Source organism: Nocardioides soli (assembly GCF_014191495.1).
Taxonomy (GTDB): domain Bacteria; phylum Actinomycetota; class Actinomycetes; order Propionibacteriales; family Nocardioidaceae; genus Nocardioides; species Nocardioides soli.
Genome location: NZ_JACHWR010000004.1, coordinates 1 through 113,889, shown reverse-complemented (window position 1 = coordinate 113,889; position 113,889 = coordinate 1). Strand labels below are relative to the sequence as shown.

Genomic DNA, 113,889 nt, shown 5'->3' with positions numbered 1-113,889 from the left:
CTCGTTGGCGAACTGCGCCGCGAGGGTCTTGTTGGGCTGCATCACGAGCATCGGGCGCTGCAGCTGCTCGGCCACCCACGCCACGGTCGCGGTCTTGCCGGTGCCGGTGGCACCGAGCAGCACGACGTCCTCGACCCCGCCCCGGATGCGCTTGCTGATCTCGGCGATCGCGGCCGGCTGGTCGCCGGAGGGCTGGTAGTCGGAGACGACCTTGAACGGCGCCACCCGGCGCTCGAGGTCGGTCACTGGTCGCATGCCGTCGAGCCTAGACCGGCCCACCGACATCGCCCGACGGCCGATCCCGGCGGCTCGACGAGGGTCGATAGATTTGACCCGTGACCGACGACCGCCTGCCGCTGGATCGACTGCTGCGGCTGCTCCGCCGGACCCTCCTGACCATCGTCGGGGCACAGCTCGCGCTCGCCCTCGGGATGACGCTGGTCGACTCCTACCGGCGCCGCGGCAAGCGGCCCAAGCCGTTCCCGGTCACCCCGCCGCGCGACGTGGCCGTGGGCGACGGGGCGCTCACGCCGTACACCTTCGGCCAGGACCTGTACGACGCGATGATCGACGCGATCGAGAGGGCCGAGCGGCAGATCCTCTTCGAGACCTACATCTGGAAGGGCGACGAGATCGGCGAGCGGTTCAAGGCCGCGCTCGCCGCCGCGGCCGACCGCGGCGTCGAGGTCTACTGCATCTACGACGGCTTCGCGAACCTCGTCGTCTCCCCCCGGTTCAAGCGCTTCCCGCCGACCATGAAGGTGTTGCGCTACCCGATCTACCCGGCCGGCTGGAAGTTCTACGACCTCGCCCGCTACGGCCGCGACCACCGCAAGATCCTCGTGGTCGACGACGCGGTCGGCTTCGTCGGCGGCTACAACATCGGCACGGCGTACGCCACCGAGTGGCGCGACACCCACGTGCAGATCACCGGGCCGGGCGTGTGGGACCTCAAGCGCGCGTTCGCCGACTTCTGGAACCTCAACCGCCGACGCCGGATCGGTACGTCGGAGCGGCCGCTGCTGCTGGAGACCGCCTCGACCTGGGAGCCGCGGATCCGCTTCCACCGCAACGTGCCGCGACTGTGGATGTTCCCGATCCGGTCGATGTACATCGAGGCGATCAACCGCGCCTCCACCCGGGTCTGGATGACCCAGGCCTACTTCTGCCCCGACCAGGACTTCGTCGACGCGATCAAGGACGCGGCCCGGCGCGGCGTCGACGTCCGACTGCTGGTGCCGCTGAAGTCCAACCACATCGTGGCGGACTGGATCTCGCGCGGGTACTTCTCCCAGCTGCTCGACGCCGGGGTGCGGATCTTCCGGTTCAAGGACGCGATGGTGCACGCGAAGACCGCCACCATCGACGGCACCTGGTCGACCGTCGGCACCGCGAACGTCGACCGGCTCAGCCTCCAGGGCAACTACGAGATCAACATCGAGGTCATCGACCCCGCCTTCGCGGCCGAGATGGAGCGGATCTACGCCGCCGACGAGTCCAACTGCCTCGAGCTCACCCGCAGCGAGTGGGAGGCGCGCGACCTGCACCGCAAGTTCACCGAGACGATCCTCGCACCGCTGCGGCCGCTGCTGTAGCGCCCACGGTGGTCGAGGTGGTCACCGGCCGGGGGTTTCGAGGCCTCGGGCCTGGCGGCCCTCACACCTCAACCACCGGATGCCCTCGCTTCCACCGGGCAGCCGGAAGCCGCACGACACGCCGGTCCGGTACGGCGTGTCGCGCGGGTTTCGGCTGCCAGCAGCCGAAACCCGCGACGCCCAACCACGGTGGCGCTCAGCGGCGGGTGACCCGGGCGGGCAGGTGCGTGCGCGGCTCCATCCGCGGGCCGCGGCGCGGACGCCGTCCGGCGGCCAGGCCGAGCAGCACCGGCACCCGGCCGCGATGCGGGCGCCACGGTTCGAGGAACTCCGCGAGCTCTGCGTCGTCGAAGGCGCGGCCGGCGACCGCCCAGCCGACGTCCTTGGCCACGTGGTAGTCGCCGAAGGACACCGCGTCGGGGTCGCCGTGGGCGCGCTGGCGCACCTCGGCGGCGGTCCAGACGCCGACGCCGGGCAGCGTGGTGAGTCGGCGCTCGACCTCCTCGCCCGGCAGCCCGACGGTGCGCTCGAGCGCGTCGGCGACCCGGGCGGCGGAGACCAGTGCCCGCGAGCGGGCGGGGTCGACGTGCATCCGCAGCCACTCCCACGACGGCACCTGCCGGATCGTCGCCGCCGCGGGCTGCACCCACAGCCGGCGGTCGGCGCTCGGGCCCGGCGCACGCTCGCCGTACCGGTGCACGAGCCTCCGGAAGCCCGCGAACGCCTCCTGCCCGGTGACCCGCTGCTCGATGATCGCCGGGGTCAGCGCCTCCATGACCAGGCCGGTGCGACCGATCCGCCAGGCGGCGTAGCGGCGCCAGCCCTCGGCGACCAAGGGATGGCGCGGCTCGAACCCCGAGACGTCGTCGTCGGCCCCGAGCAGCGCCGGCAGCGAGGCCAGCGCCCAGTCGGCGCCCGGTCCCCAGGCCTCGGCGCGCACGACGCCCGCGGCCGAACGCGGCTCGACCATCAGGGTGGCCGGCCCCTCCGGCGTACGGATGCCGCGCCAGTGGCGCTCCCCCTCGATGCGGTACGTCGGGTCGCCGCCGCCCCGTTTGTGGACGGCGAGCACCGACGCGACCGGGCACGGCCAGTCGGGTCGCCATTCCCGCACCCGTCCGTCCACGCCGGTGAGGATAGCCCGGCACCCCGACACTGGAACACGTTCTATTCTCGTCCCATGTCGCTGCTGATCGAGGACCGCAACCGGGTCCGCACGCTCACCCTCGACCGCCCCGACGCGCTCAACGCCTTCAACGAGGCGCTGTACGACGCGACGACCGACGCGCTGCGCGCCGCGGCCGACGATCCGGGCGTCGCGGTGGTGCTGTTGACCGGCAACGGCCGGGCGTTCAGCGCCGGCACCGATCTGCTCGAGATGCACGCGCGGGCGACCGATCCCGGGTTCGTGCCGGGCCGGCACGGGTTCGTCGGGCTGCTCGACGCGCTCGTCGACCTCCCCAAGCCGTTGGTGTGCGCCGTCAACGGCGTCGGGCTGGGCATCGGCGCGACCGTCCTCGGCTTCGCCGACCTCGCGTTCATGTCGACGACCGCCCGGCTGAAGTGTCCGTTCACCAGCCTGGGCGTCGCGCCCGAGGCGGCCTCGTCGTACCTGCTCCCCCGGCTGGTCGGGCGCCAGGACGCCGCGTGGGCGCTGCTCTCGGCGGAGTGGATCACCGCCGCGGAGGCGCTCGAGATGGGGCTGGTCTGGCGGGTCTGCGAGCCCGACGACCTGCTGCCGGAGGCGCGCCGACACGCCGAGGTGCTGGCCGCCCGCCCGATCTCGTCGCTGGTCGCGGTGAAGCGGACCATGACCGAGCCGCTGCGCGCGGGCATCGACGCCGCGCGGCAGCGCGAGAACGCGGCGTTCGCCGAGCTGATGGGCGGCCCGGCCAACCTCGAGGCGCTCACCGCGTTCGCCGAGGGCCGCGAGCCGGACTTCACGAGCCTGCCGCCGGGGTGGTGAGCCCGGCTCACCCGTCCTCGGTCACGACCGCGCACGCGTCGGGGTCGTGGCTGGTCCGGCCGTCGACGAGGGCGGCCTTGGCGAGCAGCCGGCGGAGTACGTCGCGCTCCCCCGGCTCGAGCCCACCGAGCACCTCCTCCTCCGCCGCAGCCACCCGGCCGCACGTGCGCGCGACCAGCCGACGGCCGCGCGCGGTGGCGACCACCTGCCGCTGTCGACGGTCGGCGGGGTTCTGCCGGCGCTCGACGAGGCCGGCCTCCACCAGGCCGTCGATCAGGTAGGTCATCACGGTGCGGTCGATGCCGAGATGGGTGGCGAGGGCGAGCTGGCTGGGCTGCTCGCCGCGGATCACCTCGCAGAGGGTCTGATAGCCCCGCGGGCCGTGGGGCACGTCCTCGAGCAGGGGGCCGATCCGCTCGCGGTAGCTGCGCAGCAGCGAGCCGAGGGCCCAGCCGAGGTCCTCGGCGGGTTCGGTCCCGCGATGGGAGTCGTGCGGCTCGGTCACGGGAACATCGTACCCGCTACTGTTGTTCAGCAGATCGTCTGTGGCACATACGATCTGTCGCGACAACGGTAGAGGGAGAACTCGGGATGACGAACGAGGTCGCCATCGAGCTGACCCTCGGCGAGCTCTCGCTCGACGAGCTGACCGCCCTGACCCGGCATGCCGAGGCCACGGACCTCGATCTGGTGGTGCTCACCGGAGAGGACGCCTTGCTCGACCCGTGGACCACCGCCGTCTGGCTCGCCGGGCGCACCGAGCGGATCCGGATCGCGACCGGCCGGCCCGGCTCCCCACTGCCCGCGGTCGCGGCGAAGGCGCTCGCCAGCGCCGAGGCGCTCAGCGGCGGCCGGGTGCTGGTGGCCGATCCCGCATTCGTGCGCCTGCCGGCCCGCTCGACCGACGACGTCGACGGCCACGCGCCCGCGGTCCACGCCGCCCGGCGCGAGCGCCGCCTGGCGCACCGCCGCCCGGGCATCGCGTACGACGACCTGCCCGCCTCGCTCGCGGCGACCGCGGTCGAGCCGGGCGACCCGGCGTACCGCGGCGCGAGCTCGACGTACCTGCGCGGCGGCTCCCCCGGCCTCGTGCTCCGGCCGCGCTCGGCGACGGAGGTCGCGCACGCCGTGGCGTTCGCGCGCGGCCATCGCGACCTGCCGCTCGGCGTGCGCAGCGGCGGCCACGGCGTGAGCGGTCGGTCGACCAACGACGGCGGGCTGGTCGTCGACGTCGGCGCGCTCGACGAGGTCGAGGTGATCGACGAGGAGCACCACCTGGTGCGGATCGGGCCCGGCGCCCGCTGGAAGGACGTCGCGGCGGTCCTGGACGGCCACGGCTGGGCGATCGGCTCGGGCGACTACGGCGGTGTCGGGGTCGGCGGGCTCGCGACGGCCGGCGGGATCGGCTTCCTCTCCCGCAAGCACGGCCTGACCATCGACCAGCTGCGCGCGGTGGAGCTGGTGCTGGCCGACGGCAGCCGGGTCCGCGCGTCGCGGGAGGAGCGTCCGGACCTCTTCTGGGCGGTCCGCGGCGCCGGGGCGAACCTCGGCATCGTCACCGCGTTCGAGTTCGAGGCGAGCGAGGTCGACCTGGTCGGCTGGGCCCAGCTGGTCGTGGTCGTGTCCGACCTCGCGGACGGTCTCCGTCGCTTCGGCGAGGTGGCCAGCGGTGCGCCCCGGGACACCACCGTCTTCCTGGTCACCGGCCGCCCGCAGCGCGACCAGGCCGTGCTCCAGCTCTACGGCATGGTCGAGTCGGCGGACCCCGAGGTCGTGATCGAGCGGCTCACGCCGTTCGCGGAGATCGGCGCGCTCGCCCGGCAACAGGTGGTGCTGGCCCGCTACGCCGACGTGATGGCGATCGCCGCCGACGTCGGGCCCGAGGGCCACCGGGGGTACGGCGAGCCGGTTACCCGGTCGGCGTACGCACCCCGCCTGACGCCGGAGCTCGCCGCCGACACGGCCGCGCTGCTGGACACCGGGCTCGTCCACTTCTTCCAGCTGCGCACGATGGGCGGCGCGATCGCCGACGTACCCGCCGATGCCACCGCGTTCGCCCACCGCACGCCGGACTTCCAGGTCACCGCGATGGGCGCCGACCGGACCGGGCTGGACGCGGCCTGGGACGCGCTCGCGCCGCACTTCGACGGCCTCTACCTGAGCTTCGAGACCGACCCTCGGCCGGAGCGGCTGCACGACGCCTTCCCGCCGCCGACCCTCGCGCGACTGCGCGAGATCAAGCGGCGCTACGACCCGGAGAACCTCTTCCGGGACAACTTCAACATCGACCCTCAGGAGGGACCCCATGACTGACTACGGACACGACCTGCTGTTCGGCACCTTCGTGACGCCGTCGGCCCAGGGCGCCGGCCACGTGCTCGACCTGGCCGTGGCGGCCGACCGGGCCGGGCTCGACCTGGTGACCTTCCAGGACCACCCCTACCAGTCGGCCTTCCTCGACACCTGGACCCTGCTGGCGTACGCCGCGGCGCGCACCGAGCGCATTCACCTGGCCGGCAACGTGCTCAACCTCCCGCTCCGCCCACCGGCGCTGCTCGCGCGGGCGGCCGCGTCGCTCGACGTGCTCAGCGGCGGCCGGCTCGAGCTCGGCCTGGGTTCCGGCGCCTTCTGGGACGGCATCGAAGCGATGGGCGGCCGCCGGCTCACCCCCGCCGAGGGCGTGCGGGCGCTGCGTGAGGGCATCGGGGTGATCCGCGAGGTCTGGGACACCGACACCAAGGGCGGCGTGCACCACCGCGGCGAGTTCTACACCGTCGACGGCGCGAAGCGCGGACCACGGCCGGCGCACGAGATCGGCATCTGGGTCGGCGCCTACAAGCCGAAGATGCTCGAGCTCACCGGCGCCGTCGCCGACGGCTGGCTGCCGAGCATGAGCTACCTCCCCGACGGCGCCGACTCCCTACCGGGGCTCAACGCCCGCATCGACGACGCCGCGGTCGCAGCCGGCCGCGCACCCCGCGACGTACGCCGGCTGCTGAACTTCATGGACGCCGGCCCGGCGTCGTCCGCGGACTGGGCGGAGCAGCTCGCCGACCTCGCGCTCACCCACGGCATCAGCGGCTTCATCGTCGGCGGCGACGACCTCGCGACCACCGAGCGGCTGGCCGCCGAGGTGGCGCCGGCGGTGCGGGAGATCGTGTCGAAGGAGCGGTAGGGCCACCGGCCCGCCGTACCGTGTCGATCACGTGAGCACGCGCAGCGCGAGCTGCGTCGTCGCGGGCACGCCGAGGTATCCGATCACGCGCGAGACCCGGCCGGGGTCGAGCGGGAGCAGACCGGGGGTGCCCGCGGTCTCGGGGGTGAGGCCGAGATCGACGTCGGTGCGGCCGGTCATCATCGCGAGGTTGAACTCGAACCGTTCCCGCGCCTGCCGAGGGGCGAGACGCTTCAGCAGCGCCGAGCCGATGCGACGCCGGCCCGTCTCCTCGCAGTAGGAGTCGATCGTGGCCACCAGGTTGGCGCCGTCGCAGTGGTCGATGTCGGCCCACACCGCCCGCATCGAGCCCATCTGGGACAGCAGGATCGGTGCGGTCTTCTCGCCGATCCCCGGCACGCCCGGCAGGTTGTCGCTGGCGTCGCCGCGGAGCGCGGCGTACTCGAGGTAGTGCTCCGCCGCGACGCCGTAGAGGGTTCGCAGCCGGGCCGGGTTCAGCAGCGGCGACCCGGAGATGCCGCCGTTGATCAGGCGCAGTACCTGGGTGCGCTCGCTGATGTGGGCGAAGGCGTCGCGGTCGGAGGTGACGATGACGCAGCGCCAGCCCTCCCGCTCGGCCCACGCCGCGGCCGACGCGCTGACGTCGTCCGCCTCCAGCCCCGGTGGCTGCACGGCGCGCAGGCCGAGGGCGTCGAGCAGGGATTGCGCGCGTCCGAGCTGGTCGACGAGCTCGGGGTCCTTCTCGGCGCGACCCGCCTTGTACGCCGGGTAGGCGGCCGCGCGGACCGAGGACTCCCGGTCGTCGAGCCCGAAGAGCACGGCATCCGGCGCGAACTGGTCGATCGCCTCGAGGATCTGACGCACCATGCCGTGCAGGGCCCACGCCGGGCGGTCGCCGAGATCCCGCAGCCCGGACTCCGCGCGGGCGTGGTGGTTGCGATGGAGCAGCGACGGGGCGTCCACGGCGAGCAGCAGACGGGGCTCGAGGGTCACAGCAGGCCGATCCCGCGGGCATGCTCGCGCACGGCACCGCTGTCGGCGGCCAGCACGAACGGCACGTCGGCGTCCCACCCGTCGGTGACCTGCTCGACCCGGCCGTCGCCGGGATCGAGCCGCACCTCGCGGATGTAGACCGCGAGCACCCGGCCCGGGTGGGCGCGCACGATGTCGGCGTACACCTGCGGGTCCCGCTCGCCGGAGTCGCCGATCAGCACGAACCGCAGCTGCGGGTGCAGCCGCAGCACCTCCTCGATCCGCTCGTGCTTGCGGGCCCGGCCCTGGTGGCTCCCGATCAGGTCGCGCAGCAGCACCGGCCCGAGCGGGAAGTCGCGGTGCCGGAGGAAGCCGACCAGGAACTCGTGCAGATTCCACGGACTCGACGAGACGTAGAAGACCGGGTTGCCCTGGCCGTCCTCGGTGGCCGCGAGGTCCTGGTAGAGCTCGGCGGCACCCGGGAACGGCGTCCGGGTGAGCGCCGAGCCGGTGAAGGTCTGGCGCAGCATCAGGCCCACCCGCTGCACGCCGGTCTCGAGGATCGTGTCGTCGACGTCGCTGACGACGCCGAAGCGGGCGTCCGGGCCGGGCACCCGGACCCGCACCGGCACCCGGTGCTCGGTCAGGCCGCGGTAGTCGCCCGCGAGCTCGATCGTGCCGTCGTGCCAGGGGCTGTCCAGCCGGCTCGGCCGCAGCTCGACGCGGAAGTAGCCCTCGTGGTCGGTGGCGACCTCGGCGGTGGCGTCGCCCACCGTGACCCGCAGCGGTACGCCGGGCAGCTCGTCGGTCACGAACTGGCCCAGGCTCCGGCGCAGCGCCGCCCCCAGGCCCTCGCCCGCCATCGCCGGTGTGGGCGGCGGGTTGTCGAGCACCCGGCCGCGGACCACGACCCCCTCCGGCCCGCCGTGGCCGAGGTAGGCGTCGATCCGGAAGCTCTCCGGGGTCCGCCCCGCCTTGCGGCGCAGCCGCACCGCGTCCCACCGGCGCTCGGCCTCGACCAGCAGCCACTGCTTGCGACCCACGGGCCCCACCCTAGGAGTCGACGGCCCAGCGCTGTCGGCGCCGTCGGCTTCAATGGACGCATGCTGCTCGCCGACGTCGTCGCCACCTCCGCGGCCGTCGCCGCGACCCGGTCGCGCAAGGCCAAGGTCGCCGCGATCGCGGAGCTGCTCGCGCGCGCCGCGGCCGAGTCGCAGGGGTCGCTCGAGACGGTGACGGCGTACGTCGGCGGGGCGCTGCGCCAGCGGCGCACCGGCCTGGGCTGGCGCGGCCTCTCCGCGCTGCCCGACCCGGCCTCGGCGGCCACGCTGACGGTGGCCGACGTGCACGCGGCGTTCGACGAGATCGCGGCGCTGGCGGGCGCGGGGTCCCAGGCCGCCCGGTCGGCCGCGGTGACCCGGCTGTTCGGGCGCGCGACCGAGGCGGAGCAGGCCTGGCTGCGCGGCGTCGTCACCGGCGAGGTGCGGCAGGGGGCGCTCGACTCGCTGGTGCAGGAGGGCCTGGCGGCCGCTGCCGGCGTACCCCTCGCCACGGTGCGCCGGGCCGCCATGCTCGGCGGCTCGACCGTGGCCGTCGCACGGGCCGCGTTCGCGGGCCCCGACGCCCTGGCGGCCGTCGGGCTGGAGGTCGGTCGCCCGGTGCTGCCGATGCTCGCCTCGTCGGCGCCCTCGGTGGCCGAGGCCCTGGTCAAGGCAGGCGCGGGCGACCCGGTGGCGGTGGACGTGAAGCTCGACGGCATCCGGATCCAGGTGCACCGGCACGGCGACGACGTCGTGGTCGCGACCCGCTCGCTCGACGACATCACCGCCCGGCTGCCCGAGGTGGTCGCGGTCGCCCGCTCACTGCCGGCCACGACGTTCGTGCTCGACGGCGAGGCGCTCGCGCTCGACGACACCGGCCGACCTCGGCCGTTCCAGGAGACCGCGTCGCGCACCGCGATGGCCGACGGGGTCGTCGTCACGCCGTACTTCTTCGACGTGCTGCACCTCGACGGCCAGGACCTCCTCGACTCCCCCGCCACCGAGCGCGCGGCCGCCCTGGAGCGGCTGGTGCCGCAGGCGCACCGGGTGCCGCGGCTGGTGACCGCCTCCCCCGACGAGGCGGAGGCCTTCCTCGGCGACACCATCGGCTCCGGCCACGAGGGCGTCGTCGTGAAGTCGCTGTCAGCGCCGTACGACGCCGGCCGGCGCGGCGCCGCGTGGGTCAAGGTCAAGCCCGTGCACACCCTCGACCTCGTCGTGCTCGCGGTCGAGTGGGGCTCGGGCCGCCGCCGGGGCTGGCTCTCCAACATCCACCTCGGCGCCCGCGACCCGGCCACCGGCGAGCTGGTGATGCTCGGCAAGACGTTGGAGAGAACGAATATACCAACAGGATGGGTGCCGGTCGGGAAGACCTTCAAGGGAATGACTGACGACATGCTGGCGTGGCAGACCAAGACGTTCCTCGAGCTTGAGACGCATCGCGAGGGGCACGTCGTCTATGTCCGGCCACAGCAGGTCGTTGAGATCGCGTTCGACGGCGTGCAGAGTTCGACTCGGTACTCCGGAGGGGCGGCCCTTCGGTTCGCGCGCGTTGTCCGGTATCGCGATGACAAGCGCCCCGAGGATGCCGACACGATTGAGACGGTTCGAACGTTCTTGCCGCGGCCGGAACAGTAGTCTGCGACTCGTACCACCTGCGAGTGACGGTTGACCGCCCGTGGCGCTCTCGCGCTGGAAGGATGAGTTCGTGAGCGCGGAATGGGCCAACGTGATTGTCAGCGGGATCGCGTTGTGCGCCGCCATCGCGGCCGGCGTTGCTGCTGTCTCGAGTCTGCATGTCGAACAGCGACGCGACGCGTTGTACGACGAGGATCGGCGGGCACAGCAGGCAGCACTCATCGCAGCCTGGGTGCGAGATCAAAGTACCGGAACCTGGGAGGCAGTCGCCCGCAACGGGAGCTCGGTGCCGGTCTACGACGTCACGGTCTTCTACAGGTCCGAGGGATCGCCGGAGATGCACCAGACGATGAGTCTGCCAATCCTGCCGCCCGGCGACACCCCGTTGCCTTATCCGGACGGTTGGAACTGGACCACCGGCAACGACGTCGCACACATGATCGATGACGTGCGGCTCGCAGTGTCATTCAGGGACGCACAGAGCCTCTACTGGCTCCGGGACGAGTCTGGCATCTTGAGCTTTCATCCAGATTTCAGGAAGAGCCAACTCCATCGGCTCAGGCTCGAAGCTTGGATGCGGCGACCGAAGCGGAGACGCATCTTCCGGACACCTCCAAGCCTCTCCGACCTCAATTAGGCCCGCGTTCAACGCCCTGTCACAGCGACTTGGAAACCGTGGCAGAACCTCGTCTGCTAAGACCCCCCGGTAGGGGTGCCGGTTAGCTCGCGGGTCATAGCCCACCCCTGCTCCTCCTGCGTGCGCCTGGATGTGGCGTGGCGCCGGCGCGGGCCGACTGGTCCAGCCCTCCAAGTTTCACGGCTTGACAGATGCATATGCATTACCTACCTTCCTTTCATCAAGTGCATATGCACCTACAATTGGAGGACGCAACCGATGGACACCCTGACGCCCCGTGAGAAGTCGTTTCAGTGGGCAGCGGAGCGCCGTGCCAGCCGAGGTCTGCCGCCAATGCTGACCGACGCCGAATACGCGGAGATCCGGCGCCAGAGATACGCGACGGGGCCGGAGGCTGAGGCTGATGCCAGGCTTGTGGCAGAGCGGATCGGAGTTCACTGGACCGAGGTGCAGGTTATGAAGTGACCGCGCCCCGACCTTGAGAGGCAAGGAGTATCGGAGATGAGCCACCCACGGAAAGGGCCGAGCGGCAGTCAGGGGGGGCGCGGAGTTGGAGTGACCACCAATCGGGTGATCCGGGTCTCCGATGAGCTCTGGGAGGCTGCTAAGAGGAAGGCTGCCGAGAACGGAGAGAAAATCTCCGATGTCGTGCGTCGAGCACTCAGAGAGTACGCCGGACTAGCTGACGCCCCACCGTTCAACCCTCGCAAGTCGCCGGATGGAAAAGTGGAGTAATGATGACCGTTGAAGGAATCCTCGCCAACCTGCCCGCCGCTAGAGCCAACCGAGTCCGGCGACCCGTCGACCCAGACACTGCGGCCATCGTCGCGAAGTTGTTCGAGGTCGACCGGCGTGAGTCCGATGACTGACTCACCGACCGAGCGGGAGAGGTTGCTGGCGAAGCTTCCTGCGGAGCAGCGTCGGTTTGTGCTGGAGCAAGACGCACTCGCCCCTCCCCAGACCGACGAGCAGATCCGGGGGCACCGCATGGCGATCCTCGCGTCCCGACGCGACCGGATGGAGCGATCAAGACTTGCGCAGAGTGGCCTCATTGCCGAGCCTGACGCCCCACCCGACCAGCCCGACCAGTAGGAGCAGGTTGCCTGCCCAGGCTGCCGCTGCACCCATCGCCGCGATAACCGCGTTCCCGGTTTCCTCGGTGTCGACGTCGCCGAGAGCGGAACTGGCAACTTCGGTGCCCGGCCATGCGAGGAAGGCGATAGCGCCTCCGATGATTGCCAAGCCGATCCCCCCAAGGATCAAGTTCTTGATAAGACCCTGAGCGCTATCGCGCACGTAGTTAACTGCCATGCCGGCGTTCCTACTGGACTCCCCCGCCGAATGTCCCAGAAACGACGAAAGAGCCCCGCCTAGCGCGATTGCTAGGCGGGGCTTCGTCTTGCTGTCAGCGCGCGCGGTTGGCGCGGCTCCGAGCCTGTCGGCAACGATCAGAACAGGTCACGCGGTTGTTCTCCATGATGGAGACCTCGTCCATCGGCTGCTCGCACCAGACACAGAGGCCGTCGAACAGGAGCATGTCTTCGTCGGGACTGGTCGTCTGACCCCACATCAGCGGAGCCCCCGTGCATAGTCGTGCTCCCGCCAATCCTCCCGGACAGGCTCCCAGTCTCCTGGGTTCATCGCTAGAAGTTGGGTCTCTCGGGCGAATTCGCGTTCGACTCCCCGCACCAGCTCGGTGAGGTCTGCGACGTTAAGTGCAAGTTCATCCTTGGCGCGCGCATCAGCTTCGTGCTCGACAGCAGAAGATACAACTTCGCCGCGAATGATGAGCTGGATACCTCCGCGCCGGGACTCGATGTCACCGGTTTCTCTCCTTGCCGGAGGAAAGTTAGCACGACCTTCCGCGGCGGCAATCCGACTCATTACCTGCCCGTCAGCGACCTCCAATCGATGACCCTCGGTCGAGAGCAGTTCAACGCACTCGACTCGCCCAAGGTCAGGAATAACCGCCCCAACGAGACGTGCGGTCACATCCGACGCGGTGTTTCGGATGCTCCCTGGATCGGGATGGCGGAGAGTGTCTAGCAGGATGCTCGCTTCGATCGTCACCGTACGCTTGCCGTCATCGTCAACGGTCTCAGAAGTGAGGAGCTCATCGGGTAGCACGGTCATGAGTGATGAACGCAGGAGGCCACTTCTCAAGTCACCGTAGACCTGACCGTTGACAACATCTGCTGCTGCGATGTCCTCCGCAATCGCGTGCCCCAGTCGCTTGGAGTGGGCGTCAAGAACGACGTCGTAATAGGGCAAGTCTGGATGAGCTGTCACCTCCAGACGGGCGCTGTCACTGTTGCCACCCACACTCCTGCGCTCATCTACGCACGTCACGCTAAGCCCGAGCTCCTCTGCTGCTTGCTCGATCATGCGCTTGCTCGCAAGGCCAACGTGGATCTTCGAGAAGTAGTATGTGACATTGACTTCGCCATATTCCACACCCTCCGGACTCAACTCCGGCAGTTTTGTCTGAGTGACCACCGCGACAGGAAGGTCGGCCTCTCGGGGCTTCGTCGGAATTGTGGCGAAGGTTGAAAGAACTGGGACCCCTGGCATCGCTCGACCAATGACGCGAGCAGCGACCTCCGCCAGATTGGTCCGCAATCCGCGTCGCTTGCGCTCCGCAGTCTTGAATCTGCCAAGGGCTCCCCTGGCCCGCTCCTTCGCGCGAAGTTCTGATGCCTGCGCCCTGGCGTAGTCGTCGGCGGTGTAAGTGTCAAGCATCGCCGCCCAGTAGCCCCGGATGGTCGGCGCCAGAAGCCGGGTCTCGTCATACTCCCGAATCACGCTCGGAAGAATGCCCGCCGCGGTGGCGTAGTCCTGCTGGTCCTGCTCGATCTTGGGCCGCTGAGCTTCCTCGGCTTCGCGGATGATCGTCTCAAAGCGCTTGTTGCTCACGTGGTTGTTGCCTCCTGGCATATCTGATGTGAGTTGAGTTGCGAGTTGGCCGCTTACCAGCGACGACGAGCACGGGCCGCGCGAGCCTCTGCAAGCGGGTCCCACGTCGGCTGGCGCATGCCCCCGCCTTCGAGCGGCGGATCGTCCTCATACGCGTCCTCGTCGCTCTGCGGAGCGAACTTGGCGAGCACGGCGGCGTGGGCATCCAGTTCCTCGCGGGTATCGCCCTTGAGTGCGTCGGCCAGCTCGTCTGGGAGCTTGTGCTTGAGTGCGACGTTCTCGATCAGTAGTGCGTGGGTGTCGTAGTCGTCGGTCATTAGTTGCGCCAGTCCCGCACAAACGCTCCGCAGGATGTGCATCCCGTCGAACAGGACGGGGGCAAGATCCTGTAGATCTCGATCATCTTCCCGTAGACTACTTCGTCTTCCACGTCGACATCGCCCTCGTTATTCACAAGAGCTTCGATCTCTCGGATTCGGTAGGCTTCGATGAGTTTCTCCGCGAAGCCCTCAAACTGTCGTTTGATCGAGGCAGCGTTCCGCTCCATCCGATGGAACGCCCGATGGATCTCGTCAGGGCTGACTTCTGACTTTTTGCTTGTCGTATTCAAGGGTTACGGACTCCTATTAATTGGTGTGTTGTTGAGACGCCAGACCGGCCCCGTGTACGCCGCTGTGAGCGCACAGGAGACCGGTCTGGCGGGTGTTGCTCTATTCAATTGTGTTCGTGCCTGAGATCGCCGCTCACCAACCTCCTTGCGCCCGTCCGAGTGCGTCCCAGAGGTCCTCTTCGGAGGACAGGGACTTGCCGGGGGCGGCGTTGTAGATGAGCGTCTGCGAAGACGAGCGGGCGGCTGTCGCAGACTTCGGAGTGTTCGCCTTCTTCGGCTTCTTGGGCTTCTTCGGCTTGCCCTTGCCCCCGCCGCCACTGCCGGAGCCAGAGGTCGGCGGGGCGGGTACCGGGACGCCCGCTGCCTTCGCCAGCTCCTCGAATGCAGCCTGGAGATTGCGGAGTTCGGCCATGGCCGCTTCCGCATTCCTGGCCGCGCTCGCGGCGATTGCGCCAAGCAGGGCGTTGGTCGCGTCCTCGATCGGCTTCTTCATCGCGATGAGCTCGTTGTACAGCCGGTCCACCTCAGCGGAGGCCGCTGCGAGTTCGTCGACGAAGACGTAGTTTCCGACCGCCTCGCCCGTGTCGAGCGAGAGACCCTCGACCTGACCCCAGAGCGCGTTCAGCTCGTCAACGCCGAGCTGGCCCTCCTTGAGGATCGATCGGATCCAGTAGAGGGCGTCAGGGCCCGCCTGAGCGATCTGGTCGAGCACGGTCTCGTTGAGTCCCATGCCGATGAGCTGCTCGATGCCGGCGTTGTACTCGGTGAGCTGCTCGATGTTGCGATTGAGGAACCGTCGCATCGAGTTGAACGACGAGCCGGCGTTGAGGATGGACGCCGTGCTCTGGTACGCATCGGCCAGGCCCCGCTTGTAGGACTTGACCTCCTCGCGGAGCGCCTCAAGGTTGCTGACCGCATCGTTGAGCTGATCGTTGACCCGCTCGTACGCTCCGAGCGCCTCCTCGAGCGCGGCTGCCTGGGCCTGCCACGCGATCGACTGCTTGCGCTGAGCCGCCAGCGCCTTGTTCGCAGCCTTGACCTGCTCCTTGGCGCCGTTGACGATCTCCTGCTGCTTGGCAGCGTGTGCCCGTGCAGTTGCGAGCTGAGCCCTCGCGGCCCTCAGTTGCTTCTCGGCCTGCTTGCGAGCCTCCGCGTTGGCAGCCTTGTCGACGTTCTTCTGGCGCGACTTGACCAGAGCCTCAGCAGCCTTGACCTTGTTGCTGAACTGGTCGAGCTTCTGGCGCTCCTTGTCTCGCTTCCTGCGGGCCTTGTCGCGCTTCGCCTCAGCCTTACCGATCGTCTTGTCGATCTGCTCGTAGACGTTGGCGATGCCGGCGTCGAGACCCTTGAGCCAGTACGCGGTGATCTCCGGAATCGTCCGGCGCATGCTGGCGGCGAAGTCGAGCCACATCGACGTGGTCTTCGCGAACATGTCCGCGACGTCAGCCATCGTGGCCTTCGGCTCGGCGGCCCCGAGGAGCATCCGGTCCTTGCGACCACCCGTGACGATCGTGCGCTGGTTGACGGTGACCGTCTTGTCTCGGAGGCCGTCGAGCTTCGCTCGGATTGCAGCGATCTTCGCGGAGGCCAGATCGTTGATGTCGACCGTGGCCTTGACGTGCACGGCCGCGTACTCAGTGAGTCGCTGGCGCACGTCCTTGATCGGCTTGGTGGCCTTGTCGTCGATCTTGACCTTGGAGGTCGCGGTGATCTTGTCGAGATCCTTGACGCGGTTCGTGGTGTCCTTGACGCGGTTCTCGGCGGGTGCCGTGTCGACGGAGACCTCAGGGTTCGCCCTGGTCCTGTCGACGACGTTGAGCTGCTCGAGGAGCCGCTTCACCCGCTTGAACGAGACCTCGGAGCCGGTCTCCTCAATGATCGTGCGAACCTGCTTGGGCAGCAGGTCGTACTTCCTCGCGAGGCGGGCCATCTTCGCCGCGGTGGCCGGGATGCCCCGCTCCTCGAAGCGGGTGATGACCGCCTTCGGGATTCCGTCGCCCTTGAACAGCTTGGCGTAGTTGACCACCGCAGTGGCACGCTCACGCATCGCCTTGGTGTCCTCGCGCAGCTTTCCGGTCTGCGCTTCCAGAGAGTCCGCTGCTGCGTCGTACTGCTTCTGGAGGTCGAGCCACTGCTGGTACTGCTTGCCCTGCGCGGCCGACATCGATCCGTTGGAGTCGGCAAGGATCTGAGCGGCCATCTGGCCGTAGCCTTCGGCCTCTGCACGAGTCGTCGCGATGACGGCCCCCAGCTCGGCCTGTGCCTTCTTCTGGCCGACTACGGCATCCACGACGGTACGTGCGGCTACGCCGTACTCCTGAGCGACCTTGAGCGCCCCGGACTGCTCCAAGTTGTCGTAGATCCGAGCGCGAGTCGACTCGGTGGTAGCGCCCGTGAGCTGGTTGAGCGTGTCGACGTAGCGCGATGCCGAGTTGGCCGCGTCGTCCATCGCCTTCGACGAGTCGTTGGTGTGGCTCATCAGGCCGACCAGAGCGCCACCGGCAGCACCGATGGCCGTTCCCCAGACCGGACCGAACGCGGAACCGATCACGGCGCCGGTTGCGGTGCTGGAGAGCACGCCGAGCGCCTGGTTGGCGCCGTCGCTATCGGTCTGGATGCCGCCGAGCGCCAGGCTGGCACCGAGGAGTGCCGTACGTCCCTTCGTCATCCGACCCGCGACGTTCTCAGCCGCAGCAGCGGTGCGGACGAAGGCGCCCTCTGCGCGACCCGCGGCAATGCCGGCGTCGAGAATGCTGGTCGCGAAGGAAGCGACCTTGGCTCGGGCAGCAACCCCGAGCCACATGGCCCCACCGACGAGCAGACCCATCGACGCCAGGTGCCCCATGGCGCCAGTGATCGGCGCCGGGAGTTCCTGGAGCAGATCGACGAAGGCGTTGATCGGGCGGATAACCGTAGCGACCTCGCCGGCCAGAGAGCCGGTAGCGGTCGCGAGATCGTCGACCAACGGCGACGCCAGTTCGACAGCGTTGACCAGCAGATCGCCCAGAGCATCTACCAGCGGACCGAGGTCATCGGAGAGCTGCTCGACCGCAGGGGCAGCCGTATCGAGCGCCGGAGCGAGTCCGCGCGACACATTCACAGTCACGTCGCCGATTACGTCGATGATCCCGGCCAGGGCATCCGATACGCCGTCGAGGGACGGGGTGAGGTTGTCAACAGCCGTGTCGAGCTTGTCGAAGGCTCCCTCGAGCGAATTCTGGAGGGCAGGACGGTCGAGAGCGTCGAAGATGCCGCCGAGCGCCTTGCCGGCCGTCTGACCAGCCTGCGGGAGCGTCGTCTGGAGCAGATCCGCGATCCGGAGCACCAGACTGCGGAACTTGGGTCCAGCCTCGTCGGTCAGGCCGTCCATGGCCAGGTGTGCGGCCTCGAAGACGCCCGTGAGGTTCTGTTGGAACTCCCTGCCGTTGACCGTGCGAGAGACATCCTCCAGCACGCCCGCCAGGGCACCCAGAGAGCCACCTCCGGCTGCCTCAGCGGCCTTAGCGAGCCCGTAGAGCGTGCTGCTCGCGTAGCGGATCGACGTGCCGAGATCTTGCAGCGCGTCGATGCCGGTATCCACGTACTCCTGGAGTCCAGCGCGACCCTTGCGGCCCAGCCAGTCATCGAACTGCTCGTTAAGGTCACCCCACCACTCAGCGAGCCGCGGCAGATTGCCAGCACCCACCGAGCCGAGCTTTTCGAGGATGCCGGCGTAGGCGTCGGTGCGGGTGCTCGCAATGTCGATGGACTCGTTGAGATCGTCGAACATCGTGCGCAGCTCGCCACCAAACCGGTCCTGGGTTGAACCGGCGAGGTCAGCGAAGAAGCCGCCAAGCGAATCAGACGTGCGCTCGAGGTTGCTCTCAAGCTCCGGCAGTAGCTCATCGGTGAGCTCTCGGATCGGCTCCTTGGCTCGGGACCAGAACCTCTCGGACATGGAGTCCTGGAGGTCTCCCAGCCTCTCTCGAACCTCGGGGAGCTGTTCGTTGAAGTCCTTGAGCACCGCGAACGTCGCACCAGCACCGATCGCGAGCCCGCCGAAGATGCCCGGAAGCGCCAGGGCAGCTCCCGCGGTCGACGCCAGTGAACTGGAGAAGGCCAGGACGTTGCTGGTACCCCCAGCGAGAGCCGCACCAAGGTTTGAGACCGCGAGTGTGGCCCCTGCGATCTTGGGGACCGACCTGTCGAGCTCGCCGGCCCACTGGGCAAAGTCGTCACCCATGTCATGGAGCGCTCGGGCGCCCGAAAGTGCGGCCAAAGAGGACCCGACCTTCGCGGCGGCGGCCTTATCGAGGTCGGCAGCGATCGATACCTTGCGACGACGGGTCAGAGCAGCGAGCTCAGCCTGTACCGCCTTCTTACCGGCTTGACCGAGGCCTACGCCGATCTCAATCTCACCAGCACGACGCTGCGCCTTGTCGACGGCATCGTGCGTGTCATGGATCAGCTTCTCGATGTTGACCTCGAAGTCGACCCGTACGTCTTGGAGCACCTTCTCGATCGCGGTGAGCTCACGCTTCGCCTCGCCTCGGAAGCCGTCCGTGCTGGGACGGACCTTGACGGCGACTTCGCCGATGATCGTTGCGTTGGACATTCGTCACCCCCTTCCTGGGGCATGAAGAAGCCCCCGCGGGCTTGCACCGGCAGGGGCTTGGGAGATAGGTGCCTAGAGGGCGCGAGTTATTCGGCACACTCCGCGGCCATGCTTCGTCGCATGTAGTCGAGCATCGGTTCATCCCCGATGGACACAAGCGGCAGCATCTTCGGTGTGAGGCCAAACAGGTGTAGACCGAGCATCAGCCCGACCTCGGTCGGAAGCACGCCCGCCTCCATCCACGCCGGCATGGCCTCAGGCAGCCAGACGCCGTACTTGCCATACAGGTGGTCGATGTCCTCTGGCGCGAACTCGCGATAGTCAGTGCCGACCATGCCCACCACCCTCGGTCGTGTCTGACAGCAGGCCGCAGGACCGCACCTTGCCATCTGCGATTGCGCCAGCGCGAGGAGCGACGAGGACTCCACACCGGCAGCGACATGCGACCTGCTCATCACGAGATCCCGGGTAGCCGAGGACTGGCTTGAGCCAGCCGATCTCTGACGTACTACGGATCTCAGCAAGACGGACCGGGGTGCGATCCGGATTCTCACCGGCAGGTAGGTGGTGAAGTCCCCTGCCAGCGTGCGGAGAACTCGATCTGGTCTGAGAATAGTTTGAAATAGAGATACTCCTAGTTATTCATTGATTGGGGCATGCAAGCGTTTGGGCCCTTAAGGGCCACAAGTCTGGTTCACCGAAGGTCAACTGAATACCTTGCCGTTGCGTGCGGCACTAGAAGGGTGGCTGCCCTGGCGATTGAAGCACCAAGCCGTCGTTTCCACGATCCACAGCCCGTATCACACTGAACTGCGCAAGACTTCGAGGCTTTGCGCTCCACCACTCTCGTATCTGGTAGTGCGTTGACCTACGGTCCTCGAGTCGTGGCGCGGACCGGCCCTCCTGGACAACATCAATCCACCCGCACGCCTCCGCGATAGCGAGATACTTGCGAACAGTGTCCTGCTTGAGGTTCAACTCGGCAGCCATCGTCCTTGTGCCGGCGATGATTCTTCTGCCGTGGTAGCCGTACATGTCTACGACCCGGAGGATGAACTGGTGAGCTGCCTCGACTGTGCGCGCCTGAACGCGCTTCCCTGTGGACTCTCTACTACTGTTTACATATGACCCGCACTTTTCGGGGTCATTCAGGCCGAGAGAGTGCATCCGTCGAATCCACTCGTCACAGCGGTCTCGCTGTAGGCGATCAAGGAGCTCTCGACCCCGCGCTTCGGTACTACTGCTTACATATGACCCGCACTTTTCGTCGAGGCTCACACCCGACCGGGCCGTCGAGATAGGTAGCCATCGATATCAGCCTGCCTGTAGTAGATCCCGCGGCCGAACTTGAACGACGTCAAGGGCTCCCGTCCAGAGCAGCGCCAGTTGGACAAGGTTGTGATGTGAACCCCGAGCGCCTCGCTCGTAGCGCGACGAGAGCGGTACGTGTGTCCGCCCAGATCGAATGAGTCCAAAGCTCACCGACCTCCTTTCAAGATGATGTGTGTTAATCGCCATTCGACGTAGAGAGAAGGAGCCCCACGCGCCAGCTCGAGTCAAACTGGAGATCTCGGGGCCAGGAGGCGTTGAGCGCGTGGGGCTACCAGAGAGACGGCCCGTTCCTCTACATCTAACAAGACGGGCGCCCGGCCGACTTTCACAAGTACCTTTGTGACACTTTCTTTAGGCCACTTGGGAAAGCTCGACGGCCCCCGGAGCCGAGCGATCGCCGAGCGCCTCCATCACTTTCGACATGCCGGCCTTGATCCGTACAGAGACGGCCTGCTGTGTCACGCCCTGATTACGAGCGATGTCTAGCTGGCTCCATCCCAGGCCGCAATGGAGGAGCAAAGCACCGTGCTGCTTGGGGGTGAGCTTGACCTTCGCCCACGCCACTTTCACATCGGCCATCCATGCCGCGAGGACATCCACCCGTATGCGCCAGTCGTAGCCAGCACCCCAGACGACTGGGAGCCACCCCGCAATGGTTCCCTCGGCGCCAACCAAGACTTCGCCGTCACAGCGCTCGTCGGCTTGCGACTTGGCCTCTCGAAACGCCCTGAGCTCGTCGGACCAGGCGTCCATCGACTCACGCCGGTCACGCTGGCCTGCTTCGACTCGAGCGAGGTCAGCGAGATCTTGGACCAGTCGATAGTGGAGCATCCCTAGGTTGTCCGGCACACACTCCGGCAGGTTGGTCTCCATGTCGCAGAGGCGCAGTCGGGCGATTTGCCTGAGATCGTCCTCGTCCAGTGCGTACTGCCGAGCGACCTTCGCCGCAGCCCGCTCGATCACGTCCTCAACGCCGGGGCAGTCCAACAGGGACCAATCATGGGTGGTCTGACTCAAAGGGGCTCCCTTCTGCATAGGTGATGCAGGAGAAGGGAGCCAGCGCTCACGCCTGTCCTGCCGGAAAGGTCGCGCCCTGCGCTCTGATGGTCTCGGTCTGATCGAGATCCCAAGCTCGACCACGATTGACGGGAAACGGCCCCGAGCCTACCGGGGCCGCTTCCGCGCCTGGACGAAACCCTAGGCGATCCCTGCACCGAGATCAGATCATCAAGCCTCCGACATCGATGTAGCTACCAACTTCGCGGGTGAGCAACTCAGTCAGCAGGTCGTCAGGCTCCAGCGAGATCCGGCTCTCAGCAGACCCACGTCCGAAGTCGAGCACCCAGCGGCCGGCTCGAGTTAGGAGCCGCACGCGCTCGTTACTGTCTGCGTCCGCCCAGACCTCAGCAACCGTTCGACCAGAGTCCTCGATTTTGGTCGTGCGTCGCGCCGGCATCTGCTCCGCTTTGCCAAGTGCTCGCTTCGCTTCTCGCAGGGCTGTGAGCGCTTCTTCTTCGTCTGTTTCCGTGGCTGCGGCAGCGAACCGCCGCTGAGCCTCCTGGAGGCGGACTTGAGCGGCGCTCACAGCCTCTAGCCTTGCGGCGTCCTCGTCAACAACGGCAGCGAGCATGGCACGACGGTCGCCAAACAGCCCCAGGAACTTGCTCTCGACGTACTCGTCCGCGCGGTGGCAGATGATCGAAGGGGCGTTCTCGCCCGGAGCGTGCTTGGCCTTCCGGCAGACATAGGTGTCGTGAGTCCGCCCTGTCGTCTTGTTCTTCGACTTTGAGACGTTCTTGTAGAGGCGACCGCCACAGACCTTGCATGAGAGCGCGGCCCCGATGCCGTCCGTGCGGCTCCACTTCTTGTCTGGCTCGCCGAGGAAGTCCCGCAAGGCGCGCCACTCAGACATGCTCAAGAGAGCCGCGTTCGGATCGATGCGGGGGATGCCGTCGACAGTGACGACACCTTCGCCGTCAGGGGTCATGCCCGCCAGCCTCGGGTTGTGAAGCAGTTTGTGAAAGCCGGTCTTGCTCATGCCGATGCTCTGGCGGACGGCGTTCTGTGACTCGCCGTCCATCACTCGACCAATGGCCTCACGAAGCCGGGGAGCGGCGTCTGGATCGAGAACGATCACAAGTCCTCGCCCGTCAGGGTTGCCGACAGACTTGAATCCGAAGGGTGCCTTGCCGACCGCGTGGCGACCCTGCGTCTTGAAGGACTCCAACGAGTCTCGCCGTCGCTCGGCGATGATGCCGGCCTCAAGCTCCGCGATAGCGGCGATGATCGTCAGGATGAACCTGCCCATCGGACCCTCCGTGTCGATCTTGTCGTCAACGAAGTGAACCGTCGCGCCAGCGGCCTCAATCTGCTTGACGATATTCAGCAGGTCGAGCACGTTGCGCGCAGCGCGGTCGATCTTGGTGACGACGACTCGATCTCCCGACCCGAGATCGGCCATCAGCCGAGCACCATCGGGACGCCCAGCGAAGGGCACCTTGCTGCCTGAGACGCTCTCATCGGCGTACCACTCGATAGCGTCGACCTCACGGCCCGCGACAACCTCGGCAGCACTGATCCGCTCTGTCTGCTTGGCGATCGATCCTGACTTCGCTGTATCCAGCGAGATGCGTCGATACGCTCGCGTCACACCCATGCTTGGCACCTTACTGAATCACGTTCGCTGTAAGACGTTCAAGGGGATGACCGACGAGATGCTCGCCTGGCAGACCGAGCGGTTCACTGAGCTCGCCCTGTCACCGACGACCGTGCACGACCACTACGTCGTCGAGATCCGCCCCGAACAGGTGGTCGAGATCGCCTTCGACGGCGTACAGCGATCGACGCGCTACCCCGGCGGCGTGGCGCTGCGGTTCGCGCGGGTCGTGCGGTACCGCGACGACAAGCCGGTCGACGAGGCGGACACGATCGAGACTGTCCGGAACTACCTGGGCTGAGGCCCACGCGCGGCGGGTCAGTGCTCCAGCGGTCCCAGCGTGCGCAGGTAGAGCCACCAGGACGCGGCGACCGCGGCGACCGTGAGCAGTGCGCTCAGCAGGAGGGTCTGCTCCCAGGCGAGCGTCAGCAGCACCACGGCCCACAGCAGCACGATCGGCAGCACCAGGAGCATCGGCAGCAGGTAGCCCCACAGGCGCGAGCCCTCCCCTGGCTGCCAAGCGGCACGCGACTGGATCATGCCGACCAGTATGACCCGTCGCCCGCGGTACGGCCGGGCAGCACCGGGCTCCACGGCTCGTACGATGACGCCATGGCGACAGCTCCCGAGACCGACGGGCGGCGGACGGCGGCCGCGGCTCGGCGCCGGGCGCGTGAGCAGGAGATCATCGCCGCGACCCGCGGGCTCTTCGACCAGCGCGGGGTCCGCGACGCCCAGATCGAGGACATCGCGAAGGCGGTCGGCATCAACCGGGCGATCGTCTACCGGCACTTCACCGGCAAGGAGGAGCTCTTCGCGCTCACGCTGGTCGAATACCTCGAGGAACTCCGGGTCGCGCTCGCCGGCGCCGTCGCCGGCTCGGACGACCCGGAGCGGCAACTCAGCGCCCTGGTCGCGGCGTTCGTGGAGTACGGCGTGGCGCATCCGGCGTTCGTCGACTGCGCGCAGACGATCATGCGGCGTACCGGCCCGGACCTGCTCGACGAGATGTCCGAGAGCGCCCTCTTCCGGCTCGGCCGCGGCATCTCCGGCTGCCTCTCGCTGCTCACCCAGGTGCTCGAGGAGGGCGTCGCGAAGGGCACGTTCCGGGTCGAGGACCCGGTGCTGCTCGCCAACACCCTCTACGCCAGCGGACTCGGCGCCCTGCAGCTGGCCCGGGTCGGCATCCTGGTCAAGGAGGCCGCCCCCGGGATCCCCACCGTCGGCACGATCTCGCCCGAGCAGGTGCGCGACTATCTGGTCGCCGCCGCGCTGGCCCTCGCCTCGCGCTGATGCCCAGGGTCGTCGAGACCCGTGAAGTGGTCGTCGGAAGGCGCGCAAAGCGACCATCTGACGGGTCTCGACGATCCCCGCGCGGGGCTCAGGCGGCGCCGCGCGGCAGCCCGTTGCCGTCGGGCATCGAGCTGGCCTGCACCAGCCGACGGGCGGCCACCGCGGCGTACGGCGCGCGCCGCGCCTCCTGGGGCCCGCGCGCCGCCGCGTCGACGGCATCCGCGGCGTCGGCACGCAGCGTGTCTCGCAGCAGCATCAGCGCCTCGGTCCGCAGCCGCACCACCTGTGCCTCCGCGAGGCCCAGCTCGACCGCGATCCCGTCGGCGTCGCACTCGCCGACGAAGTAGCCGTCGAGCACGAGGCGGTGCCGCTCCTCGAGTGAGTCCAGCGCCACGCGCAGGTCGAGCAGCCGCGCGTCGGCGCTCTCGGCGTCCACCGTCGGCCCGGGACGCGGTCCGGAGAGGTCGATAGCGCGCAGCACCACCAGGATCTCGCTGCGGACCACGGCGTCGGCGTAGCGCAGGAAGTCGCCGTCCGCGTCGGGACGGTAGGCCCGGGCGGCCTCCAGGGCGGCCACCAGGCCCGCCGAGAGCAGCTCGTCGCGGTCGACGCATGACGGCACCCGGGCGGAGATCTCGCGCACGATCCGGTGCACGAGCGGCACCGCGGTCAGGGTCCGCTCCTCGGCACTCGGACTCGCGGCCGGCACCTGCTCGTGTGCGTTCGTCATGTCTCCCACCCGCCTGCCCTACCCGGTGGAGGCGGCCGGGTGTTCACGGACTCCGGGGCTCCCATCGGCAGGACCGGGCGGGGCCCAAGCCTGGACCAGACCAGCCACGCGGCACCCGCCCTCGGTCGCCGGTCAGGGCTCCGTCAACCGCACCACGTCGAGACCGAGCCACTGCGCGAGCGAGTCGATCTCGGCGTCGACGTCGGCGGTCATCGCCGCCGAGAACGGCTCGTCCTCGTGGACGGCCCGCACCACCAGCGCGCCCTCCGCCCGGTCGGCACTCGCGTCGAGCTTCCCGACCAGCCGGTCGTCGTACAGGACCGGCAATGCGTAGTAACCCCATCTCCGCCGGGCGGCCGGCTTGTACATCTCGAGCAGGTAGTCGAACTCGAAGACCTCGGCGAGCCGCTTGCGGTCCTGGACGAGGCGGTCGAACGGCGAGAGCAGCGCGGCCCGGCCGTCGGAGCGGGCGACCTGGCCGTCCGCGAGCGCCGGGTCGACCCGCCAGGTGCCGCGCACCCCCTCGACGACGGCCGGCACCCCGGCCTCGCCCACGTCGTGCTGCTCCCCCGGAGCCGCAGCGGCCCGGCTGCGGGCGATCCCGAGCGCGGCCAGCCGCCGCTCGTCGCGCCGCCGGCGTGCCTCCTCGACGTCGGGGAAGGGCTCGTCGGGATAGATCCGCTCGGCGAGGTCCCAGAGCTGCTCACGGCCATCACGCCCCACGCACGCGACCTCACCGCGAGCCACCATCAGCATCAGCAGCATCTGCACGTTGCGGGCGTTGTTCCACCCCGACGAGCGCCACGGCACCTCGCAGCTGTCGGGCAGCTCGCTGGTCGGCAGCGGCCCGTCGCGGCGCAGCCGGTCGAGCAGGTCGCGGTGGCAGCCGGCGTTGGCGTCGACCCACTCTGCGCGGGCGACCTGCCACTCCTTGAGCGGCCCGGTGCCCGGCCACGCCGCCATCTCGGCGCGGAGCAGCGTCATGTCGCCGGTCGGGCGGATGAAGCCCTGGTGCTCGATCAGCGCCTGCTCGTCGAGCGCGTCGCGCAGCGCCGCCACGTCGTACGTCGGCCCGAGCCTGCTCCACAGCACCAGGTCGGCGCTCGGCGCGATCGCGGCGGTCGGCTCCGCCTGCACGACGGTGAGGTGACGGATGACCTCGAGCAGGTCGCGCGGCCGATCGGCCGTCAGCAGCTGGGCGCGGACCGCGATCCGCCGAGCATCGGCGCGGGTGAGCTGGAGCGGATCGGCCATGCCCCGACGGTAGACCGCACCGGGGACACCCACTCGGGTCCACCGGATGGAGCTCAGGGCCGGCCGACGGGCTCCTGGGCGCCCGGACCCTCGGAGCCGGGGCGCCGCGGCCGGATCAGCCCTTCCTGGGCGGCGGTGGCGACCAGCACGCCGTCGGCGGTGAAGATCCGCCCGAAGGCCAGGCCCCGGCCGCCCTGCGCGGACGGCGACCACTGGTCGTAGAGCCACCACTGGTCGGCCCGGAACGGCCGGTGGAACCACAGCGTGTGGTCGAGGGAGGCCATCTGGGTGCGCGACGGGTTCAGGTCGTGTGCCGACAGCGTGGAGCCGAGCAGGCTCACGTCGCTGGCGTAGGTGAAGGCGGCGGCGTGGATCGCCGGATCGTCCGGCAGACTCTCCCGCAGCCGCACCCACATCCGGGCCTGCGACACGTGGCCGTCCTCGGGCTCGAGCCCGAACCGGGTGTTGCCGAGCCAGCGCACATCGAGGGCGCCCCACTCCTTGCTGAGCGCCTCGGCCTCGTCGTTGCCGCCGCGGCGCATCACCTCGACCAGGTCGAAGCCGGTCTCCGGGGCGCCGACCTCGGGCATCGCGTCCTGGTGCTCGTAGCCGTCCTCCGGACGCTGGAAGTTCAGCGACTGGTAGTAGATCGGCCGGCCGTGCTGGCGGGCCACCACCCGGCGGGTCACGAACGAGCGGCCGTCGCGGGGGCGCTCGACGTCGTAGACGATCGGCACGGAGTAGTCGCCGCCGAGGAGGAAGTAGGAGTGCAGCGAGTGCACGACGTACTCCTCCGGCACGGTACGGATCGCCGCGATCAGGGCCTGGGCGGCGACCTGGCCGCCGTAGACGCGGGCGCGCTCCGACTCGGGCTGCTTGCCGCGGAAGAGGTCGACGTCGAGCTGCTCGAGGTCGAGCAGGTCGACCAGCTCCTCGGTGGGGTTCATGACCTGTCCTGACGTGGCCGGAGCACGGTCTCCTGCGCGACCGAGGCGACCAGCGCGCCGGCCTGGGTGAAGACCCGCGCCAGGACCAGCCCGCGGCCCGACGACGCCGAGGGCGAGACCTGGTCGTAGAGCCACCACTCGTCGGCCCGGAACGGCCGGTGGAACCACACCGCGTGGTCGAGCGACGCGGCGAACGCGTCGCCCCGGCCGAGGCTGATGCCGTGCGGGACCATCGCCGCTCCGACCAGCGTCATGTCCGAGAGGTAGGTGAACGCGGCGCGGTGCCAGAACTGGTCGTCGGGCAGCGGCGTCGCGACCCGCATCCAGACCCGCTGCCGCGCCGGATGGCGGGCGTCGCCGGGTGCGCCGGCCGAGGTGTCGACGATCCGGATCTCGGCGACGTTCCACTGGTCGGCGTGCAACTCCTCCTGGAGCCGACGGCTGATCGGGCGCACCGACGCGTCGTCGGGGCCGGGTACGTCGGGCATCGGCTCCGCGTGCTCGAGGCCGGGCTCGGCGAGGTGGAAGTTCACGGTCTGGGCGTAGATCGGCCGGCCGTGCTGCTGGGCGATCACCCGGCGGGTCGCGAAGGAGCGCCCGTCGCGCAGGTTCTCGACGTCGTAGATCGTCGGCACCGTCGGGTCGCCGGGCTGCAGGAAGTAGGAGTGCAGCGAGTGTGCGGTGTAGGGGTCGGCCACCGTGCGCGAGGCGGCGACCAGGGACTGCGCGGCCACCTGCCCGCCGAAGACCATCGACCTGGAGGTCGGCATCTGCGCGCCCCGGAACAGGTCGTCGTCGATCGTCTCCAGATCGAGCAGCTCCACGAGCTCGGCGGCGTCGCGGGGCATCAGTCGCGCTCCTGCCCGGCGGCGTCGTCGGCGTCGTCAGGGCCGTCGCGGCCCTCGAGGCCGTCGGGGCCGTCGAGGCCGGCCAGGAACTGCTCGAACTGCGCGCCGATCTCCTCACCCGTCGGCAGCGGCTGATCGGCCGCGAGCAGGCTGGTGCCGCTCTCCTCGGCGCGCTCGAACGCGTCGTACTGCCGCTCCAGCGCCGCGACCACCTCGGCGACCTCCTGGTTGGCCTCGAGGTAGGCCGCGATCTCGGCCTCCTTGTCCGCCGCCTCGGCGTGCAGACCGGACAGGTCGATCGTGAGCCGGCCGGCGATCTCGACCTGTTCGAGCAGCGCCGCGGAGGCCAGCGGGTAGTCCAGCTGCGCGAGGTAGTGCGGCACGTGGGCGACGAAGCCCATCGCGGCGTGGCCCCACTCCCCCAGGCGGATCTCCAGCAGCGCCTGGACGCTGCTCGGGATCCGCAGCTCTCCGCGCCACGGACTCTCGGCGGTGAGCAGGGACGGGTCGTTCGCGTGCGGGGTCAGCGCGATCGGCCGGGTGTGCGGCACCGCCATCGGCACCGACCCGATGCCGACGACGCGGGTGACGCCGAGCCGCTCGACCACCTCGCGCACCGCGCGGCAGAACGCCTCCCAGCGGTTGTCGGGCTCCGGGCCGTGCAGCAGCAGGTACGGCGTACCGCCCGCGTCGCGCAGCAGCCGGACCACGAGTCGCGGCGCGTCGTACGCCTCGTAGTGGTCGCGCACGAAGGACATCGGCGGCCGCCGGGCGCGGTAGTCGTGGAGCTGGTCGACGTCGAACGTCGCCACCACGGGCCCCTCGGACATGTCGACGAGGTGCTGGACCGCGCGCTCCGCCGCGTTGCCCGCGTCGAGGAACCCGTCGAGCGCCAGCACCATCGTGAGCGTGGACGTGCCCTCGAGCTCGGGCACGTCGTCGACGATGTGCACCAGCCGCTCCCGCTCCGCCACGCACCCTCCTCCGGTCGCGGGCGACCACCCCGGCCGCCCTGGGCACAACCGTAGTGGTCGCGCGGCGCATTCCGCCCGGGTGGGGAGTCCCGGCTCACGAGTCCAGACAGAAGGCCTCCGCCTCGCGCGTCTGCTCGAGCCGGTCGCGCGCGCTCTGCCAACCGGCCCTGGCCAGGTCGTACGCCGCGTCCGCGGTGGATCGAGCGGCAGCGGCCTGCGTCGCCGCACCGGCGGCAGTGGCGGCGACCGCACCGGCACTCGCGCTCGCGGTCGCCGCGGACCCGGCGGCGGTGGTCGCCGTCCGCCTGCTCGCCCGATTGGCCGACAGCGCCTTCTTCGCCTTCCGCACCTTCGCGATCGCCTGGGGCTTGCCCGACTTCTTCGCCTTCTTCCGCGCCTGCTTCAGCGCCTTGGTCGCCTTCGTCACGGCGTGCCCGGCGGCCTGGGCGGCGGCCGCCGTCTTCGCCGCAGCGGCCATGGCGGTCGCCGCATCGGCGGCCGTCGACGTCCGGGCGGCGTCGGCGGCGCCGAGCTGGGCGGCGGCGGCCGTCAACGTGGCCCGGGCGGAGTCGAGCGCCGTCTCCGCGGCGACCAGGGAGGCCTGCGCCGAGGCCGTCCGCATCCCCTCGGCGATGCAGCTGCTCATCTCGTCGACCGCGGTCTTGAGCTCGAGCGTCGCGGCGTGGACCGCTCCCTGCGGCCCCGGCGGGCCTTGGCAGTGGTCGACGAAGCGCAGCCTCCAGATGCCGTTCGCGTCGGTGAGGCCGGCGAAGGCGGCGGTGATCCCGGTGCGGACCGGACCGCTCCCGCCCGGCGTGCCCGGCGCGGTCGAGAAGTACCGACCGGCGGGCACCTCGGCGCCGGACGCCCACGTCCACCACTCGGTGCTGTGGTCGTCGCTGAACGTGTACGGACCCACGAGCGCCGCGTCGTAGCCGTCCGGATCATCGGCACCGACCCCGGTGCGGGCGAAGAGGACGTGGTCGGTGCCGTCGGGCGCGACCAGGGTGGCGGTGAGGTCGCTGACCTGCGGGTGGGAGACCAGCAGGCCACTGATCCGGACGCCGGTGAGCGCCGTGCCCGTCGGCACCCCGGAGACCACGAACGAGACCTCCCGGGGTGCACCCGTGGAGGAGCAGCTCGCCCCGCCGTCGGTGATGCTCCCGTCGCCGGCGACCGTCCCGGCGAACCGGTGGTAGGGCGAGATGCCGGCGGAGGCCGGACCCGCCGTCCCGACCATCGTCGTCGCACCGACCGACACGACCAGCATCGCCCCGAGCCAGCGCCGGACCCCATCGCGCCGTGCGCCTCCGACCATGGGCCCCAGTGTTCGCCGGCGGACGCCCGACGGTGACCGTGGGCGCCGCCGTACCCAATTTTGGTGTCACGCGCGGGTCCGGGGGCCGACTCGGCAACCTTGTTACCCGGGGGTAACCTTGGGTCAACCGTTCCCGCCGACCCCCGAGGAGACCCCGAGATGGGTAGTGCCCGACAGCTGCGAGAGGTCGTCTTCGTCGACGGCGTGCGCACCCCGTTCGGCAAGGCCAAGGGCCAGTACGCCGAGACCCGCGCCGACGACCTCGTGATCAAGTGCATCCGCGAGCTCCTGCGCCGCAACCCCGAACTGCCGCCCGAGCGCGTCGACGAGGTGGCCGTCGCCGCGACCACCCAGATCGGCGACCAGGGCCTGACCATCGGCCGCACCGCCGCCCTCCTCGCGGGGCTGCCGCAGAGCGTGCCCGGCTACGCGATCGACCGGATGTGCGCGGGCGCCATGACCGCGGTCACGACCACGGCGTCCGGCATCGCGTTCGGCGCCTACGACGTCGCGATCGCCGGCGGCGTCGAGCACATGGGCCGGCACCCGATGGGCGAGGGCGTCGATCCCAACCCGCGGATCCTCTCCGAGCGGCTCGTCGACCCCGACGCGCTGGTGATGGGCAAGACCGCCGAGAACCTGCACGACCGCTACCCCACGATCACCAAGGAGCGCGTCGACGCCTACGCCGTGCGCTCGCAGCAGCGGACCGCCGCGGCGTACGACGCCGGGAAGCTCCAGCCCGACCTGGTGCCGGTCGCGACCCGGTCGGTCGAGCAGGGCTGGGGCCTGGCCACCACCGACGAGCCGATGCGACCGGACACCACCGTCGAGTCGCTGGCCGCGCTGAAGACGCCGTTCCGCCCGCACGGCAAGGTGACCGCGGGCAACGCGGCCGGCATCAACGACGGCGCCACCGCGGCGCTGCTCGCCGACGAGGAGACCGCGCGCGAGCTCGGCCTGCCCGTGAAGATGCGCCTGGTCTCCTACGCCTTCGTCGGCGTCGAGCCGGAGGTGATGGGCGCTGGCCCGATCCCGGCGACCGAGAAGGCACTCAAGCAAGCGGGCCTGACGATCGACGAGATCGGCGCGTTCGAGGTCAACGAGGCGTTCGCCGTGCAGGTGCTGGCCTTCCTGGAGCACTTCGGCATCGCCGACGACGACCCTCGGGTGAACCCGTACGGCGGTGCGATCGCGATGGGCCACCCGCTCGCCTCGTCGGGCGTGCGCCTGATGACCCAGCTGGCGAAGGCGTTCGAGGAGCACCCCGAGGTGCGCTACGGCCTGACCACCATGTGCATCGGCATCGGCATGGGCGGCACGGTGATCTGGGAGAACCCGAACTGGAAGGCGGACGCCTGATGAGCGACCTGACGAACCTGCTGGCCCGCGCCCAGGAGATCTCCTCCGACGCCGAGCGCGTCACCCGCGCCCACCTGCGGAAGGTGACGCTCCCCGGTGGGCCCGGCGTGATGGGCCTGATCACCCTCGACAACGGCGAGGACCACACCAAGCCGAACACGTTCGGCCCGCGCTCGCTGATCGAGCTGAACACCGCCATCGACGCCGCGCTCGCCGACGACGAGGTCGTCGCAATCGGCGTCACCGGCAAGCCGTTCATCCTCGCGGCCGGCGCCGACCTGACCTCGATCGCCGGCGGCGGACCCGACGCGGTGCGCGTGGTCGCCGGGCTCGGACACGCGGTCTTCCGCAAGCTGCAGGACGGCGACAAGCCGTCGTTCGGCTTCGTCAACGGCCTCGCCCTGGGCGGCGGACTCGAGGTCGCGCTGCACTGCACCTACCGCACGGTCATGGACAGCGCCCCGGCGCTCGGCCTGCCCGAGGTCATGCTCGGCCTGGTGCCCGGCTGGGGCGGCGCGTTCCTCGTACCGAACCTGATCGGCGCCGACCGAGCCGTGACGGTGATCCTCGAGAACCCGCTCAACAACGGCAAGACGCTCCGTGGCGCCGCGGCGTACGAGCTCGGTCTCGCGGACGCGGTCTTCTCCGGCGCGGACTACCTGGAGCAGTCGCTGCTCTGGGCCGGCGCCGTGCTGCGCGGCGAGATCGCCGTCGAGCGGCCGGCCGTCGACCGAGGCGAGGCGTGGGACGCCGCCGTCGAGCGGGCCCGCGGCATTGTGCAGGCGCGGACCGGTGGCGCGAGCCCCGCTGCGCTGACGGCGGTCGAGCTCATCGACGCGGCCCGCGACGGCGACCGCGACGCGGGATTCGCTCGCGAGGACGACGCCCTGGAGGCGATGTCGCACACGCCGGAGCTGATCGCGTCGCTCTACGCGTTCGACCTGGTGCAGAAGCGGGCCAAGCGCCCGGCCGGTGCGCCGGACCGCTCGCTCGCCCGCCCGGTCACCAAGGTCGGCATCGTCGGCGCCGGCCTGATGGCTTCGCAGATGGCGCTGCTGTTCGTGCGTCGGCTCGAGGTGCCGGTGGTGCTGACCGACCTCGACCAGGAGCGGGTCGACAAGGGCGTGGCCTACGTGCACGCCGAGATCGACAAGCTGCTCGCCAGGGGCCGCATCAGCAACGACAGGGCGAACCGCCTCGGCGCGCTCGTCACCGGTGCCGTTGACAAGGAGACCTTCCACGACGCTGACTTCGTGATCGAGGCCGTCTTCGAGGAGATGTCGGTCAAGAAGTCGGTGTTCGCGGACGTCGAGAAGGCCGTGTCGCCGGAGTGCGTCCTCGCGACCAACACCTCGTCGCTCTCGATCACCGAGATGGCGGCCGACCTCGAGCACCCCGAGCGGGTCGTCGGCTTCCACTTCTTCAACCCGGTCGCGGTGATGCCGCTGCTGGAGATCGTGCGCGGGGAGGAGACGTCGGACGCGACGCTGGCCACGGCGTTCGCCACCGGCAAGGCGCTGAAGAAGACCACGATCCTGGTCAACGACAGCCCGTCGTTCATCGTCAACCGACTGCTCGGCCGGTTCATGGGCGAGGTCGGCCGGATCGTCGACGAGGGCACCCCGGTGCCGGTCGTCGACGGGGCCTTCGCGGGCGTCGCGCCGATGCCGCCGTTCGTGCTGCTCTCGCTCGTCGGCCCGGCCATCGCGCTGCACAACAACGAGACGCTGCACGGCGCGTTCCCCGACCGCTTCTACGTCTCCCCCGCGCTCGAGCGCGTGGTCGCGGCGCGGAAGGCGTCGTACTACGGCCCCGACGGCAGCCTCGACCCCGAGGTCGAGGCGCTGCTGGAACAGCCCTCCTCGCCGGTGGTGCTCACCGCCGACGAGGTGCGCACCCGGGTGCTCACCGGCCTGGCCGACGAGGCCCGCCGGATGCTCGACGAGGGCGTCGTCGCCGCGGCCGAGGACCTCGACCTGGCGATGATCACCGGTGCCGGCTTCTCCTTCTGGAACGGCGGGCTGACGATGCTCCTCGAGCGTGAGGGCCTCGGCACGTTCCACTGATCCGGGCGGGAGTTTCGTCGGCCGGCCGACGAAACTCCCGCTGGAATGACGAAGCTTCGTCGTCCCAGCCATGAGTTGGGTCGTCTCGATCCGGACCTCGACCTGCGCAGGTACTTGGCGCCCGACTCGGTGCTCCTGACTGGTGATCCCGCTGCACGCGGGTCCCGGGTCACAGGGGAATCGGGTCCATGACCGACACCGACACCAGCACCGACACCGACACCGACACCGCCGACGTCACTCCGCTCCCACGCCGCCGGCCGCCCCGCCTGACGATCGTCGAGCAGCACGCGGCGTTCAGCGACGCCCTCGAGGGCAGCCTCTGGGGCCGGTTCCGGGTCCGCCAGGTCGTCGTCCCCGGCAGGGCGACCGCCGCCGGCATCGTCGCCGCGGCGCGAGCCACCCGGCCCGACCTCGCGCTCGTGTCCAGCCGGCTCGGGCCGTACGTCGACGGCGAGGCCGTGATCGACGGGCTCTCCGGCCACGGCGCCGCCGTGGTCGCGCTCTGCTCGACCCCCGTCGACCGGGACCCGGCCAGCTGGGGACGCTGGCTGCGGGCCGGCGCCGTCGGCGTCCTCTCGCACAGCTGCGACCTCGCCACGCTCCGCGACGCGCTTGACCGAGCGGCCGCCGGTCGCCCCCTGCTCGACGCGGCGCAGCGGGAGCCGCTGCTCGCCGCGGCCCGGCGCGCCGACGACCACGCCGGGTCGGCCCGCTCGCGGCTCGACTCGCTGACCCCGCGCGAGCGGGAGATCGTCACCCAGCTCATGGGTGGCCGCAGCACCGCCGCGATCGCGCGCGAGGGGGTCGTGTCGGAGGCGACCGTGCGCACCCAGATCAAGTCGATCTTCGCCAAGCTCGGCGTGAACAGCCAGTTGGCCGCCGTCGCCCTCGCCCACCAGGCCGGCTGGTCCGCGCCCGCCGAGCACTGGCTGTCGGTCGCCGGCTGATCCTCCCGACTTGCCCGGGCCGCGCCCGTTTGAGAGCCTGGATGCAGAGCCGGACTCCGGCTCCCGGACGAGTGGTGCCGTACCCGGTCAGCGACAAGACGGCGCCAAGGAGACATCATGTCCTGGCTCGTTCTGGTCCTCTCCGGCATGCTCGAAGCCGTCTGGGCGGTCGCCCTGTCGAAGTCCGAGGGCTTCAGCAAGCTCGGCCCCACCATCACGTTCGTCGTCACGCTGTGCCTCAGCATGGCCGGCCTCGCCGTGGCGATGCGGCAGCTGCCGGTCGGCACGGCGTACGCCGTGTGGGTCGGCATCGGCGCGACCATCACCGTGGCCTACGGCATGGTGACCGGTGCCGAGCCCGCCTCCCTCGCCAAGGTGCTGCTGCTCGGCGGCATCGTCGCCTGCGTGATCGGGCTCAAGGTCCTGCACTGACCCTCGGGGGTGGGTGACGCCGGCGGGCGGGCGGTTCATCGGCCGTGGGCAGCGCGGCTTCATCAAGGGATGAGGGTCGACCCGCGCTTCCCTGGGCGTTCAGGCTCCTGTGGCTGAGATTTCCGGACCGGGCCTGGAGCTTCGTCGGCCGGCCGACGAATCTCCCGCTGGGACGACGAAGCTTCACCGTCCAGGCGTGCGTTAGGTCGTCCCCGTGGGACACCCGTCGCCGGACGCCGCGAGCGGATAGTCCGTCACGAAATGGCTGCCCGATCGCCGGAACGACAGCAGGAACGTGACGGACTATCCCGGAATCGCGACCCTCATCCCTTGATGAAACCAGCGCCCCTCGCCGCCGCAGGACCCGGCCCACTCCGACTTTGCCTCGCCTTAGCGTCGCGCTGGAGCGTGCTTAGCGCTCCAGAGGGGAACGTTCAGGTCATCCGCTCGGACCCGACCGGGCCCGAGCGATCCTGAGAAGCGACCCCGAGAGAGGGAGTCCCATGAAGAAGATGGTCCTGGCGGCCGTCGCCGTCGTCGCGCTGGTGGTGGTCGCCGGTGGCGCCTGGTGGGCGCTCGGCGGCGACGACGAGAAGACCGAGCGCGGCACCTGCGGCAACGTGACGTGGGAGCTGGGCGCCGAGGACGAGGACGGCGGCGTCGAGGTGACCTTCGAGCTGCAGTCGGCCGCGCCGGGCGAGACCTGGCAGGTCGTCATCGAGCAGGACGGCACCGAGATCTACTCGGGCTCCCGGCAGACCGACGAGGACGCCGAGCTCGACGTCGACGTGACCGTGAGCGACAAGGACGGCTCGTCGTTCTCCGCCACCGCGACCCCCGAGAGCGGCGAGGCCTGCACCGCGTCGCTCGACCGCTGACCGACAACCCGACCGTACCAACCGAGGAGACAACCATGGAGACGAGCGTCATGACGAAGCGCACGATCACACTCACCGCCACCGGCGCCCTGGTCGCCGGCGCCCTCACCGCGCTGGCCGCCGGGCCCGCGCAGGCCGACGGCCCCGAGCGGCACGCCCGCGGCCAGGTGGCCGGCGCGGCGTACGACATCTCGGTCGAGAAGGACCGCCGCTTCGAGGTCGACGCCGACATCGACGGCGTGCCGGCCGGATCGACCTGGCGGATGGTCGTCCGCCACGAGGGCAAGCGGGTCGGCGTCCGCACGGCGCGGGCGGTGCGCGACGACGGCCGCTGGGAGGTCGACTTCCGCGAGGTCCGCAGCAAGGACACCAGCGGTTCGGACACCTTCAAGGTCACGCTGAAGCGGGTCGGCGGCCCGGGCAAGGTGACCCGCACCCTGCACTTCGCACGCTGACCCCGGGGGATCCGCGCGCCGCCTAGATGAGTAATTCCAAGGGATCGTGCAAGCGAGCGGCGCTCAGCGCCGCTCCGGCAAGGCGCCGATGCGTCGGCAGACTGGACGTCTTTCAAGCGTCGGCAACGCCGCCGGAGCGGATGATGAGCGTCGCGCAGCGTGCGAGGCCTTGGAATTAGTCATCTAGGCCGCGTTGATCAACTCCGCGCCTGCTACGCGACGCGCTGGACGCACGCTGACTGCGTTGCCGGAGCTCGGAATACGAACGGGTATGCCGTCGCTCCGGGCGCCTTGTCATCGCACGCCCATCGCGCCGCTCGCGACGGCGCCTACTTGATCAACACGGCCTAGCGGACGGCGGGGCCCAGCTCGACCACGACCCGGGCCCCGCCGGCGGGCGCGGGTTCCCAGGACAGGCCGCCACCGGAGTCGGTGGCGGTCCGGTCGACGATGGCCAGGCCCAGTCCGGTCGACCCGGCCCCGGACTCGCCCCGGCCGGAGACGTCCACGTCGTCCGGGAAGCCCGGACCGGCGTCGTCGACCGTGAGCGACAGCCCGCCGCCGGGGCGCGGCGCGAGGGTCACGGTCACCGCGGCGTCCTCGGGCGTGTGCGTGAAGACGTTGTCGAGCAGCACGTCGACGAGCGCCTGGAGGTCCTGCTCCGAGATCGGCACCGGCCTCGGGCCGGTGACCTCCACCCGGACGTCGAAGGCGCGCCCCTGGTCGTCGGCGAGGGGCGCCCAGAAGCGCGCCCGCTCGGCCACGACGGCCACCGCGTCGACCATCGGCACGACGCCCTCGCGCTCCGAGCGCCGGGCCTCGCGCACCACCTGGTCGACGGTCGCCTGGAGCTCGTCGAGGTCGCCGCTGAGCCGGGTCCGGCCCTCGGCGTCGGCCAGCCCGTCGACGCGCAGCCGCAGCGCGGTCATCGGCGTCCGCAGCCGGTGGGACAGGTCGGCGACCCCCGCCCGCTCGCGCTCGAGCAGGTCCTCGATCCGCACGACGAGCCGGTTCATGGCGCTGGCCAGCTCCCGGACCTCGGCCGGGCCCGACGGCGCCACGGGCTCGGGACGACGGCGCTCCCCGAGCGCTCCGGCGTACGCCGCGAGCCGGCGGATCGGCTGCACGAACGAGCGGCCCAGCCGGTCGGCGAGCACGAGCGCACCCACCAGCAGCACCACGCCGAGGAGCAGCAGCATCAGCCAGGCACGCACGATGTCGGACTCCAGGCCGGGTGCGCGCACCTGCACCAGGATCACCGGCGTGGCCTCGGGCCCCGCACTGCTCGGGCCCAGCGAGACCGGCACCAGGATCTCGGCGCCGCCGTCGACGTCGCGCACGCTGGCCTGGCCGGTCAGCCGCGCCTCCACCACGTCGTGGTCCTCGCCGGGCGCCGGTCCGATCGCCTCGCCGTCGGGGTGCAGGTCGTCGGGCGGGTAGAGCACGGTCGTCTGCACGTCGGGGTTGCGGTTGATGGTCGCGAGGTACGTCGCGACCGCGCCCTCGTCGTGTCCCGACACGACGGTCTCGGTCGCCTGCACCTCGAGCGCCGCGCGCGAGATCCGATCCTCGAGGGCGTAGCTGCGCAGCAGCACCGCCATCGGTACCAGCATCGCGAGCAGCACCATGGTCACGGCCGCCGCCACCGTGAGGATCAGGCTCCGGCGCACGCGGTCACTCCGGGGCCGACAGCCGGACGCCGACGCCGCGGACGGTGTGGAGGTAGCGCGGCTCCGCGGCCGACTCCCCCAGCTTGCGCCGCAGCCAGGACAGATGGACGTCGACGGTCTTGTCCGAGCCGCCCCACGGCTGGTTCCAGACCTCGGTGAGCAGCTCGCGCTTGGTGACCACCTCACCCGGACGCTCGGCGAGGTGGCGCAGCAGGTCGAACTCGCGCGGGCTGAGGTCGAGCGCCTCCCCCTCGACGCTCGCGCGGCGCGCGGCGGGATCGATCTCGAGGCCACCGACCACGATCGACCGGCGCACGCTCGACGTACCGGTGACCCGGCGCATCACCGCCCGGATCCGCGCCTCGAGCTGGTCGGTCGTGAACGGCTTGACGACGTAGTCGTCGGCACCGGCGTCGAGGCAGCCGACCAGCGAGGGGTCGTCGTCGCGCGCGCTCGCGACGATGACCGGCACGTCGCTGACCGCCCGCAGCATCCGCAGCACCTGGGTGCCGTCGACGTCGGGCAGCCCGAGGTCGAGGATCACCAGGTCGGGCCGGTCGTCGACCGCCATCGCGAGGCCCTGCATGCCCGTCGCCGCCGACGACACCGCGTAGCCACGCTCGTCGAGCGAGCGCATCAGCAGCGGCCTGATGCGCGCGTCGTCCTCGACGATCAGGACCTGGGGCACCCTCGGACCCTAACCGCTCCTCGCCCCCGAGCCGTCGGTCCACACCACGGCTTAGCGTCGCCTTAGCGGTCCGCTAACGAAACCGGGAGGCGGGGCGGGCATGCTGACCCCGTGACCTCGCGACGGATCCTCGGCTACCTGCTGGCCTGGCTGATCGCGGCCGCGGTGGCCGTGACCGTCGGCGTGGTCGCGGTGACATCGGTCGGCGCGAGCGTCCGCGATCGGGGGCCACTCGGCAACGACGTACCGCCTCCCGAGCGGTCCGAGGGGGTCCGCAGTCCCGACCCGAAGGCGGCGGTGGTGGCCCGCACGATCGAGGACGAGTTCGGCAGGTTCGAGGTGGAGTGTCGCGGGGCCGTGGCCTACGGCCTGGCGCCGGAGCCCGCCGCGGGCTGGCGGGTGGTGAGCTACGAGGAGGGGCCCGACGACGACGTCGACGCGGTCTTCGCGAGCGGCGACCGCTCGATCGAGATCGAGGTCTACTGCAACCAGGGCCGTCCGGCCGTCGGCGACCGCGAGGTGAAGACGCTTCCCGACGACGACTGAGGATGGGAGCATCCTCCGCATGACGAGTCCCAGGCGGGCCGCGGCCGCCGTCGCCGCCCTTGCCCTGACCGCTGGTGTCCTGGCCGCCGGCGCGCCGAGCGTCGCCGGCGTCGCCGCGGCCGTCGACCCCGGGTTCCTCGTGCGTCCGAGCGTCAACCAGCTCTACGTGCTCGGCGCGACCCCGGGCCAGGGCCTGGAGCTGGTCAGGGGTGCCGGCGTCGTCGCCTCGGGCACCGTCGACGCGGCCGGCAGCCTGGCCTGGCGCGAGCTGGACCCCGGCAGCTACACGGTGCGGGTGATCGGCGACCCGGCCATGGCCTCCGCGCCCGCGACCGTCACCGACGCCGACGACCCGGCCCCGGCCGCGTCGTTCTACGCGGGCCAGACGCTGTCGGAGGGCTTCGGCTACCTGACCACCCGCGACGGCACGACCCTGTCGGCGAACGTGGTCCTCCCCGGCGGCGCCGGGCCGTTCCCGACCGTCGTCGAGTACTCCGGGTACGACCCGAGCCGGCCGGGCAGCTCGGTGATGGCGCAGTTGTTCACCGCCCTCGGGTACGCCTACGTCGGGGTGAACATCCGCGGCACCGGCTGCTCCGGCGGCTCCTTCCGCCCCTTCGAGCCGGTGCAGAGCGTCGACGGGTACGACGCCATCGAGGCGATCGCCGCGCAGCCGTGGGTGAAGTACCACCGGGTCGGGATGGTCGGCGTCTCCTACCCCGGCATCGAGCAGCTGTACGTCGCGCAGACCCAGCCGCCGAGCCTGGCCGCGATCACGCCGCTGTCGGTCATCGACGACACCTACCGCAGCACGCTCTACCCCGGCGGCATCCTCAACACGGGCTTCGCGGTGCCCTGGGCGAAGGAGCGGTCGACCCAAGCGGCGCCGTACGGCCAGGGTTGGGAGCGGGGCCGGGTCGACGGCGGCGACACCACCTGCCAGGCCAACCAGGCGCTGCGGCTGCAGAACCCCGACGTGCTCGACATGATCGAGGACAACCCCTACTACGCCCCGCGGATCGGCGACCCGATGAACCCGAGCCTCTTCGCCCACCGGATCGACGTGCCGGTCTTCCTGGCGGGTGCGTGGCAGGACGAGCAGACCGGCGGCCACTTCCCGCAGCTGATCGACGACCTCACGTCGTCGCCCCGCGTCTACGCGACCATGACGAACGGCTCGCACACCGAGTCGCTCAGCCTCGGCATCTTCGGGCGGTACGCCGACTTCCTCGACCTGTACGTCGCGCGACGGGTGCCGACCTCGGCGAAGGCCCTGGTCGCGCCGATCCTGGCGCAGTCGCTGACCGGCGTGCCGGGGCTCAGCCTGCCGCGGCAGACCGACTACAGCGGGATGAGCTACGGCCAGGCGCTGCGCAAGTACGAGTCGGCCAAGCCGATCCGGATCCTCTTCGAGGAAGGGGCGGCCGCCGGGAAGCCGGCCGGGGCGCCGCTGCCGCGCTTCGAGCACTCGTTCCGGTCCTGGCCGATCCCGGGCGCCTCGGTGAAGCGCTGGTACCTGGCCCCGAACGGGCGGCTGCGCTCGTCGGCCCCGTCGGTCAGGGCGCGCGAGACCACGCCGCGCAGCTACCGGGCCGACCCGAAGGCGCTGCCGGCCACGACGTACGCCGGCTCGGGTGGCGGCATCTGGGCCGCGCAGCCGAAGTACCGCTGGCGGCAGATCCCCCACGGCAAGGGCCTCGGCTGGATCACCGCTCCCCTGAAGCGGACCGCGGTCGCCATCGGCACCGGCTCGGTCGACCTGTGGGTGCGCACGCCCAAGCGGGACACCGACCTCGAGGTCACGCTGAGCGAGGTGCGACCCGACGGCACCGAGGTCTACGTGCAGTCCGGCTGGCTGCGAGCCAGCCATCGCAAGCTCGCGCCGGGGTCGACCGCGATCTCCCCCCAGCACACCCACCTGAGGTCCGACCGGTTGCGGCTGCCCAAGGGAGAGTTCGCGAAGGTCCGGGTCGAGCTGTTCCCGTTCGCCCAGGCCTTCCGCGCCGGCTCGCGGATCCGGATCACCGTCGACGCCCCCGGCAACGCCCGCCCACTGTGGGCCTTCGACACGATCTCGCGCGGCGAGAAGGTGGAGATCGCGACCGACCGCAAGCACCGCTCGCGGCTGGTGCTGCCGCTGGTCCCCGGCGTACGGGTGCCGGCGAAGGCGCCGGAGTGCGCGGCGCTGCGCAGCCAGCCGTGCCGGAGCTATCCCGGCTAGCCGCCGAGGCCCGCGTCGCGGGCCCGGATGATCGCCTCGGCACGATCGGTCGCCTGCAGCTTGGCCAGGATGTTCGAGACGTTGTTGCGCACCGTCTTGGGCGCCAGGTAGAGGGTCGAGGCGATCTGCGGGTTGTTCTTGCCGGCGGCGATCAGGTCGAGGATCTCGAGCTCGCGCTCGGTCAGCTGCGGGAACGCCGAACGGTCCGGGGTCGACGTACCGGAGAGCAGGTCGGCGATCCGCAGCGCCAACGAGGCACCGAACACCAGCCCGCCGGCGTGCACGGTCGAGATCGCCCGCGCGACCTCGTCCTGGCTGGCGCCCTTGACGAGGTAGCCCCGGGCCCCGGCCCGCATCGCGGCCAGCACGGTGCCGTCCTCCTCGCCCATCGTGAACACCAGCACCCGGACGTCGGGCTGGGTCTCGGTCAGCAGGCGGGTCGCGTCGATGCCGTTCATGCCCGGCATCTGCACGTCCATCACGACGACGTCCGGGTGGTGTTCGGCGGCGAGCGCGACCGCCTCGGCGCCGTCGCCGGCGGTCGCGACCACGGCGACGCCGGGCTGGGTGCCCAGCAGCGTCGCGAGCCCGTCGCGGAAGATCGGGTGGTCGTCGGCGACCAGCACCCGGACCGGCTCGGGTCCGCCGTCTGCTACGGTGCTCATCGACCCACCTCCTCGTGCCGCCGGGCCCGGGCGGCGGTGGGCGACCCACCTGCTGCCGGCCCAGAAACGTGGAGCACCCACCGCTTCCCCGCCCCCCGCCCGGCCGGCGGTGAGCTGTCCACCGAACACCGCGCCGACGAGGTGGAGCACCCACCGCCGACCGGGGCGACACGCGATCGACACAACCAGCTCATCGGGCCTCCTCGGCGAGGGTCGGTGTCATCGGCAGCCAGGCACGCACCAGCGTGCCACCCTCGCTCGGGCAGGTGATCTCGGTGCGGCCGCCGAGCTCCTCGGCGCGCTCGCGGATCGACCGCAGTCCCACGCCCGCGACCACGTCGGCGCCGATGCCGGCCCCGTCGTCGCCGACCTCGACGAGCAGCGCGTCGTGGTCGCCCACGAGGCGCACCGCGGCGTGCCGGGCACCGGCGTGGCGGGCGGCGTTGGCGAGCGCCTCCGACGCGATCCGGTACGCCGCGACCTCGACCGCGGCCGACAGCGCCGGCACGTCCTCGGCGCCGACGGTCACCGCGAGCGACGCGGTGCTCATCCGCTCCGCCTGCTGGTCGAGCGCGGCGAGCAGCCCCAGATCGTCCAGCGCGGGTGGGCGCAGCCCGTGCACGAGGCGGCGGACGTCGGCCAGGGCGTCGGTGATGTCCTGCCGCGACCGCGCGACCAGCTGCCGGGTGGTCTCCGGGTCGCGGTCCAGTGCGTTGCCGGCCGCGTCGAGGCGCATCGCCACCCCGCCCAGCACGGGCCCGAGCCCGTCGTGCAGGTCGCGCCGGATCCGGCGCCGGTCCTCCTCCCGGGCCAGCACCAGCTGCTCGCGGGAGCGCTGCAGGTCGTCGGCGAGCCGCGCGCTGCGCACCGCCATCGCCGCCTGGCGCACGATGTCGAAGAGCAGCGCCTGGTCGCGCGTCGACAGCATCGACCGCACCCCGCGCGCCGGCAGCTCCAGCCGGCCGACCTCCTCCTCGACGTACCGGATCGGCACCTCGCGGGTCTCGCGCGGACGCTCGCCGTACGTCGCCGTGATCGTGCCGCCCGCGTGCCCGAACACCTCGACGCGCACGTAGTCGAGCTTGAACGCGGCCGCGACGGCGCGCGCCAGCTCGGGCAGCTGGGTGCGCACGTCGCCGGACTCCTCCAGGCGCGCGGCCAGCTCGGTGACGACGGAGTACCGGTCGCCCCGCCGACCGACGAGCGCCCGGCGGACCAGCGCGGTGATCCGGGAGCGGACCGGCGCGTAGATGGTCACCGCGACGAGCAGCAGCAGGAGCGTCGCGTCGCGCTGGTCGAGACGCTCGCCGAGCACCCCGTCGAGCACGGCGACCAGCAGCAGGTCGAGCACGATGACGGTGCCCGCCACCGTCGCCCAGACCACCGTGCCGCCCATCAGCGCGTCGACGTCGCGCACCTCCGGGTCGAGGATGCCGATCGCGATCGACGCCCCGGTGACGGCCAGCGCCAGCATCAGCGCGGCCGTCACGATCCAGCCGTTGTGCAGCCAGACCGCGATCCCGCTCATCACCAGGCACATCACCGCGGCCCAGAGCAGCCAGCGCAGCTGGGTGCGCTCGCGCCCGCTGGCGCGGCGCTGCCGGACGAAGATCACCGCGACGGCCAGCGGGAGCGACAGGAGCGTCAGCATCCGACCGACCGACAGCAGGCGGACGAAGACGTCCCCCGGCACGGGGAGCTCGGGCATACCGGTCTCCATCGGCATCTCGAAGCCGTCCGCGGTGAGCGCCGAGACCGGCGCGAAGAGCAGCAGCAGCGGCAGCGCAGCCGCCATCACGACGACCAGGATGCTGACGACCCGCCACCGGCCGGGCATCAGCCGGCCGGTCGGGTAGAGCACCAGCACCAGCGGCAGCCCGACCAACAGGAACGCACCGACCTGGGCGACCAGCCACACCGCGACGCCGGTCAGCGGCGGGTACGGCGGGTGCGCCATGCCGTACGCCGCCCAGGACTCGCCGAGCCCGTCGAGCGACCACAGCAGGCCGGTCAGCGTGATCACCCACGCGATCGGGTGACGGGGGTGACGCCAGAGCACCGGCACCTGGGTGGCCACGGCGATCGCACCGACACACGCCGAGATCGTGCCCCAGCCCATCATCGCCCGGGTGCGGTCCGCCGGATCGTTGACGAGGTCCAGGGCGACGCACAGCCCGAGCATCGCGAGTGCGAGCACCGCGACGACGGCGGCGGGCAGGCGAGCGGGGGTCACCCGAGAAGTATCGAGCGCGCGGCGTCCCGCCGTCCCGGGATCGGTGTCCCGCGCCCGCGGGACACCGGCGGAGGACCGGACGAGGGACGCCGCTCCCTGCTGCCCGGGCCGCCGGACCCGGGAGTGTTCCGGTCATCGGACGGCTTCCGGTGCCGCCCCACACCCAGGAGAATCCCATGACCCTCGAGCAGACTCCCGCTCCCGCCCGCTCCGACGTACGCCGTCCGGCGGCCGCGTCGACCGGACCCACCCGCCCCTTCTTCAAGCGCGGCATACTGCTGAGCATCGGCGCCGTCGCGTGGGGCACCGACTCGCTGATCTTCGGCACCGACCCCTCCGGATCGTTCGAGGAGGCGCTGTCGTCGATCACCTCCGGCACGTTCCAGCTCGGCCTGCTCGGCCTGCTCTCCGTCCTCTACGCGACCAGGGCACTCGGTGCGGGCCGGCTCGCCCGGTTCTTCCTCCGCTTCGAGGTCGCGCTGCTGCTCCTGGCGATCGGGTCGACGATCGCGGACGGCATCGGCGTCAGCGATCTCGATCAGGCCGGCTGGGCGATGCTCGACGCGTTCTGGCCGCTGTCGATGCTCGGCATGTTCTTCATCGGCATCCGCGTCGCCGTCGCCGGCCGCTGGCACGGCAAGGAGCGCTTCTGGCCGCTCATCGCCGAGAGCTGGGGCCCGATCGTGGTCCCGACGTTCGGCATCTTCGGCAGCACCGTCGCCGGCGTCGTGTCGTTCGTCCACCTCTGCCTGGGGTACGGCGTGCTCGGCCAGATCGTGGCGCGCAAGGAGGGCTGAGGTCTCGGGCTGGGATGGTTTCGAGGCTCGGGCCTGGCGGCCCTCGCACCTCAACCAGCGTGACGGTGGTTGAGGTGCGAAGGCGCTCTGCGCCTGAGCCTCGAAACCACCGCCTCGGACAGGCTGCGTCAGCGGGACTCCGGTTCGACGGCCTCGGCGGTCTCGCTCTCCTCGTTCAGCCGCGAATGCCGGCGCCCGTAGGCGAAGTAGACGACGAACCCGATCAGCATCCAGATCACGAACCGCTCCCAGGTCTCGCCGGTCAGGTTGAGCATCAGGTAGAGGCACATCAGCACGGACAGGCCCGCGACCACCGGCACGATCGGCGTGCGGAAGGCGCGCGGGAGGTCGGGCCGGGTGCGGCGGAGCACGACGACCGCGATGCTGACCAGGATGAAGGCGAAGAGAGTGCCGATGTTCACCAGGTTCGCGAGCGTCGTCAGGTCGACGAAGCCGGCGATCGCGGCGACCACGCAACCGGTGATGAGCGTGATCCGGTACGGCGTGCCGTAGGTCGGGTGCACCTTCGAGATCCAGCGCGGCAGCAGCCCGTCGCGGCCCATTGCGAACGCGACCCGGCACTGCCCGAGCATCAGGATCATCGCGACCACCACCAGTCCGATGCACGCGCCGATCGAGATCAGGTTGCCCATCCACTCCACGCCGGCGGCGTCGAACGCCGTGGCGAGCGGGGCGGCGTCGTCCGGATCGATCTCGGTGTAGGGCTGGATGCCGGTGACGACCAGGCTGACCGCGGCGTACAGCAGCGTCACGATCGCGAGCGACCCGAGGATGCCGATCGGCACGTCGCGCTGCGGGTTGCGCGCCTCCTCGGCCGTGGTGGCCACGATGTCGAAGCCGATGAAGGCGAAGAACACGATGGCCGCGCCGGCGACCACGCCCGCGAAGCCGTAGACGGCCGGCTCGATGCCGAAGAGCGAGGTGATCAGCGGCAGCTGTCTGAAACCGCCCTCGCCCTCGGGGACCGGTTGGGACTCGGGGATGAACGGCACCCAGTTCGACGGGTCGACGTAGGCGATCCCGACGACGATGACGGTCACCACCACGGCGATCTTGATGGCCACCACGACCTGGTTGACCCGGCTCGAGAACTTCGTGCCGCGGATGAGCAGGCCCATCACGACGAGCGCGACGACCACGGCGGGCAGGTCGATGACGCCCTCGGAGGCCGACGACAGCGCCGTCGGCAGCTCGAAGGCCGTCCCGTCGAGCAGCTCCTGGAGGTACCCGGAGAAGCTGACCGACAGCGCCGCGGAGCCGATCGTGAACTCCAGCACCAGGTCCCAGCCGATCACCCACGCGATCAGCTCGCCGAGCGTGGCGTAGCTGAAGGTGTACGCCGAGCCGGCGACCGGCACCGTCGAGGCGAACTCGGCGTAGCACAGGCCCGCGAGACCGCACGCCACGGCGGCGATCAGGAAGCTCAGCGCCAGGGCGGGGCCGGAGTTGGAGGCGGCCACGGTGCCGGTGAGCACGAAGATGCCGGCGCCGATGATGACGCCGACGCCGAACACGACGAGGTCGGCGGCGCCGAGGTCCTTCCGGAGCCTGTGGTCCGGATCGTCGGTGTCGGCGATAGACCGCTCGATCGACTTGGTGCGGAACAGGTTCATGTCCTGACACTGTCCTCCGGTGCGCCGGCCGAAACCAGGCCCCGCCGGGTCAGCGGTAGGTCGCGAGGATCAGCCTCTCCGCCTGCTCGGCGAGCTCCCCCGTCGTGGTGCCCCACTGATCGCGCAACACCTGCTCGGTGTCGGCCCCCTCCGCCCCGAGCGCGTCGAGCAGCAGCCAGGGCGCCTGCTCGCCGTAGGAGTCGGCGACGTACTCGATCGCCCACCACGCCAAGCCGTAGTGGGCCTGGGAGTCCTCGTCGTTGAAGGACCCGTCGTCCGGCAGGTCGGGGACGCCCTCCTCGGCCGCGGCCACGGCGGCGTCGGGGATGCGTCGGTCCTCGGGCGGCAGCGACTGCACCGACACCCACTCCGCGAGCCCCTCCGAGACCCAGATCGGCGCGAGGTCGTCGGCAGTGCCGATCGCGACGTGGGTGAGCTCGTGGCGCACCAGCCGGTCCCTGCCGGGGCCGGCCCGGTCGACGATGCGCGGGTTGAGCACGAACCTGGTGCCCGCACCCACCGGGAAGGACACCGCGTCGAGCTGCTCCGGGTCGTCGCCGGGGACGTCCTCCAGGCCGGCCATGAACGTCGGGTCCGACAGCGCGTAGACGACCACGGACCTGGACCACTCGTGGGGCACCAGCACGGACACGTCGGCGATGCCGGCCTCGACGGAGGTGAGCAGCGAGCCGGCGGTCGCGACCGATCCGGCGTCGAAGATGCCGAGCACGCCGAAGCCGGCCCGCACCTCGACCGGGCCGACGTCCCACGGCTGCGGCTGCACCCGGTGCGCCGCCTCCCAGCCCCGGTCGGCCACCGACACCAGCCGCAGCCGGCCGCGCCCACCGGCGGCCGGGGCGAAGCGGAACCGGTCGGACGTGATGACGGGCTCCGCGTCGTACCCGTCGAGCTGGAGCACCTCGTCGACGATCGCCCAGTAGCCGTCGCCGTCGCGCACCAGGCTCGCCGGGTCGAAGCGGTAGCCGAACCGCTCGAGCGGGAGCTGGGTCAGGTTGGCGTACCAGGTGCGCTGCTGCTCCCGGAACCGGGCGCCGCCGCCCAGGGTCCGCTCGAAGGCCTCCGGACGGGCCCGGCGCACGGCCGCGGCCCGGGCCTGCAGCGCGTGCTCGACCGCCGCGGCGACGTCGGCGGCCGGTGCGGGCGCGGGCTGCGGCGGGTGGTCGTCGGCGCAGCCGACGAGGGCGATGCCCGCCAGCCCCAGGGCCAGCAGCCCCCGGACCAGCGGCATCGCGATCGGGCGATGGCTACGTCGTGTGCCCGACATCGAGGGGAGAACGACCGTCGGAGAGCGAGGTCATGTCTTCCACGATGCCCATCTCCTCGACGATGGACAGGGCGATCGCCTGCGGGGTGAGTCCGATCCGCTCAAGGATCGCGGCACGCTTGGCGTGGCTCAGGAACTCCTGCGGGATGCCGTGCAGACGGAACGGCGTGTGCACGCCGGCGGCGTTGAGGGTCTGCAGCAGCACCGCACCGCAGCCGCCGGTCTCGCCGTTGTCCTCGATGCTGACCACGAGCCGGTGCTCGCGGGCGAGCTCGATGATCGCGGGATCGACGGGCTTCACCCAGCGCGGGTCGACGACGGTGACGCCGATGCCCTGGGCGATCAGCCGGTCGGCCACGCCCACGGCCACGGTCGCCATCGAGCCGACCGCGACGACGAGGACGTCCTTGGTGCCGTTGCGCACCAGCACGTCGCAGCCGCCGGCCCGGCCGACGGCCTCGATGTCCTCGGGCGGCGGGCCCTTCGGGTAGCGCACCACGGTCGGGGCGTCATCGACCTCGACGGCCTCGTTGATCAGTTCGCGCAGCCGGGTCGCGTCGCGCGGCGCCGCGAGCCGCAGCCCGGGCACCACCTGGAGGATCGACATGTCCCACATGCCGTTGTGGCTCGCCCCGTCGTCGCCGGTCACGCCGGACCGGTCCAGGACGAAGGTGACGCCGCACCTGTGCAGCGCGACGTCCATGAGCACCTGGTCGAAGGCGCGGTTGAGGAAGGTGCCGTACACGGCGAACACCGGGTGCAGGCCACCGAGCGCCAGGCCCGCCGCCGAGGTGGCGGCATGCTGCTCGGCGATGCCCACGTCGAAGGTGCGGTCGGGGAACCGCGCCTGGAACTTGTCGAGCCCCACGGGGTGCATCATCGCGGCGGTGATGGCGACCACGTCGGGACGACGCTGGCCGATCTCGACGATCGCGTCGGAGAAGTGGTCGGTCCAGATCAGGCCCTTGGGCTTCTCCGCCCCGGTCTGCACGTCGAAGGGGCCGGGCCCGTGGAACTGGTCGGCCTCGTGCCGCTCGGCCGGATCGTAGCCGTAGCCCTTCCGGGTGATCGCGTGCACGATCACCGGCGCGTTGAACCGCTTGGCCTGCGCCAGCACCTGCTCCATCGCCACCCGGTCGTGGCCGTCGACGGGGCCGACGTACTTGAGTCCCAGGTCCTCGAAGAGGCCCTGCGGCGCCAGCGCGTCCTTGAGCCCCTTCTTCATCGCATGCAGGGCGTCGTACGCCGCGGGTCCGACGCCCGGCACGGCGTTCAGGCGCCGCTTGACCAGGTCGAGGACGTTCTCGTAGCGCGGGTTGGTGCGCAGCGCGGTGAGCGCGTTGGCCAGGCCGCCGATCGTCGGCGTGTAGGAGCGGCCGTTGTCGTTGACGACGATCACCAGCCGGCTGGTGCGGGCCACGGCGATGTTGTTCAGCGCCTCCCAGGCCATGCCGCCGGTGAGGGCTCCGTCACCGATCACCGCGACCACGTGCCGGTCCTCGCCCCGGACCGTGTAGGCCTTGGCGAGCCCGTCGGCGTAGCTGAGCGCGGTCGAGGCGTGGGAGTTCTCGACGATGTCGTGGTCGGACTCGGCCTGGCTGGGATAGCCGCTGACGCCACCCTCCTGGCGCAGCCCCTCGAAGCCGGCCTTGCGCCCCGTGAGCAGCTTGTGCACGTAGGCCTGGTGGCCGGTGTCGAAGACGATCCGGTCGCTCGGGGAGTCGAAGACCCGGTGCAGCGCCATCGTCAGCTCCACCACACCGAGGTTGGGGCCGATGTGGCCGCCGGTGCGGGCGCAGGTGGCGATCAGGAAGTCTCGGATCTCGGTGGCGAGCGTGTCGAGCTGGGCGTCGTCGAGGCCGCGCAGGTCGCGTGGCGACGTGATCGAGTCGAGTACTCCCATAGCGGGCGAGTCTACGTGGCCGCCGCTCGGCGGCCACGATCGCCGCGGTGGGCGTGGCACCGCAGCGGCTCCGCCCGGGCGGCCGGCTCTCCCGGAGTTGCGGTATGCCGCGCGGGATCGACGTACGCCCCGGCCCCGGCGGCCCTATCCTGCCGCCATGCGGATCGGCGTCCTCGGCACGACCGTGGCCACCGGCCCGTCGGGCCCGGTCAGCCTGGGCGGCCCCAAGCAGCGTGCGCTGCTCGCCGCGCTCGCGCTGCACCGGGGCCGCGCGGTGTCCGCCGACACGCTCGCCGACCTGGTGTGGGACGGGTCTCCTCCGCCGGGCGTGTCCGGGACGCTGCAGGGGTACGTCGCCGGGCTCCGCCGTGCACTCGAGCCGGACCGGACCACGCGTGCCGCCGCAACCCTCCTGGTCACCGAACAGCCCGGGTACGCGCTCCGGTTACCCGATGACGACCTTGACACCGCCGACTTCGAGGCAGCCGTGTCGTCGGCCCACACGCTCGTCGCCCCTCTCGCCGACGCGCTGTGCCGGGGCCGCGCCCTGCCACCGGGATCGCCCGACGCCGGCGGCCTGGCCGCCCTCCACGACTCGCTCGACCGGGCGCTGGGGCTGTGGCGCGGCGTCCCGTTCGCCGAGCTCGGTGATGTGCCCGCGGCCGCCGCCGAGCGGGCCCGGCTCGAGGAGCTGCGGGTGCTGGCCAGCGAGGACCGGGCGGCCGTCGGCGTCCTGCTCGGCCTGCACGCGACCGTCGCCGCCGAGCTGGACGCGCTGACCCGCGTCCACCAGCTGCGCGAGCGGGCCTGGGCGCTGCGCGCGCTCGCGCTCGCCGGGTCGGGGCGGCAGGCCGACGCCCTGGCCGTGCTGCGGGAGGTGCGCGACCTGCTCGACGAGGAGCTGGGGCTCGAGCCGGGGCCCGAGCTGCGCGCCGTCCAGACCGCGGTGCTGCGCCAGGAGCAGATCGCTACCGCCGCGCCGGCGCCCGCCGGGGACGTCCCCGTGGTCCCGGACCCACCCCCGGCCGGCGTCGAGACGCACGCTCCACTGCCGTTCCCGGCGCTGTGGCCGTGGTCGCTGGCCGGGCGCGACGAGGAGCTCGCCGCCCTGACCGGGCTGGTCGACCAGGTGGTCGCCGCCGCCGGTTCCTCCCCAGCGTTCGTCGCGCTCACCGGCGAGCCCGGCATCGGCAAGAGCCGGCTGGCGATCGAGCTCGCGACGTACGCCGCGGAGCAGGGCGTCACGATCGCCTGGGGCCGCTGCTCGCAGGACGACGGCGCGCCCGCGCTGTGGCCGTGGGCGACCGTGCTCGAGCGGCTCGGCTCGCAGCTGCCGTCGGCCGCGGACGACGACGACCAGGCCGCGGCGTTCCGAGCCTGGGAGAGCATCGTGCAGACCGTGCTCGACACCGCCGAGCGGGCACCGCTGCTGCTCGTGCTCGACGACCTGCACTGGGCCGACACCTCCAGCCTGCGGGTGCTCCGGCTGCTCACCGAGGCGGTCGCGCAGGAGAGCCCGGCCCGGCTGCTCGTGGTGTCGACCTGGCGCGAGCACCCGGTGCCGACCGGCGCCCTGGCCGAGGTGGCGGAGGCGCTGGCCCGCAAGCACGCGCTGCGGCTGCAGCTGCGCGGGATCTCCGCCGAGGCGACCGCGCAGGTCTTCGCGCAGGTCGCCGAGGCCGAGCCCACCGACGCCGACGCCGACACGCTGCGGCGGCGTACGGAGGGCAACCCGTTCTTCCTCGTGGAGTACGCCCGGCTCGCCAAGGACGGCGACCTCGCCGCGCTGGTGGCCGACGGCCGGCCGCCGGCCGCCGTGCACGAGGTGCTGTCGCGCCGCCTGGCGACGCTCGAGGACGCCACGCAGGACCTGCTCCGGACCGCGAGCGTGCTGGGCCGGATCTTCGACCTGTCCACGCTCGCGGAGGTCGCGCGCGTCGACGAGGACGACACCCTGGACCGGCTCGACCCGGCGATCGCGGCCGGGCTGGTCGCCGAGGACGGGGTGGACCGGTTCCGGTTCAACCACGCCCTGGTCCGCGACACGGTGCTCAGCGGGCTGCCGCAGTCGCGCCGGGCCCGCGTGCACGTCCGCGCCGCCGAGGCGCTCGGCGAACGCTCCGGGCGCGAGACCGAGGTCGCCCGGCACTGGCTGGCCGCCGGACCGCGGCATCTGGCGAGGGCCTGGCCGGCCGCTCAGGCGGCGGCCCGCTCCGCGACGGCGGTCTACGCCTACGTCGAGGCACTGGAGATGCTCGAGTACGCCCTGAGCTCCCAGGACGAGGACCCGGCCTCGACCCCCGCGGACCGGTTCGAGGTGCTCGCCGACCTCGCCGACGTGCTCCGGCGCGCGGGCCGCTGGCTGGAGCTGCGCGAGGTCGCCCACGAGGCGATCGAGGTGGCCGACGAGGCCGGGGACCTGGACCTGCTGATCCGGGCCGGCGCGATGACCAGCACCGGTGCGCTGTGGACTCCCGGCGGTGGCGAGGTCGACGACATCGTCGTCGACTCACTGCGGCGCGCGCTCGACCGGTTGCCCGAGGGCGACGACCCGCGCCGCTGCCGGGTGATGCTCTCGCTGGCCGGGGAGACCTACTACGGCTCGACGCCGCAGGAGCGCGAGGCGCTCGCGGAGGAGGCGGTCGCGATGGCGCGGCGCCTCGACGACCCGGCCCTCGTGCTCAACTCCCTGATCAGGTCCACGATCGCGACCTGGCGGGGCGCCAACGCCGGGCAGCGCCTGGAGATGACCACCGAGGCCACCCACCTGGCCCGCCACCTCGGCGACGCCGTGGGGCTCGTCTCCGCGCTCGCCCTGCGGGCCGAGGCCGCGGGCGAGCTGGGCGACGTGGCCGCGCTCGAGGAGTGCCTGGTCGAGGGCCGGGCGCAGGCGGACCGGATCCGGCACGTCTACGCCCAGCTGTTCCTCGGCTCCCTCGCGGTCTCGTGGGCGGCGATGCGCGGCCGGTTCGACGAGGTCGCGACGCTGTTGGGCGAGCTGGACGACCTCGCCCAGGTCGTCAGCATCCCCGGCACCGCCGAGTCAATCGCCGGCGCCCTGATGATGCAGTCGCTGTGGCAGGGCGGCGAGGCCGACGTGCTCGCCGTGCTCGAGACGCTGCCGGTCGACGGCTTCGTCCCCACGACGCCACCGCTGCTGACCATGCTGTGCCGCACCGGTCGGCTCGACGACGCCCGCGCCTGCCTGATCACCCACCGCGAGCACCTCGATCGCGCCGTCGACGCCGACACCTGGTACTCCCCCATGGCCTGGAGCATGGCCGCCGAGACCGCCTGCTACCTGGGCGACCTCGAGCTCGCTGCCACGGCGTACGAGCTCTTGGCGGGCCTCGCCGGCCAGACCGCGAGCGCGGGGTCCGGCAGCACGATCGGGCCGATCGACATGTTCCTGGCGATGGCCGCGCACACGACCGGCCAGGACGACCTCGCCACCCGGCACGCCGAGCGGGCCGTCGAGCTGTGCGAGCAGTGGCGGGTGCCACTCGCCCGTGACTGGTGCCTACGGGAGCGGGAGCGGCTGGGCATCTGAGTCCGCCGCGGCCGGGTCGTGCGGAGCTGCGGGTTTCACCTGCTGGCCGCCGAAGAGTCCGGCGGTCGGACTGGTGGTTTCGAGACAGGCGCCAGCGCGCCTTCCTCAACCACCGTAGGCGCAACCTCCTCAGCCGCCGTGCCCGACGAGGACGATGGTTGAGGAGGTTGCGCTAGCAACCGTCTCGAAACCACCGGTGCCAGTCGACGTGTCCGTGCGGGGTTGGAGGCTGCGGGGGTCGTTGGCGTGAGCGGGGTGGTTTCGAGACAGGCGCCAGCACGCCTTCCTCAACCACCGTGCCCGACGAGGACGATGGTTGAGGAGGTTGCGCTAGCAACCGTCTCGAAACCACCGGTGCCGGTCGACGTGTCCGTGCGGGGTTGGAGGCTGCGGGGGTCGTTGGCGTGAGCGGGGTGGTTTCGAGACAGGCGCCAGCACGCCTTCCTCAACCACCGTGCCCGATGAGGACGATGGTTGAGGAGGTTGCGCTAGCAACCGTCTCGAAACCACCACGAACGCGACCCAGTGCCGACACTCCCCCGACCCGGACCAGGTGGTTTCGAGACAGGCGCTAGCGCGCCTTCCTCAACCACCGCCACGTCCCAGGCGCCAGCGCGCCTTCCTCAACCACCGTAGGCGCAGGCAGCTAGCGCGCCTTCCTCAACCACCGGGATCCCCACCACGGGCAGGTGCGCCTCTCCTCGACCACACCGCTCACACGTAGCGGAAGGTGCGGGCATGCACCCGGGCGAAGCGGCGCCGGGTGCACCGCCAGATCATCCGGGTGCCACGTCCGCCCGGCTGCGCGAAGATCCGGTCGAGGGCCTCGCGCGGGACGCCGTACGCCGCCCAGGGGACGATCCGGGCCACCTTGGCGAGGCCGAGGTCGGGGCCGGCCTCCTGCTCGATGCGGGCGAAGTCCGCGACCGTCAGCAGCCGCTGGATGATCGCGATCGCCTCGGTCTCCTCGTGCGCCAGGTGCCGGCGCAGGGACTCGCGGGCGGCGCTCACCCGGACCGCGAGGGCGGCGCGGGTGTCCTCCACGGACCTCCGAGCGGTTCCGTGGGCGAGGCGCTGGAAGCCGGTGCCGCAGCCCTCGAGCAGCGGGTCGATCTCGTCGTGCTCGGCCTCCATCGCCGCGAGCACCGTGGCGTCCTCCGGCGTACCGAGACGCTCGAGTGCCGGCCAGATGCCGACGTCCTCGACGGTGTGGTGCTCGTGCAGGACCTCGGCGAAGAGCTCCCACCGGTGCGCGAGCAGCCCCCAGGTCGCGCGCTCGCCGACCGGGGTGGTGCGGACCGCGGCGACGAACAGGTCCAGGTCGCGCCGGAAGGCGTGGTGCATGACGTACATCATCTGCATGTCGATCGGTCCGTCCGGGGCCGCGACCTGGCCGGGCAGCCGCAGCTGCCGCGGCCAGGTCGGGCTGGTCGTCGCCATCTCAGGCACCGACCCTGTCGGGCTCACGCTCGGTCCGCGGCTCGTCGGCGCCATGCCGCTCTGCCTCGATGGTGGGCAGCAGGCGGTCGAGCCAGGCCGGCAGCCACCAGTTCCAGCGGCCGAGCAGCGTCATCGTGGCCGGCACCAGCACCATCCGGACGACGGTGGCGTCCAGCACGATCGCCACCGCCATGCCGAAGCCGAGCTGCTTGACGACCGTGTCGGCCTCGGTCGAGAAGCCGAGGAACACCACGACCATGATCGCCGCAGCCGACGAGATTACCCGGCCGGTGGCGGCCAGGCCGCGCTCGACGCTGGCCGTGGCGTCACCGGTGCGCAGCCAGAACTCCCGGATCCGGGAGAGCAGGAAGACCTCGTAGTCCATCGAGAGCCCGAACAGGATCGCGAAGTTCAGGATCGGGATCCAGCTCGACACCGCGACCGCGTGGTCGATGCCCAGCAGGCTGCCGCCCCAGCCCCACTGGAAGACCGCGGTGAGGACGCCGTACGACGCGGTGATCGACAGCAGGTTCATCACGGCCGCCTTCACCGGGACCACGACCGAGCGGAACATCATCGCCAGCAGCAGCACCGACACGGAGACCACGAACCCGACGACCAGCCACAGCCGCTCCGACAGCATCCCGGAGATGTCCGCGAAGAGCGGGGTCGTGCCGGTGACCTCGACGCCCTCGGGCAGGTCGGCGCGCAGCGCCGTGACCAGCTCGGAGGTGCGCTCGTCGGCGGGCCCGGTCGACGGCTCGGCGTCGAAGACGCCGAGCGCGCCGTCGGGCGTCAGCATCGGCGTCGTGACGCCCGCGATGCCGGGGTGCCCGGCGACCTGGTCGGCGATCGCCTGCGGGTCGGCGCGGGTGGCGTCGACGACGACGGTGAACGGCCCGTTCGCGCCGGGGCCGAACTCGGTGTCGATCAGGTCGTACGCCTTGCGCTGGGAGGTCTCCGGGCTCGCGCTGCTGCCGTCCTGCGGCCAGGTGCGCATGCCGAGCACGGGCGCGGCCAGGAACAGCAGGAACACCAGCGCGGCCAGCCCGAAGGCGACCGGGCGCCGGACGACGCGCGCCGCCCAGCGGGCGGTGAGCGGCGTCCGCTGCACGCGGAGCGCGCCGGCCCCCTCGGCCGTCCGGGCGCGGCGGGGCATCAGGCGACGGCCGGCCAGCCCGCACAGCGCCGGCACGAGGGTGAGCGCGGCGGCGAGCACCGAGACGACGGCGATCGCGGTGGCGTAACCGAACGTCGAGTAGACCGGGAGCCCGCCGAGCCGGAGCCCCAGGAGCGAGATGAGGACGGTCAACGAGGCGAACACGACCGCGCGCCCGGCGGTCTCCAGCGCGCGTCCGGCCGCCTCCCGCCTGTCATGGCCCTGGCCGAGGAACTCCACGTGACGGGTGACGATCAGCAGCGCGTAGTCGATGCCCACGCCGAGGCCGACCATCGTGGCCACCGTGGGCGCGGCGGTCGAGACGTCCATCGTCGCGGCGAGGAGGGTCACGCCCGCCGAGCCGACGGCGAGGCCCATCAGTGCCACCAGCAGCGGAAGGCCGGCGGCCACGACCGAGCCGAAGGCGATCACCAGGAGGGCGAGTGCCGCGAGCACGCCGGCGAGCTCGCCGGTGCCCTTCATCTGGGACTCGGCGCCGCCGGGGAGCTCGCCACCCAGCTCCGCCTGGAGCCCGGCGTCGCGCAGCGGCGCCACGGCGTCCTCGAGCGGCTGGTAGCCGTTCGTGCCCACGACGTCGGGGTCGGTCACCGGTACGTCGTAGGACACGGTCACCAGGGCGGTCGCGGTGTCCGCGGAGAGCCGGGGCGGGCTCACCGAGCTGACGTGGTCGAGGGCGCCGAGCCGCTGGACGAGCCCGTCCAGGTCCGCGGCCGACAGCGGATCGCCCTCGCGGTCGTGGACGACGACCTGCGCCGACGCGCCGCCGCCGTCGGGGAGGTGGGCACGCAGCTGCTCGATGCCCGCCTGGGCACGGGCGTCGGGGATGTCGTAGTCGTCCCGGGTGGTGCCGCCGACGGCGTTCGCGAGCCCGAAGGCCACCATGACCACGGCGAGCCAGGCGAAGATCGTCCGCCAGGGGTGCGCCGCGGTGTGGTGGCCGAGGCGGTAGAGGATGCGAGACACGGTGGTGCTCCCGTCAGAGATGGACCGAGGTCGAGCTGATCTGGTGGCAGGACTCTGACCCCGACCACTTGGGACCGGCTGGGAGCTGGCTTGAGGCGCGGTGGCTGGCGGTGATGGGCGGCGGCTGGCGGGTCGGCGGCGGCTCGCGGCACGCGGCTGGGTACGGTTTCTCCCGATGACCCAGACCGAGATCCAGCTGCTGTCCACGATCGTGGCCGGCTTCCTGCTCCTCGCGCTCAGCGTGGGCGCCTTCGCGCTGCACCGGAGCCGCATCGGGGTACTGCTGCTGGTGCTGGCCGCCGTGGCGACGCTGCTGTCCTACCCGCTGATCGGGCAGGTCTCTCGCGACCAGCAGGAGTCGACCCGGCAGGCGATCGAGGCGAAGTACGACTTCGAGATCACGGAGTGGAGCGCGCCGCTCGGCGACTCCCCCATCTGGGTCATCGACGGCCGGCCGCAGTCCTGCGAGGTCGACCTGTCCGACCGGGACGACCCGGTGCTGGAGTGTACGGACCCCGTGGCGGAGGCTCCCGCCTCGTAGTGACGGACGTGTCCGTCAGCGGCGCACCGGCTGCCCGAGCGGACGTCGCCAGGTCGCGACGCCCTCGTCGAGATGCAGCTCGCCGTCGGTCTGCTCCGCGGCCTCCGGGTCGTGGGTGGCCATCACGACGACGGCGCCGCGCTGCGCCTCGGCGCGCAGCGCCGACATGACCCGCTCACGGTTGGCGGCGTCGAGGTCGCTCGTGGGCTCGTCGGCGAGCAGCACGGTCGCCTGCGCGGCGAAGGCCCGCGCCAGCGCGACCCGCTGCTGCTGACCGCCGGAGAGCTCCTCGATCAGGTGGTTGCCGCTCTCCTCGAGGCCGACCAGGGCGAGCGCGCTGGCGGTACGACGGAAGGCCTCGTCGGCCGCCACCCCGGCGGTGAGCAGCGGGACGACGACGTTCTCGGCCGCCGTCAGCGAGGACGCCAGCCCGTTGCCCTGCGGCACGATCGCCACGCCCAGGGCGGCGGCCTGGGTCCGGTCGGTCAGCCCGGTGCCCGCGAGGCCGACCGTGCCCTCGCTCGGCGGCACCGCGCCGGCCAGCGCCCACAGCAGCGTGGACTTGCCGGCGCCGGACGGGCCGGTGACGGCCAGCAGCTGGCCGGGCTGCACCATCAGGTCGACGTCGCGCAGCGCGACGATCTGGGCCTCGCCGGCGCCGTAGCGGACCTCGAGACCTCGGGCCACCAGCTCATGCATCGGTCCCACCCTCCTCCCGGAGCAGCGTGTAGCTCCCGTCCTCGAGCAGGTGGAACCGCACGAGCGTGCCCGGCAGCAGCTCGTCGCGGACGTGCAGCGGGAGCGGCAGGAAGCCGTCGGGCGTGACCACGGCGTACTCCTCGCCGCTGCGGCCCTCCCCGCCCACGCGGCCGTCGCGGATCGTGATCGTGCGCGGCAGGAACGCCGCGACGTCCGGGTCGTGGGTGACCAGCACCACCGTGGTGCCGAGCTCCCGGTTGAGGGCGGCCATCCGCTCGAGGACGAGGTCGCGGGCGCGATGCTCGAGCTGGCTGGTCGGCTCGTCGGCGAGCAGCAGCCCCGGCCGCGGCGCCATCGCGACCGCGAGCGCGGCCAACTGGAGGTGGCCGGGGCTGAGCTCGGACAGCGGCCGCTCCGCCTCGGCGACCAGGCCGACGCCGGCGAGCACCTCCTCGGGTTCGGGCAGGTCTTTTCCGGACTGACGCGCCACCCCTTGGGCGAAGCGGACGTTCTCGAGCGGCGTGAAGTACGGCAGCAGGTTGCGGCCCGCGCCCTGGAGCATCAGGGAGACCTCGAGTGCGCGCAGCTCGTCGAGCTGGCGGTCGCGGGCCGCGGAGAGCTCGACCGGCCCCACGAACACCTTGCCGGCACTGGGCCGGAACACGCCCGCCAGCAGGCTGAGCAGCGTCGACTTCCCCGCGCCGGACGGCCCGAGAAGGCCGACCATCTCCCCCGCGCCCACCTCGAGGTCGACCCCGGACAGCGCGGCCACCTCGTGGCCCTCGGAGCGGTAGATGTGCACCAGGCGCTGGGTGCTGACCCGCAGCCCGGTGGCGGTGGCACGAGCGGTCCCCAAATCGGTCACAGCGTCTCCCGCAGTCGTCGCAGCTCCGACCGCGCCGCCAGGGCCCGGCCGATGAGCACGCTGCCGGTCCCCAGCACCGCGAGCGCGGCGAGCACCGCGACCAGTACCGCCCACCAGGCGGTGTCGAGGTCGAGCGTCGAGACCTCGGGCGCGGTGGCGAAGAGCGGCACGATCGGCATCGCGAGCTGAGCACCCACCACACCCGAGATGCCACCGGCGACGACGCCGACCAGCACGGCGGGGAGCTGGGCCGCGACCGCCATCGCCCGGATCGAGGCTCGCGGGACGCCGCTCATCCGCAGGGCCGCGAAGTCACGGGTGCGGAAGCGCCACCCGCTGACGGCGCTGACCACCAGCACGAGCAGTGCGATCAGCAGGGCCACCCCACCGACCACGGCCGCGAGCTGGAGGCTCCAGGCCGCGGCCGAGGCGTCGTAGCCGCGGCGTACGTCGGCGAGCGTGGTGGTCGAGGAGATCGCCAGCCCCTGCTCATCAAGCGCGGTACGCACCCGGTCGAGCAGCGCCGGGTCGTCGTCGGCGAACCAGATCTCGAGCTGATCGGTCGCGAGCACCGAGTGGCCGCGCTGCAGGGAGTCGAGGTCGGCGACGAACGTGTTCGCGGGCGACGCCGGCACCCGGGGCAACGTGCCGACCTGCGCGGCCTGCTGGAGCTCGCCGTCGAGCCCGGCCAGCTGAAAGCGGTTGCCCACCGCGCTCGGCGGCAGCGGACCCGCCACCAGCGCTGGGACGATGGTTGGGAGCCAGCGCTGCTGCATGGTCATCGGGGTCGCGCCCCGGCCGTCGAAGGTGACGGTGAGGTCGTCGGGAGTGTTCGAGGACGGCGTGACCGTGCCGTCCTCGCGCACGTCGTACGGCGTCCACTCGTCGGCAGGCCCGAGTGGCACGACCTCCCCCGACGGTCGCTGGGTGAGGTTGCGCAGGGTCACAGCGCCTTCGAGCGATGCGCTCGGCAACGTGCTGGCCCAGACCCCCGTGACGTGACAGCCCTCCGTGCAGCTGACCCGCTGGGTGAACCTGCGGTGATCGGCCGGCCCTTCCGGCAGCACCCCGAAGGTGGTGTGCAGGGTCTCGCCCCGCCGGTTGACCAGGTCCAGGCCGATGGTCACCGGGTGCGACTCGCCGTCGGTCCGATGGGAGACGAGCGTCGAGTCATCGACATCGAGGCTCAGCTCGTCGGCGACCAGGTCGATCGGCTCCACGTCCGGCGGGGTGAGCTTGCCCCACACGGCCTCGGACGCCGTGCCGCCGGGGAAGAGCGCGATGTCGCGGAAGGACGACGCCACCACCGCCAGCGTCCCGATCGCCTGTTCACCGGGCGGCAGCACGCGCACCACCGGCGTCAGCTGCTTCCCGTCGGGGTCCACCTCGTCGATGGCCGCACGCAACTCGGCCAGCTCGTTCCCGCGGACCTCGACGACGCGGGCGGCGCCCGCCTCCTGCTGGGCCGCGGTCACCCGGTTGCGCCCGCCGACGACCAGGGCGTCGGCGGAGAAGACCGCAAGCGCCGAGGCGAGGGTGACGATCGCGATGATGCGCCGGGTCGCCGGGCTCCGCGCCGCGTCGAGCAGGCTGACCCCTGCACGCACCGTTCCCCGACGCAGCCGGCGTCGGCCGAGGAGGGCGGCGGTCGGCGTCGTGAGGTGGGCGAGTACGAGGCCGACCACGATGGCGAGCAGGCCGGGCGCGGCCAGCGCGATCGGTCCGTCGAGCCCCCCGGTCGCGAACACGACGACGATGCCGCCGGCGCCGGCGATGATCACGGCCTCCGTCGCCCCGAGTGCCCAGCCTGAAGTGCGCGGCGGCACCCGGCGCAGCAGCCGCTCCACGGGCTCGCGAGCGACCCGGCTGACGGCCATCGCGGTCACGCCCGCGAGCACGATCCCGGCGAGCACGAGCGCGGCGAGAAACGGCCAGCCGAGCTCAAACGGCACACTCCCCGGCAGCAGCACGCGGCGGGCGAACCAGTTGGCGAGCACGGCGAGCACGGCACCCGGCACCAGCGCGAGCAACGTGATCGGCAACAGCTCGGCCAGCAGCAGCCAGCGTGCGCCCCGCCGCCCACGACCACGGAGCCGGGCGAGCGCCACCTCGGGCCGGCGCTGCTCGGTGATCGCCAGCAGCACGAGCCAGAGCACGACGACCGCAAGCAGGCACAGCTGGGCCATCAGCAGCGGGACCGTCACCCGAGACTGATCGATCTGGCCCTGCACGTCGTCGGCGAGGCCGGGCAGACCGGAGACCACGTTCGCGGGCGTGACCCCGAGCTCCGGCTCGGCGTGCGCGAGGTCGTCGATGACCGGGCCGAGCTCGAGCAGCTGGTCGACCCCCACGGCAACCTGGTCGATCAGGAAGCCGGCGCTCGACGAACGGGCGTCGGGCCTGGTGCCATCGCTCTCGAACGTCTCGCGCGGAGTCAGCCACACGTCGTGCTGGATCACCTGCGGCGGATCGAGCGAGACCACGCCGGAGCGACCGGTGATCGACTGGCCGAACCAGTAGTCCGACGGCACCTGGCGGTAGACGCCGACGACCTTCAGGTCCAGCACCGGTGCGCGGCCGTCAGGCTGCGCGGCCCCGGGCACGTGCACCGTCTCGCCGACGTCGAACCCGAAGATGTCGACGTCGGCCGGGCTGACGGCGATCTCGCCGGTCGCGGTCGGACAGGCGCCCGCGGTGAACTCGAGATGGTCGCACTGGTCGCTGCGCCAGACCAGCTCACCCACCGGATCGGTGCGCTCGCCGGGCAGCACTTCTGCGCGACCGCTGTAGCTCAGGATCGGCTCGTGGAAGTCCGACCTGACCTCGGCCGGGAGCTTGTTCGCGACCACCTCGGGCGGCAGCACCGGCGCGGAGGAGAACTCGTCCGACGGCGTCACGGAGATCAGCACGCTGGAGTCGAGGACCGGTGCGTTGTCGATCGTGATCTCGGTGAGCGCCTGCTGCATCGCACGGTAGTACAGGGGCGCGAACGCCGCGCACGCGGTCATCAGGGCAGCCAGCGCCACGACGGCAGCGGCCTGCAGCGGCCGGTAGCGCCAACGCCTCACGTCTCAACCCCCGTGGTGCACCAAACCGAGCCACCATCTCATACGGACGGCGATCGACGGTTGCGGCACGCAGGGGCGCTCAGGCGCCGCCGAGGGGGTTGATGCCGGTCGCCCTGCCCGCGAAGGCGAAGAAGAGCAGGTCGGTCATCTCGAAGGTGTCGCCCCGTCCGTGAGCCGGGCGGAAGTCCGGGTTGCGCAGCAGCGAGAAGCGGCTGCCCTCCATCGCCCGGTGGAACGTCTCGGCCACGAGACGACCGCCGACGCGGCGCATCCGCCCGTCGCCGGTCTCGGCCTCGCGCAGCACGTAGAACCACAGCGGCGTGCGCTCGACGAGCGCGTCCTGCTGACGGCCGGTCAGGCCGTCGAGCTTCGCTCCTCCGCTGCCCTGGACGATCTGGCGCCGGCTCAGCGGCTGCACCGAGACCCCCGCCGCGCGCAGCGCGGCCACCATCTGCTGGCCGCTGGCGAGCTTGAGCATCGAGCCGCGCACCAGGTTGCGGAACGCCAGGTTGCGCCGGCGGTCGTCGAACGGGATCCCGGCGCTCCCGCCGAAGGTGCTCGGCGGCAGGTTCTCGAGCGGGTCGGTCAGCAGCGTGTCGATGCGCTGGGCCCGGTTGACCTGGTCAGGCGGGGCGAGCTGCGGGTGCCCGCCGGCCGGGAAGTCGTACATCCGCCGCCAGTCCGCGATCCAGTTGCTGAGCAGGCGGTCCTCGCCCCCGAGGTCGCCGCCGAGCGCGGAGAACTGGAACATGTAGTCGAGGGACCCGATGCCCTGAGGGAACCGCCGGTTCCAGTCGTAGACCGGCCGCACCATGCTGTGCCCCAGCCGGAAGGCGGCGACCGAGAACTCCACCGGCATCCGCGGCATCTCGGTGGGCGCCACCGCCGGGTCGACGAGCCTGCGGCCGTGGGTGAAGACGTCCTCCACGACGGCGGGGTCGACGATGCGCGGCAGGTAGTCGTGCCTGATCAGCCAGTGGTAGTGGAGCGTCACCGACCTGCGTGCCCGCCGGAACCGCTGCGCCGGCGGGACGCTGGCCGGCAGCTTGTCGACGACGCGGTTGTGGAAGCGGATCATCGCCAGGTGGGTCTGGGCGACGATCAGGTTCTCGTCGTTGCGGGGATCGGGAATGAGCGCCCGACGCCGCTCCTTGCGCGACCCGGTGCCGACCCGGGGCAGGTCGTGTCCCGCCTTCGCGCGGTCCGGACCGGTCCGGATCGTGTCGCCGGTCTTCAGCCGCACGCCGTCCGCCGCGTAGAACCCGGCCGAGCCCGCGTCGGCCGGACCGGCGCCGTACAGCGAGTCGAGGTCCAGCGTCGGCGAGCGGCCCTGCAGCAGCTCGGCCGGCGTCACGTCCTCGCCCAGGCGGACGTCGGTCGCGTCCATCGTCAGGTCGTGGTCGATGAACTGGCCGAGATAGGTGTAGCCGGCCGGCACGTCGCCGCGGCCGACGCCGCCCTTGGTCATCGCCTTGGCCAGCGTCAGTGCGAGCTGCTCCGGGACGACTCGGCCGCGCGGTCCCACCCGCGAGAAGCGGAACGGCGGTGCGGCGGCGCGCCGCACCGCTGGGGCCGGTGGAGCGTCCGGCTCCGTGATCGGATCGGGCTGGTCGCCCCGGCGTCCGCCGAGCTGGGTGTTGACCACGCCCTCGCCCTCGATGAAGAAGGTCTCTGAACCGTGCCGAGTGTTCATCGTCCGACGCTAGGACGGGCAGCCGCCAGACCGCCTCGCCCAGGTTGGCCATGTTCGGTGGCACCTCTTCGGCCGATGCGTCCGGAATCTCGTCGATCCTCTTGACTTTAAGTTCACTTCAACTTGCAGCCTGGTGGGGACGAGTTCCTGACATCGACTCCTAGGAGAGATCCACCATGCCTGTCGCCGTCATCACCGGCGCGTCCCAGGGCCTCGGCCTCGCCCTCGCCCACGGACTGGCCGGCGCGGGCTGGTCGGTCGTCGCCGACGCGCGCGACGCCGACCGCCTCCAGTCCGCGGTCGCCGGCCTGCCCGGCGGCCCGCACCTCACGGTCGCCGGCGACGTCACCGACTCCTGGCACCGTGGCGCGCTCGCCGCGTCGGCCGCCGACCTCGGCGGCGCCGACCTGCTGGTCAACAACGCGAGCACCCTCGGCGCGAGCCCGCTCCCCCGCCTCGCCGACCTCGACCCCTCGACGTACGCCCGCATCCTCGAGGTGAACGTCGTCGCCCCCGTCGCCCTCGCGGGACTCCTGCTCCCCCAGCTGCGCGGGCGCCGCGGCCGGATCCTGTCCATCACCTCCGACGCCTCGGTCGAGGCGTACGAGACCTGGGGCGGCTACGGGTCGGCGAAGGCCGCGCTCGACCACGCGATGCGGGTGCTCGCCGCCGAGGAGCCGCTGGTCCGGGTGTACGCCGCCGATCCCGGCGACCTGCGCACCGCGATGCACCAGGCGGCGTTCCCAGGCGAGGACATCTCCGACCGGCCCGAGCCCGTCTCCGCCGTACCTCACCTGATGGCGCTGGTCGAGGGCGAGCTGCCGAGCGGGCGCTACCGGGCCGCCGACCTGGCGCCGGTGACGGGGGTGCGTGGATGACCGTGACGATCCGCGAGGCTGCCGTGCCGCCCGAGGCGCGCGGTGTCGCCCGCGACGGCGTCCGGCTCGCGGTGGTCACCCCGGCCGGGACCAGCCACACCACCGCGTCGCGGCTGACCGACCACCTGCGCCCCGGCGACCTGCTCGTCGTCAACACCAGCGCGACCCTGCCGGCCGCGGTGGACGCCGACGGCTTCGGGGTGCACGTGTCGGCCGGCCTCGACGACGGCAGCTGGGTGGTCGAGGTGCGCCAGCCCGACAACAGCGGCCCGGCCATGCCGGTGCCGGGTGAGGCCCTGACGCTGCCCGGCGGGCTCACGCTGCGGGTGCAGCAGCCGCACCCGGCCGGCCAGACCCGGCTGTGGCGGGCGCTCCCGTCGCCGACGGTCGACCGCGCGACGTACCTGCACCGCTGGGGTCGCCCGATCCGCTACCGCTACGTGCACGGGTCGTGGCCGCTCGACGCGCTCCAGAACGTCTACGCCACCCACCCCGGCAGCGCCGAGATGCCCAGCGCCGGGCGGCCGCTGACCGAGCGACTGCTGGTCCGGCTGATGGCCGCCGGGGTCGTGATCGCCCCGGTGGTGCTGCACACCGGCGTGGCCAGCCAGGAGAAGCACGAGCCGCCGCAGCCCGAGAAGTACGCCGTGCCTCCCGCCACCGCCCGCCTGGTCGGCTCGACCCGGGCCGCGGGTCGCCGGGTCGTCGCCGTCGGCACCACCGTCGTCCGCGCGCTCGAGTCCGCCGCCACCGTCGACACCCGGGTGATCCCCACGGCCGGCTGGACCTCCCTGGTCCTCGACGAGTCCCGGCCGGCCCGCGTCGTCGACGGCCTGCTCACCGGCCTCCACGAGGCCGAGGCCTCCCACCTCCAACTCCTCGCGGCCGTCGCCGGCCGCCGCCTGGTCGACCGCGGGTACGCCGACCTCGCCACCCTCGGCGCCCCGCCGTACCTGTGGCACGAGTTCGGCGACACCATGCTGCTGCTCCCCTGAGCCGCGCGATCGGTGGTTTCGAGGCTCGGCGCTGGCGCGCCTCGCACCTCAACCACCGTCGGTAGACACGCTGGTTGAGGTGCGAAGGCCGCCAGGCCTGAGCCTCGAAACCACCCGCCGACCACCGCTCCGGTCCAGACCGGCGATTCGGCGGCGTAACACCCAGGTCGGCCCCTACGCTTCTCTGGCTATGAACGTGCTGCGTGAGCGCCGAGGTGCGCGCCTGGTCGTCGTCGGCGCTGCGCTCGCGGTCCTGGCGGGGTCGGCGGGCCTGGTGCCGGCAACGGCCGCCGTGGCGCCGTCGGCCGCCAAGCCCCAGACCAAGCCCAAGGCCAAGCCCAAGCCGGTCATCGCCGAGCAGAAGGTCTCGCCGTACCGCTACTTCTCGCCGGACGGCGACGGGTCGGCGGACGCGGTCGGCGTCCCGTTCCGGCTGCGGGCCAAGGCCCGGGTGTCGGTGGTGATCCGCCCGATGTCCTCGGACTCGCACTCCAGCCCGTACGACGGCGTGGCGACGAAGGAGGTCGTGCGCCGCGCCGACGTCGGGACCCGGAAGGCCGGCGATCGAACCTGGTGGTGGCGCGGTCGCGACGACGACGGCAGGGTCGTCGAGGACGGCTCCTACGAGATCACGGTGAAGGCGAGGCCGCTGGGGAAGAAGCGCCCGGCGGGCTCGATCTCGTTGGTCGTGGACTCGCATACGACGTTCCATCTGCGAGACGACCAGTCGCCGGCGATCACGGTCAGCCGCAGGTCGCTCTACCCCGACACGACCGCGATCAAGGACCAGATCTCGATCTCGACGAACGAGCTGCCCGGCGGCCGGTGGGACCCCGAGGGATCGACAGCGCGCCTGTCGATCACCGATGCGGCCGGAGCCGTGGTCCGCCAGCAGACGTACCCGGGTCACCTGCTGTGGGACGGCACGAGCTCGTCCGGCGCCCGGGTCCCCAACGGCCTGTACACGGTCCACGCGGACTGGTCCGACAACTACGGCCACCGCGTCTCGAAGAGCATGGACATCACGGTGGCCGCCGGTTCGCTGGTCCGGCAGGACTGGTCCAAGACGTTCGACGACCCGAGCGACCTGCTCGTCCAGAACGGTTACTCGTGCCCGCCCGGGTACTACGAGTGCGAACCGCACGCTGTCGCGCGACAGAGCACCCGGTTCGGCACCGGGCTCAGCTTCGGCCCGACCGCCCTGGCCAGGTTCGAGACGACGCTGCCGTTCCCCCCGCTCGACCCGGTCGTCGACCGGATCCGGCTGAGCGTCTCCGGCGGTCCCGCAGCGGCCGGCGACACGACGGCGAACGCGTACTACTACCCGGCGGGCGCCGTCTCGAGCGCCGTACCGTCCGGCGACGGGACGACCGTGTCGGAGTGGTTCCGGACGGACCGGATCGGGCAGACGGGCCGGTTCGGATGGACCGTCGGCTCCGCCACGGGCGGGTACGACGTCGACTCGTTCACCGTCGACCTCGTGCACTGGGCGCCGCCGACCGGCTGAGGATCCCGGACCACCCGCGCCGGGGCTTCGCTACGGCGTGGCGACCACGACGCTCCCGGCGGCCGTCTCGTCGACACAGGTGGCCACGCGCCGGGCCGCCTCGGACGAGCCGAGCAGGTCCGCGAAGTCGGTCGCCGGGTCGTACCAGCCCCCGCCGCCGTCGAACCGCTCGCCAACGACGACTCTCGACCCGTCGACCTGCACCACGGCCCGCGCGGCGCCATCCCACGTGGTGCCCTGCGGCCAGAAGACGACGCTCCCGCCGATCAGCAGGCAGCCCTCCCGCTCACGCAGCTGCCCCACGACCTGGGCGGCCGGGTAGGCGTTCCAGTCCTCGACGACGGTGATGACCGGGCCCGCCTCGGCCCCTTCTGGCGCATCGGCGCCACGCGCCGCGAGGAGTGCCAGCAGCGCGGTTCCGACGAGCGACATGGTCCGATCCCCCACGACGCCGTCCTCCCGACCTGTCCGTGCCTCCCGCCGGACCGATAGGACGCCGCGGGCAGCCCGCGAGTTCCAGCGGCCGGTCGCGGGACGGCGCGACCCCTACGACCCGATGAGCGTCAGCAGCGCCGCGTGCGTCTCCCGGTCCGCGGCGGCGAGCAGCCCGCTACCGCCGGCGGAGTCGACCTCCGCGCCGCGCAGGTCCGTCACGACGCACCCCACGGCCCGGCACAGCGCGATACCGGCGGCGAAGTGCACGTTGTCGACGAAGTGGCCGTCGGTGACGTACGCCGCGCGCCGGCCCGCCGCGACCCAGGCCAGGGCGAGCGTCGTCGACAGCACCCGACCGCCGAACCGGGCGCGGAAGTCCGGATGGCCGAGCAGCTCGGCGGGACGGAAGCGATCGGGGTCGGGGTGGACCGCGTCGAGGTTGACGTCGACGAGGGCGCTGACCGGCGATGGCTCGAGCCGGGTGTCGTCGAAGCCGCGGCGCAGCCAGGCACCGTCGCCGTCGGTCCAGAACGCCTCGCCGGCCAGGGGATCCGCCACGGCGGCGGCCACGACAGACGCGCCGTCACGCAGCGCGACGTTCACGGCGACCAACGGTGTGGTGGCCGCGAAGTTGAGGGTGCCGCACAGCGGGTCGACCAGCCAGGTGCGGTCGGCCCGCACCGCTCCGGTGCGCCCGCTCTCCTCGCCCAGGAGCGCGTCGTGGGGTCGCGCGTCGCGGAGCACCGCGAGGATCGCCTGCTCCGCCTCGATGTCGGTCGCCGTGGCGAAGTCGGTGGCGGTCTTGGCGAAGCGCTCCTGCGGGGATCCGTACCTGGCCCGGACGACGGCCGCGCCGGCCGACGTCGCCGCCAGGGCGACCTCGGCGTCGGGTCCCGGACGAGGACTCACGCGCCACCGAGGAACGAGTACCGCACCTCGCGCTCGGAGTTGTCGACGTTCAGGTCGACCAGGCACACGCTCTGCCAGGTGCCGAGCGCCATCCGGCCGCCGACGACGGGGATCGTCGCGTGCGGCGGGACGATCGCGGGCATCACGTGCGAGCGCCCGTGCCCGCGACTGCCGTGCCGGTGCCGCCACCGGTCGTCCGCGGGCAGCAGGTCGCCCAGCGCGGTGAGCAGGTCGTCGTCGCTGCCGGCACCGGTCTCGATGACCGCGATGCCCGCCGTGGCGTGCGGGACGAAGACGTTGAGCAGTCCGTCGCCGCGGCCGGACAGGAACTCGCGGCAGTCCTCGGTCAGGTCGAGCACGACCTCGTCGGATCCGGTCCGGTAGCTGCGGGTCTCGCTGTCCACGGTGCCGATGGTGTCATGGCCCGGGCCACGACCGGGGTCACGGGCGGATAGCGTCGCGCCATGGACGTGCGCTCCCTGGCCTTCCGGACCGATCTCGCGCTGCTGCGACTGGCGGGAAGCGAGGTCGATGACCACGGCTCGTTCCTCGCGGTGCGTACGCCGGACAACCCGACGTACTACTGGGGCAACTTCCTGCTGCTCCCCCGCCCGCCGACGACCGAGGAGCTGCCCGCGTGGGTCGACCGGTTCCGCTCGACGTACCCGCGGTCCCGGCACCTGGCGTTCGGCGTCGACGGCGGCGCCGGCGGCCTCGACGACCTCGAGCCGTTCCGGCTGGCGGGGCTGGAGGTCGACGCATCCTCGGTGATGACGGCGACGTCGGTGCACGAGCCGCCGCGGCCCAACCGCGAGGCGACCTATCGGCCGCTCTCCGGCGACGACGACTGGCGACAGCAGCTCGAGCTCGGGATCGCCGGCGAGCACGAGGAGAGCGGTCAGGAGTTCGTCGTCGCGAAGACCGCGGCCGAGCGGACCCTGAGCGAGCGCGGCGTCGGCGCGTGGTGGGGCGCCTTCGTCGGCGACCGGCTGCTGGCCTCGATGGGGCTGTTCTCGGCCAGCCCCGGCCTGGCGCGCTTCCAGCAGGTCAAGACCCACCCCGAGGCCCGCGGGCGTGGCCTGGCCGGGACCCTGGTACACCGGGTCAGCCGGTACGGCTTCGAGGAGCTCGGGGCGGCGACCCTGGTGATGGTCGCCGACCCCGAGTACCTCGCGATCCGGGTCTACCGCTCCGTCGGCTTCACCGACGCCGAGGTGCAGCTGACCGCTCAGCTCACCCCAGCTGTGGAGGGTTGACCTTCGTGATGATGGCCTGCGCGCCGGCAGCGCCGTCCTCGTCGCCGCGGATGGAGGCGACGACGTCGATGGTGCTGCCGCCCGGCGGCACCGTGACGACGTGCCCGCCGCTCGTCTGCGCGGCCTCCGCCGTACCGGGGAGGTTCCCGGTCCAGATGGTGCCGGGGATGTTGTCGGCGTCCTGGTAGAGCGTGACCACGCCGTAGTCCTCGCTGAACGGGTCGCCCAGGAAGAACTGCGCGGTGACGTCGACGACGTACGTGCCCTCGGGGAGGCCGAACCTGAGGATCGTGGTCTCGGTGTCGCCGCCACCGCTGTTGGCGACGATCGGCACCAGCCAGGCGCCGAGGCCGTTGTCGGCGCCCGGGGTGGAGTCGTCGGTGATCCTCGACCAGGCGGTCACCAGGGAGTCGCCGGGGTCGCCCTTGTCGCCCTTGTCGCCCTTCGCGCCGGGCGCGCCGTCCTTGCCGGCGGGACCCGCCGGGCCGGCCGTTCCGTCCGTGCCCGGGGTGCCGTCCTGGCCCGACCGGATCTCGTCGAGCAGGCCGGCCTTGAGCTTGTTCGGTCCGACGCTCTCCGGTGCGAGGTGGCGGCTGGCGACCGCGTGCTTGGCGATGTCGTCGCCGGTGATCAGCCGTCCGGCGACGGCGCCGGTCGTGGTGCCGCCGACGAAGATCGCAGCGGCGGTGAGGACGGACAGGCTGACCTTGGTTGATCGGTTCATGTGCTTCTTTCGTCCGGGAACAGGGAACCCTCGGACGCTAGGGGCTCGAACGCCACCTCCGCAGGAGTTTCGGGCAGGCTCGTCGGAGCGCCGGGTCGCCTCAGACGTCGGCGCCCGACCCGGAGCCGCCGCCGTCGGGAGCGCGCACGCCGCCCGCGCACGACGCGAAGGGCTCCGGGGCGGTCTCCCCGCCGCCGTACCGGCGCACGAACAGCTCCAGCCGCGGGTCGTCCGCACCCTCGAGCTCCAGCTGCCGGCCCCAGACGGTCACCACGACCGGTGCGGCGAGGCCGGGGTACGGCGCGAGGAGGCCGTTCTGCGGCAGCCGCTCGGCGAGCGTCGCGACGTCGCCGGCATCGAGGTCGGGGTCGTAGGAGATCCACACCGTGCCGTGCTCCAGGTCGTGCACGGCGTTCTCCTCGCGTACCGGCTCGTCGTAGACGCCACAGTCGAGCCAGGTCGGGTCGTGCCGCCCGCCGACCGGCGGGCTCTGCGGGTAGTCGACGTCGTCGGCGGTGTGCTCCACCGGCAGGTCGTCGTAGGCCCGCACCGCGCTCAGGTCGGCGGGCGTGGGGTCCTCGACGAGGAGCATCGGCACCGCCACCGCCAGGCAGGCCACGATCGCCACCCCGATCACCGCGAGCGCGATCACCGGACCGCGCGCGGGGCGCGGCGGCGTGGGTGCCGACGACACCAGGAACGTCGCGGGCGGGCCCGCCGGCGGCGGGCCGAGCGGGGGCGGGTACGCCGGCGGTGGCGGCAGGTCGCTCATCGGGCGGCGGTCAGTCCCCGAGCAGCCGCTCGACCCGCTCGACCTTCGCGGTCAGCTGCCCCTCCCAGCCCGGCCGGATGTCGGCCTTGAGTACCAGGCCCACCCGCGGGGACACCTCGGCGACGACGTCGACCGCCTGCTTCACGACCGCCATCACCTCGTCCCACTCGCCCTCGACGTTGGTGAACATCGAGTTCAGCTCGTAGGGCAGCCCGGACTCCTTGACGACCCGTACCGCCGCGGCCACGGCCGCGGACACGCTGCCGGTCTCGTCACCGGTGGTCGGAGAGATGCTGAACGCGACGATCATGCGGCAACGGTAGCCAGCACTCCGACGAGCGGACCATACCGGTGCCCGCGTCAGCGCCGCCCGCCGCCCGCCGACGTACTCCTCGCACGACGCCCGGACTCCCGGGGAGCAGTCACACCCCCACCCACGCACCCAGCCCCCGGAGAGGTTGGCCGAAATGCCGAGTCGGCGCTACTTCACCAGGTCTCGGGTGAAGCAGCGCCGACTCGAGGGTGTTTTCGCGCCGACTCGGCGTTGTTCAGCCCCGACGCAAGTTGCGCAGGACGTACTGCATGATGCCGCCGTTGCGGTAGTAGTTCGCCTCGCCGGGGGTGTCGATGCGGACGACCGCGTCGAACTCCACGCTGCGCCCGTCGGCAGCGGTGGCCGTGACCTTGACGGTCTTGGGGGTACGGCCCTCGTTGAGCGCGGTGATGCCCGCAAACGAGAACTCCTCCTCGCCGGTGAGACCCAGCGACTCAGCGCCCTCGCCCTCGGGGAACTGGAGCGGGATCACACCCATACCGATCAGGTTCGAGCGGTGGATCCGCTCGTAGGACTCGGCGATCACGGCCCGCACGCCCAGCAGCGAGGTGCCCTTGGCGGCCCAGTCGCGCGACGAGCCGGAGCCGTACTCCTTGCCGGCCAGGACGACCAGGGGCGTGCCGGCGGCGAGGTAGTTCTCCGACGCCTCGAACACCGTGGTGACGCTCTGCTCACCACTGGCGCCCTTGGTGAAGTCGCGCGTGAAGCCGCCCTCGGTGCCCGGCGCGAGCTGGTTGCGCAGCCGGATGTTGGCGAACGTGCCCCGGATCATGACCTCGTGGTTGCCGCGCCGCGAGCCGTAGGAGTTGAAGTCCCGCTGCTCGACGCCGTGCTCGGCGAGGTACTTGCCCGCGGGCGAGTCCTTCTTGATCGCGCCCGCCGGGCTGATGTGGTCGGTGGTGACCGAGTCGCCCAGCTTGAGCAGCACCCGCGCGCCCTCGATGTCGGACACCGGGGTCGGCTCGTCGGGCATGCCGTCGAAGTAGGGAGGCTTGCGGACGTACGTCGAGTCCGCGTCCCACTCGAAGATGTCGCCCTCGGGGGTGGGCAGCGACCGCCAGCGCTCGTCGCCGGCGAACACGTCGGCGTACTCCTGGGCGAAGGTCTCGGCCGACATCGCCGACGCGATGACCTCCTCGACCTCGGACGGCGAGGGCCAGATGTCCTTGAGGAAGACGTCGTTGCCGTCGGTGTCCTGGCCCAGCGGGTCGTTGAACAGGTCGACGTCCATCGAGCCGGCCAGCGCGTAGGCGACGACCAACGGCGGGGACGCGAGGTAGTTCATCTTCACGTCGGGGTTGATCCGGCCCTCGAAGTTGCGGTTGCCCGAGAGCACCGAGACGACGGCGAGGTCGTTCTCGTTGACCGCGGCCGAGACCTCGGGGATCAGCGGGCCGGAGTTGCCGATGCAGGTGGTGCAGCCGTAGCCGACCAGGTTGAAGCCGAGCTTGTCGAGGTACGGCGTGAGGCCGGACTTCTCGTAGTAGTCCGAGACCACCTTCGAGCCGGGGGCGAGCGTGGTCTTGACCCACGGCTTGCGCTGCAGGCCCTTCTCGACGGCCCGCTTGGCGAGCAGCGCCGCGCCGATCATCACCGACGGGTTGGAGGTGTTGGTGCACGAGGTGATGGCCGCGATCGCGACCGCACCGTGGTCGAGCTCGAACGTGGTGCCGTCCTCGAGCGTGACGGTCGCGGGGTTGCTCGCCCGGCCGCCGTCCGTCGGCGCGCAGGTGAGGTAGTCGCGGGCGGGCGTCTGCCCGTGGATGTCCTCGTGCGCGGCCGGTGAGTCGGAGGCCGGGAAGGACTCCTCGAGCGCCTCGTCGTACGCACCCGAGACGGCGGGCGCCTCGTGCTCGACGTACGCCGTGAGGGCCCCGCGGAAGGACTGCTTGGCGTCGGTGACCTCGATCCGGTCCTGCGGGCGCTTCGGGCCGGCGATGGACGGGACGACGGTCCCCAGGTCGAGCTCGAGCTTCTCGCTGTAGCGCGGCTCGGCGCTCGGGTCGTGCCACAGGCCCTGGGCCTTGGCGTAGGCCTCGACCAGCGCGAGCTGCTCGGCGGAGCGGCCGGTGAGCTCGAGGTACTTGACGGTCTCCTCGTCGATCGGGAAGACCGCGATCGTGGAGCCGAACTCGGGGCTCATGTTGCCGATCGTGGCGCGGTTGGCCAGCGGCAGCGCGGAGACGCCCGGACCGTAGAACTCGACGAACTTGCCGACCACGCCGTGCTGGCGCAGCATCTCGGTGATGGTGAGCACCAGGTCGGTGGCGGTCGAGCCCTCGGGCAGGTCGCCGGAGAGCTTGAAGCCGACCACGCGCGGGATCAGCATCGACACCGGCTGGCCGAGCATCGCGGCCTCGGCCTCGATGCCGCCGACGCCCCAGCCGACCACGCCGATGCCGTTGACCATCGTGGTGTGGGAGTCGGTGCCGACGCAGGTGTCGGGGTAGGCGAGCAACTCGCCATCCACCTCACGGGTGAAGACGGTGCGGGCGAGGTGCTCGATGTTGACCTGGTGCACGATGCCGGTGCCCGGCGGGACGACCTTGAAGTCGTCGAAGGCGCCCTGGCCCCAGCGCAGGAACTGGTAGCGCTCGCGGTTGCGCTCGTACTCGATCTCGACGTTGCGCTCGAAGGCCTCCGGCGTACCGAAGACGTCGGCGATCACGGAGTGGTCGATGACCATCTCGGCGGGCGCGAGCGGGTTGATCTTCGACGGGTCGCCGCCGAGGTCGGCCATCGCCTCGCGCATCGTGGCGAGGTCGACGACGCAGGGGACGCCGGTGAAGTCCTGCATGATCACGCGCGCCGGCGTGAACTGGATCTCCTTGTCGGGCTCGGCGCTCTCGTCCCAGCCGGCCAGCGCCTTGATGTCGTCGGCGGTGATGTCCGCACCGTCCTCGGTGCGCAGCAGGTTCTCCAACAGCACCTTGAGGCTGAACGGCAGGCTCGCGACGTCCAGGCCCTCGCCCTCGACCGCGTCGAGGCGGAAGATCTCGTAGGACTTCCCGTCCACGTCCAGGGTGCTCTTCGCACCGAAGCTGTTCTGACTGGCCACAGCCGTCATCTCCTGAATGTCTCGTCGTCCGGTGTGATCGCTCCTCCATCCTGCCGCCGCGCCGGAACGCGGCAAAAGGAAGGCTCCCCTAACTTCCGGGAGCGGAGGTCGTCGCCATATCTCTTGATATCAAGATACATGATGCCGAGAGGAGACGCACCCGCGGCCCGGTAACCACGATGCGTCCGGACGCGCGGGCGGGTAGGTTCCCGTACTCGTGCGCACCTACCTCCGGCTCTTCGTCGCGGGGTTCCGGCGGCAGTCGACCTACCGGCTCGCGGCGTTCGGCGGACTGGTCGCCAACACCGCGTTCGGACTGCTCAAGGTCGCGCTGCTCTTCGCCGCGGTGCGCACGTCGGGCGGTGAGCTCGCGGGGTACGACGTGGCGATGATGAGCAGCTACATCTGGATCTCCCAGGGGATGCTCGGCTCGGTCAACCTGACCGGTCGCACCGAGATCGCCGACCGGATCCGCACCGGCGACGTCGCGGTCGACTTCCTGCGTCCGCTCGACGTGCACCTGGCGAGCGTCACCACCGAGGTCGGCCGGGCGGTGTTCGCGCTGATCCCGCGCGGCATCCCGTCGGTGGTGATCGGCGCCCTGCTGGTCGGCATGGCGGTGCCCGAGGACCCGTGGGCCTACCCGCTGGGCGCGGTCAGCCTGCTGCTCGGCATCGTCGTGTCGGCCACCACGGTCTACCTCGTCGGGGTCTCGGGCTTCTGGCTGCTGGAGACGCGCGGCGTCGCGCTCCTCTACATGGTCGTCTCGGGCTTCCTGGCCGGGCTCTTCGTGCCGATCGCGCTGTTCCCCGACTGGCTGCGCCTGGTCGCGACCGCGACGCCGTTCCCCGCGATGATGATGTACCCGGTCGACGTGCTCTCCGGGCGGGTGGGCGGCGCGGCCGCGGTCGGCCTGGTCGCGCTCCAAGTGCTCTGGCTGGTGCTCACCGTCGCGGCCGGGCAGCTCGCGACCCGGGCCGGCCGCCGACGGCTGGAGGTGCAGGGTGGCTGACCTCGCGGCGTACCGCGCCGTCCTCGCCTCGCGGATCCGCGCGCAGCGCAGCTACCGCACCAGCTTCGTCCTCGACCTGGCCAGCTCGCTGCTGGTCGGGTTCGTCGAGCTCGCCGAGGTGTGGGTGGTCTTCCACGCCGTCACCGAACTGGGCGGCCTCGACCTCGCCGCCGTGGTGCTGGTCTTCGGCCTCGCCGACCTGGCGTTCTCGCTCGCGGACCTGTCCTTCGGCCACTGCGACACGCTGCCGACCTACCTGCGGGCCGGCACGCTCGACGTCTTCTACCTGCGCCCCCAGCCGCTGCTGCTGCAGCTGATCACCAGCGACATCTCGCTGCGCCGCCTGGCCCGGGCCGTCGTCGGCGCCGCGGCCCTCGGCGTCGGGCTGGCGGTGAACGACGTCGCGTGGAGCCTCGCCTCGGTCGCCCTGATCGTGCTGGCGCTGGTCAGCGGGATCGCGACCTTCGCGGCCATGTTCGTCTGGGCCGCGGGCGCGCAGTTCTACCTCATCGACGGCGCCGAGGCGACCAACGCGTTCGTCTACGGCGGCCGGTACGCCGCCACCCAGCCGGCCTCGGTCTGGAGCCGGCCGCTCGTGGTGGTGTTCGGCTTCTTCTTCCCGATGGCGTTCACGGCCTACCTGCCCGTCGTGACGCTGCTCGGCCTGCCCGGACCCGAGTGGATGCCGACGTGGCTCGGGTGGTGCGCGCCCGTGGCCGCCCTGTGGGCCTGGGTGCTCGCGCTGCTGACCTGGCGCGCCGGCGTACGTCACTACCAAGGAGGCGGAGGATGATCACCCCCACGATCGGCCCGATCATCGAGACCCACGACCTCGGCCGGGACTTCCGGGTCCGCGACGGACTCCGGCGGCGTACCGTCGTCGCGGTCGACCGGCTGTCCATCCGGGTCGAGCCCGGCGAGGCGGTCGGCTACATCGGGGCCAACGGCGCCGGGAAGTCGACGACGATCAAGCTGCTCACCGGCATCCTGATGCCCACCCGCGGCACGGTCGCGACGTGCGGGCTGCGCCCGATGGCCGACCGCCGCCGGCTGGCCCGCGAGGTCGGCGTGGTCTTCGGCCAGCGCACCCAGCTGTGGTGGGACCTGCCGGTCCGCGACTCGCTGCGCCTGCTCGCCTCGATCCATGCGCTCGGCCGGGTCGCCGAGCGCGAGCGCACCGACGAGCTCGTCGAGCGCCTCGAGCTCGCCGAGTTCCTCGGTACGCCGGTGCGTCAGCTCTCGCTCGGCCAGCGGATGCGCGCCGAGGTGGCGGCCGCCCTCCTGCACTCGCCGCGGCTGGTGATCCTCGACGAGCCGACGATCGGCCTCGACGTGCTCTCCAAGCAGCGGCTGCGCGAGTTCCTGATCGCCGAGCGCAGCCGGCACGGCACCACGCTGCTGCTCACCACCCACGACATGGGCGACGTGGAGCGGCTCTGCGACCGCATCCTGCTCGTCGACCGCGGATCGCTGGTCTACGACGGCACCCTCGCCGGCCTGTCCCGCACGGTCGGTGCCGAGCGGGTCCTGGTCGTCGACCTGGCCGAGCCGACGCCGGACCTCGCCGACGTGCCCGACACCCGCCACCTCGGCAGCGAGGCCGGCGGGATGCGCCAGCGGCTCGCCTTCGATCCCGAGTCGACGACCGCGGCCCGCGTGCTCGCCTCGCTCAGCGACCGGGCCGAGCTGGTCGACCTGGCCGTCGAGGAGCCCGAGATCGAGGAGATCGTCCGTCGGATCTACGCCTCGCGGCGCTGAGTCGGCGGCCTTTGGGGCCGCGGGTCGGCGGTGGCAGGTGCGGTGCGCGCGCGGACGTCATACGTTCCGAGCAAGGGGACACACCGTCCGTATGACGTCCCGCGGCGAACCCCACCACTGAGCCGGGTCGGCGGTCAGCGGCCGGCTGGCTCCAGCAGCGCGACACATTCGACGTGGTGGGTCATCGGGAACAGGTCGAAGGCGCGGAGCTCGCGCAGCTCGTAGCCGAGCTCGGCGAACGTCGCGAGGTCACGGGCCAGCGCGGCCGGGTCGCAGGCGACGTACGCGACCGCTCGCGGCGCGCGGGCGACGACCGCCTCCACCACCGGCCGCCGGGCGCCCTCGCGGGGCGGGTCGAGCACGACGAGGTCGAACGGTTCGTCGACGGAGCCGTCAGGAGGGGGCGCGGCGAGGACGTCGGCCACGCCGCCGGCCCGGACCTCGACACCGGGGCAGTTCGTCGCCGACAGCGCGGAGGCGGCCGGGTCGCCCTCGATGGCGACCACGCGTCCCGACTCCCCCACCGCCTCGAGGAGGAAGGCCGCGAAGAGCCCCACGCCGGCGTACAGGTCGAGGCAGCGCTCACCCGGCCGCGGCCGCAACATCTCGAGCACGGTGCCGACGAGCATGTCGGGCGCGCCCGGGTGCACCTGCCAGAAGCCGCCGTCGGCGACCTCGAAGGTGCGGCCCAGCGCGACGTGGTCGGAGAGCTCGGGCGCCTCGATCAGGCAGGTCTCGACCGGGACGACGTCGTGGGAGCGGTGCTTGCGCATCCCCCGCCCGCCCCCGGGCAGCGGCACGTACCGCTGCCGGGTGCGCCAGCGCAGGCCGTGGTCGTCGCCCGGGACGGCCTCCACCACCACCTCGACGTCGAGGCCGGCCAGCCGGCGCAGCTGCTCGCTCACGACGTCGGCCTTGAGGGCACGCTGCCGGGCCAGGTCGACGTGCTGGAAGTCGCAGCCGCCGCAGCGCCCGGGCCCGGCGTACGGACAGGGCGGCGACACCCGGTCGGGCGACGGCTCGAGCACCTCGACGGCGTCGCCGCGCCAGAACCGGTCGCCGTCGGTGCCCTCGGTGATCTCCAGGACCACCCGCTCCCCCGGGATCGCATGCCGCACGAACACGACCCGCGAGTCGGGCGGACCCAGGCGGACCACGCAGTGGCCGCCGTGGGCGACCGGACCGACGACCGCCTCGAACCGCTCGCCCACCCGGGAGGCGCCGCGCGGCTTGCGGGACCGCGTCCGGCGCCGGCCGGCACCGCTCATCGCTGGATCTGCCGATCGCGGTTGACCCGGGAGCGCACGTTGCCCATCCGCAGCTCGGTGGGGCGCACCCACACGCCCTCGCGCTCCTCGCGCTCACGCACCAGCTCCGAGGAGCGCAGCTGGTAGGGCACCGAGGTCACCATCACGCCCGGCGCGAAGAGCAGGCGGCCCTTGAGCCGGAGCGCGGTCTGGTTGTGCAGCAGCTGCTCCCACCAGCGGCCCACGACGTACTCGGGGATGAAGACGGAGACCACGCCGCGCGGGTTGGCCTTGCGGATCTCGAGGGCGTAGTCGACGATCGGCCGGACCAGCTCGCGGTACGGCGAGTGCAGCACCTTGAGCGGGATGTCGATGTTGCGCTCGTCCCACTCCTCGAGGAGCCGGCTGGTCGACTCGGGGTCGACCGAGACGTAGACGCCCTCGAGCACGTTCGGCCGGGTCGCCTTCGCGAACGCCAGCGCGCGCAGCGTCGGCTTGTGCAGCTTGGAGACCAGGACGATGGCGTGCACCCGGGTAGGCATCACCTTGTCCTCCTCGTCGGCGGCGAGCTCGTCGTTCACGCTGGCGTAGTGGCGGTGGATGCCGCGCATCAGCACGAAGAACACGATCATCGCGAGGATCGTGATCCAGGCGCCGGCGAAGAACTTGGTGACCAGCACGACGATCAGCACCACGGCGGTGAGCGTGAGCCCGATGCCGTTGATGACCCGGGAGCGGTACATCCGGCGGCGTACGGCGGGGTCCCGCTCGGTCTTCAGGTGCCGGGTCCAGTGCCGGATCATGCCGAGCTGGCTGAGGTTGAACGACACGAAGACGCCGACGATGTAGAGCTGGATCAGCCGGGTCGTCTCGGCGTCGAAGACCTGGATCAGGACGATCGCCATGAACGCCAGGAACACGATGCCGTTGCTGTAGGCGAGCCGGTCGCCGCGCGAGCCCAGCGCTCGGGGCGCGAAGCCGTCCTTGGCCAGGATCGAGCCGAGCACGGGGAAGCCGTTGAAGGCGGTGTTGGCGGCGAGCACCAGGATGATGCCGGTCACGGTGACGACCAGGTAGAAGCCCGGACGGAAGTCCGAGAAGAGCGCGTCGGCGATCTGGGAGATCGCCGTGTGCTGGTCGTAGTCGGCCGGCAGCGGCTGGCCGTCGAGGGTCAGCCGGTGCAGGTCCTCGGGGTCGACGAGCTGGAGCCCCATCTCCTTGGCCAGCAGGATGACGCTGAGCATCATCGTGACCGCGATCATGCCGAGCAGCAGCAGCGTGGTCGCGGCGTTGCGGCTCTTGGGCCGACGGAACGCCGGCACGCCGTTCGAGATCGCCTCGACACCGGTCAGCGCCGCCGATCCCGACGAGAAGGCGCGGGCCAGCAGGAAGATCAGCGCGATGGTCGTCATCGACTCGCCGTAACCGGGCGCCGCGGCCATGTCCAGGTCCGCGCTCGCGACCTCCGGGAGGTCCCCTTCGACGAGCCGGAAGAGGCCGAACCCGCACATGCCGAGGATCGCGGCCATGAAGGCGTACGTCGGGATCGCGAAGAGCGTGCCGGACTCGCGGACGCCGCGCAGGTTCATCGCGGCGAGCAGGACCACCATGACCGTGGCGAACGTCGCCTCGTGCCCGATCAGGCCGTGGAACGCCGACGCGGCGTACTGCGCCCCCGACGAGATCGACACCGCCACGGTCAGCACGTAGTCGACGAGCAGGGCGCTGGCGACCGTCGTGCCGGCCGTCGGCCCCAGGTTGACCGACGCCACCTCGTAGTCGCCGCCGCCGCTGGGGTAGGCGTGCACCGTCTGGCGGTAGGAGGCGACGACGGCGATCATCACGATCGCGACGGCGAGGCCGATCTTCCAGGACCAGACGTACGCCGAGGCGCCGGCCAGCGACAGCATGATGAAGATCTCGTCCGGTGCGTACGCGACCGAGGAGAGCGCGTCGCTGGCGAAGACCGGGAGCGCGATCCGCTTGGGGAGCAGCGTCTCGCCCAGCTGAGAGCTGCGCAGCTTGCGCCCGAGGAGGACGCGCTTCGACACGTCGCCGATACCCACGACCGGTTAGGCTAGACCCACTCGGCGACGGGTCGGGTATCCGCGCCGGGGCGTCGGCCGTCCGGTGCCCGCGAAAACCTAGATGAGTAGCTCCAAGGGATCGTGCAGGCGAGCGGCGCTCAGCGCCGCTCCGGCAAGGCGCCGATGCGTCGGCAGACTGGACGTCTTTCAAGCGTCGGCAACGCCGCCGGAGCGGATGATGAGCGTCGCGCAGCGCGCGAGGCCTTGGAGCTGGTCATCTAGTAGCGTCTGCCTGGTGCACGTCGTGATCATGGGCTGCGGACGCGTCGGTTCGACGCTGGCCCGCAGCCTCGAGGACCGCAACCACACCGTGTCGGTCATCGACGCCGATCCGGACGCCTTCCGCCGTCTCGGCCCGGGCTTCAACGGCGACAAGGTCACCGGTCAGGGCTTCGACCAGGAGGTCCTCGAGAAGGCCGGCATCCGGCGCGCCGACGCGTTCGCCGCGGTCTCCAGCGGCGACAACTCCAACATCATCGCGGCGCGGGTGGCCCGCGAGACCTTCGGCATCCAGCAGGTGGTCGCCCGCATCTACGACCCCGGCCGGGCCGAGGTCTACCAGCGGCTCGGCATCACCACGGTCGCCACGGTCAAGTGGACCGCCGACCAGATGCTGCGGCGGCTGCTGCCGGCCGGCGCCGAGCCCGACTTCCGCGACCCCTCCGGCACGATCCGGCTCGACCAGATCCCGGCCCCCGAGTCGTGGATCGGCCACCGCACCGTCGACTTCCAGATGCAGTCGAAGAGCCGGATCGCCTGGATCGACCGGCTCGGCGAGGGAGTGCTCGCCTCCCGCGAGAGCGTCATCCAGGAGGGCGACATCCTGCACGTCGCGATGCGCGAGGACAACGCCGCCCACGCCTACCAGGTCATCGAGTCCGGACCCGACGAGAGCTGAGGACCCCATGCGAGTCGCCATCGCCGGTGCCGGCGCCGTCGGACGCTCGATCGCCCGCGAGCTGATGCACAACGGCCACCAGGTGCTGCTCATCGACAAGAACCCCGAGGCGATCAAGCCCGAGCGAGTCCCCGATGCCGAGTGGCTGCTGGCCGACTCCTGCGAGCTGTCCTCGCTCGAGGAGGCCCGGCTGGACCGCTGCGACGTCGTGATCGCCGCGACCGGCGACGACAAGGTCAACCTCGTGACCTCGCTGCTCGCCAAGACCGAGTTCGGGGTGCCGCGGACGGTCGGCCGGGTCAACCACCCGAACAACGAGTGGCTGTTCACCGAGGCGTGGGGCGTCGACGTCAACGTCTCGACCCCGCGCATCATGTCGGCACTGGTCGAGGAGGCCGTCACGGTCGGCGACCTGGTGCGGCTGTTCACCTTCCGCCAGGGCAACGCCAACCTGGTCGAGATGACGCTGCCCGCGGACTCGCCGTACGTCGGCAAGCCGGCCGGCCTGATCCCCTTCCCCGAGAACTGCGCGCTGGTCACCATCCTGCGCGACGGCCAGGTCTACGTGCCCGACGACGACCAGCCCGTCGAGGCCGGCGACGAGCTGCTGTTCGTCGTACCCGCCGACGTCGAGGAGAACCTCGAGCGGCTCCTCGCCCCCTCCGCCCACGGGGGCTGAGACAGACCAGGTCGGCGCGGACAGTCACCGGGCTTCGACGCGCCTGTTCGCGACCTGGTCCCTCGGTCGCGAGGCTTGCTCAACCTGGCAACGCCCACACGCCGCGTTCGTTCCTCACGCGGCGCTGCGTTGCACAGGCGTGTGGTTGCGGGAGAGGACCCAGACCATGGCGGCGAGCGCGGCCAGCTGGAGCGGCCAGCCCATCGCGATCTTCAGGACGCCGAGGGCGGCGATCGCGGAGTCGGGGTCGATCGCGGCCGACTTGCCGGCCAGCCAGATCGGCCCCTGGACGAGCACCCGGAGCGCGCAGGGTACGGCGAGCAGCCAGGTCAACAGGGCGCACAGGCGCACCACCTGCCGGTCCCGGTGCCACGCCGTCGGGTCGCCGGTGACGCTGCCGACCATGAACCCGACCAGCGGCCAGCCGACCAGGCAGGTCGCCGCGAGGATCACGGAGTAGCCGGCGTTGTAGAGGATGCCGGGCAGGAAGTACGCCAGCGCCTGGTCGTCCTCGCTGCCGCCCTGCCGCGCCGAGATCGTGACGAAGAGCCAGCCGATGCCGATGCCGAAGAGCGCGTTGAGCACGAACTGCACGGTCGTGCGCTGCACGAGCCGGACCGCGAGCAGCGTCACCGCCGCCGCGACGCTCACGCCGAGCGCGAGCCGCATCTCCCGCGTCGTCAGCCACAGTGCCGTGAACACGATCGTCGGGACGGCCGCCTCGATCATGCCCCGACGGCCGCCCAGCGCCTTGGACATCTGGGTCCGCACCAGGGCCTCGACGGTCTCGACGCCGGCGACGGGCGTCGCGGGCTCGGGCCGCACGGGCTCGGCTGGGGTCACGGGATCAGCTCGTAGCGCGGGTTGAAGAGGATCCGCTGCCCGTCGTGCTGGCCGATCCGGCCCTGCACCGACAGCGACCGACCCGGCGCGATCCCGGAGATCCGGCGCCGACCCAGCCACACGACCGTGATCGTGCCGGTGCCGTCGGAGAGCTCGGCCTCCAGCGCGGGCACGCCGCCGCGCGGGCGCAGCGTCACCGTCTGCAGGGTGCCGCGGAGCCGGACCCGCTCCCGGTCGGGGGCCTCGCCGACGCGCTCGTAGCCGCCCTCGGCGTGGGTCTTCCGCAGGTCGCGCACCTCCTGGTCGGTGGTGTTGGCCCACCGGCTGATCGTGCGGCGCAGCCTGCCCTTCTCGCTCATCGGACTAGGCCTGTCGGCGGATCAGGCGGTCCCGCGGGGGCAGCGTGAGCGGCAGCTCCGCACCGGCGGGCATCGCCTGGGCGCCGCGGCGTACGACGGTGGCCTCGATCGCGGCGTCCCAGGGGCCCTCGGCGTCCGGCTCGACGGCCGGGCGGCCCAGGAACGTGGCCCGCAGCATCCACCGCGGGCCGTTGATGCCGACCACCCGCGACGGCTGGGTGGCGGTGCGCCCGTCCTCGGTGCGCACGGTGATCTGGCAGTCCAGCTCGGTGCCGTAGCGGCCCTCGCGCTCGCTGGCCGTGCCACCGCGCTGGGCGAACTCGGCGGCGATCCGGGGCCGGACCTCCGCCCAGAGGTCCCCGTTGCGGGGGGCCGCGAAGGCGCGCAGCTCGACGGCGCCCTCGGCCCCGGCGTGCAGCACGGACTGCACCTGCTCGGTCGACTCGTCGACCTGGAGGCGGATCTCCAGCCCGTCGACCGCGGTCAGGACCAGCGACCCCAGGTCGACGCGCTCGCCGTCCTCGAGGTCGTCGTCCTCGAGGTCGTCGATGTCCCGGGGACCGGCCACCGACGCGTCGGCCTCGTCGACGACGGCAGCGGCGGCCTCGTCGAAGGGCCGGTCGGCTGTCGGGTCGACGGTCGCCTCGGTCTCGGCGGACTTGCGGCGGAACTTCACGCGGACCTACTCACTCTCGCTCACGTTCGACTGGAACCCTCCGGTAGAACCGTAGCCCCCGGACCCACGCACCGACTCCGGAAGTGCGGCCACTTCCACGAACGCCGCGCGCTCGAACCGCTGGACCACCAGCTGCGCGATCCGGTCGCCCCGGCGCAGCTCGATCGACTCGACCGGGTCGTGGTTGATCAACATCACCTTGACCTCGCCGCGGTAGCCCGCGTCGATGGTGCCGGGCGTGTTGACGATCGAGAGCCCGTGCCGCGCGGCCAGGCCCGAGCGGGGGTGCACCAGCGCGACGTACCCCTCGGGCAGCGCGAGCGCGATCCCCGTCGGGACCATCGCCCGCTCCCCCGGCGCCAGCGTCACGTCGACCGTGGTGACCAGGTCGGCCCCGGCGTCGCCGGGATGGGCGTAGGCGGGCGGCGGCAGGTCGGGGTCGAGGCGCTGGATGAGCACCTCGAGCGGGCTATCGATCACGTCGCGGGACCCTACCGGGCCGTGCCGCGAGGACCAATGACAGGATTCTGCCGTGACCGCGAGCCCCACCTACACCGAGCGCCTCGGCGTCCCGCTGCGCTGGTGGGTCCAGGGCACGATGCTGGTCGCGACCCTGTGGCTGGCGGTGGTCGTGGCGGTCCCGGGGCCGGCGGCCTGGGTGGTCACCGCGATCGCGCTCGCCGGGCTCTTCGGCGGGCTGTGGTCCTACGGCAACCCCCGGATCAGCGTCGACGGCGCGACCTTCCGCGCCGGCCGGGCGCACATCGCCGCGGGGTACGTCGGCGCGGCGACCGCCCTCGACGCCGACCAGACGCGGCGCACCGCCGGGCGGGAGGCCGACGCCCGGGCCTACCTGATGCTGCGGCCCTACCTCAAGCGCGCGGTCCGGGTCGAGATCCTCGACCCGGCCGACCCGACGCCGTACTGGCTGGTCTCCTCCCGACGCCCCGAGGAGCTCGCGCGGGCGCTGACGGCGCTGGGACAGTCGGTTCGCGGCTGAGCCGCGCTGGGTACTGTTCGCGCATGGCTGAAGGTGGATCGAAGATCTGGACGGCCTTCTCGCTGGCCTCGGCGTTGACCGCGGCGGCCGTGGCGAAGAAGACGCTCGACAAGTCGTGGACGCTCGCGACCGGCAAGAAGCCCCCGGAGAACCCCGCCGATCCCGACGTCGACATCTGGGAGGCCGTCACCTGGGCGGTGGCCAGCGGCGTCGCCGTCGGGCTGGCCCGGATGCTCGCGCAGCGCCGCGCCGCCTCCTACTACGCCCGGTCGACCGGCCACCTGCCGCCCGACCTGCAGCGCGACGCGCAGCGGGCCTGAGCGCCCACCTCAAGGCCGCCCGCAGACGCAGCGCAGACAGAGCGCAGACGGAGCAGGGCCGCAACCCTCGCGGGTTGCGGCCCTGCTCACGTCCACGCCGAGTCGGCGCAGATTGACCCGCGAGCCGGCGCAGCGTGACCCTGAACCATGGTCACCCTGCGCCGGGTCGGCGCTCACACGCTCACGCGCAGTCCTTGCAGATCATCTTCTTCGGGTCCGCCAGCTGACTGCGGTGGTGGACCAGGAAGCAGCTCATGCAGGTGAACTCGTCCTCCTGCTTGGGCTTCACCTCGACCGCCAGCTCCTCGTGGGAGAGGTCGGCGCCGGGGAGCTCGAAGGACTCGGCGGCTTCCGCCTCGTCCTCGTCGACCTTCCCGGAGTTCTTGTCGTGACGACGCGCCTTGAGCTCTTCGATGCTCTCCTCGGACTGGTCTTCCTCGGTCTTGCGCGGTGCGTCGTAGTCGGTCGCCATCTGTCACTCCATCTCCGAGGTGTGCTGGGCCCACAACCTCGCACGTTCTTCGTCTCGTCCGTCGGCCCACCGGGGTCGGCGCCAGATTGTGCACCATGAACGATCCAAAGCGCACACCGCTATGCCGCTGCGGCAGATGAACATCAGGTGACCAACCGCTATTCCCCCGAAATGGGTGAGAATCCGGCGGCCCGGACGGCGGCCAGGAACTCGTCGAAGCCGTGGCCGGGCGCGCACACCAGCAGGTCGAGTCCGCCGGCGCCGATCTCGAGGTGGGTCCGGGCGCCGGCGATGCGGGCGATCAGGCCTGCGGCGGCGTGGTCCCAGGGGTTCACGCCCTCCTCGACGTAGCCGTCCATCCGCCCGTCGGCGACCAGGCAGAGGTCGAGCGCGCACGACCCGAGGCGCCGTACGTCGCGCACGTGCGGGAGCAGCCGGGTCACCGCCTCGGCCTGGAGCACCCGCACCCGGCGGTCGTAGGAGAAGCCGGTGGCCACCAGCCGCTCGGCCATCGGGGCCGGGCCGCGCACCGCGATCGGCGCCCCGTCGCGGGTCGCCGTGGCGGGGTGGCCGTCGTCGGCGGCGTGCCCGACGTACTCGGTGCGCCCCTGCACGTCGATCACCGCGCCGGCCACGACCTCGCCGTCGCGCTCGGCCGCGATCGAGACGGCGTACTGCGGGATGCCGTAGAGGAAGTTCACCGTGCCGTCGATCGGGTCCACGATCCACCGGACCCCGCTGCTGCCCGCGAGGTCGGCACCCTCCTCGCCGAGGAAGGCGTCGTCGGGCCGGGCCTCCCGCAGCCGAGCGCGGATCAGCGCCTCGCTGGCCCGGTCGGCCTCGGTGACCACGTCGATGTCGCTCGACTTCACCGCGGCGACCGTGACCTGGCCGCGCGCCCGCTCGCGAACCAGCTCGGCGGCCTCGCGGGCCAGGGCCAGCGCGAGGGCGGCGAGATCGCGACTGGAGGCGGCACTCACGTGTCGGCGCCCGCCAGCGCGGGCCGCTCGGGGGCGCGCGGGTTGGGGCAGCAGCCGACCGGACAGCGGTCCCAGCACGCCGGGTAGCCGCCGACGCTCGCCCGGGCGACATCCTCGCCGCGCTCGACGGCCGCCCGCTCGAGCAGCAGGTCGCGGACCGCCGCGACCAGCCGGGGGTCGAGGCCCGCGGTCGCCGCGCGCGTGGCCGGAAGGCCGAGCTTCTCCGCGGTCGCCAGCGCCTCGGTGTCGAGGTCGTAGACGACCTCCATGTGGTCGGAGACGAACCCGATCGGCACCATCACCACCGCGGGTGCCCCGTCGGCGTGCAGCTGCGCGAGGTGGTCGTTGACGTCCGGCTCCAGCCACGGGACGTGGGGCGCCCCCGACCGCGAGCAGTAGACGAGCGCGTGCGGATGCCGCCGCCCGGTCTCCTGCCGGACCCGCTCGACGACCTCGGTCATCACGCTGCGGTGCTGCTCGACGTACGCCCCGGACTCCGGTCCGCTGCCGTCGTTCATCGCGTCCGGGATCGAGTGGGTCACGAACGCGAGGTGCGCCCCCTCCCGTACGTCGTCGGGGAGGTCGGCGAGCGCCGCCAGCGTCGCGTCGACGGCCGGCTCCACGAAGCCGGGGTGGTTGAAGTAGAGGCGCAGCTTGTCGAGCACCGGCGCGCCCGGCACCTCGGCGACCGCGTCGTAGAGGTTCTCGCGGTACTGCCGGCACGAGGAGTACGACGAGTACGCACTGGTCACGAAGCAGGCCGCGCGGGTCACCCCGTCGGCCGCCATCTGCCGCACCGTGTCGGTCAGGTAGGGGTCCCAGTTTCGGTTGCCCCAGTAGACGGGCAGGTCGATCCCGGCCCCGGCGAGGTCCTCGCGCAGCGCGGCGAGGAAGGCGCGGTTCTGGTCGTTGATCGGCGACCGCCCGCCGAAGGCGTAGTAGTGCTGCCCGACCTCCTCGAGCCGCTCGCGCGGGATGCCCCGGCCGCGGGTCACGTTCTCCAGGAAGGGCACCACGTCCTCGGGCTTCTCGGGGCCTCCGAACGAGACCAGCAGCACGGCGTCGTACGGGCTCGGATCGGGGCTCATGTCGTCAATCCTAGGAATGGACGGATATCGATTCGTCCGGGGTCGTCGGCCACCGATAGCGTCACGGCTGATGTTCACGTCCTATCGCCGGATCCTCAGCGCGCCCGGCGCCCTGAAGATGTCGTCGACGGCGCTGATCGCGAGGCTCCCGATCTCGATGGTCGGCCTCGGCATCGTGCTGCTGGTCTCGGCGGCGACCGGCAGGTACGGCGTGGCCGGCGCGGTCTCGGCGGCGTACATGGTCTCCAACGCGGGCTTCGCGATCCTCCAGGGCCGGCTGCTGGACCGGCTCGGCCAGGGGCGGGTGCTGGCCGTCGCCAGCATCAGCTTCGGGGTGTCGATCTCCCTGCTCGTCACCTCGGTGCAGGCCGGATGGCCGATCGTCACGACGTACGTCTTCGCGGCGATCGGCGGCGCCTTCCTGCCGCAGGTCGGCTCCGCGGTCCGCGCCCGGTGGTCGCACGTGCTCGACCAGCCGTCCGACGTGCAGACGGCGTTCGCACTCGAGGCGGTGCTCGACGAGGCCGTGTTCATCCTCGGGCCGATCCTGGTGGCCGTGCTGGCCACGAGCTGGCACCCGGTGGCCGGCCTGGTGATCGCCGTGGTGGCCTGCGTCGCGGGCACGCTGACCTTCAGCGCCCAGACCTCGACCGCGCCGCCGGCCCAGCCGCGCGACGACGGCGCCGGGCCGCGCCCGTCGATGCCGTGGCGCGCGGTCATCCCCCTGGCGGTCGTCTGCGCGGCGCTCGGCGTGCTCTTCGGCGCCGCCGAGGTGACGACGGTGGCCTTCGCCGAGGAGAAGGGCCACAAGGCGGTCTCCGGCGCGCTCCTCGCGCTCTGGGCCGCCGGCAGCCTCTCCGCGGGCGTGATCACCGGTGCGATCCACTGGCGCCGCGGTCCGTCGACCCGGGTCCGGTGGGGCTCGTTCGCGATGGCCTGCGCGATGACGCCCCTCTACTTCGTGGGCTCGCTCCCGGTGATGGGCGCCGTGCTCTTCGTCGCCGGCTTCGCGATCGCGCCGACGATGATCGCGACCATGTCGCTGACCGAGTCCGTGGTGCCGGCCGGCCGGCTCACCGAGGGGATGGCGATCATGCAGACCGGCCTGGTCGCCGGGGTCGCGCCGGGCGCCACCCTCAGCGGCCTGGTCGTCGACCACCAGGGCGCCTCCGCGGCGTACCTCGTCTCGGTCGTGGCCGGCCTGGTCGCCGCCATCGCGGCCCAGACGCTGCCGCGACCCGAGGGCTCGCTCCGCGGTCTACGATCGCGCCGTGACTGAGCGCAACGACTGGCGGAACTGGTCCGGCCTGGAGTCGGCGCGCCCGACCCGCGTCGAGGAGCCCACCGACACCGCGGCCGTGGTGGCCGCGGTCGAGCGGGCCCGAGCGGAGGGCTCGACCCTGAAGATGGTCGGCACCGGCCACAGCTTCACCGCCATCTCCGCGCCCGAGCACACCATGCTGCGACCCGGCGCGATGTCGGGCATCGTCTCGGTCGACCGCGAGGCGATGACCGCGACCGCGCTCGCCGGCACCCCGCTCAAGGAGCTCAACGCCGGCCTGGAGGTGCTCGGGCTCAGCCTGCACAACATGGGCGACATCGCCGAGCAGACGCTGGCCGGCGCGACCTCGACCGGCACCCACGGCACCGGCGGCGTCTGGGCCTCGCTCTCGGCGCAGATCGCGGGCCTCGAGCTGGTCACCGGCACCGGCGAGGTGGTCCGTGCGACCGCCGAGGAGAACCCCGACGTGCTCGAGTTCGCCCGGCTCGGACTGGGCGCGCTCGGCGTGCTGACCACCATCACCTTCCGCGTGGAGCCGGCGTTCGTGCTGGAGGCCCACGAGACGCCGATGGGCTGGGACGAGGCGCTCGACGGGTTCGACCAGCGGGTGGCCGACCACCACCACGTCGACACCTACTGGTTCCCGCACACCGACCGCCTGATGACCAAGACCAACGACCGGGTCGACCTGTCGCTCGCGGAGGCCGCCCCGCTGTCGCGGCTGCGCGGCTGGTGGGACGACGAGTTCCTGTCCAACACCGTCTTCGGCGCGGCCAACCGCCTGACCAACCGCTTCCCCCGCACGATCCGGCCGTTCAACCAGGTCTCGAGCCGGCTGCTGTCGGCCCGCACCTACAGCGACATCGCGCACCGGGTCTTCGTGACCCCGCGCACGGTCGTCTTCCGCGAGATGGAGTACGCCGTGCCGCGGGAGGCCGGTCTCGCGGCGCTCCGCGAGGTCCGGGCCGCGATCGAGGCCTCCGACCTGAGCATCACCTTCCCCGTGGAGATCCGGGTCGCGCCGGCCGACGACGTCCCGCTGTCGACCGCGACCGGGCGCGACTCGATGTACCTCGCGTTCCACACCCACCGCGACGCCGACCACCTGGCGTACTTCGCGCTGCTCGAGCCGATCCTGCGGGCCCACGACGGTCGGCCGCACTGGGGCAAGGTGCACACCCGCACGGCGGCCGATCTCGCCCCGGCGTACCCGCGGTTCGAGGAGTTCCTCGCGCTCCGCGACCGCCTCGACCCCGACCGGGTCTTCGCGAACGCCTACCTGCGCCGGGTGCTGGGCGACTGAGCCCGGCGGACGTCATACGTTGGGAGCAAGGGGACACACTGCCCGTATGACGTCCGCGGGGCCGGCTCAGCTCTTCGTGTTGTAGAGCCGCAGCGCGATCGGCGCGAACACCGCCGTCACCGCGGCCGACAGGATCAGCACGAGGGTGATGTCGCCGCCGTCGGGCACGTCGTCCATGAGGCCGCGGGCCGCCTCGCAGAGCAGCGTGACCGGGTTGACGTCGACGAACGCCTCGAGCCAGTCGGGCATCGTCTCCGGCGGCGCGAACACGGAGCTGACGAAGGTCAGCGGGAACAGCACCATCATCGAGACGCCCATGACCGCGTTCGGCGTACGGGCCTTGAGGCCGACGATCAGCCACAGCCAGCTCAGCGAGAAGCAGAACACCAGCAGCACCAGTACGGCGAGCACGACGCCGAGCACCCCGCCCGGGGGGCGGTAGCCGATGATGATGCCGACGGTCAGCACCATGACCGAGGCGAGCAGGTAGCGCAGCGTGTCGCCCAGAAGGGCACCGACGAGCAGCGAGGCCCGCCAGACCGGCAGCGACCGGAACCGGTCGAAGACGCCCTTCTCGATGTCGGTGTTGATGGTCAGGCCGGTGTACATCGTGATGAACACGACGGTCTGGGTGAGGATGCCGGGCAGGGCGTACTGGAGGTACTCCCCCGTCGAGCCGGAGATCGCGCCGCCGAACACGTAGGTGAACATCAGCGTGAACAGGATCGGGAACATCGTCACGTCGAAGAGCTGCTCGGGGACGTGCTTGATCTTCAGCAGGGCCCGCCAGCCGAACGTGAGCGAGGAGCTGAGGGCATGGGCGGGCCGGGGCCGCTCGCCGCTGCCGAGCGCGGCGATCACGCTGGCGTCGAGGGCGGGCGCGTCCTCGGAACGGGTCGTCTGGATGCTCATGCGGGGCCCCCGCGGAAGTGTCGGCTGGAGGAGCGGAGCGGGGGAAGCCCGCAGTTTCGTGGGGTGTTCATGCCGCCTCCTCCTCGTCGGTGTCGTCGGTGGGGCGGCCGGTCAGGGCGAGGAACACCTCGTCGAGGCTCGGCTGGCCCAGGCTGTACTCGGTGATCCGGAACCCGTGCTCGGCGACCCGCTGCAGCGCGCCGGCGACCCGCTCGGGCTGGTCGACCCGCAGGCTGATCGCCGCCCGGTCGGACTCGAGCACCGGCTCGGCCGCGAGCGTCTCGGCCAGCAGCCCCGCGACCTGCTCGCGCTCGGCCGGGTCGGCGACCCGCACGTGCACGGCGCCGGAGCCCACGGACGCCTTGAGCTCGCCGCTGGTGCCCTCGGCGATCACCCGACCGTGGTCGATGACGGCGATCCGGTCGGCCAGCTGGTCGGCCTCCTCGAGGTACTGCGTGGTCAGCAGCACGGTGGTGCCGGAGCCGACCAGGCCGCGGACGATCTCCCAGACCTGGTTGCGGCTGCGCGGGTCGAGGCCGGTGGTCGGCTCGTCGAGGAACATCAGGTCGGGGCGGACCACGATCGAGCCGGCGATGTCGATGCGCCGGCGCATGCCGCCCGAGTAGGCCTTGACCTGCTTCTTCGCCGCGTCGGCGAGCCCGAACGCGGCGAGCAGCTCGGTCGCCCGGCCCCGGGCGGCGACGCGGGAGTAGCCGTAGAGCCGACCGAGGAGCACGAGGTTCTCGAGGCCGGTGAGGTCCTCGTCGAGTGAGGCGAACTGGCCGGTCATCGCGACCCGTGACCGCACGGCGGCCGGCTCGCGGGCGACGTCGTGGCCGAGCACGGTGGCCGTGCCCCCGTCGGGCTTCAGCAGCGTCGCGAGCATCTTGATCGTGGTCGTCTTGCCGGCGCCGTTGGGCCCGAGCACGCCGTAGACGCCGCCCGTCGGGATCGCCAGGTCGACGCCGTCGACGGCACGTTGCTCTCCGAAGACCTTCACCAGGTCGTGGGTCTCGATCGCGAGGTCCATGCGCATCATGCTGGCAGCCGCCACCGACAGTGCGCATTCGAGTTGTTGTCCATGGGAGGTCCGACCGGCCCGGGTCGCCGAACTCATCGGTTCCGGTCCGGACCGGCCGACCACCCGACGCGGTACCCGTGTGACGGGAGTGACGAGGAGGCACGCCGGTCGGGTCCCCGACTCGTGTGTCCCCCTGGCGTAGGCTCGGCGCACCGATGACTGCACCCCTTCAGCACCAGACGCGTGAGCCCGACCCCGGGCCGGACCCAGGGACCGGGGCACGATCTGCCATGTCCTACCTCCGGTTCACCGGCACGAGCGAGGACGGCACCCTGCTGTGCCTGGTCGACGAGGAGGGCACCGAGCACCTGCTGACGGTCGACGACCGGCTCCGCGCGGTGGTGCGGCCGGCCACCCCGCCCGCACCCCCGGCCCGAGGAATGGAGAAGACGATGGAGAGCATGCTCCGGCCTCGAGACATCCAGGCCCGGATCCGGGCCGGCGAGACGCCGGAGGAGGTCGCCCAGGCGGCTCAGACGTCGGTGGAGAAGATCATGGCGTTCGCGGCCCCGGTGCTCGCCGAGCGCGAGCACGTCGCGCAGCGCGCGCAGCGGTCATCCGTACGCCGCAGCGACGGCGCCGCCCCGGCCGGAGCCCGCACCCTCGGCGAGGCCGTCGCGACCCGCCTGCGGGCGCTCAACGTCGACCCGGAGTCCGTGGCGTGGGACGCCTGGCGGCGCGAGGACGGCCGCTGGACGATGACCGGTGGCTACGCCACCGGCGAGCGGTCCGGCAGCGCGTCGTTCACCTTCGACCCGCCCGGCAACTACGTCACCCTCGACGACGAGGACGCCCGCTGGCTGGTCGGGGAGGCCATCACCCCGGCCGCGCCGGCCCGGCCCGACGATCTTCAGGTCGCGCGCGAGCGCCGGCTGAGCGCGGCCGCCGAGGACCAGCTGCCGCTGGGCGACGAGCTGGGCGACGAGTTGGGCGACGACGCCCTCGACCTGGTCGCCGAGCAGCCGGTCGAGGCGTTCCTCGACGACGCGGCGCCCACCGACCCCGACGTCGCCCGCGAGGACGCCGAGCTGCGGGAGGAGGCGGCCGAGGCGGCCGCCGCCGAGCCCGACACCCAGCCGGAGCCCGAGGCGCCGACCCGTCGTCCGGTCAAGAAGAACCGGGGTCGCGCGTCGGTCCCCAGCTGGGACGAGATCATGTTCGGCGGCTCGGACCGCGGCTGACGCCGCTCACGCCACCGGTCGGTCCGGGTCGGTGATCCAGTCCGACCAGCTGCCCGGGTAGAGCGTCGCCGGGATGCCGGCCACCTCCAGCGCGATGATGTCGTGCACGGCGGTCACGCCCGAGCCGCAGTAGACGGCCACCGGCGTCGCGCCCGAGACCCCGGCCGCGGCGTACAGTGCCCGGAGCTCCGCCGCGTCGCGGAAGCGGCCGTCGGCCCGCAGGTTGGTCGTGGTCGGCACGTTGACGGCGCCCGGGATGTGCCCGGCGACCGGGTCGACGGGCTCGGTCTCGCCGCGGTAGCGCTCCGGCGCCCGCGCGTCGACCAGCACCGGTACGCCGAGCACGTCGTCCGCCTCGACGACCGGCAGCTGCCCGGGGCGGGCAGTGAAGTCGCCGCGGCCCGGCAGCAGCCCACCGGTGTGCACCGCACCGCCGGCCGCGACCCAGGCCGGCCAGGCGCCGTCGAGCACCCGGACGTCGCGGTGGCCGTGGTAGCGCAGCAGCCACCACGCGCGCCCCGCGGCCAGGCCGGACCAGTCGTCGTACACGACCACGGGCCGGTCGTCGCGCACGCCGGCCCGGCGCATCGCGGCCTCGAAGTCCTCGGTCGCCGGCAGCGGGTGCCGACCGCCGTCGCCAGGAGGCGCGGCCAGGTCGGCGTCGAGGTCGACGTACACCGCGCCGGGCAGGTGCCCCTTCTCGTACTCGGCCCGGCCACCGAGCCCGCCCAGCCGGTAGCGGACGTCGAGCAGGGTCACCTCGGGCAGCCTCTCGTGGAGCTCGGTGACGGAGATCAGCGGCGAGGTCATGCCACCATCCTGCCAACGCCCGCCCCGGACCGATGAGTCCGGCCCGCGCTCCCGGTCAGGACGGACATGGACACCTTCGTCACCCTCGCGCTGCCCACCGGCGACCGCCGGGCGGCGTACGACTTCCACCGTGCCCTCGGGCACGACACCCCCGGCGACCTCGCCGAGGACGGCGTACCGGAGCCGCTGCGGGTGGCGCTCAACGCCGGCGCGGAGGTCATGTACATCCCGACCGGCGGCTTCGGCTGGGTCACCGCGGGGCGGCCGACCGCCGAGCGAGGTACGACGGAGTGCCTGGTCGGCGTGGCCCTGGCCGGCCGCGCCGAGGTCGACGCGTTCGCCGCCCGGGCCGCGGCCGCCGGGGGCGAGGTGGTCACCGGAGCGACGGAGCGACCCTGGGGCATCTACAGCTGCGTGGTGGCGGACCCGGACGGACACCTCTGGGAGGCCGCCGCGCCGCTGGCCTGAGTGCTCGCCGGCGTCGGGTCGTGAAAGGATTGCGCCCCGTGGCTGAACTGCACTTCTTCACCGGCACCATGGACTCCGGCAAGAGCACGCTCGCGCTCCAGACCAACCACAACCACGCCGCCCGCGGCCGGGTCGGGAAGCTGTTCACCACCCACGATCGTGCGGGCGAGGCCACAGTCTCGAGCCGACTCGGCCTGGCCCACGACGCGATGGAGGTCCCGGAGGACTTCGACTTCTGGCGCTACGTCGTCACCACCCTCACCCAGGGCGGCCGGGTCGACTACCTGATCTGCGACGAGGCGCAGTTCTACACCCGCGACCAGGTCGACCAGCTCGCCAAGATCGTCGACGAGCTGCAGATCGACGTGTTCGCGTTCGGCATCCTCACCGACTTCCGCACCCACCTCTTCGAGGGCAGCGCCCGGCTGGTCGAGCTCGCCGACCGGATGAACGTGCTCCAGGTCGAGGCGCTGTGCTGGTGCGGCAAGCGCGCCACGCACAACGCCCGCACCGAGAACGGCGTCATGGTCGTCGAGGGCGAGGTGATCGTCGTCGGCGACGTCGACAAGGCCGACGAGCCACCCGCCGACGTCGCCTACGAGGTGCTCTGCCGCCAGCACCACCGGCGCCGGCTCACCGCCGCCCGCGCGAAGGCGGTCTCGCTCGCCCCCGAGCCGCTCCCCTTCGGCTGACGAGGGCGCGCGACCCTCGGGCGGGTGGTTTCGACAACGGTGGTTGAGGTGCGACGAGCGCCAGCGAGGAGCCTCGAAACCAACACTTCCCCACACGGTGGTTTCGAGACAGGCGCTAGCGCGCCTTCCTCAACCACCGTGGCCCCGACAACGGTGGTTGAGGTGCGACGAGCGCCAGCATGAACCGCCCTGAGACCACCACTTCCCCACACGGCGGTTTCGAGACAGGCGCTAGCACGCCTTCCTCAACCACCGTGGCCCCGACAACGGTGGTTGAGGTGCGATGAGCGCCAGCATGAACCGCCCTGAGACCACCACTTCCCCACACGGCGGTTTCGAGACAGGCGCTAGCACGCCTTCCTCAACCACCGTGGCCCCGACAACGGTGGTTGAGGTGCGACGAGCGCCAGCATGAACCGCCCTGAGACCACCACTTCCCCACACGGCGGTTTCGAGACAGGCGCTAGCACGCCTTCCTCAACCACCGTGGCCCCGACGACGGTGGTTGAGGTGCGACGAGCGCCAGCGAGGAGCCTCGAAACCACCACCCGGCCACAGCTCGGCGCGGAACGACCTCAGCTGCGGTCGCCGAGGCGCCGGTAGAGGGCGAGCTCGTCACGGAGCCGGTAGGGCAGCGGCAGCCCGCTGGCGGCGAGCGCGCCGGCGTACTCCTCGAGGGCGGCGATCAGCTCGGCGCGGAGCTGCTGCTCCTCGGCGCGCGTGCCGCGGGCCTGGCGGCTGCGCTGGAGCCGCTCCCGCGCGTGGTTGACCTCGCGCATCCATCGATCGACGCCCTGTCGGTCCGACCCGTCCGACTGGTCCGGGCGACGTACCTGCGACATGCGGCCTCCGACCGTGCCCGTCGGCGGGCGCGGGGTGCGGGAAACGCCAGGGACACCGCCGACCCTACGCCCCGGCGCTCAGCCACACCTGGCCGCGACGCCGCGCCACGTCGAACCGTCCCGGAACGCAGCGGTGCCCCGGCCGCATGCGGCCGGGGCACCGAACTGTCGAGGCGGTGAGCCTCAGAGCGCGCGGACGTTCTCCGCCTGCGGGCCCTTCGGGCCCTGGGTGACGTCGAACTCGACCTTCTGGTTCTCGTCCAGGCTCTTGTAGCCCTGCGTCTGGATGGCGGAGAAGTGCACGAACACGTCCGCACCGCCATCGTCCTGGGAGATGAAGCCGAAGCCCTTCTCCGCGTTGAACCACTTCACGGTTCCCTGAGCCATGTGCTGTCCTTCGATAAATCAACGGCGCGGACGCCGTGCCCGCTGCCAGCCGGAGACATCCAGCGGGTGCCTGATGTCCAGCTGTACCGAAGACCAAGAACGACGAAAGATGCGCCGCCGTGTGCGGGCGGCCGGGAGCCCGTGCTCCCTTCCAACGGCGTCACGCTATCACCGCGCTCGCTCCGCGTGGGCATCTGCGTCGTGCCGGCGTCTGCGCCACACTGGGAAGGAGACCCGGAACCCCGAGGAGGTACGACGTGTCGGATGTCGGCTCCGACGATCTGGCCCGGCTGCTGCGGTGGGAGAACGCCGGCGGCGCCTGGCGCGTGCTGCACCGCACCGACGACGAGATCGCCGTGGCGCTGCTGACCTGCGACGGCGGGACCGAGATGGAGCGGCTGACCAGCGGCTCCGCCGACGTGCGTGAGCACGTCGGCGACCGCGACGTCAGCTGAGCAGCACCGGGATCAGCATCTCGTCGGGGGTCAGCGACCCGTGCAGCCCGACGAGCGTGGCCTCGTACGGGAAGTCGGCGGTCGACAGGATCGCGGTGTCGCCGTGGCAGGCGACCACGACGTCGCCCAGCCGCGGCAGCACGCCCGGCAGCACCGGGCCGAACCAGCCGCGGCCGACGGCGTCGGCGCGGGTGAGCACGGTCGCCCGACCGGCCAGGACCTCCCGCCAGGTCGCGACGACGTCGTCGACGGCGCCGCGGTGGCAGTAGAGGTGCCGGAAGCGCGCCTCCCCGCCGAGCAGGGCGACGCCGTCGCGCAGCTCGGTGCGGTCGTCGACGTCGATCCGGCTCCCGCCCGGGGAGTCGATCATCCCGTGGTCGGCGACGACCAGGAGCCGTACGTCGGACGGGAGCGCCTCGCGCAGCTGCTCGGCCTCCGCGTCGACCATCGAGAGCTGCTGGAGCCAGGGGCTGGAGGCGACGCCGTACCGGTGCCCGGTCCAGTCCAGGTCGCCGTCATAGAGGTAGGTCAGCGAGATGGGCTCGGCCGAGGCGGCGACCGCGGCCGCGATCCGCTCGCCGACCCGGTCGGCGCCGACGTACTCGGCGCCCCGGTGGGCCGCGACGGTGAGCCCGGTGCCGCGGAACTCGCGCTTGTTGACGACGGTCACCGTGGCGCCCCGGGCGCGCAGCCGGGCGAACGCCGTGTCGTGCGGCTGCCACTCGACCGGGTCGACGTCCTTGTCCCAGAAGAGCGCGTTGAGCAGCCGGTCGGTGCCCGGCACGCGGGAGGTGAAGCCGACCAGGCCGTGCGCGCCGGGGGTCAGGCCGGTGCCGAGCGAGGTCAGGCTGGTCACGGTGGTCGAGGGCACGCCCGCGGTGGCCGGGGTGCTGCCGGCCAGCAGCCCGGCGAGGAACGGCGCCGCGTGCGCATAGCGCTCCAGCAGGCGCGCCCCGAGGCCGTCGACGAGGAAGACGACGTACGCCGCGGCCCCGGGCAGCACCAGCCCGGTCGGTGCGTCGGGGGCGGGCAGGCCGAGGGCCTCGGCGACGGCGGGCACCACGTCGCCGAGCGAGCGCTCGCCGTACGCCGGTTCGAGGAACTCCCCCACGACGGTGGCTAGCGGGTGTGGGTGCGCGCGGAGAGCGACTCCGCGAAGGCGAGGAGGCCGACCACGGCGTCCGAGCCGTCGGCGGCCGCGGAGACCCGCAGCGAGAAGTCGTCGGAGGCCAGCACGCCGGTGTAGCCGTGGTCGGCGTCGCACTGCGGGTCGCTGCACCCGGCCGGCTCGAGGTCGACGCGGCTGACCCCGCCCCAGCCGATCGTCACGACGGCCTCGGCCGGCGGACGCGGCCCGGCGGTCGGGTTGGCCACCATCCGGGTCACCACGACCGAGCGGACCGACGTCAGCCGGATGGCCTCGGTGGACGTCGAGGTGTAGGGCTCGGGCAGCAGGTCGTCGCCCTCGTGCTCGTCGGTGTGCACCAGGATCAGCCGGCTGGGCGTCAGCACCACGACGGAGAGGTGCCGGCGCACCTCGTCGCGGTCGAAGGTCGGCTCGTGGTGGACGAAGTAGGAGACGATGTCCTCGCCGGCGACCGCCGCGTCCACGGCGTCGACGACGACGTCCGGGTAGTAGCCGGTGCGGTGGATCGCGTCCCTGAGCTCGACGTCACGGTCGCGACCCTCGGTCCTGGTGCTGCGCATGCCTGCAGTGTGTCACGCGGGGAATCGGGCCACCGCGAGGCCTCAGAACGAGTAGTCGAAGGCGGCGAGGTCGGGTGCGAAGACCTCCTCGACGCGCCGCCGCATCTGGTCGGTGAACAGCTCGCGGTAGTCGGGACGGTCCTGGTCGACGTTCTTGCTCTCGAGGCCCTGCCACGGCAGGTCCAGCCGGGCGAACATCGCGCGGACGTCGGCCTCCAGGGTCTCCTGCCGGCCGATCAGGTCGGCCCGTCTGGTCCGCGTGCTGAGGTAGCGCAGCTGCGGCGTGCGCAGCTGGACCCGCTCCTCGGAGCCCTTCAGCACGAAGGTCTCGAGGTCGGCGTAGTCGCGCGCGACGGAGCGGATGAACGGGCTCTTCCGGCCGAACCGGTCCGCCCAGTCGGGCTCCCGCTCGGCACGCTCCCGGAACCGGTCGACCATGCGGTACCAGGAGACCAGGCGGGCGAAGGGGTTGCGCACGAACCCGACGGTCCAGTAGGACCGCAGCCCGGGCTCGGCCCGCAGGATGCCGCCCAGCGTGGCGTGCCGCTTGAGCCCGTCGACGGCGCGCGCGTCCGGGAGCACCTCCCCCAGCCGGTGATCGATCGTCGAGCCGCCCGTCTTCTGCACGTGCACGAAGAGGAACCGGTGAGCGTCGGAGATGACCACGGCCGGGATCCTAATGTGGGATCGGACCGCCGGTGGGTGGATCAGGACGGCAGGGTGTCACCGGCCGGCTGGGAGAGACGCCGGACGAACCAGTCGGAGCGCGGGTCGACCACGGGCTCCACGCGCGCCGCCGCGGTCAGCACCGTCGCCCCCTCGGCTCCGGCCAGCACCAGGGAGAGCTCGAGCGAGCGGACCTGCGGCAGGTCGTTCTGGAGCTGGGCCACCCGCTGGATCAGCCGCTCCACCTCGGCGACGTCGACGACCTCGCTCCCCCGGTAGCCGAACAGCATCGGCGACGACTTGATCTCGCGGACCATCGAGGCCGCGTCGCGGGCCCCGAGCGGCGGGATCCGGTAGGAGCGATCGGCGAGCAGCTCGGTCAGCGGACCGGCGATCCCGAACGACACGACCGGCCCGAAGAGCGGGTCCTCGATGCTGCGGATCGCCACCGGCACGCCGGGCCGCGAGTTCTTCTGCACCACGAAGCCCGCGCGCTCCGGCTCCGAGATCACGCTGCCCAGCGTGTCCCAGGCGTCGACCATCTCGTCGGCGTCGTCGATGTTGCGCCACACGTGGGCCTGGTCGGGTCGCTCGCGCAGGTGCTCGGCGGTCGCCTTGAGCACGACGTCCCAGCCGAGCGCCTTGCCGGCCCGGATCGCGTCGTCCCGGGACCCGACGGACCGGGTCTGCCACAGCTCGATGTCGTAGGCGGCGAGCAGCTCGGTGAGCGTCTCGAGGTCGAGCTCGGTGCCGTCGGGGTGCTCCGCCAGGATCCGGGTGACCAGGCGCTTCGCGGCGGCCTCGTCGACCTTCTCGGGGTCTGCCGGGGTGCCGTCGGGCGCGCGCAGCCACACGGCGTACTCGACGACGTGGGCGAGCGCGCGCACGGCGGCCTCCACGCCGGGGTACGACGGCACCGAGCCGCGGCCGGCCGTCGAGCCGGCCACGTCGGGCACCCGCAGCAGCTCGGGCACGCCCTCGGCGCCGAGGAACGAGGAGACCAGCGGCTTGTCGGACTGCTCGCCGACCGCGGCCAGCACGTTGGCGACCTCTTCACCGGAGACGTTGATCGGGGGCACGTAGACCGCGATCACCGAGTCGATCTCGGGGTCGTCGATGGCCAGGTCGAGGGCGTCCTCGAAGTCCTCCGCGCCCGCGTCGGTGCCCAGCGCCGTCGACTTGTTGACCACGAGCCCGACCGCCGCGGCGGCGTCGGCGGCGAGCAGGCCGAGCGCGTCGGAGTTGCCGACGATCGCCACTCGGCGGCCGCGGGGCAGCGGCTGGTGGGCGAGCAGCTGGGCGACGTCGAACATCTCGTCGAGCGTGTCGACCTGGATCACGCCCGCCTGGCGGAACATCGCGTCGACGGCCGCGGGCGGGGCGGCGATCCGGCGTACGGCGTGGCCCATCGGCACGCCCTGGGTGGTCCGCCCGGAGCGGACCGCGATGATCGGCTTGCGCAGCGAGACCCGGCGGGCGATGCGGGAGAACTTGCGCGGGTTTCCGATCGACTCCAGGTAGAGCAGCACGACCTCGGTGGAGTCGTCCTCCTCCCAGTACTGGAGCAGGTCGTTGCCCGAGACGTCGGCACGGTTGCCGGCGCTGACGAAGGTGGAGAGTCCGAGGCCCCGGTTGTAGACCTTCTCGAGGATGGCCGTGCCGAGCGCGCCGGACTGGCAGAAGAAGCCGGCGCGGCCGCGGGGCGGCATCAGCGGCGAGAGCGACGCGTTCAGCGAGACCTTGCCGTCGGTGTTGATGATGCCCAGGCAGTTGGGCCCGATCAGGCGCAGGCCGTAGGAGCGGGACAGCCCGACGAGCTTGCGCTGCCGCACCCGGCCCTCCTCGCCGGTCTCGGCGAAGCCCGCCGACACGACGACCAGGCCGTGGACCCCCTTGGCCGCGCAGTCGAGCACGACGTCCTGCACCGACTCGGCCGGCACCGCGACCACCGCGACGTCGACGTCGTCGGGGATGTCGGCGACGGACTTGTACGTCGGGAGGCCCGAGACGGCGTGGGAGGTGGGGTTCACGGCGTACACCCGGCCGGTGAAGTCACCGGTCACCAGGTTGCGCACCAGCGCCTGGCCGATGGTCTCCTGGCGACGGCTGGCACCGATGACCGCGACCGAGCGCGGGTTGAAGAACTTCTCGATGGACGCCGACTCGGCGCGGTGCTCGCGCTCGGACATCAGCCCGATCGCGGTGTCGGTCGGGTCGATCGAGAACTCGAGCTGGAGCACGCCCTCGTCGTACTCGCTGGCCACCTGGTAGCCCGCGTCGCGGAAGGTCTGGATCATCCGGGTGTTGTCGGGCAGCACCTCGGCGACGAACCGCTCCACGCCGCGCTCGCGGCCGGCCTGGGCGAGGTGCTCGAGCAGCAGCTGGCCGATGCCGCGGCCCTGGTGCCGGTCCTCCACCAGGAAGGCGACCTCGGCCTCCCCCGGCTTGATCACGTCGTAGCGGCCGACCGCGATGATCAGCCCCTGGAGGGTCAGCACGAAGGCGACCCGGTCGACGTTGTCGACGTGGGTGAACCGGTCGATGTCGCGGTCGGAGAGCCGCGGCATCGGCGAGAAGAACCGGTAGTACTTCGACTGGTCCGACACCCGCGCGTAGAACTCGACGAAGACCTCGCGGTCCTCGGGCCGGATCGGGCGGATGTGGGCCGTCCGACCGTCGCGCAGCAGGACGTCGGCCTCCCAGTGCGTCGGTGCGTCGGTGCTGGTCACGCGGTGAAATCTACCGGTCGGCCACACAACGGCGTGCCCCTGCCGCTTCCGTCGGTGGGCCTTGGAAGAATCGTGGCCATGGCGCGGCGTACGACGAAGCAGGACCTCCCTCCCGACGACTTCGAGGAGCACATCCTCGACACCGACATCAAGCAGGAGATGGAGTCGTCGTTCCTCGAGTACGCCTACTCCGTCATCTACTCCCGCGCGCTGCCCGATGCCCGCGACGGGCTGAAGCCCGTGCAGCGCCGGATCCTCTACACGATGAGCGACATGGGCCTGCGTCCCGACCGCGGCCACGTCAAGAGCGCGCGCGTCGTCGGTGAGGTCATGGGCCGGCTGCACCCGCACGGCGACGGCGCGATCTACGACGCGCTGGTGCGGTTGGCGCAGCCCTGGTCGATGCGGCTGCCGACCGTCGACGGGCACGGGAACTTCGGCTCTCCCGACGACTCTCCGGCCGCGATGCGGTACACCGAGTGCCGGATGGCTCCCCCGGCCGTGGCGATGACCGCCTCGATCGACGAGGACACCGTCGACTTCAAGCCCAACTACGACAGCCGCGAGCTCGAGCCGGCGGTGCTGCCGGCGGCGATCCCCCACCTGGTGGTCAACGGCACGACCGGCATCGCGGTCGGCATGGCGACCAACTGCGCACCGCACAACCTCGTCGAGGTCGTGCAGGCGCTGCGGCACCTGATCACCCACCCCCGGGCCGACGTCGACGACCTGATGCGGTTCATCCCCGGGCCCGACCTGCCGACCGGCGGCAAGATCATCGGCCTCGACGGCATCCGCGACGCCTACGAGACCGGCCGCGGCAGCTTCCGGATGCGCGCGACCGCCCGGGTCGAGTCGGTCACCAACCGCCGCAAGGGCATCGTGGTGACCGAGCTGCCCTACGGCGTCGGCACCGAGAAGGTCATGGAGCGCATCAAGACGCTGGTCCAGTCCAAGAAGCTCCAGGGCATCTCCGACATCAAGGACCTCACCGACCGCGACCACGGGCTGCGGCTGGTGATCGAGGTCAAGAACGGCTTCGTGCCCGAGGCGCTGCTCGAGCAGCTCTACAAGCAGACCCCGATGGAGGACTCCTTCGGCATCAACGCGGTCGCCCTGGTCGACGGCCAGCCGCGCACGCTCTCGCTCAAGGAGATGCTGCGGGTCTTCCTCGACCACCGCTTCGAGGTGGTCCGGCGCCGCTCGGTGTTCCGCCGCGGCAAGGCCGCCGACCGGCTGCACCTGGTCGAGGGCCTGCTGATCGCGATCCTCGACATCGACGAGGTCATCCAGCTGATCCGCACCAGCGACAACGCCGCGGCCGCCAAGGAGCGGCTGATCTCGGTCTTCGACCTGAGCGAGATCCAGGCCGACTACATCCTCGACATGCCGCTGCGCCGGCTCACGAAGTTCTCCCGCATCGAGCTGGAGAAGGAGCAGGACGAGCTGCGCCGCACGATCGAGGAGCTCGACGCGATCATCGAGGACGAGAAGCTGCGCTGGAAGGTCGTCTCCGATGAGCTCGCCGAGGTCGCGAAGACCTTCGGCACGCCCCGGCGCACGGTGCTGCTCGAGTCCGCCGGTACGGCGGTCAGCGCGGCCGCCGTACCCCTCGAGGTGGCCGACGACCCGTGCTTCGTCTACCTCTCCTCCACCGGGCTGCTCGCCCGCACGGCGAACGCCGAGCCACCCGGCCAGGGCGGCGGTCGCGCCAACCACGACGTCGTCGTCTCGGTGGTCCGCGCGACCGCCCGCGGCGAGATCGGCGGCCTGACCAGCACCGGCCGGCTGGTGAAGATCGGCGTGCTGGAGCTGCCGCAGCTGCCCGACACCGCCAACGACCCGCACCTCGCGGGCGGGCTGCCGGTCACCGAGATCCTGCCCCTCGAGCCCGGGGAGCGGCTGCTCGGCCTCTGCACGCTCCGCACCGACGGCCCGGGACTCGCGCTCGGCACCCGCCAGGGCATCGTCAAGCGGGTCAACCCCGAGGTGCTCGGTCGGGACGACTGGGAGGTGATCCGGCTCGCCGAGGGCGACGAGGTCGTCGGCGCGGTCGAGCTGGCCACCGGCGCCGAGACCCTCTGCTTCATCAGCTCCGACGCCCAGCTGCTGCACTTCGGCGCCGACGGGGTCAGGCCCCAGGGCCGCTCGGGTGGCGGCATCGCCGGCATCCGGCTGGCGTCCGGCCAGCGGGTGGTGTGGTTCGGCGTCGTCGACCCGGACGCCCCCGAGGGATCGGTCGTCGTCACCGCCTCCGGCTCCTCCACCGCCCTGCCCGGCACCGAGCCCGGCGCGCTCAAGGTGGCGCCGTTCGCGGAGTACCCGCCCAAGGGCCGGGCCACCGGCGGCGTCCGCTGCCACCGGTTCCTCAAGGGCGAGGACGCCCTGGTCTTCGCCTGGGCCGGCACCGCGCCGGCGCGCGCGGCCGCGGCCAGCGGCGCCCCCGTCGACCTGCCCGCGGCCACCGGCAAGCGCGACGGATCGGGCACCCCGGGCAGCCAGCCGATCGCCGCGTGCGCCGGGCCGGTCGCGGCCCGCCTCCGGGTCGAGAGCGGTGTGGAAGGCTGACCGCGTGCTGATTCATCGACGACTGTCCGCGGCCCTGGTGGCCGGCGTCCTCGTGCTCTCGATCGCCGCGTGCGGCGGGAGCGACGACAGCGAGGACGGCGGTGACCGGACGCCCGAGGAGGCGCTCGCCGCGGCCAAGCAGACGCTCGACGACACCAGCGGCGTCGAGCTGACGCTCAGCACCGACGACCTCCCCGAGGGTGTCACGGGGGTCGAGAAGGCCGCCGGTGTCGGCACCCACGCGCCGGCGTTCGAGGGCAAGATCACCGTCGTGCTGTCCGGGCAGGCCTTCGAGGTGCCGGTCGTCGCGGTCGACGAGAAGGTCTACGTCCAGCTGCCGCTCACGACCGGATGGCAGGACATCGACCCGGCGGAGTACGGCGCACCCGACCCCGCGCGGCTGATGAGCCCCGACGCCGGCTTCTCCTCGCTGCTCGACGCCACCACCGACCTCGAGGCCGGCGAGAGCGTCCGTGGCGGCGAGGACAACAAGGAGATCCTCACCGAGTACACCGGCACCGTGTCGGGCGACGTCGTCAAGAACATCATCCCGACCGCCACGGGCGACTTCGACGCGACGTACACGATCACCGACGACGGCGAGCTGCGCAGCGCCGACCTGACCGGCGTCTTCTACGAGGACTCCGACCCGATGACCTACACGGTGACCTTCGACGGCTACGGCACCGAGAAGGACATCACCGCGCCGTGACGGCGCCGTGACCCTGCCATGACCGCCATCACCGGGGCGTCCCGCTGGCTGCTCGGCCTGGCCGCCGTCGCCGTGGCCTTCGCGGCTGCGGACACCTACGTCGTCGTGCTGGCGCTGCCCGACATGATGGCCGGCACGGGCATCCCCGTCGAGCAGCTCCAGCGGGCGGCCCCGATCGTCTCCGGCTTCCTGCTCGGGTACGTCGCGATGCTGCCACTGATCGGCCACATCGCCGACCTGCGCGGCCGGGTGCCGGTGCTGGTCGCGGCGCTGCTCGTCTTCGCGCTCGGGTCGCTGCTCACCGCGCTCGCCTACGACCTGCCCACGATGGTGGCCGGCCGCTTCCTGCAGGGCGTCGGCGGCGGCGGGCTGGTGCCCGCCACGCTCGCCCTGGTCGCCGACCTCTACCCCGTGGAGCGGCGCGGCGTACCCCTCGGACTGGTCTCGGCCGTGCAGGAGATCGGCAGCGTCCTCGGCCCGCTCTTCGGCGCGCTCGTGCTCGCCGTGGCGGACTGGCGCGCGATCTTCCTGATCAACCTCGCCGTCGGGCTCGTCCTCGCAGTCGTCATCAAGCGGTTGGGTGGTTTCGAGACAGGCGCCAGCGCGCCTTCCTCAACCACCGGGCGCTTCGACTGGATCGGGCTCGCCCTCGCGCTGACCACCCTGGTCGCCGGCGCACTCGTCTTCGTCCAGCCCAGCCAGCTGATGCGCGACCTCACCTGGGGCCGGCTGTTCATCCCCTACGCCGGCGACAGCCGGTGGCTGACCCCGCTCGGCCTGGCCACCATCGCGGCGCTGGTGCTGCTCGTCGTGCGCTGCTGCACCGCGCGGCGCCCACTGCTCGACCTGCCCGGCTGGGTCCGCACCGTCCGCGAGGCCGACGTGCTCGGCGCGCTGCTGCTCGCGCTAGCACTGGCCGGCATCGTCCTGGCGTTCGCGACCGCCGACCCGAAGGTGCAGGTCTTCTCCGACCAGGGCGCCTGGTACCTGCTCGCCTCGGCGTTCGCCACGGTCGGCTTCGTCGTGCACGTGCGCCGGGTCGAGCGGCCGCTGGTGCCGGCCGGCGCGCTGCGGCGTACCCCGGCCTGGGGCGCGATGCTGGTGAGCCTCTTCATCGGCGCGGCCCTGATCGCGGCACTCATCGACATCCCGCTCTTCGCGCGCACCACCGTCTACCCGGGCTCGCAGCTGATGGCGGCGCTGGTGCTGGTGCGCTTCCTGGTCGCGCTGCCGGTGGGTGCGGTGGTCGGCGGCTACCTGACCCACCGACTGCCCGCGGGCGTCGTGACGGCCGCCGGGATGGCCCTGGCCGCGGTCGGCTTCCTGTGGATGGCGACGTGGGACCTGGAGTCGCTGGAGAGTCCGGTGGCGACGCTGCCGCTGGTGATCGGCGGCCTCGGCTTCGGCCTCGCGCTCGCGCCGGTCAACGCGGCCGTGCTGGCCAGCACCGACGACGACGTGCACGGCCTCGCGAGCGCGTTCGTGGTGGTCGCGCGGATGGTCGGCATGCTGGTCGGCATCTCGGCGCTCACCACGATCGGGCTGCGCCGCTACTACGCCGAGCAGGCCGACGTACCGCCCGTCCGCGAGGTCTGCGACGGCGCCAGCCGCTGCTCGGACTTCACCCGGCTGCTCAAGCTCGCCGGGATCGCGCAGGAGCAGACCGTGTTCACCGGGGCGGCGATCTGTGCGGTGATCGCGGGCGTGCTCGCGCTGGTGCTCTTCCGCAACGCCCCGACCCGGGCGATCTCGACCGGTGACCTGCTTCGGTCGGCCGGCTGAACCTTCGCTACTGTCCGAGGTTGTGAGCTTCAACGATCTGCTCGAGGCGAACCGGGAGTTCGCCGCCCACTTCGACCTCGCCGGCTTCGACGGCGTCGCCCATGCCGGTGTCGCGATCGTGACCTGCATGGACTCGCGCATCGACCCGCTCGGGATGCTCGGTCTCAAGCCCGGCGACGCCAAGATCTTCCGCAACCCCGGCGGCCGGATCACCCCCCAGGCGCTGGAGGCGCTGGTCCTCGCGGTGCACCTGCTGAAGGTCGAGCGGGTGCTGATCGTCCCCCACACCCGCTGCGCCGTCGCCAGCAACACCGAGGCCGAGCTGCGCGCCCAGGTCGCCGCCTCCGCCGGCATCGACGCCTCCTGGCAGCCCTTCTCCGTCATCAGCGACCAGGTCGCCGCCCTCGGCGAGGACGTCCAGAAGGTGCACTCCCACCCCCTCGTCCCCGACTCCATCGAGGTCGGCGGCTTCCTCTACGACGTCGACACGGGGCTGCTGGACCAGAAGTACTGACCCGGCCCGACTGCCGGAAACGGGTCAGACGCTGACGGACCCGGCCGATGGGACTCCCGCAACCGACGCGGACGACCAACGGCAGGAGCTCGGCATCGATGGCGGACTACAACCTGGTGACGCACTCCGACATGGTCTCGGCCGGGCGCACCCACTACCGGGGCCAGCCCTCCCGCCCGCCGGAGCACCACTACATCGAGGCCACGATGATCGAGCTCACCACCAACCAGAGCTATGACTTCGTCGGTGTCGTCCCCGCCTGGGGCGACCGTGAGCCGCTCTACATCTTCGCCTCGACCCTCGTGCTGCGCGACCAGGAGGAGAAGCGTCGCGCCGGCGCCTGACCCGGGGCGATCGCGTCGACGGTTGACGTGGCACCTTCATAAGTCGTACCTTTTATTTGTTATGACTTATGAAGGTGACGCGGCCTGGGCCGCTCTGGCCGACCGGACCCGACGGGCGATCGTCCTGGAGCTCTCCGAGGGCGAGCGCACGGTGGGCGAGCTGACCGAGGCGCTGCCGGTGAGCCAGCCGGCGGTCTCGCAGCACCTCAAGGTGCTCCGGGAGATCGGCCTGGTCAGCGCCCGCGCCGAGGGCACCCGGCGCAGATACCGGCTCAACGAGCACGGCGTGGCCGCGCTCCGCGACCAGCTCGACACGTTCTGGCGCAGGACGCTGGCGAACTTCGAGCAGCACATGGACTCGGACCAGGAGGAAGAAGGATGACGAACGAGAACGTGGTACGCCGTGAGGCGGTCGTGAGCGGCACCCCGGAGCGGGCGTTCGCGGTGTTCACCGAGCGGTTCGACGCGATCAAGCCACGAGAGCACAACCTGCTCGGCGCGCCGATCGTGGAGACCGTCCTCGAGCCGCATGCGGGCGGACGGATCGTCGATCGCGCCGAGGACGGCAGCGAGTGCGCGTGGGCGCGGATCCTCGACTACGACCCGCCGAGCCGGATCGTGTTCACCTGGGACATCGGCCCGACCTGGCAGCTGGAGCAGGACCCCGACCACGCCAGCGAGGTCGAGATCCGGTTCGTGGCCGACGGCCCGGACCGGACCCGCGTCGAGCTCGAGCACCGGCACCTCGACCGGCACGGCCCCGGCTGGGAGTCCGTGCGCGACGGGGTCGCGGACGAGCAGGGCTGGCCGGTCTACCTGGCGCGCTACGCCGAGCTGGTCGAGGCGGCCTGACCGCGCACCCGCGTCGACGTGGAGGCGCCGGCTACGCGTCCAGTGTCTCCATGTCGACTTCGTAGGCGCCCTGCACGATGAACTCCGTTCGGGAGCAGGCGCATACAACCTAGATGACTTCTGAAACTAGGTCTCAGACAGCGTTTCCGCAGGTCAGAGGGCATGTTTCTTCGGGTTGAACCTACCCCTGAACACCTGTCAGGCTGACGGCTCCCAACCGTCAGGAGGTCATCAGGAGGTCATCATGCGAGCAGGCATCTACGCCCGAATCAGTCTCGACAAGAGCGGCACCGCTCTAGGCGTCCAGCGTCAGGAAGAGTTGTGCCGTGAGCGTGCAGCACAGCGCGGCTGGGACGTCGTTGAGGTCTACGTCGACAACGATCTGTCGGCATCGTCAGGGAAGTCACGACCCGCGTACGAACGTCTCCTAGCCGATCTAGAGGCTAAGAAGATTGACGCTGTTGTCACATATGCATGGGATCGAATTACCCGACGCATGGCTGAACTTGTGCCATTTCTGGATATGCAGAAGCGTCTAGGTTTTGAGATTGCAAACATCTCTGCCGGTGACGTTGATTTGTCTACCTCTGCCGGTCGCACCAATGCCCTAATCCTTGGGTCTATTGCTCAGGGTGAGGCAGAGCGCATTGGAGAACGTGTCAGGGCTCAAAAGGCTCAGCGTGCAGCCATGGGCATTCCACACAAGGGACGACACCGACTCTATGGCTATGACGAGAATTGGAATATCATTGAGGATGAAGCCTTGATTATCAAAGAGGCTTTTGTTCGTCGTGCCCGTGGTGAATCAATTACGTCTATTTGCAAAGACTTGAACAAGCGTGGCATTAAGACAGTTTCGGGTAACGACTGGCGTTCGGGCACTTTGTCTGTGACTTTGACGAAGCCGGTGTATGCAGGAAAGATTGACTTTAAGGGTGAGATTGTCGCTGATTCCATCTACTCGGATATTGTGGATTTTGAACTCTTCACTAATGCTCAGACCGAGTTGGCAAATGCCAAAGTAGGAACGAACGCCAGAAAGTATCTGCTCTCAGGCATCTTGATTTGTTCTCACTGCCTAACGCAGATGAAGGGTAATCCTCATAACAACATGTATCGCTGTGCTGCCAACTATGGCGGGTGTGGTCGAATCAGCGTGCGTATCAAGATTGCCGATCGGTGGGCACTGTTCAAGGCGATGGAGAAGCACCATGAGAAGCCGCAGGAGCCAATCTCAGACGCTCGCAATTACGATGCCGAGTTGGATGCCCTCAACAAAAAACTAGGCCATGTGCGTAAGTTGGCTATTGATGAAATCTTGGACACTCCATCTGCCGCAAAGGAAGTTAAGGAGATTCAGGCCAAGATCAATGAAGTGACAAAGGCAAAGGCTAAGTCTGGTCCTAAACTCTCTGGCCCAATGAAATCCTACTTTGATTTTTACCGCTCTAGCCTTTCTCAGAAGCGGGTATTCATGGGCGAGTACATCACCAATATCAAAGTTGGACCGTCTATCTCTCGTGGCAATCAGCCGTTTAACCCCGCCAGATTTGAGTTCTTCTATACCGATGGATCTTCTGAGGTACCGGACATTTCGCAATCGCTTGGATGAATTAGGCTGCACTGATTCCTCAAGATTCTTGCAAGAATGCGAAAGGGTTTACTAACCGCGCAGATCCTTGGTCCGCGTCATAATTCCATGCTGCTAAACTAGTAGAGAAGCAATTCCGAGGACCGCCAGACTTAGGAGAATGCGCTAAAGACTTTCTATCTAACCTTTTTGAATGAGTAGAAGCACATCTAGAGCACCCCGTATGTCTGGCGGCATACGGGGTGTTTCTATTTCACATCAATTAGGAGCAACACAATGAATTACGACACAGCAGTACATGAGGCAGGGCACCTGTTGGTAGCCCGCTCACTCGGGCATGAGGCAACTCTATTACCCGGGAACGAAGAATTGGAAGCCATCGTCAGAGTCTCCGGCAATATCGGGTTTGACGATGCCCTAGTTATTCGCATGTCCGGCGCAGCAGCCGAGTACGAGTATCACAATGAATGGTCAACCGCTCTAATCAATAGCGAGTTCGACTATCGAATCTTTGATCAGATTCAAGCCACACCGGAAGTCATGAATATTTATGAGGATCGCGCACGTATCGCGGTTTTCGACTTATGGGTACCAATCTGCGAATTGGCGGAACAGTTGGTGTTAGCGCATGAATGAACTAGTACAGCGTTACACATGGGAAGATGCCGTTATCGAGGCCGAGTCATTAGGACTACTTCCCGCAGGAGCAGTAAACCTATGCCTAAGACTGGCAAGGGCAATCAATTGGGTACCGGCTGACGGTAGACCAAGTGGTCTGTATTGGAAGAATGAGACAGCACTTAAGTCTGTGAACTCTTCTAAGGCCACATATCACAGGTATCGACAGCAGTTGTTCGATGCCGGATTCTTTGTAGAGGTTAAGGGGAATCTACTCCCCCAGATTCCTGAGTTGTCTCAGATTGAGACTGTCGAGTCTCAGATTGAGACTACGGAGTCTCAACTTGATAGCCCATACAGTGAAGATACATACAGTGAAGATTTATTGAGTGAAACAATTAGAGAAGGATTGACAATGAAGCATTTTGAAGAGCAGGTAGGTACTCCCTTAATTGTTGAAACTACCGATTTTTCCAATTCAGTTGGTAAGACCCCGCAGTCTCAGATTGAGACTAGGCTGACTAGAGCGGAGTTGGCGGAACGTGTTGAGTTGGAGCGCCTACAGCGTAGGCAGCGCAAGACGCCGGTATTGCCAGGAGATGAAGACCTATGGTGAACGGCAAACTAGAAACACAAATTGAAAACGTCTTCTACTGCAAAGCATGTGACTTTGTTAGAGCAGTAGACGCAGACACTATGGATTGTCCTAAGTGTCAGAAGAGAATGGAAAACATAGGATGGTTTGAAAGTGGGGAAACCCCAAATAACTGTGAGTAGATATGAGCACACTAATGAGTTGATCAACGTGCTGCTAGATCGAAACATGCTGGATGAAGATGAGTTTTTGTGGATTGTTCAGGGAACATGGGGAAGATTGCCGATCATCGCCGGTAGTGAAGAACAGGCAATAAAGTCTTACCTCACCCACAAGAAGTCATATTCATCTAACATAGAATGATGCACTTCATTTGGCATTAGAAAGATTCTCTGGGATAATTGGATACATAAGGCGAGAAGGCCGGTAGAGAAAATCATCTCATAGGTTTCTGTCAAACTTCCGGTCTTCTCCCTTAAATTCAACCAAAGGAACTATCAAAGGAAGTTGTCAGAAGAGCAAAAGGTCTGTTCGGTAGAAGATTGCGAGAATAAACACTACAGCCGAACATACTGCAAGAAACATTATCAAAACCTCATGCGTTGCGGTAATCCTCTCGGATTGCGTAGCGAACCTAAGCCGCTATGCGAGTGCGGGAAGATCGCAGTCGCCCGTGGCATGTGCAAGGCCCACTATTCGTCATGGTGGTATCACCATCGCCAGGGTTCTGATGACCACAGAGTCTCCCCTGAACTTAGACACGACATGGTGGGCTTCAGTGGTGCCCATACACGCATTAGAGCCGTCAGAGGCCATGCAAAGTCATATGACTGTGTTGTGTGTGGTTTCGAGGCTCAGGAGTGGGCTCTATCTGCTGAGGCCACAGACCTTCTCTTTGAGACCGACAAGCGCGGTAACGAACAGGCTTACTCGCTGAACGTCTTCAACTATCTTCCCATGTGCCAGGCCGATCACAAGGCATATGACGCACAGCACGGCAATCGCAATTACAAGTTGCAAGAGAGCCGGTGGGATAAATGATCTCATTCCTAATCGGCATCGTCATAGGTCTAACACTGGCATTCATCTTCTGTCACCTAGTAGACGCTCTCGTCATCTACTACGTAGACAACGCATATAGAAAGTCATGCGGACTCTCGCCTAAGCCCTTTAGAGCAGAGGTATTCAAGTGGTGAGTGTTGGTGAAGGCGTAGTGGTTGGATTTGGTGCCTACA

104 protein-coding genes and 1 riboswitch (1 of these 105 only partly in view) are annotated in these 113,889 nt (G+C 70.9%); of the genes, 47 read left to right on the top strand and 57 right to left on the bottom strand.

Features of this window, described 5'->3' with window-relative positions:
• On the bottom strand, positions 1–255 hold the 5' end (the start) of the coding sequence (gene uvrB, locus FHU40_RS23440) for an excinuclease ABC subunit UvrB (protein WP_183594925.1). The gene continues 1,866 nt to the left of window position 1, outside the view; the window shows 255 of its 2,121 coding nt (coding positions 1–255); the start codon lies at positions 253–255; the stop codon falls past the left edge of the window.
• Between the two features lie 80 nt (positions 256–335).
• Between uvrB and FHU40_RS23435 the strand changes: the two genes are divergently transcribed.
• The gene (locus FHU40_RS23435) at positions 336–1,595 is read left to right on the top strand and encodes a phospholipase D-like domain-containing protein (protein ID WP_343058009.1); all 1,260 of its coding nucleotides are present in this window, start codon (positions 336–338) and stop codon (positions 1,593–1,595) included.
• Positions 1,596–1,791: 196 nt separating this feature from the next.
• Here the strand turns inward: FHU40_RS23435 and FHU40_RS23430 are convergent, their stop codons facing one another.
• A complete protein-coding gene (locus FHU40_RS23430; protein WP_183594924.1) occupies positions 1,792–2,721 on the bottom strand; it encodes a DNA-3-methyladenine glycosylase family protein in 930 nt (309 codons plus the stop codon).
• A 54-nt stretch (positions 2,722–2,775) separates the two neighbouring features.
• On the opposite strand from FHU40_RS23430, the gene FHU40_RS23425 reads away from it, so the two are divergent.
• Positions 2,776–3,561: an enoyl-CoA hydratase/isomerase family protein gene (locus FHU40_RS23425; RefSeq protein ID WP_183594923.1), complete on the top strand. Its 786-nt coding sequence runs from the start codon at positions 2,776–2,778 to the stop codon at positions 3,559–3,561.
• Positions 3,562–3,568: 7 nt separating this feature from the next.
• Here the strand turns inward: FHU40_RS23425 and FHU40_RS23420 are convergent, their stop codons facing one another.
• A complete protein-coding gene (locus tag FHU40_RS23420; protein ID WP_183594922.1) occupies positions 3,569–4,066 on the bottom strand; it encodes a MarR family transcriptional regulator in 498 nt (165 codons plus the stop codon).
• A gap of 86 nt (positions 4,067–4,152) precedes the next feature.
• On the opposite strand from FHU40_RS23420, the gene FHU40_RS23415 reads away from it, so the two are divergent.
• Together FHU40_RS23415 and FHU40_RS23410 are read left to right on the top strand one after the other, a co-directional pair.
• Entirely contained in the window at positions 4,153–5,874 is a 1,722-nt protein-coding gene (locus FHU40_RS23415; RefSeq protein WP_183594921.1) for an LLM class flavin-dependent oxidoreductase, read from the top strand.
• On the top strand, positions 5,867–6,736 hold the full coding sequence (locus FHU40_RS23410; RefSeq protein WP_183594920.1) for an LLM class flavin-dependent oxidoreductase: 870 nt from the start codon (positions 5,867–5,869) through the stop codon (positions 6,734–6,736). Before FHU40_RS23415 ends, FHU40_RS23410 begins: the two co-directional genes overlap by 8 nt.
• 27 nt (positions 6,737–6,763) lie before the next feature.
• Here FHU40_RS23410 and FHU40_RS23405 read toward each other — a convergent pair whose 3' ends face one another.
• Both FHU40_RS23405 and FHU40_RS29750 read right to left on the bottom strand, forming a co-directional pair.
• Positions 6,764–7,729, bottom strand: coding sequence for a 5'-3' exonuclease H3TH domain-containing protein (locus FHU40_RS23405; RefSeq protein WP_183594919.1), 966 nt, complete (start codon positions 7,727–7,729; stop codon positions 6,764–6,766).
• Positions 7,726–8,751 (bottom strand): phosphatase domain-containing protein, encoded by a 1,026-nt coding sequence (locus FHU40_RS29750; protein ID WP_183594918.1) that lies wholly within the window; start codon positions 8,749–8,751, stop codon positions 7,726–7,728. Before FHU40_RS29750 ends, FHU40_RS23405 begins: the two co-directional genes overlap by 4 nt.
• Before the next feature lie 60 nt (positions 8,752–8,811).
• Here FHU40_RS29750 and FHU40_RS23395 point away from each other — a divergent pair, with 60 nt between their 5' ends.
• The 3 genes from FHU40_RS23395 (at position 8,812) to FHU40_RS23385 (ending at position 11,488) form a co-directional block, all read left to right on the top strand.
• Positions 8,812–10,386: an ATP-dependent DNA ligase gene (locus tag FHU40_RS23395; protein WP_183594917.1), complete on the top strand. Its 1,575-nt coding sequence runs from the start codon at positions 8,812–8,814 to the stop codon at positions 10,384–10,386.
• A gap of 70 nt (positions 10,387–10,456) precedes the next feature.
• Positions 10,457–11,023, top strand: a complete 567-nt coding sequence (locus FHU40_RS23390) for a hypothetical protein (RefSeq protein WP_183594916.1) — start codon at positions 10,457–10,459, stop codon at positions 11,021–11,023.
• Between the two features lie 258 nt (positions 11,024–11,281).
• Positions 11,282–11,488 carry a hypothetical protein gene (locus FHU40_RS23385; RefSeq protein WP_183594915.1) on the top strand — a complete coding sequence of 69 codons (207 nt, stop codon included), beginning with the start codon at positions 11,282–11,284 and terminating at the stop codon, positions 11,486–11,488.
• A 561-nt stretch (positions 11,489–12,049) separates the two neighbouring features.
• On the opposite strand, the gene FHU40_RS23380 is transcribed toward FHU40_RS23385, so the two are convergent.
• The 7 genes from FHU40_RS23380 to FHU40_RS23345 all read right to left on the bottom strand — a co-directional run bounded on the left by FHU40_RS23380 (position 12,050) and on the right by FHU40_RS23345 (position 23,128).
• Entirely contained in the window at positions 12,050–12,334 is a 285-nt protein-coding gene (locus FHU40_RS23380) for a hypothetical protein (RefSeq protein WP_183594914.1), read from the bottom strand.
• A 258-nt stretch (positions 12,335–12,592) separates the two neighbouring features.
• On the bottom strand, positions 12,593–13,936 hold the full coding sequence (locus FHU40_RS23375) for a hypothetical protein (protein ID WP_183594913.1): 1,344 nt from the start codon (positions 13,934–13,936) through the stop codon (positions 12,593–12,595).
• A gap of 53 nt (positions 13,937–13,989) precedes the next feature.
• Entirely contained in the window at positions 13,990–14,253 is a 264-nt protein-coding gene (locus tag FHU40_RS23370; RefSeq protein ID WP_183594912.1) for a hypothetical protein, read from the bottom strand.
• 426 nt (positions 14,254–14,679) lie between these two features.
• On the bottom strand, positions 14,680–19,140 hold the full coding sequence (locus FHU40_RS23365) for an Mce/MlaD family protein (RefSeq protein WP_183594911.1): 4,461 nt from the start codon (positions 19,138–19,140) through the stop codon (positions 14,680–14,682).
• A gap of 86 nt (positions 19,141–19,226) precedes the next feature.
• On the bottom strand, positions 19,227–19,475 hold the full coding sequence (locus FHU40_RS23360) for a hypothetical protein (RefSeq protein ID WP_183594910.1): 249 nt from the start codon (positions 19,473–19,475) through the stop codon (positions 19,227–19,229).
• A 1,348-nt stretch (positions 19,476–20,823) separates the two neighbouring features.
• Entirely contained in the window at positions 20,824–21,489 is a 666-nt protein-coding gene (locus FHU40_RS23350) for a sigma-70 region 4 domain-containing protein (RefSeq protein ID WP_183594909.1), read from the bottom strand.
• Between the two features lie 202 nt (positions 21,490–21,691).
• Positions 21,692–23,128 (bottom strand): recombinase family protein, encoded by a 1,437-nt coding sequence (locus FHU40_RS23345; protein ID WP_183594908.1) that lies wholly within the window; start codon positions 23,126–23,128, stop codon positions 21,692–21,694.
• On the opposite strand from FHU40_RS23345, the gene FHU40_RS23340 reads away from it, so the two are divergent.
• Complete coding sequence (locus tag FHU40_RS23340) at positions 23,100–23,429, top strand: ATP dependent DNA ligase (RefSeq protein WP_343058007.1); 330 nt, start codon at positions 23,100–23,102, stop codon at positions 23,427–23,429. The two genes, FHU40_RS23345 and FHU40_RS23340, sit on opposite strands and share 29 nt — an antisense overlap.
• 17 nt (positions 23,430–23,446) lie before the next feature.
• On the opposite strand, the gene FHU40_RS23335 is transcribed toward FHU40_RS23340, so the two are convergent.
• Positions 23,447–23,668: a hypothetical protein gene (locus tag FHU40_RS23335; protein WP_183594907.1), complete on the bottom strand. Its 222-nt coding sequence runs from the start codon at positions 23,666–23,668 to the stop codon at positions 23,447–23,449.
• Between the two features lie 72 nt (positions 23,669–23,740).
• On the opposite strand from FHU40_RS23335, the gene FHU40_RS23330 reads away from it, so the two are divergent.
• Positions 23,741–24,421: a TetR/AcrR family transcriptional regulator gene (locus FHU40_RS23330; RefSeq protein ID WP_183594906.1), complete on the top strand. Its 681-nt coding sequence runs from the start codon at positions 23,741–23,743 to the stop codon at positions 24,419–24,421.
• An 88-nt stretch (positions 24,422–24,509) separates the two neighbouring features.
• Here the strand turns inward: FHU40_RS23330 and FHU40_RS23325 are convergent, their stop codons facing one another.
• The 6 genes from FHU40_RS23325 to FHU40_RS23300 all read right to left on the bottom strand — a co-directional run bounded on the left by FHU40_RS23325 (position 24,510) and on the right by FHU40_RS23300 (position 30,492).
• Entirely contained in the window at positions 24,510–25,151 is a 642-nt protein-coding gene (locus tag FHU40_RS23325; RefSeq protein ID WP_183594905.1) for a sigma-70 family RNA polymerase sigma factor, read from the bottom strand.
• 132 nt (positions 25,152–25,283) lie between these two features.
• Entirely contained in the window at positions 25,284–26,405 is a 1,122-nt protein-coding gene (locus tag FHU40_RS23320) for a DNA glycosylase AlkZ-like family protein (RefSeq protein ID WP_183594904.1), read from the bottom strand.
• A gap of 53 nt (positions 26,406–26,458) precedes the next feature.
• Positions 26,459–27,352: an acyl-CoA thioesterase gene (locus FHU40_RS23315; RefSeq protein WP_183594903.1), complete on the bottom strand. Its 894-nt coding sequence runs from the start codon at positions 27,350–27,352 to the stop codon at positions 26,459–26,461.
• Positions 27,349–28,200 carry an acyl-CoA thioesterase gene (locus FHU40_RS23310; RefSeq protein ID WP_183594902.1) on the bottom strand — a complete coding sequence of 284 codons (852 nt, stop codon included), beginning with the start codon at positions 28,198–28,200 and terminating at the stop codon, positions 27,349–27,351. The genes FHU40_RS23315 and FHU40_RS23310 overlap by 4 nt, the downstream gene beginning before the upstream one ends.
• Positions 28,200–29,174, bottom strand: a complete 975-nt coding sequence (locus tag FHU40_RS23305; RefSeq protein WP_343058006.1) for a PAC2 family protein — start codon at positions 29,172–29,174, stop codon at positions 28,200–28,202. The genes FHU40_RS23310 and FHU40_RS23305 overlap by 1 nt, the downstream gene beginning before the upstream one ends.
• A gap of 94 nt (positions 29,175–29,268) precedes the next feature.
• Positions 29,269–30,492 carry a hypothetical protein gene (locus tag FHU40_RS23300; RefSeq protein ID WP_183594901.1) on the bottom strand — a complete coding sequence of 408 codons (1,224 nt, stop codon included), beginning with the start codon at positions 30,490–30,492 and terminating at the stop codon, positions 29,269–29,271.
• Between the two features lie 159 nt (positions 30,493–30,651).
• On the opposite strand from FHU40_RS23300, the gene FHU40_RS23295 reads away from it, so the two are divergent.
• The 6 genes from FHU40_RS23295 to FHU40_RS23270 all read left to right on the top strand — a co-directional run bounded on the left by FHU40_RS23295 (position 30,652) and on the right by FHU40_RS23270 (position 36,635).
• Complete coding sequence (locus FHU40_RS23295) at positions 30,652–31,854, top strand: thiolase family protein (protein ID WP_183594900.1); 1,203 nt, start codon at positions 30,652–30,654, stop codon at positions 31,852–31,854.
• Complete coding sequence (locus tag FHU40_RS23290; RefSeq protein ID WP_183594899.1) at positions 31,854–33,920, top strand: 3-hydroxyacyl-CoA dehydrogenase NAD-binding domain-containing protein; 2,067 nt, start codon at positions 31,854–31,856, stop codon at positions 33,918–33,920. Before FHU40_RS23295 ends, FHU40_RS23290 begins: the two co-directional genes overlap by 1 nt.
• A gap of 188 nt (positions 33,921–34,108) precedes the next feature.
• On the top strand, positions 34,109–34,870 hold the full coding sequence (locus FHU40_RS23285) for a response regulator transcription factor (protein WP_183594898.1): 762 nt from the start codon (positions 34,109–34,111) through the stop codon (positions 34,868–34,870).
• Positions 34,871–34,913: 43 nt separating this feature from the next.
• Positions 34,914–34,978: riboswitch (guanidine-III (ykkC-III) riboswitch) on the top strand.
• Positions 34,979–34,987: 9 nt separating this feature from the next.
• The gene (locus FHU40_RS23280; protein ID WP_183594897.1) at positions 34,988–35,302 is read left to right on the top strand and encodes a DMT family transporter; all 315 of its coding nucleotides are present in this window, start codon (positions 34,988–34,990) and stop codon (positions 35,300–35,302) included.
• Positions 35,303–35,805: 503 nt separating this feature from the next.
• Positions 35,806–36,180 carry a hypothetical protein gene (locus tag FHU40_RS23275; protein ID WP_183594896.1) on the top strand — a complete coding sequence of 125 codons (375 nt, stop codon included), beginning with the start codon at positions 35,806–35,808 and terminating at the stop codon, positions 36,178–36,180.
• 35 nt (positions 36,181–36,215) lie between these two features.
• On the top strand, positions 36,216–36,635 hold the full coding sequence (locus FHU40_RS23270; RefSeq protein WP_183594895.1) for a hypothetical protein: 420 nt from the start codon (positions 36,216–36,218) through the stop codon (positions 36,633–36,635).
• Between the two features lie 347 nt (positions 36,636–36,982).
• On the opposite strand, the gene FHU40_RS29745 is transcribed toward FHU40_RS23270, so the two are convergent.
• Positions 36,983–38,305 (bottom strand): ATP-binding protein, encoded by a 1,323-nt coding sequence (locus FHU40_RS29745; RefSeq protein WP_183594894.1) that lies wholly within the window; start codon positions 38,303–38,305, stop codon positions 36,983–36,985.
• Positions 38,306–38,309: 4 nt separating this feature from the next.
• Positions 38,310–38,993, bottom strand: coding sequence for a response regulator transcription factor (locus FHU40_RS23260; protein ID WP_183594893.1), 684 nt, complete (start codon positions 38,991–38,993; stop codon positions 38,310–38,312).
• A gap of 111 nt (positions 38,994–39,104) precedes the next feature.
• On the opposite strand from FHU40_RS23260, the gene FHU40_RS23255 reads away from it, so the two are divergent.
• Together FHU40_RS23255 and FHU40_RS23250 are read left to right on the top strand one after the other, a co-directional pair.
• Complete coding sequence (locus FHU40_RS23255; RefSeq protein WP_183594892.1) at positions 39,105–39,539, top strand: hypothetical protein; 435 nt, start codon at positions 39,105–39,107, stop codon at positions 39,537–39,539.
• 19 nt (positions 39,540–39,558) lie between these two features.
• Positions 39,559–41,760 carry a CocE/NonD family hydrolase gene (locus FHU40_RS23250; protein ID WP_183594891.1) on the top strand — a complete coding sequence of 734 codons (2,202 nt, stop codon included), beginning with the start codon at positions 39,559–39,561 and terminating at the stop codon, positions 41,758–41,760.
• Here the strand turns inward: FHU40_RS23250 and FHU40_RS23245 are convergent.
• Together FHU40_RS23245 and FHU40_RS29740 are read right to left on the bottom strand one after the other, a co-directional pair.
• Positions 41,757–42,425: a response regulator gene (locus FHU40_RS23245; protein WP_183594890.1), complete on the bottom strand. Its 669-nt coding sequence runs from the start codon at positions 42,423–42,425 to the stop codon at positions 41,757–41,759. The genes FHU40_RS23250 and FHU40_RS23245 overlap by 4 nt on opposite strands.
• A gap of 190 nt (positions 42,426–42,615) precedes the next feature.
• A complete protein-coding gene (locus FHU40_RS29740) occupies positions 42,616–44,658 on the bottom strand; it encodes a histidine kinase (RefSeq protein ID WP_221200220.1) in 2,043 nt (680 codons plus the stop codon).
• A gap of 176 nt (positions 44,659–44,834) precedes the next feature.
• On the opposite strand from FHU40_RS29740, the gene FHU40_RS23235 reads away from it, so the two are divergent.
• Complete coding sequence (locus FHU40_RS23235; RefSeq protein WP_183594889.1) at positions 44,835–45,455, top strand: hypothetical protein; 621 nt, start codon at positions 44,835–44,837, stop codon at positions 45,453–45,455.
• Between the two features lie 128 nt (positions 45,456–45,583).
• Here FHU40_RS23235 and FHU40_RS23230 read toward each other — a convergent pair whose 3' ends face one another.
• Genes FHU40_RS23230 through dxs form a run of 3 tightly spaced genes read right to left on the bottom strand, consistent with a single transcriptional unit; the run spans position 45,584 to position 50,277 of the window.
• Positions 45,584–47,089: an amino acid permease gene (locus FHU40_RS23230; protein WP_183594888.1), complete on the bottom strand. Its 1,506-nt coding sequence runs from the start codon at positions 47,087–47,089 to the stop codon at positions 45,584–45,586.
• A gap of 49 nt (positions 47,090–47,138) precedes the next feature.
• Positions 47,139–48,338, bottom strand: coding sequence for a hypothetical protein (locus tag FHU40_RS23225; protein WP_183594887.1), 1,200 nt, complete (start codon positions 48,336–48,338; stop codon positions 47,139–47,141).
• 16 nt (positions 48,339–48,354) lie between these two features.
• Positions 48,355–50,277 carry a 1-deoxy-D-xylulose-5-phosphate synthase gene (dxs, locus tag FHU40_RS23220; protein WP_183594886.1) on the bottom strand — a complete coding sequence of 641 codons (1,923 nt, stop codon included), beginning with the start codon at positions 50,275–50,277 and terminating at the stop codon, positions 48,355–48,357.
• A 157-nt stretch (positions 50,278–50,434) separates the two neighbouring features.
• Here dxs and FHU40_RS23215 point away from each other — a divergent pair, with 157 nt between their 5' ends.
• Complete coding sequence (locus FHU40_RS23215; protein ID WP_183594885.1) at positions 50,435–53,827, top strand: ATP-binding protein; 3,393 nt, start codon at positions 50,435–50,437, stop codon at positions 53,825–53,827.
• A 714-nt stretch (positions 53,828–54,541) separates the two neighbouring features.
• Here the strand turns inward: FHU40_RS23215 and FHU40_RS23210 are convergent.
• The gene (locus tag FHU40_RS23210; protein WP_183594884.1) at positions 54,542–55,267 is read right to left on the bottom strand and encodes a hemerythrin domain-containing protein; all 726 of its coding nucleotides are present in this window, start codon (positions 55,265–55,267) and stop codon (positions 54,542–54,544) included.
• Position 55,268: 1 nt separating this feature from the next.
• Positions 55,269–57,410 carry an MMPL family transporter gene (locus FHU40_RS23205; RefSeq protein WP_183594883.1) on the bottom strand — a complete coding sequence of 714 codons (2,142 nt, stop codon included), beginning with the start codon at positions 57,408–57,410 and terminating at the stop codon, positions 55,269–55,271.
• Positions 57,411–57,585: 175 nt separating this feature from the next.
• On the opposite strand from FHU40_RS23205, the gene FHU40_RS23200 reads away from it, so the two are divergent.
• Positions 57,586–57,951, top strand: a complete 366-nt coding sequence (locus FHU40_RS23200) for a hypothetical protein (protein ID WP_183594882.1) — start codon at positions 57,586–57,588, stop codon at positions 57,949–57,951.
• 15 nt (positions 57,952–57,966) lie between these two features.
• Here FHU40_RS23200 and FHU40_RS23195 read toward each other — a convergent pair whose 3' ends face one another.
• From FHU40_RS23195 to FHU40_RS23180, 4 genes are all read right to left on the bottom strand, one after another.
• On the bottom strand, positions 57,967–58,650 hold the full coding sequence (locus FHU40_RS23195; RefSeq protein ID WP_183594881.1) for an ABC transporter ATP-binding protein: 684 nt from the start codon (positions 58,648–58,650) through the stop codon (positions 57,967–57,969).
• The gene (locus FHU40_RS23190; protein WP_252275305.1) at positions 58,643–59,515 is read right to left on the bottom strand and encodes an ABC transporter ATP-binding protein; all 873 of its coding nucleotides are present in this window, start codon (positions 59,513–59,515) and stop codon (positions 58,643–58,645) included. Before FHU40_RS23190 ends, FHU40_RS23195 begins: the two co-directional genes overlap by 8 nt.
• The gene (locus FHU40_RS23185) at positions 59,512–62,583 is read right to left on the bottom strand and encodes an FtsX-like permease family protein (RefSeq protein WP_183594880.1); all 3,072 of its coding nucleotides are present in this window, start codon (positions 62,581–62,583) and stop codon (positions 59,512–59,514) included. Before FHU40_RS23185 ends, FHU40_RS23190 begins: the two co-directional genes overlap by 4 nt.
• Before the next feature lie 79 nt (positions 62,584–62,662).
• Entirely contained in the window at positions 62,663–64,276 is a 1,614-nt protein-coding gene (locus tag FHU40_RS23180; protein WP_183594879.1) for a peroxidase family protein, read from the bottom strand.
• Between the two features lie 176 nt (positions 64,277–64,452).
• Here FHU40_RS23180 and FHU40_RS23175 point away from each other — a divergent pair, with 176 nt between their 5' ends.
• The 3 genes from FHU40_RS23175 to FHU40_RS23165 all read left to right on the top strand — a co-directional run bounded on the left by FHU40_RS23175 (position 64,453) and on the right by FHU40_RS23165 (position 67,656).
• On the top strand, positions 64,453–65,154 hold the full coding sequence (locus tag FHU40_RS23175) for an SDR family NAD(P)-dependent oxidoreductase (protein WP_183594878.1): 702 nt from the start codon (positions 64,453–64,455) through the stop codon (positions 65,152–65,154).
• A complete protein-coding gene (locus tag FHU40_RS23170) occupies positions 65,151–66,149 on the top strand; it encodes an S-adenosylmethionine:tRNA ribosyltransferase-isomerase (protein WP_183594877.1) in 999 nt (332 codons plus the stop codon). Before FHU40_RS23175 ends, FHU40_RS23170 begins: the two co-directional genes overlap by 4 nt.
• Before the next feature lie 190 nt (positions 66,150–66,339).
• Positions 66,340–67,656: a FlgD immunoglobulin-like domain containing protein gene (locus FHU40_RS23165; RefSeq protein WP_183594876.1), complete on the top strand. Its 1,317-nt coding sequence runs from the start codon at positions 66,340–66,342 to the stop codon at positions 67,654–67,656.
• Between the two features lie 30 nt (positions 67,657–67,686).
• Here FHU40_RS23165 and FHU40_RS23160 read toward each other — a convergent pair whose 3' ends face one another.
• From FHU40_RS23160 to FHU40_RS23150, 3 genes are all read right to left on the bottom strand, one after another.
• Positions 67,687–68,088, bottom strand: a complete 402-nt coding sequence (locus FHU40_RS23160) for a hypothetical protein (RefSeq protein ID WP_183594875.1) — start codon at positions 68,086–68,088, stop codon at positions 67,687–67,689.
• Positions 68,089–68,202: 114 nt separating this feature from the next.
• Positions 68,203–69,000 (bottom strand): inositol monophosphatase family protein, encoded by a 798-nt coding sequence (locus FHU40_RS23155; protein WP_183594874.1) that lies wholly within the window; start codon positions 68,998–69,000, stop codon positions 68,203–68,205.
• Complete coding sequence (locus FHU40_RS23150; RefSeq protein WP_183594873.1) at positions 68,997–69,404, bottom strand: YjbQ family protein; 408 nt, start codon at positions 69,402–69,404, stop codon at positions 68,997–68,999. Before FHU40_RS23150 ends, FHU40_RS23155 begins: the two co-directional genes overlap by 4 nt.
• A 60-nt stretch (positions 69,405–69,464) precedes the next feature.
• On the opposite strand from FHU40_RS23150, the gene FHU40_RS23145 reads away from it, so the two are divergent.
• Positions 69,465–70,256 carry a GNAT family N-acetyltransferase gene (locus FHU40_RS23145; protein ID WP_183594872.1) on the top strand — a complete coding sequence of 264 codons (792 nt, stop codon included), beginning with the start codon at positions 69,465–69,467 and terminating at the stop codon, positions 70,254–70,256.
• Here the strand turns inward: FHU40_RS23145 and FHU40_RS27825 are convergent.
• The 4 genes from FHU40_RS27825 to FHU40_RS23125 form a co-directional block, all read right to left on the bottom strand.
• Positions 70,234–70,980, bottom strand: coding sequence for a collagen-like protein (locus tag FHU40_RS27825; protein WP_221200219.1), 747 nt, complete (start codon positions 70,978–70,980; stop codon positions 70,234–70,236). The genes FHU40_RS23145 and FHU40_RS27825 overlap by 23 nt on opposite strands.
• Before the next feature lie 100 nt (positions 70,981–71,080).
• Positions 71,081–71,752, bottom strand: coding sequence for a thioredoxin-like domain-containing protein (locus tag FHU40_RS23135; protein ID WP_183594871.1), 672 nt, complete (start codon positions 71,750–71,752; stop codon positions 71,081–71,083).
• Positions 71,753–71,762: 10 nt separating this feature from the next.
• Positions 71,763–72,062, bottom strand: a complete 300-nt coding sequence (locus tag FHU40_RS23130; RefSeq protein ID WP_183594870.1) for an MTH1187 family thiamine-binding protein — start codon at positions 72,060–72,062, stop codon at positions 71,763–71,765.
• 238 nt (positions 72,063–72,300) lie between these two features.
• Positions 72,301–75,153 carry an aconitate hydratase gene (locus tag FHU40_RS23125; protein WP_183594869.1) on the bottom strand — a complete coding sequence of 951 codons (2,853 nt, stop codon included), beginning with the start codon at positions 75,151–75,153 and terminating at the stop codon, positions 72,301–72,303.
• Positions 75,154–75,361: 208 nt separating this feature from the next.
• Here FHU40_RS23125 and FHU40_RS23120 point away from each other — a divergent pair, with 208 nt between their 5' ends.
• Genes FHU40_RS23120 through FHU40_RS23110 form a run of 3 tightly spaced genes read left to right on the top strand, consistent with a single transcriptional unit; the run spans position 75,362 to position 77,914 of the window.
• Positions 75,362–76,156 (top strand): ABC-2 family transporter protein, encoded by a 795-nt coding sequence (locus FHU40_RS23120; RefSeq protein ID WP_183594868.1) that lies wholly within the window; start codon positions 75,362–75,364, stop codon positions 76,154–76,156.
• A complete protein-coding gene (locus FHU40_RS23115; protein ID WP_183594867.1) occupies positions 76,149–76,949 on the top strand; it encodes an ABC transporter permease in 801 nt (266 codons plus the stop codon). Before FHU40_RS23120 ends, FHU40_RS23115 begins: the two co-directional genes overlap by 8 nt.
• Positions 76,946–77,914 (top strand): ABC transporter ATP-binding protein, encoded by a 969-nt coding sequence (locus FHU40_RS23110; RefSeq protein WP_183594866.1) that lies wholly within the window; start codon positions 76,946–76,948, stop codon positions 77,912–77,914. The genes FHU40_RS23115 and FHU40_RS23110 overlap by 4 nt, the downstream gene beginning before the upstream one ends.
• A gap of 134 nt (positions 77,915–78,048) precedes the next feature.
• On the opposite strand, the gene FHU40_RS23105 is transcribed toward FHU40_RS23110, so the two are convergent.
• Positions 78,049–79,182, bottom strand: coding sequence for a class I SAM-dependent RNA methyltransferase (locus FHU40_RS23105; protein WP_183594865.1), 1,134 nt, complete (start codon positions 79,180–79,182; stop codon positions 78,049–78,051).
• Complete coding sequence (locus FHU40_RS23100) at positions 79,179–81,227, bottom strand: APC family permease (protein ID WP_183594864.1); 2,049 nt, start codon at positions 81,225–81,227, stop codon at positions 79,179–79,181. The genes FHU40_RS23105 and FHU40_RS23100 overlap by 4 nt, the downstream gene beginning before the upstream one ends.
• A gap of 256 nt (positions 81,228–81,483) precedes the next feature.
• On the opposite strand from FHU40_RS23100, the gene FHU40_RS23095 reads away from it, so the two are divergent.
• Together FHU40_RS23095 and FHU40_RS23090 are read left to right on the top strand one after the other, a co-directional pair.
• A complete protein-coding gene (locus FHU40_RS23095; RefSeq protein ID WP_183594863.1) occupies positions 81,484–82,146 on the top strand; it encodes a potassium channel family protein in 663 nt (220 codons plus the stop codon).
• 7 nt (positions 82,147–82,153) lie between these two features.
• The gene (locus tag FHU40_RS23090; protein ID WP_183594862.1) at positions 82,154–82,825 is read left to right on the top strand and encodes a potassium channel family protein; all 672 of its coding nucleotides are present in this window, start codon (positions 82,154–82,156) and stop codon (positions 82,823–82,825) included.
• A gap of 114 nt (positions 82,826–82,939) precedes the next feature.
• Here FHU40_RS23090 and FHU40_RS23085 read toward each other — a convergent pair whose 3' ends face one another.
• Genes FHU40_RS23085 through dut form a run of 4 tightly spaced genes read right to left on the bottom strand, consistent with a single transcriptional unit; the run spans position 82,940 to position 85,180 of the window.
• Positions 82,940–83,668 carry a DUF3159 domain-containing protein gene (locus FHU40_RS23085; RefSeq protein ID WP_343058003.1) on the bottom strand — a complete coding sequence of 243 codons (729 nt, stop codon included), beginning with the start codon at positions 83,666–83,668 and terminating at the stop codon, positions 82,940–82,942.
• On the bottom strand, positions 83,665–84,027 hold the full coding sequence (locus tag FHU40_RS23080) for an OB-fold nucleic acid binding domain-containing protein (RefSeq protein ID WP_183594861.1): 363 nt from the start codon (positions 84,025–84,027) through the stop codon (positions 83,665–83,667). The genes FHU40_RS23085 and FHU40_RS23080 overlap by 4 nt, the downstream gene beginning before the upstream one ends.
• 4 nt (positions 84,028–84,031) lie before the next feature.
• The gene (locus FHU40_RS23075; protein ID WP_183594860.1) at positions 84,032–84,703 is read right to left on the bottom strand and encodes a DUF3710 domain-containing protein; all 672 of its coding nucleotides are present in this window, start codon (positions 84,701–84,703) and stop codon (positions 84,032–84,034) included.
• Between the two features lie 6 nt (positions 84,704–84,709).
• Entirely contained in the window at positions 84,710–85,180 is a 471-nt protein-coding gene (gene dut, locus FHU40_RS23070; RefSeq protein WP_183595069.1) for a dUTP diphosphatase, read from the bottom strand.
• Between the two features lie 55 nt (positions 85,181–85,235).
• Between dut and FHU40_RS23065 the strand changes: the two genes are divergently transcribed.
• Both FHU40_RS23065 and FHU40_RS23060 read left to right on the top strand, forming a co-directional pair.
• Complete coding sequence (locus FHU40_RS23065; protein WP_183594859.1) at positions 85,236–85,703, top strand: DUF3093 domain-containing protein; 468 nt, start codon at positions 85,236–85,238, stop codon at positions 85,701–85,703.
• 23 nt (positions 85,704–85,726) lie between these two features.
• A complete protein-coding gene (locus FHU40_RS23060) occupies positions 85,727–86,023 on the top strand; it encodes a DUF4235 domain-containing protein (RefSeq protein ID WP_183594858.1) in 297 nt (98 codons plus the stop codon).
• Between the two features lie 181 nt (positions 86,024–86,204).
• On the opposite strand, the gene FHU40_RS23055 is transcribed toward FHU40_RS23060, so the two are convergent.
• From FHU40_RS23055 to FHU40_RS23045, 3 genes are all read right to left on the bottom strand, one after another.
• Entirely contained in the window at positions 86,205–86,495 is a 291-nt protein-coding gene (locus tag FHU40_RS23055) for a DUF4193 domain-containing protein (RefSeq protein WP_183594857.1), read from the bottom strand.
• Positions 86,496–86,653: 158 nt separating this feature from the next.
• Positions 86,654–87,475, bottom strand: a complete 822-nt coding sequence (locus FHU40_RS23050; protein WP_183594856.1) for an inositol monophosphatase family protein — start codon at positions 87,473–87,475, stop codon at positions 86,654–86,656.
• Positions 87,472–88,563 carry a ferrochelatase gene (locus tag FHU40_RS23045; protein WP_215527304.1) on the bottom strand — a complete coding sequence of 364 codons (1,092 nt, stop codon included), beginning with the start codon at positions 88,561–88,563 and terminating at the stop codon, positions 87,472–87,474. Before FHU40_RS23045 ends, FHU40_RS23050 begins: the two co-directional genes overlap by 4 nt.
• A gap of 70 nt (positions 88,564–88,633) precedes the next feature.
• Here FHU40_RS23045 and FHU40_RS23040 point away from each other — a divergent pair, with 70 nt between their 5' ends.
• Positions 88,634–89,842, top strand: coding sequence for an MFS transporter (locus FHU40_RS23040; RefSeq protein WP_183594855.1), 1,209 nt, complete (start codon positions 88,634–88,636; stop codon positions 89,840–89,842).
• Positions 89,835–91,148: a D-arabinono-1,4-lactone oxidase gene (locus FHU40_RS23035; protein WP_183594854.1), complete on the top strand. Its 1,314-nt coding sequence runs from the start codon at positions 89,835–89,837 to the stop codon at positions 91,146–91,148. The genes FHU40_RS23040 and FHU40_RS23035 overlap by 8 nt, the downstream gene beginning before the upstream one ends.
• Before the next feature lie 66 nt (positions 91,149–91,214).
• On the opposite strand, the gene FHU40_RS23030 is transcribed toward FHU40_RS23035, so the two are convergent.
• Both FHU40_RS23030 and FHU40_RS23025 read right to left on the bottom strand, forming a co-directional pair.
• Positions 91,215–92,060, bottom strand: coding sequence for an ABC transporter permease (locus tag FHU40_RS23030; protein WP_183594853.1), 846 nt, complete (start codon positions 92,058–92,060; stop codon positions 91,215–91,217).
• A gap of 67 nt (positions 92,061–92,127) precedes the next feature.
• On the bottom strand, positions 92,128–93,090 hold the full coding sequence (locus tag FHU40_RS23025; protein ID WP_246391480.1) for an ATP-binding cassette domain-containing protein: 963 nt from the start codon (positions 93,088–93,090) through the stop codon (positions 92,128–92,130).
• A gap of 281 nt (positions 93,091–93,371) precedes the next feature.
• On the opposite strand from FHU40_RS23025, the gene sepH reads away from it, so the two are divergent.
• Positions 93,372–94,322: a septation protein SepH gene (sepH, locus tag FHU40_RS23020; RefSeq protein WP_183594852.1), complete on the top strand. Its 951-nt coding sequence runs from the start codon at positions 93,372–93,374 to the stop codon at positions 94,320–94,322.
• A gap of 6 nt (positions 94,323–94,328) precedes the next feature.
• Here sepH and FHU40_RS23015 read toward each other — a convergent pair whose 3' ends face one another.
• Complete coding sequence (locus tag FHU40_RS23015; RefSeq protein ID WP_183594851.1) at positions 94,329–95,132, bottom strand: sulfurtransferase; 804 nt, start codon at positions 95,130–95,132, stop codon at positions 94,329–94,331.
• Between the two features lie 66 nt (positions 95,133–95,198).
• Here FHU40_RS23015 and FHU40_RS23010 point away from each other — a divergent pair, with 66 nt between their 5' ends.
• Together FHU40_RS23010 and FHU40_RS23005 are read left to right on the top strand one after the other, a co-directional pair.
• Positions 95,199–95,600, top strand: a complete 402-nt coding sequence (locus FHU40_RS23010; protein ID WP_183594850.1) for a VOC family protein — start codon at positions 95,199–95,201, stop codon at positions 95,598–95,600.
• Between the two features lie 38 nt (positions 95,601–95,638).
• Complete coding sequence (locus FHU40_RS23005) at positions 95,639–96,292, top strand: thymidine kinase (RefSeq protein WP_183594849.1); 654 nt, start codon at positions 95,639–95,641, stop codon at positions 96,290–96,292.
• Between the two features lie 575 nt (positions 96,293–96,867).
• Here the strand turns inward: FHU40_RS23005 and FHU40_RS23000 are convergent.
• Both FHU40_RS23000 and cspE read right to left on the bottom strand, forming a co-directional pair.
• Entirely contained in the window at positions 96,868–97,134 is a 267-nt protein-coding gene (locus FHU40_RS23000; protein WP_183594848.1) for a hypothetical protein, read from the bottom strand.
• A gap of 183 nt (positions 97,135–97,317) precedes the next feature.
• Positions 97,318–97,521 (bottom strand): transcription antiterminator/RNA stability regulator CspE, encoded by a 204-nt coding sequence (gene cspE / locus FHU40_RS22995; RefSeq protein ID WP_183594847.1) that lies wholly within the window; start codon positions 97,519–97,521, stop codon positions 97,318–97,320.
• A gap of 257 nt (positions 97,522–97,778) precedes the next feature.
• On the opposite strand from cspE, the gene FHU40_RS22990 reads away from it, so the two are divergent.
• Positions 97,779–97,976: a hypothetical protein gene (locus FHU40_RS22990; RefSeq protein ID WP_183594846.1), complete on the top strand. Its 198-nt coding sequence runs from the start codon at positions 97,779–97,781 to the stop codon at positions 97,974–97,976.
• Here the strand turns inward: FHU40_RS22990 and FHU40_RS22985 are convergent.
• From FHU40_RS22985 to FHU40_RS22970, 4 genes are read right to left on the bottom strand one after another with little or no spacing between them, the layout of a single operon-like run.
• Positions 97,969–99,087, bottom strand: a complete 1,119-nt coding sequence (locus tag FHU40_RS22985; protein WP_183594845.1) for an alkaline phosphatase family protein — start codon at positions 99,085–99,087, stop codon at positions 97,969–97,971. The genes FHU40_RS22990 and FHU40_RS22985 overlap by 8 nt on opposite strands.
• An 8-nt stretch (positions 99,088–99,095) precedes the next feature.
• A complete protein-coding gene (locus FHU40_RS22980) occupies positions 99,096–99,683 on the bottom strand; it encodes a DUF5998 family protein (RefSeq protein ID WP_183594844.1) in 588 nt (195 codons plus the stop codon).
• Between the two features lie 42 nt (positions 99,684–99,725).
• Positions 99,726–100,349 (bottom strand): sulfotransferase family 2 domain-containing protein, encoded by a 624-nt coding sequence (locus FHU40_RS22975; protein WP_183594843.1) that lies wholly within the window; start codon positions 100,347–100,349, stop codon positions 99,726–99,728.
• 41 nt (positions 100,350–100,390) lie between these two features.
• Positions 100,391–103,078, bottom strand: coding sequence for a bifunctional acetate--CoA ligase family protein/GNAT family N-acetyltransferase (locus FHU40_RS22970; protein WP_183594842.1), 2,688 nt, complete (start codon positions 103,076–103,078; stop codon positions 100,391–100,393).
• A gap of 78 nt (positions 103,079–103,156) precedes the next feature.
• Here FHU40_RS22970 and FHU40_RS22965 point away from each other — a divergent pair, with 78 nt between their 5' ends.
• The 10 genes from FHU40_RS22965 to FHU40_RS22920 all read left to right on the top strand — a co-directional run bounded on the left by FHU40_RS22965 (position 103,157) and on the right by FHU40_RS22920 (position 113,017).
• Positions 103,157–105,646, top strand: coding sequence for a DNA gyrase/topoisomerase IV subunit A (locus FHU40_RS22965; protein ID WP_183594841.1), 2,490 nt, complete (start codon positions 103,157–103,159; stop codon positions 105,644–105,646).
• A 4-nt stretch (positions 105,647–105,650) separates the two neighbouring features.
• On the top strand, positions 105,651–106,358 hold the full coding sequence (locus tag FHU40_RS22960; RefSeq protein ID WP_183594840.1) for an LppX_LprAFG lipoprotein: 708 nt from the start codon (positions 105,651–105,653) through the stop codon (positions 106,356–106,358).
• Positions 106,359–106,376: 18 nt separating this feature from the next.
• The gene (locus FHU40_RS22955; protein WP_183594839.1) at positions 106,377–108,140 is read left to right on the top strand and encodes an MFS transporter; all 1,764 of its coding nucleotides are present in this window, start codon (positions 106,377–106,379) and stop codon (positions 108,138–108,140) included.
• Between the two features lie 22 nt (positions 108,141–108,162).
• Positions 108,163–108,654, top strand: a complete 492-nt coding sequence (locus FHU40_RS22950; protein ID WP_343058001.1) for a beta-class carbonic anhydrase — start codon at positions 108,163–108,165, stop codon at positions 108,652–108,654.
• A 98-nt stretch (positions 108,655–108,752) separates the two neighbouring features.
• Positions 108,753–108,998: a hypothetical protein gene (locus FHU40_RS22945; RefSeq protein WP_183594838.1), complete on the top strand. Its 246-nt coding sequence runs from the start codon at positions 108,753–108,755 to the stop codon at positions 108,996–108,998.
• 61 nt (positions 108,999–109,059) lie between these two features.
• Positions 109,060–109,380 carry an ArsR/SmtB family transcription factor gene (locus FHU40_RS22940; RefSeq protein ID WP_183594837.1) on the top strand — a complete coding sequence of 107 codons (321 nt, stop codon included), beginning with the start codon at positions 109,060–109,062 and terminating at the stop codon, positions 109,378–109,380.
• Complete coding sequence (locus FHU40_RS22935; RefSeq protein ID WP_183594836.1) at positions 109,377–109,850, top strand: SRPBCC family protein; 474 nt, start codon at positions 109,377–109,379, stop codon at positions 109,848–109,850. The genes FHU40_RS22940 and FHU40_RS22935 overlap by 4 nt, the downstream gene beginning before the upstream one ends.
• 244 nt (positions 109,851–110,094) lie before the next feature.
• Complete coding sequence (locus tag FHU40_RS22930; protein ID WP_183594835.1) at positions 110,095–111,462, top strand: recombinase family protein; 1,368 nt, start codon at positions 110,095–110,097, stop codon at positions 111,460–111,462.
• 255 nt (positions 111,463–111,717) lie between these two features.
• Positions 111,718–112,077 carry a hypothetical protein gene (locus FHU40_RS22925; protein ID WP_183594834.1) on the top strand — a complete coding sequence of 120 codons (360 nt, stop codon included), beginning with the start codon at positions 111,718–111,720 and terminating at the stop codon, positions 112,075–112,077.
• A gap of 778 nt (positions 112,078–112,855) precedes the next feature.
• Entirely contained in the window at positions 112,856–113,017 is a 162-nt protein-coding gene (locus FHU40_RS22920) for a hypothetical protein (protein ID WP_183594833.1), read from the top strand.
• The last annotated feature ends 872 nt before the right edge of the window (positions 113,018–113,889 follow it).

What these genes read in the sequence shown, in the direction of transcription:
- FHU40_RS23320 (WP_183594904.1), bottom strand. Translation starts at nt 26,405, where the DNA reads ATGGCCGATCCGCTCCAGCTCACCCGCGCCGATGCTCGGCGGATCGCG.
- FHU40_RS23385 (WP_183594915.1), top strand. Translation starts at nt 11,282, where the DNA reads ATGGACACCCTGACGCCCCGTGAGAAGTCGTTTCAGTGGGCAGCGGAG.
- FHU40_RS23000 (WP_183594848.1), bottom strand. Translation starts at nt 97,134, where the DNA reads ATGTCGCAGGTACGTCGCCCGGACCAGTCGGACGGGTCGGACCGACAG.
- FHU40_RS23235 (WP_183594889.1), top strand. Translation starts at nt 44,835, where the DNA reads ATGACCCTCGAGCAGACTCCCGCTCCCGCCCGCTCCGACGTACGCCGT.
- FHU40_RS23165 (WP_183594876.1), top strand. Translation starts at nt 66,340, where the DNA reads ATGAACGTGCTGCGTGAGCGCCGAGGTGCGCGCCTGGTCGTCGTCGGC.
- FHU40_RS23365 (WP_183594911.1), bottom strand. Translation starts at nt 19,140, where the DNA reads ATGTCCAACGCAACGATCATCGGCGAAGTCGCCGTCAAGGTCCGTCCC.
- FHU40_RS23045 (WP_215527304.1), bottom strand. Translation starts at nt 88,563, where the DNA reads ATGAGCCCCGATCCGAGCCCGTACGACGCCGTGCTGCTGGTCTCGTTC.
- FHU40_RS23415 (WP_183594921.1), top strand. Translation starts at nt 4,153, where the DNA reads ATGACGAACGAGGTCGCCATCGAGCTGACCCTCGGCGAGCTCTCGCTC.
- FHU40_RS23180 (WP_183594879.1), bottom strand. Translation starts at nt 64,276, where the DNA reads ATGAACACTCGGCACGGTTCAGAGACCTTCTTCATCGAGGGCGAGGGC.
- FHU40_RS23195 (WP_183594881.1), bottom strand. Translation starts at nt 58,650, where the DNA reads ATGCATGAGCTGGTGGCCCGAGGTCTCGAGGTCCGCTACGGCGCCGGC.
- FHU40_RS23015 (WP_183594851.1), bottom strand. Translation starts at nt 95,132, where the DNA reads ATGACCTCGCCGCTGATCTCCGTCACCGAGCTCCACGAGAGGCTGCCC.
- FHU40_RS22980 (WP_183594844.1), bottom strand. Translation starts at nt 99,683, where the DNA reads ATGCGCAGCACCAGGACCGAGGGTCGCGACCGTGACGTCGAGCTCAGG.
- FHU40_RS23360 (WP_183594910.1), bottom strand. Translation starts at nt 19,475, where the DNA reads ATGGTCGGCACTGACTATCGCGAGTTCGCGCCAGAGGACATCGACCAC.
- FHU40_RS23110 (WP_183594866.1), top strand. Translation starts at nt 76,946, where the DNA reads ATGATCACCCCCACGATCGGCCCGATCATCGAGACCCACGACCTCGGC.
- FHU40_RS23380 (WP_183594914.1), bottom strand. Translation starts at nt 12,334, where the DNA reads ATGGCAGTTAACTACGTGCGCGATAGCGCTCAGGGTCTTATCAAGAAC.
- FHU40_RS23370 (WP_183594912.1), bottom strand. Translation starts at nt 14,253, where the DNA reads ATGACCGACGACTACGACACCCACGCACTACTGATCGAGAACGTCGCA.
- FHU40_RS27825 (WP_221200219.1), bottom strand. Translation starts at nt 70,980, where the DNA reads ATGAACCGATCAACCAAGGTCAGCCTGTCCGTCCTCACCGCCGCTGCG.
- FHU40_RS23335 (WP_183594907.1), bottom strand. Translation starts at nt 23,668, where the DNA reads ATGATCCAGTCGCGTGCCGCTTGGCAGCCAGGGGAGGGCTCGCGCCTG.
- FHU40_RS23025 (WP_246391480.1), bottom strand. Translation starts at nt 93,090, where the DNA reads ATGGACCTCGCGATCGAGACCCACGACCTGGTGAAGGTCTTCGGAGAG.
- FHU40_RS23345 (WP_183594908.1), bottom strand. Translation starts at nt 23,128, where the DNA reads ATGGGTGTGACGCGAGCGTATCGACGCATCTCGCTGGATACAGCGAAG.
- FHU40_RS23300 (WP_183594901.1), bottom strand. Translation starts at nt 30,492, where the DNA reads ATGGTCGGAGGCGCACGGCGCGATGGGGTCCGGCGCTGGCTCGGGGCG.
- FHU40_RS23280 (WP_183594897.1), top strand. Translation starts at nt 34,988, where the DNA reads ATGTCCTGGCTCGTTCTGGTCCTCTCCGGCATGCTCGAAGCCGTCTGG.
- FHU40_RS22965 (WP_183594841.1), top strand. Translation starts at nt 103,157, where the DNA reads ATGGCGCGGCGTACGACGAAGCAGGACCTCCCTCCCGACGACTTCGAG.
- cspE (WP_183594847.1), bottom strand. Translation starts at nt 97,521, where the DNA reads ATGGCTCAGGGAACCGTGAAGTGGTTCAACGCGGAGAAGGGCTTCGGC.
- FHU40_RS23315 (WP_183594903.1), bottom strand. Translation starts at nt 27,352, where the DNA reads ATGAACCCCACCGAGGAGCTGGTCGACCTGCTCGACCTCGAGCAGCTC.
- FHU40_RS23215 (WP_183594885.1), top strand. Translation starts at nt 50,435, where the DNA reads ATGCGGATCGGCGTCCTCGGCACGACCGTGGCCACCGGCCCGTCGGGC.
- FHU40_RS23310 (WP_183594902.1), bottom strand. Translation starts at nt 28,200, where the DNA reads ATGCCCCGCGACGCCGCCGAGCTCGTGGAGCTGCTCGATCTGGAGACG.
- FHU40_RS23425 (WP_183594923.1), top strand. Translation starts at nt 2,776, where the DNA reads ATGTCGCTGCTGATCGAGGACCGCAACCGGGTCCGCACGCTCACCCTC.
- FHU40_RS23325 (WP_183594905.1), bottom strand. Translation starts at nt 25,151, where the DNA reads ATGACGAACGCACACGAGCAGGTGCCGGCCGCGAGTCCGAGTGCCGAG.
- FHU40_RS23010 (WP_183594850.1), top strand. Translation starts at nt 95,199, where the DNA reads ATGGACACCTTCGTCACCCTCGCGCTGCCCACCGGCGACCGCCGGGCG.
- FHU40_RS23410 (WP_183594920.1), top strand. Translation starts at nt 5,867, where the DNA reads ATGACTGACTACGGACACGACCTGCTGTTCGGCACCTTCGTGACGCCG.
- FHU40_RS23245 (WP_183594890.1), bottom strand. Translation starts at nt 42,425, where the DNA reads ATGAGCACCGTAGCAGACGGCGGACCCGAGCCGGTCCGGGTGCTGGTC.
- FHU40_RS23330 (WP_183594906.1), top strand. Translation starts at nt 23,741, where the DNA reads ATGGCGACAGCTCCCGAGACCGACGGGCGGCGGACGGCGGCCGCGGCT.
- FHU40_RS23055 (WP_183594857.1), bottom strand. Translation starts at nt 86,495, where the DNA reads ATGGCGACCGACTACGACGCACCGCGCAAGACCGAGGAAGACCAGTCC.
- FHU40_RS23145 (WP_183594872.1), top strand. Translation starts at nt 69,465, where the DNA reads ATGGACGTGCGCTCCCTGGCCTTCCGGACCGATCTCGCGCTGCTGCGA.
- FHU40_RS22945 (WP_183594838.1), top strand. Translation starts at nt 108,753, where the DNA reads ATGGCGGACTACAACCTGGTGACGCACTCCGACATGGTCTCGGCCGGG.
- FHU40_RS23250 (WP_183594891.1), top strand. Translation starts at nt 39,559, where the DNA reads ATGACGAGTCCCAGGCGGGCCGCGGCCGCCGTCGCCGCCCTTGCCCTG.
- FHU40_RS23170 (WP_183594877.1), top strand. Translation starts at nt 65,151, where the DNA reads ATGACCGTGACGATCCGCGAGGCTGCCGTGCCGCCCGAGGCGCGCGGT.
- FHU40_RS23230 (WP_183594888.1), bottom strand. Translation starts at nt 47,089, where the DNA reads ATGAACCTGTTCCGCACCAAGTCGATCGAGCGGTCTATCGCCGACACC.
- sepH (WP_183594852.1), top strand. Translation starts at nt 93,372, where the DNA reads ATGTCCTACCTCCGGTTCACCGGCACGAGCGAGGACGGCACCCTGCTG.
- FHU40_RS23060 (WP_183594858.1), top strand. Translation starts at nt 85,727, where the DNA reads ATGGCTGAAGGTGGATCGAAGATCTGGACGGCCTTCTCGCTGGCCTCG.
- FHU40_RS23135 (WP_183594871.1), bottom strand. Translation starts at nt 71,752, where the DNA reads ATGAGCGACCTGCCGCCACCGCCGGCGTACCCGCCCCCGCTCGGCCCG.
- FHU40_RS23290 (WP_183594899.1), top strand. Translation starts at nt 31,854, where the DNA reads ATGAGCGACCTGACGAACCTGCTGGCCCGCGCCCAGGAGATCTCCTCC.
- FHU40_RS22935 (WP_183594836.1), top strand. Translation starts at nt 109,377, where the DNA reads ATGACGAACGAGAACGTGGTACGCCGTGAGGCGGTCGTGAGCGGCACC.
- FHU40_RS23225 (WP_183594887.1), bottom strand. Translation starts at nt 48,338, where the DNA reads ATGCCGCTGGTCCGGGGGCTGCTGGCCCTGGGGCTGGCGGGCATCGCC.
- FHU40_RS23340 (WP_343058007.1), top strand. Translation starts at nt 23,100, where the DNA reads ATGCGTCGATACGCTCGCGTCACACCCATGCTTGGCACCTTACTGAAT.
- FHU40_RS23285 (WP_183594898.1), top strand. Translation starts at nt 34,109, where the DNA reads ATGACCGACACCGACACCAGCACCGACACCGACACCGACACCGCCGAC.
- FHU40_RS23125 (WP_183594869.1), bottom strand. Translation starts at nt 75,153, where the DNA reads ATGACGGCTGTGGCCAGTCAGAACAGCTTCGGTGCGAAGAGCACCCTG.
- dxs (WP_183594886.1), bottom strand. Translation starts at nt 50,277, where the DNA reads ATGGGAGTACTCGACTCGATCACGTCGCCACGCGACCTGCGCGGCCTC.
- FHU40_RS23040 (WP_183594855.1), top strand. Translation starts at nt 88,634, where the DNA reads ATGTTCACGTCCTATCGCCGGATCCTCAGCGCGCCCGGCGCCCTGAAG.
- FHU40_RS23160 (WP_183594875.1), bottom strand. Translation starts at nt 68,088, where the DNA reads ATGTCGCTCGTCGGAACCGCGCTGCTGGCACTCCTCGCGGCGCGTGGC.
- FHU40_RS22940 (WP_183594837.1), top strand. Translation starts at nt 109,060, where the DNA reads ATGACTTATGAAGGTGACGCGGCCTGGGCCGCTCTGGCCGACCGGACC.
- FHU40_RS23090 (WP_183594862.1), top strand. Translation starts at nt 82,154, where the DNA reads ATGCGAGTCGCCATCGCCGGTGCCGGCGCCGTCGGACGCTCGATCGCC.
- FHU40_RS23130 (WP_183594870.1), bottom strand. Translation starts at nt 72,062, where the DNA reads ATGATCGTCGCGTTCAGCATCTCTCCGACCACCGGTGACGAGACCGGC.
- FHU40_RS23295 (WP_183594900.1), top strand. Translation starts at nt 30,652, where the DNA reads ATGGGTAGTGCCCGACAGCTGCGAGAGGTCGTCTTCGTCGACGGCGTG.
- FHU40_RS23200 (WP_183594882.1), top strand. Translation starts at nt 57,586, where the DNA reads ATGACCCAGACCGAGATCCAGCTGCTGTCCACGATCGTGGCCGGCTTC.
- FHU40_RS23210 (WP_183594884.1), bottom strand. Translation starts at nt 55,267, where the DNA reads ATGGCGACGACCAGCCCGACCTGGCCGCGGCAGCTGCGGCTGCCCGGC.
- FHU40_RS23395 (WP_183594917.1), top strand. Translation starts at nt 8,812, where the DNA reads ATGCTGCTCGCCGACGTCGTCGCCACCTCCGCGGCCGTCGCCGCGACC.
- FHU40_RS22955 (WP_183594839.1), top strand. Translation starts at nt 106,377, where the DNA reads ATGACCGCCATCACCGGGGCGTCCCGCTGGCTGCTCGGCCTGGCCGCC.
- FHU40_RS23030 (WP_183594853.1), bottom strand. Translation starts at nt 92,060, where the DNA reads ATGAGCATCCAGACGACCCGTTCCGAGGACGCGCCCGCCCTCGACGCC.
- FHU40_RS23275 (WP_183594896.1), top strand. Translation starts at nt 35,806, where the DNA reads ATGAAGAAGATGGTCCTGGCGGCCGTCGCCGTCGTCGCGCTGGTGGTG.
- FHU40_RS23080 (WP_183594861.1), bottom strand. Translation starts at nt 84,027, where the DNA reads ATGAGCGAGAAGGGCAGGCTGCGCCGCACGATCAGCCGGTGGGCCAAC.
- FHU40_RS22925 (WP_183594834.1), top strand. Translation starts at nt 111,718, where the DNA reads ATGAATTACGACACAGCAGTACATGAGGCAGGGCACCTGTTGGTAGCC.
- FHU40_RS23270 (WP_183594895.1), top strand. Translation starts at nt 36,216, where the DNA reads ATGGAGACGAGCGTCATGACGAAGCGCACGATCACACTCACCGCCACC.
- FHU40_RS22930 (WP_183594835.1), top strand. Translation starts at nt 110,095, where the DNA reads ATGCGAGCAGGCATCTACGCCCGAATCAGTCTCGACAAGAGCGGCACC.
- FHU40_RS23105 (WP_183594865.1), bottom strand. Translation starts at nt 79,182, where the DNA reads ATGAGCGGTGCCGGCCGGCGCCGGACGCGGTCCCGCAAGCCGCGCGGC.
- FHU40_RS23175 (WP_183594878.1), top strand. Translation starts at nt 64,453, where the DNA reads ATGCCTGTCGCCGTCATCACCGGCGCGTCCCAGGGCCTCGGCCTCGCC.